We start from the raw sequence: 115343 nt of genomic DNA, 5'->3' as shown, positions 1-115343 counted from the left end.
GAAAGAGGCATCGCTGTAGTTGGTGCGGTTTAAATCGCGCCAATGTTTAGTGAATTTCATCACTGTTGAAAAACACCCCCTCATGATAATGCCTCGGTTTTCAATAGATTAAGCATAAATTCACTTTGGCACGCATCTTGTAATGCACTCTGTGTTACTTACACAGGAGAGCCTTCGTGGAAATTTTATTTGTTATCGGCTTTTTTCTGATGCTGCTGCTGACCGGCGTTTCGCTGCTGGGAGTTATCGCCGCATTGGTTGTCGCCACCGTTGTGATGTTCCTCGGCGGGTTGTTCGCGCTTGTTATCAAATTGTTGCCATGGCTGGTGCTGGCGGTAGTCGGTGTCTGGCTGTATCGCGCCTTTACCACGCCGAGTGGTGAAGCAAAACTAAACAGACTAAAAAGAAAAATCAGTAAGTTAGAGAGACGGAGTTGGCGCTAATTGCGGAGGCGATCACAGAGTCGGTAATTGCTTAGTACGAATCCGCAATTAAACATATTTTTTACTTATGTTTTCTGTCAGGATGCGTAAAGTAATTCAAAACGAATTCATCGCCGCTAACCCTACACCAGCGCGAACTATAAAAAGAAAGAAAAAAGGGCTTCCTTCGGGAAGCCCTTAACTTTTATGGAATCAGTAAGCTGGAACCTTGCGTAGCACGGCTCTCCAGAACCTGATGGGCGCGCACCGCATCGCTCAAGGCAAACTTCTGTTCTTCAGGCACTTTCAATTGAATTGCTCGGCTGGCGATCAATGAGAACAACTCGTTGCTGGCACTATCCAGTTCCTGGCGATTGGTGATGTAGCCAAACAGCGAAGGGCGCGTGACGAACAGCGATCCTTTCTTGTTCAGAATACCCAGGTCAACACCGGTAACGGGGCCTGAGGCATTACCAAAACTCACCATTAAGCCATGACGACGCAGGCTATCCAGAGAAGGTTCCCAGGTATCTTTCCCTACCGAGTCATACACCACCGCGACTTTCTCACCGTTGGTCAGTTCACTGACGCGCTGTGCAATATTCTCTTCGCGATAGTTAATGGTTGCCCAGGCGCCGGCATTTTTTGCAATCTGCGCTTTTTCGGCGGAACCTACAGTGCCAATCAGATGTGCGCCCAGCGCTTTAGCCCATTGGCAGGCAATCAGCCCAACGCCACCCGCTGCGGCGTGGAACAGGAAGATCTCATCGGCTTTCACTTTATAGGTCTGGCGCAATAAATATTGTACGGTTAGGCCTTTCAAAAACGAGGCTGCGCCTTGTTCAAAGCTGATGCTCTCCGGCAGGATCACCAGACGATCTTCCGCCACGTTATGCACTTCGCTGTAGGCACCCTGCGCAGCCTGGCAATACACCACCCGGTCACCTGGCTTGAAGCGTGTCACGCCTGAGCCAATACGTTTCACCACCCCTGCGGCTTCTGTACCCAGCCCGGACGGGAAAGCCGTCACCGGATAGAGCCCGCTGCGCACATAGGTGTCGATATAGTTGATGCCAATCGCCTTGTTTTCGACCTGAACTTCATGTTCGGCGGGATCGGCCAGCTCAAAATCGACCCATTGCAGTACCTCCGGGCCACCGTGTTGGTTGAACTGAATACGCTTTGCCATTCTGACTCCTGTGATTGTTCATCCTGGGACGGTATACTTGCGCGTCCCTTTCACGATCGGTAATGCATTCACTATGGCAGGAAATAAACCCACCAACAAATCCAACGAACCCCGCGATCGTCAGCTGGAAGGCGTGAAAATGCCGCCGCACTCTATTGAAGCGGAGCAGTCGGTGCTCGGTGGGTTGATGCTGGATAACGAACGCTGGGATAACGTCTCCGAGCGCGTGGTGGCGGATGATTTCTTCAACCGTTCGCACCGCATGATCTTTTCAGAAATGCAGCGTCTGCTGGAAATGGGCCAGCCGATTGACCTGATCACGCTGTCTGAATCGCTCGAAACGCTGGGCGAGCTGGAGATGGCCGGTGGCTTTGCGTATTTGGCCGAGCTGGCGAAAAACACGCCAAGTGCGGCGAACATTGGTGCTTATGCAGATATCGTGCGTGAACGTGCCGTTGTGCGTCAAATGATCTCGGTGGCGAACCAAATCGCTGACGCTGGCTACGATCCGCAAGGGCGAAGCAGCGAAGATTTACTCGATTTCGCGGAATCCAACGTCTTCAAGATTGCTGAACAGCGCGCCAATAAAGCCGAAGGCCCGCAGAACATCGAGCAAATTCTGGAAGCCACGGTCTCGCGTATTGAAGCGCTGGTGTCGACCCCGCACGATGGCGTCACCGGTGTAGATACTGGCTATCAGGATCTGAACAAAAAGACCGCCGGTTTGCAGGGTTCAGATTTGATCATCGTAGCGGCGCGTCCGTCGATGGGTAAAACCACTTTCGCCATGAACCTGTGCGAAAACGCCGCGATGCTGCAGGACAAACCGGTGTTGATTTTCAGCCTGGAGATGCCCAGCGAACAGCTGATGATGCGTATGCTGGCGTCATTGTCGCGCGTGGATCAAACGCGCATTCGTACCGGCCAGCTGGAAGATGAAGATTGGGCGCGCATCTCTGCCACCATGGGGATCTTGCTTGAGAAGAAGAACATGTTCATCGATGATTCTTCTGGTCTGACGCCGACGGAAGTGCGTTCGCGCGCGCGCCGCGTGTTTCGTGAAAACGGCGGTTTAAGCCTGATCATGATCGACTATCTTCAATTGATGCGCGTACCGGCGCTGTCGGACAACCGTACGCTGGAGATCGCAGAGATCTCGCGCTCGCTCAAGGCACTGGCCAAAGAGCTCAATGTGCCGGTGGTGGCACTGTCGCAGCTTAACCGCTCGCTGGAGCAGCGAGCCGATAAACGTCCGGTGAACTCGGATCTGCGTGAATCGGGCTCGATCGAGCAGGATGCTGACTTGATCATGTTCATCTATCGCGATGAGGTTTATCACGAAAACAGCGATCTTAAAGGCATCGCCGAGATCATCCTCGGTAAGCAGCGTAACGGCCCGATCGGAACAGTACGATTGACCTTTAATGGCCAGTGGTCGCGTTTCGATAACTACGCAGGCCCGTCTTACGACGACGAATAATCCTTTCCCGCGGATGCATGCACGATTTGTGCATGCATTTCACGTCATCAGAAAATAGTGTTGGACAACCTTGGCTTTAATCAGGTTATCTGTACCAAAGCGCACCCTATAACGCTGTGGAAACAGAATGACTCAGGTAGACGATTACGACCTTAAGATATTGACACTATTACAATCTAACGGCCGCCTTACCAATCAGGAACTCAGTGATTTAGTCGGTCTTTCGGCGTCTCAATGTTCACGCCGCCGCATCAATCTTGAACAGGCAAACCTCATCCTCGGCTATCACGCACGGCTCTCGCCGGACGCGGTCGGTCTCGGCATGGTGGGCTTGATTGAAGTGCGTTTAAAGAATCACACGCCAGATTATGAAGAGAGTTTCCATCGTATGGTAGCGGAGGAAGACGCGATTGTTGATGCCTTCAAAACCACCGGTGATGCCGATTATCTGCTGAAAGTGGCCGTGGCTGATTTAGCCTCGTTGAGTGCGCTGATCAGTCAGTTGGTGGCAGGCCATCAAAGTGTGGCTCATGTGAAAACCTCAGTGGTGTTGAGCCGTTTAAAAGAAAACGGTGTGATGATCATCCCCGAGCACAAAACGCGCCAAAAAAGTGCATGATGTGCTAATCTGGTGCAATTAACGCACGATAAATGCAAAAAACGCGCACCGGAATAGAGATTTGTGCATGAATCAACGAATGCTAATTGGGTTGATGCACAAAAACCTGCAATAAAAGCGCCTTAGATATCAATTGGATAATCGCTGGCACCCCATAGGTGGCGACCTCACGTCATCTATGTGGTGCGTTTTTTGCATCTGAACCGCATCATTTGCATTGAGATTAATCCATGGATAACGTTGTTCAACCTACTAAAGTCCCTCATTCGCTTATCGAAGACGCGCTGGCGATTGTGCTCGGCACCTTAATGGTGTCATTTGGCGTGATGATGCTGAAGCAAGCGGGCGCGCTCACCGGCAGCACCGCAGGTATCGCCTTCTTAATCAGCTATCTGACGCACCTTTCCTTTGGTAGCGCTTTCTTTCTGATCAACCTGCCGTTTTACTGGCTGGCGGTGCGTCGCATGGGTTGGGAATTCACCATTAAAACGTTCTGCGCAGTGGGACTGGTTTCACTGTTCACGCACTTACATCCGATGTTCATCCATTTTTCTGCGCTAAATCCGTTTTATGCGACATTGTTCGGTAACGTGGTGATGGGTATTGGGTTTATAGTGTTGTTTCGTCACAAAGCCAGTCTCGGCGGTATCAACATTTTGGCGCTCTGGCTGCAGGACCGCATCGGTCTGCGCGCGGGCAAACTGCAAATGGCGGTGGATACCTGCGTGGTGCTCGCATCGCTGTTCGTGGTGTCGCTGCCGATACTTTTGGCCTCAATTGCGGGCGCGGTGATCCTCAATCTCATCATCGCTATGAATCACCGTCCCGGCCGCTACATGGTTTAATGACGCCTCTTTACCGACTATTTATGACCAATCATGGAGATCTGCACCGTGTTTCAAAACGTTGATGCTTATGCTGGCGATCCAATTCTGTCGCTGATGGAAACCTTCAAACAGGACCCACGTGACACCAAAGTGAATCTGAGCATTGGCCTCTATTACAACGAGGCGGGCATCATTCCTCAGTTGCAAGCCGTTGCTGCCGCAGAAGAACGCCTGCAGGCGCAACCGCATCAGGCGTCGCTTTACCTGCCGATGGAAGGTCTGGGCCCATACCGTAACGCGATTGCACCGCTGCTGTTTGGCAAAGAACACCCAATGCTGAAAGCCGGTCGTATTGCTTCCATTCAGACGCTGGGTGGCTCAGGTGCGCTGAAAGTGGGTGCGGATTTCCTCAAGCATTACTTCCCGCAATCTAACGTCTGGGTGAGCGATCCGACCTGGGAAAACCACATCGCGATTTTCAACGGTGCCGGTTTCGACGCACAGACTTATCCGTGGTACGACGAAGAAACCAACGGCGTGAAGTTTGATGCGTTTATTGCCAAGCTGAAAACGCTGCCGAAGCAATCTATTGTGCTGCTGCATCCATGCTGCCACAACCCAACTGGCGCGGATCTGACGAACGCACAGTGGGATGAAACCACCGAAGTACTGAAAGCGCAGGAGCTGATTCCGTTCCTTGATATCGCGTATCAGGGCTTTGGTGCCGGTATGGAACAGGATGCTTACGCGATTCGCGCCATTGCCGCTGCAGGCTTGCCGGCGCTGGTCAGCAACTCGTTCTCGAAAATCTTCTCGCTCTATGGCGAGCGCGTTGGCGGCCTGTCAATTGTGTGTGAGAGCGCAGAAGAGTCAGCACGCGTGTTGGGTCAGTTAAAAGCGACCGTCCGTCGCAACTACTCCAGCCCGCCAAACTTTGGTGCGCAGGTGGTTTCTTGCGTACTGAACGATGAAGCGCTGTTGAACAACTGGCTGGCTGAAGTGGAAGCGATGCGTCTGCGTATCATCGAAATGCGTCAATCACTGGTCAACGTATTGAGCACCAAGCTGCCGGGCAAAAACTTCGATTACCTGCTGAAGCAGCGCGGCATGTTCAGCTACACCGGCTTAAGCGCGCAGCAGGTTGATCGCCTGCGCGATGAGTTCGGCGTGTACCTGATAGCCAGCGGCCGTATGTGTGTGGCGGGCCTCAATAGCCGCAACGTTAACCAGGTGGCTGAAGCCTTTGCTGCCGTGATTTAACGCACTTCGCAGCAGGAGAAAACCGCCATGCCTTCGGGCTGGCGGTTTTTTTATGCGCGTTATCTGCTGCCATCGCCTTTACCTTTGGCTGAGTTGCTGCACACTTAAACGGTGTAATGACACCTGTACTGAAACCGAGGGCAGGCGTCATCGGGCCTCTAATCGGCCTCTACTCAGGAGAATACAGCATGAACATTTCGGATCTCCTCACCTACTGCATGAGCAAACCGGGTGCGGAGCAAAGCTATAAAAATGAATGGGATGCAACGCAGATTAAAAGCGAAGGCGTACTGTTTGCCATGGTGCACGATATGAAAGGGCGTCCGGCGCTGTCGTTGAAAACCTCGCCTGCGCTGGCTGATTTATTGCGCGAAGAGCACAGTGATGTATTTCCGAGCGAGCATTTGAATAAGTCGCACTGGAGTACGCTATGGCTGGATGGTTCGCTAAAGGATTCGCAGATTTATTATCTGGTGGAGGCTTCCTGGCAACAGGCTGACGCCACGCGCGCGGCGGGCGTCAGCCATGATGAAGACGCGCGCTAATTAAGCCGCTGACTCTTCACGCAGGGTGTTGATATCAATCACGAAGCGGTATTTCACGTCGCTTTTCAGCATACGTTCGTAGGCTTCGTTAATCTGGTTCATGGCGATCAGTTCGATATCGGAAGTAATGCCGTGCTTGCCGCAGAAATCCAGCATCTCCTGTGTCTCAGCGATACCACCGATCAGTGAACCGGCGATGCTACGACGTTTGAAGATCAGATTAAATACCTGTGGAGCTGGGTGATCGTGCTCTGGCGCACCCACCAGCGTCATGTTGCCATCGCGTTTCAGCAGGGCAATAAACGGGTTGAGATCATGCTGAGCGGCCACGGTGTTGAGGATGAAATCGAAGCTGTTGGTGTGCTGCGCCATTTGATCGGCATCTTTCGAAATCACCACTTCATCGGCACCCAGGCGCTTACCGTCTTCAATCTTTGAAGGTGAGGTGGTGAACAGCACCACATGTGCACCCATCGCATGAGCGATTTTCACGCCCATGTGACCCAGGCCGCCCAAACCGACGATACCCACTTTCTTGCCTGGGCCGACGTTCCAGTGACGCAGCGGTGAGTAAGTGGTGATACCGGCACACAGCAGCGGCGCAACGCCAGCCAGCTCAAGGTTTTCCGGCACGCGCAGTACGAAGCTCTCATCAACTACCATGCTGGTGGAGTAACCGCCGTAGGTGATGGCGCCGGTTTCGCGATCTTCACCGTTATAGGTGCCGACAAAACCGTTTTCACAATACTGCTCCAGCCCTTCCTGGCAGCTTGGACAGCTGCGGCAGGAGTCAACCATACAGCCGACACCGACCAGATCGCCCACTTTGTACTTGTGAGTGTGGCCGCCAACGGCGGTAACGCGTCCAACAATTTCATGGCCTGGCACCACCGGGAAGATGGTGTTTTTCCATTCGTTGCGCGCCTGATGCAGGTCAGAGTGGCAAACGCCACAGTACATCACTTCAATCTGCACATCATGAGCGCGCAGTTCGCGCGGCTTATAGTCGAACGGGGCGAGTTTGGTTTTCGCGTCCTGTGCGGCATAGGCATGCGTAATATTCATGGTGTCTCCAGTCGGGTGTGTCGTGAGTGTTTTGCGGGATCCCGCTCAGCGTACTGAAGGGACAAAGACGTATTGAGCTACGCCAAAAAGGAACAGTGTAAGAATAGTCAGCGGGAGGAGATGCGTATATGCCTGAAGTTGTCTGATTCTTGCCTGTTTCTGCATTTTGCTGCGGAATCTGACAGCGAGGTATCAGGCCCGATTGACTGCAATATTCGGCTGATAAAATTAGGGGCGCGACGCCTGTGCATTGAAGAAATGAGAAGGCCCGCATTGCGGGCCTTCAATTTTACTTCTTCTTCAGCATCGGCTTGAGGAAGCGAGCGGTGTGGGATTTTTCACACTCCGCCACGGTTTCTGGCGTGCCTGAAATCAGGATTTCGCCGCCGCCGCTACCGCCTTCTGGGCCGAGATCGACAATCCAGTCTGCGGTTTTGATCACGTCAAGGTTGTGTTCAATCACCACAATGGTATTGCCCTGATCGCGCAACTGATGCAGCACTTCCAGCAACTGCTGAATATCAGCAAAGTGCAGACCTGTCGTCGGCTCATCAAGGATATAAAGCGTCTGCCCGGTGCCGCGTTTCGACAGCTCACGCGCCAGCTTAACGCGCTGCGCTTCACCGCCTGACAGCGTGGTGGCAGACTGACCGAGGCGAATATAGGACAGGCCAACATCGATCAGCGTTTGCAGTTTACGCGCCAGCGCAGGTACGGCATCAAAGAACTCGCGTGCTTCTTCGATGGTCATATCCAGCACTTCATGAATGCCTTTGCCTTTGTATTTAATCTCGAGCGTTTCACGGTTATAGCGTTTGCCTTTGCACTGATCGCACGGCACGTACACATCCGGCAGGAAGTGCATTTCGACCTTGATCACGCCATCGCCCTGACAGGCTTCGCAGCGTCCGCCACGCACGTTAAAGCTAAAGCGACCTGGATTGTAGCCACGGGAACGCGACTCTGGCACACCCGCGAACAACTCGCGTACCGGCGTGAAAATACCGGTGTAAGTGGCCGGGTTGGAGCGCGGCGTACGGCCGATAGGGCTCTGGTCAATGTCGATGACTTTGTCGAAATGCTCCAGACCCGCGATTTCACGATACGGTGCCACTTCCGTGGTGGTCGCGCCGTTCAACTGACGCTGCGCAATCGGGAACAGTGTGTCGTTGATCAGTGTGGATTTACCGGAACCGGATACACCGGTGATACAGGTAAACAGGCCGACCGGAATCGTCAGCGTGACGTCTTTCAGGTTGTTGCCGCGCGCGCCGGTGAGTTTCAGCACTTTCGCCGGATCGCCTTTTACGCGCTGTTGCGGAATGGCGATTTCGCGTTTGCCGCTCAGGTACTGCCCGGTCAGCGAGGCTTCGTTAGCCATAATGGCATGCACATCACCCTCAGCCACCACCTGGCCGCCGTGCACACCCGCGCCAGGGCCGATATCAATCACGTGGTCAGCTGCACGAATCGCATCTTCATCGTGCTCGACCACGATCACGGTGTTGCCGAGATCGCGCAGGTGAATCAGCGTACCAAGCAGACGTTCGTTATCGCGCTGATGCAGACCAATTGATGGCTCATCCAGTACATACATTACGCCCACCAAACCTGCACCGATCTGACTCGCCAGACGAATACGCTGCGCTTCGCCGCCCGATAAAGTCTCCGCGGAACGCGACATCGACAGATAATTCAAACCGACGTTAACCAGGAAGCTCAGGCGATCGCCGATCTCTTTCAGGATTTTTTCGGCGATCTGTGCGCGCTGTCCGCTGAGTTTCAGATTGCGGAAGAAGTCGGTGGCATGCCCGATGCTCATTTCAGAGATGGTCGGCAGGTTAGTGTTCTCAACAAACACATGGCGCGCTTCACGGCGCAGTCGAGTGCCTTCACAGCTGGTGCAGGAGCGGTTACTGATAAATTTCGCCAGCTCTTCGCGCACCGCATTGGATTCCGTCTCTTTATAACGGCGCTCCATGTTGTGCAGCACACCTTCGAACGGATGGCGACGCACTGAAGTATCACCACGATCGTTGATGTATTTGAATTCGATATTCTCTTTGCCGGAACCGTACAGAATCACTTCGCGCGCTTTGTCGTTCAGGCTGTTAAACGGCGCTTCGACATCGAATTCCAGATGCTCTGCCAGCGAGCGCAGCATCTGGAAGTAATAGAAGTTGCGGCGATCCCAACCACGAATTGCACCGCCAGCCAGTGATAACTCAGGGTTTTGCACCACGCGATCAGGATCGAAATACTGCTGCACGCCCAGACCATCACAAGTTGGGCAGGCGCCAGCCGGGTTGTTGAACGAGAACAGGCGCGGTTCCAGTTCACTCATGCTGTAGCCACAAATCGGGCAGGCAAAGTTAGCCGAGAACAGCAACTCTTCAGCAGCGCTGTCATCCATATCCGCAACGATGGCAGTACCGCCACTCAAGGCCAGCGTGGTTTCAAAGGATTCTGCTAAACGCGTTGCCAGGTCATCGCGCACGCGGAAGCGGTCCACCACGACTTCGATGGTGTGCTTTTTCTGCAGTTCCAGCTTCGGCGGATCGGACAGATCGCAGACTTCGCCATCAATACGGGCACGGATGTAACCTTGAGCGGCAAGGTTTTCCAGCGTTTTGGTGTGTTCGCCTTTGCGATCTTTCACCACGGGCGCCAGCAGCATCAGACGACGGCCTTCTTCCTGTGCCATGACCTGATCCACCATCTGGCTCACGGTCTGTGCTGCCAGCGGAACATCGTGATCCGGGCAGCGCGGCTCGCCCACACGGGCAAACAGCAGACGCAGATAGTCATGGATTTCGGTAATGGTCCCGACTGTGGAGCGCGGGTTATGAGAAGTCGATTTCTGCTCAATTGAGATAGCGGGCGAGAGACCTTCAATATGGTCGACGTCCGGTTTCTCCATTAATGAAAGAAACTGGCGCGCATAGGCCGAGAGCGATTCAACATAACGACGCTGACCTTCTGCATACAACGTATCAAACGCCAGCGAAGACTTACCGGAACCCGACAGACCGGTGACCACAATCAGCTTATCGCGAGGGATGATCAGGTTGATATTCTTCAAATTATGGGTGCGAGCACCGCGGACTTCGATCTTATCCATTCACCTTTCCCGGATTGAACAACACTCGCCATGCCTTGCCAGCACGACCAGCAGAAACGCGTTAGTATGGCACAAAAAATAAACTGAATAAATATCCAGTGCTTTTGCTATTCTGTGTGCCGAATAAAAATTGCGAGCCTGCTCTGAAGTGGGAACCGTCATTGTGACGTGATACAATTTTTGGCTTAGACTTTTAGCATCAACTCATCGGGAGACAGCAACATGGCCAGTCGTGGCGTAAACAAAGTGATTCTAGTCGGGAATCTGGGTCAGGATCCGGAAGTGCGCTACATGCCAAATGGTGGCGCGGTAGCCAACATTACGCTGGCCACGTCGGAAAGCTGGCGCGACAAGCAAACCGGTGAAAACAAAGAGATTACTGAATGGCACCGTGTAGTGTTGTTCGGCAAACTGGCTGAAGTGGCAGGCGAATACCTGCGTAAAGGCTCTCAGGTTTACATCGAAGGCCAGCTGCGTACCCGTAAATGGCAGGATCAGGGCGGCCAGGAAAAATACACCACTGAAGTGGTTGTTAACGTTGGCGGCACTATGCAGATGCTGGGTGGACGTCAGCAGGGCGCGAACGCAGGTGGCGCACCGATGGGCGGCCAGGGCGGCGGTAATAACAATGGTTGGGGCCAGCCTCAGCAACCTCAGCAGCAGCCTCAGAGCGGCGGCAACCAGTTCAGCGGCGGCGCACAGCAGCGTCCGCAGCAGCAGAGCGCACCGGCGAACAACGAACCGCCAATGGACTTTGACGACGACATCCCGTTCTAAGTCAACGCGCACGCATAACTACACGCTAAGGCCTCGTTTTACGGGGCTTTTTTGTATCTGACTCTCAGGTTTCTCAATCAAAAGAAGGGACGCATTTCCCGTCAAGGAGTGATAATGAAACAGCAACAGGCAGAAGCGTTATTAAAAGTCGCACTGGCGAATGATCATGCTCAGTTTCGTCGTGGGCAGTGGGAAGCGATAGATGCACTGGTGAATCAACAGCAGAAATTATTGGTGGTACAGCGGACTGGCTGGGGTAAAAGCTCCGTCTATTTCATCAGCGCCAAGATTTTTCGCGATCGCGGTATGGGCCCGACCATCATTGTATCGCCGCTACTGGCGCTGATGCGTAACCAGATTGAGTCGGCTCGACGGCTGGGTATTGTTGCTGAAACCCTCAATTCTTCGAACAGTAGTGACTGGCACTCGGTAACACAACGGGTGTTGGATAATCAGGTCGATTGTTTACTCATCTCTCCTGAACGTCTCGCCAATGATCAATTCATCGAAACCGTACTGCAGCCGATTGCCAACCGTATCGCGCTCATGGTGATTGACGAAGCGCATTGTATCTCCGATTGGGGGCATGATTTTCGTCCCGATTATCGCCGTATCGTCAGTATTTTGCGGCAGTTACCGGCTAATACGCCGGTACTCGGCACCACCGCGACCGCCAATAATCGTGTTGTTGCAGATATACAGCAACAGATGGGCGACATCGTGATTCAACGCGGTGAGCTGATCCGAAAGAGTCTGGCGCTCCAAACGCTCATTCTACCGAATCAGGCTTCACGTCTTGCCTGGCTGGCGCAAGTCATCCCGACGCTTGAGGGGACCGGGATCGTCTACACGCTTACCGTTCGTGATGCCGAACAGGTGGCGGCCTGGTTACGCACGCAGCACATTGATGCGCGCGCGTATCATGGCAGCGTTGAGGCCGCGGGTTTCGACAGCAGCAACGACTATCGTCAACACCTTGAGACCTTGCTGCTGACTAACCAATTGAAAGTGTTAGTGGCGACAACCGCACTGGGTATGGGATATGACAAACCTGATTTGAGTTTCGTTTTGCACTATCAGGCGCCCGCTTCCATCGTTGCTTATTACCAACAGGTCGGGCGTGCGGGACGTGGCATCGATCATGCGGTTGGGGTGCTGATGTCAGGCGGTGAAGATCGCGATATTCACCAGTTCTTCCGGCAGTCTGCGTTTCCGGCAGAAACTCAGGTGCATGATATTTTGCAGGTGCTGGAGGAGAGCGATGGTTTGTCGATTCGTGATATCGAACAGCAAACCAATCTGCGCCAGGGGCAAATTGAAAAAGTGCTGAAATTGCTCAGCGTTGAAAATCCTGCACCGGTAATTAAAGTAAAAAGCCAATGGCGGAGAACGCCTGTCGCTTATCAGCTGGATCGAGAACGTAGTGTGCATTTGACGCAACAGCGCGAACAAGAGTGGCAGGAGGTGCAGCGCTATATCGCACAACGCGGTTGCCTGATGACGTTTCTGCGATTATCACTGGATGATGCAGACCCCGTATCCTGTGGCAAATGTGCCAGTTGTCTCGGACGACCATTGATTGACCCGCGGGTGGATGCAGCATTGGCTCATCAGGCGGCGACTTTTCTACAGCGCGCCGAAACGGTTATTTCGCCCAAAATTCAGGTGGCTGCTCAGGCGTTTGAAGAATACGGATTTCGCGGCAATTTACCTGCCACTCTGCGCGCGCAGGAAGGTCGGGTGCTTTCGCGCTGGGGAGATGCCGGGTGGGGATCTCGCGTGGTGGCCGAGAAAGCAGCAGGCCATTTCAGTGATGAACTTGTGGCGGCCATAGCGGAAATGATCGAACAGCGCTGGCAGCCAGCACCTGCGCCCCAGTGGGTTTGCTGCGTACCTTCATTGCGCCAGCCTCAACTGGTGGCGGATTTTGCCCGCCGATTGGCACTGCGACTTGGCTTACCCTTTGTGGATGCACTGCAAAAAGTGAAAGATAACCCTCGGCAGCGCTTGCAGAATAATCGATTCCATCAATGTCGTAATCTGGATGGCGCATTTTCCGCCAGCGCTAATCTGCCAGCCACTGCGGTATTACTGGTAGACGATATTATTGATTCGGGTTGGACGATGGCAGTGGCTGCAGCCCTGCTTCAACAAGCGGGAAGTGGTATTGTCTATCCGCTGGCGCTAGCAACCTCAACGGTGAAAGAGTGATGAATTTATCTCCGGTCGCGCAAGCAACGCTATTGTTAACCAGTTACTTCTCCCGCCAGAGCGAGGATGAGGTTAAGCCGCTCAGTAATGCGGAATGGGGAAGATTTGCCCTGTGGTTAAAACAACAATCCGCGACACCCGCCGATCTACTCAGCTCTGGTGCTGATGTCATGTTAGCCGCCTGGATTGATCCCCATATCACACGCGAGCGAATTGAAACGCTGCTAAGTCGTGGTCATAGCCTGGCATTAGCCGTTGAGCGTTGGCAGCGTGCGGGGTTGTGGGTGTTGACGCGCTCTGATGCTGAATACCCAAGGCGGCTCAAGCAACAACTGCGTACTGATGCGCCACCGGTGCTGTTCGGCTGTGGTGATATCACTTTGCTAAATCAGCCAGGCTGTGCGGTAGTGGGTTCGCGGAATGCCAGCGAAGAGGATTTAACCTTTAGCCGCCAGATTGCGGCAAAAGTTGCCTCTGCGGGGTTCAACCTGATTTCAGGGGGGGCAAGAGGCATCGATGAAGCCGCCATGCTGGGCGCATTGCAGCACAACGGAGCGGCCATTGGCGTGGTCAGTGATAGCTTGCTGACCGCTGCGACCAGTGCTAAATGGCGCAAAGGGCTAATGGCAGGCAATTTACTGCTGCTTTCGCCTTTCTATCCGGAAGCGGGCTTTACTGTCGGTAACGCGATGGCGCGCAACCGATATGTTTATTGCCTGGCGAGAAGTGCGTTGGTGGTGCACGCGGGTAACAAGGGCGGGACGCTGGCAGGTGCGGAGGAGAATCTACGCAAGCAATGGGTCCCGTTGTGGGTTAAGCCCACCGACGATGTGCAGGCCAGCAACGCCCAACTGGTCACACAGGGAGGACAATGGTGCGCGGCTCACCCCGATGACATTGATGTTACGCAATGGATGGCCGTTCCCCATGATCAGCCCTATCAACAGGATGATTTATTGAGCGGCGCATGGCCTAAGACAACCAACAAGGTCGACGTTGCTGGTGTGGCTCAGGAACCGGAAGGAATCTGGCATCCTGCGGATTTTTATCAGATTTTTCAGGCGCAATTGCCTGCACTGGCCGCCTATCCGGTCACGATTGAAGATCTGGGCTTGCGAACTGGTCTGCATCAGATTCAGCTGACTGAATGGTTGCAGCGTGCGGTGCATGAGGGACTGATTGAACAGCTGGCAGGAACAAACCGTTATCAATGGAAGCGTAAAATATAGCTGCTGAATGCCACCCATAATGGAAGCCGGACAATTCTGCCCGGCTGGGCTACATCAATGTGGTCGCCACTCCCGCAGTAAATCTTCAGTATCACGCACGAACACCGGATTACCCGGCAGAATCAAATCCGCCCAAATTTCATTGTGCTGATTGATCTGCTGTTGTGCGGAAACGTAAGTCCGATCGGCCGTGGTATGCGCATCGGCGGCAACGGTGATGTGATAACCCAGGCTGGCGCCAACCTTGATGGTGGTATCCACGCAGTAATCGGTCGCGCAGCCGCAAATCACAAAGCTTTCAATGTCATGCTGATCAAGCTGAGCCGCCAGGTCGGTTTGCCAGAAGCTGTCACAGGCGGTCTTATTAACGTAGATCGCATTGGTTGGTTGTTCCAATTCCGGCACGATCTGCCAGCCTTCGCTGTCTACTTCCAGGCCTGGCCCAACATGCTGAATAAAAATCACCTGATCGGCTGCTGCCGTGAGTTGATTGATGCGCTGACAACGTCCGTCACGATCGAAGCGTGGCGAAGCCAGCACGCCGTTTTGCATATCCACTACCATTACAACCCGATTAGCCATCACCGCCTCCTTTATAGACTGGATGACAGTATCGCGATTGTTACGCCTGCAGGTAAAGCAAATCCGCTTTGCATTTCAGCCCGCCACCGCGCATGCTAATTAACCTGTTTTTGGGAGGTGTGACGTGAAGGTGGTTCCGGAAATCTTTCCTGATAAGTGCGATCAAGCGCAGTTCCAGCATTTCGCTGAACTGCCCGGTATCGAACTTTATCAGGCGCACATCTCGCGTTACGCCTTTGAACCGCACACCCATGAAGCCTTTGGCATCGGCACCATTGAATCGGGTGCACAGCGCTTTCGCTATCGCGGCACGCACTACACGGCACCACAGCATTCGCTGGTGATGATGAATCCTGATGAGCTGCATACCGGGGAGTCGGCCTGTGATGAGGGCTGGCGTTATCGCATGATCTACATTGATCCGCAGGAGATGGAGAGCCTGACCGGCGATCGTCACTGGTGGTTTAGTGAGGCGCTGCGCACGGATATCCGCCTGGCACAGCCCTTTTCCCAGCGACTGGCACAGATGTGGCAAGCCAACAGCGCGCTTGAACGCGAGGGTCTGCTGCTGGAACTGTTGGAACAGTTACGCCCGCTGGCGCATCAGGGAAAATCCCGACCAGAAGAGGGCGCCCACCGCTATGATGCGGTAAAAGCTTATCTGCGCGAAAACCTGGCGGAGCCGGTTCGCCTCGATGAGCTGGCCGCCCTGGCGTCATTGTCGCCGTGGCATTTTCTCCGCAGCTTCAAACAACACTTCCATGTTACGCCACATCAGATGTTGATGGCCTTTCGCCTGTTCGAAGCCAAGCAACGTTTAGGGAGGGGAGAAAGCGCGGCTTCGGTGGCGGCGACCGTTGGATTGACCGATCAGGCACACCTCACGCGCGCGTTTGCCCATCGCTATGGCATCACGCCAGGGCGCTATCAAAAGCAAGTTTTCCCCTCACGTTAACCGCAATCTGCTACAAGCCTTTATTATCCGGTTACGCCACACTGCGGCGGAAAGGTCATAAAGGAAAAGAGAATGTTTGCAGGAATCGTGTTTGCACTTGCCGCAGGACTGATGTGGGGGTTGATTTTTGTCGGCCCGCTGTTGATCCCAGACTATCCGGGCACCCTACAATCAGCCGGACGCTATGTGGCATTCGGTCTGGTGGTCTTGCCGCTGGCGTGGCTGGATCGCCGCCGTCTTAAACAACTGGCGCGCAAAGATTGGCTGGAAGCGCTGAAACTGTCGCTGGTCGGTAATCTGCTCTATTACGCCTGCCTCGCCAGTGCTATCCAGCGCACCGGTGCGCCGATCTCGACCATGATTATTGGCACGTTACCGGTGGTGATCACCGTGACGGCCAACCTCTGTTACGGTCACCTTGAAGGGCGACTTTCCTGGCGTAAGCTTTTCCCGGCGCTACTGATTATTGCTGCCGGTCTGGCCTGCGTGAACGCCGCCGAGATGCAGATGCAGGGGCCTGATTTTGAATGGTCGCGCTACCTGACAGGATTATTGCTGGCGATATTAGCGGTCGCATGCTGGACCTGGTATCCGCTGCGCAATGGTATCTGGTTGCGGGCACATCCTCAGCACAAAGCCGGTAGCTGGGCGACGGCGCAGGGTTTGGTGACCTTACCGCTGGCGCTGGTGTTCTATTTATTAGTCTGCGGCCAGCTGTACTGGCAGCAGCCTGACTTCGCATTGCCCTTTGGCCCGCAGCCCACACGCTTTCTCCTTCTAATGCTGGGGATTGGCCTGATTTGTTCATGGCTGGGCACGCTATGCTGGAATGCGGCCAGCCAGCGAGTGCCAACGGTGATCATGGGGCCACTGATTGTGTTCGAAACGCTGGCGGGTTTGTTGTGGACTTTCCTCTGGCGGCAGAGCTGGCCGCCGCTGCTCACCGGCATCGGCATTGGATGTCTGATCGTGGGCGTGATCTACGCGATGCGTATCAAACCGCAGCCACAGGTCAGTGCGCTCTGAGGTAAATTTCTGGCTGCTGGGCAGGGTGCTCAGCAGCGCTTTCTCTAGTGTTTTTAGGAATTTGCCCCCTCTGATTTGCGCGACCACTCGCTTTTTTTATCCTCAATTACCACCGCGATATAACTTTCCCTCTCTTCACGCTCCCTATTTTCACGCCACTTTGTCATAACACCAGCACCGTCCTGAGGGTTCCTCCACTCTCTCAACCGGGTGAAACGGTGATGAGAAGCCTCAGGAACGGGTGAAAAGTATGCGTTGAGAGCGTTAAAAATGTTTTCTACATGCATTTTTATTGCGATTTGGCACTGAAAATCATTGCCATAAGCCACGATTTTCTCAAGGCGAAGCTATCAGGTTGAGATTCATCCGCTGAAATCACATAAAAAAATGATTAAACACAGAGATGAATTACCGGGCGATATTTCTCATTAGTTGCCATTTTTAACTGTAATTGTTTAGCTATGATAACGTTTCCAATCCGGATGAATCCTGGTGCTGTTATCAGAGCATCGCTCTGGCTAAATGACGATTCGTGATCGTCACCCAAAGTGACAGGACCAATAAAAAGAAGAGTCAGTGTGTGAGCGATTACATGTCGTTGTTCATGGCTGCTTAACAGATTTATCTGCATTCAGGTCTGAACATTAATGTCGATAAAGTAATAAACGAAGCACCAATCTCACCGAAATGAGATTGGGCTGCGTCTAAAAGGCTTGAATAGCGAGACTTTTGCTGATGTGAATCAATTTTACCGCAAAAAAGGAAGCAAATCCGCGATGATATTCATCAGGAAAAAATGGTGCGAATTGTTATGTTACGAACGCCGAATTAAATGATCTTCATCTCTTCTGGTAAGAACAAATCTCAGCATTAAGTCAAATAACAACGGTCTCAATGGTGTTAGCGATTATCGGAACCTGAAGGATAGTGGTAAACACTGCGGCTAATATCCAGCAAGCGGCAGCTACGACGTGTTCCAATGTCGAAGGTAGTTTGCAGGAAGTTAACGGCCTGACGCTTCTCATTAGTGGTGAAGAAGTTTTTCAGCACACTTTGCAGCATCTCTTTATCGGAACTCAGTGACTGCAGTTCACGGGTAAGGTTTTGTAGTTTATCCTCCAAATCTTTGATTTTTCTACCCTCTTCTGAAGAAAGCCCAGAGAACTTTTTCTTCCAGCTATAGAAGGTGGCCTCGGAAATGCCAAGCTCTTCACAAATCTCCCTGACTTTCACTCCCGTTTCAGAAGCTTTAATGGCATTTGTGATTTGCTCTTCGCTATATCGTGACTTTCTCATAAATGCTCTTACCTTTCTTATCAATTAGTGGATGAGAATTACTGTATTAATATCTGGTACTGCAAAAAGAGTATTAATGCAGTATTAAAGTGCGCGATTAGAATTGCGAGGTTTAAATTAAGTTATTTAGAATAAATATCATCATGGGATAAATCTTATTTTATTCTGAATGACATTGAACGCCTTCCTGGCTTTGGGTTTTTGATATAGATTCATTCCATCCCAAATGCAGAAAAATACTACAATCATTGGAAATACGGCATAACCTGTTTGTGAAAATCACAGGGTGTGCCAGTAAACCTTTGCTTCGAATTCAGGCTGAAATCGTTTACATCCGCAGAGTTTCGCACCATGTTTAATCGGAAATTTCCTGAATTCATTCAAAGAATCCTGACGGGAGTCTCATTTTTCGGACCAGTTTGGTTTGAAGTTATTAATTTAAGTCAGGCCCACTGAGCGCTTGTTAATTCATTTCAAGGACGTTGTACCGAAAGGCAGTTGCTGTAAGTAATACTAAGGATCAGTCGATGAAATTGAGCGTAATGTCTAATGCCGCCTGGATGATGTCTGAGAAGATCGTCTCGGTGTTTGGCGTCATATTTGTGACCTCCTACGTGGCGAAGTCATTTGGCCCGACCATATTCGGCCAAATGGCGTTTTCAACCTCGTTGTTTTCGATGGTACAGACCGTAGCGATTTTCGGTACCGAAACCATCCTGTTCAAACGCATCAGCAAGAGCGCGCCGAAAGGCCTGCGCCTGATGACGGTGGCCCGCACCATGCGGTTGGTCTTGTTGCTGCTGACCTCCATCCCGGTGTTGATTTGGGTGTGGTACAACATGCAGGAAAATTTCCTCGCGTTTGCCCTGGCCTCGTTTATCTCCTCCGTCTTTGTGACGCAGGATACCTTCAGCGTATACAACAACGCGCGTCTGGCTTCCCGGCTCAACACGGTAGCTAACTCGGTTGGCCTGCTGTTGGGCTTTATCCTGAGTTTTACCATCGCCTGGCTGCACCTCAACCCCCTGTGGCTGACGCTTTCGATTGTCATGGTTACGCTGGTGCCGTACGTCATTAAACGGTCTAACTTTTATCGCGAAAACCAGGACATGGCACCACCGCAGGAGAAGCGTAATACCTACCTGCGCTATCTGCTGTACGCCGGTTTACCGTTGGCGATTTCCAGCATTTTCATCTCCGTGCAGGTTAAGGCAGCCCAGATGTTTCTGGCGGGCATTGTCTCAGCTCGCGACCTCGGCTTGTTTGCGGCCGCTAATACCATTGCGGCGTCCTGGATTTTCATCCCGGTTGCCATCATCACTTCCTGCTTCTCGGAGATCTTCCGGGAGCGCGGAGCAGCCGCCATCAAGCTCACTGCGCGGCTGAACGGCTATGTCATGGGTGTTTCATTGTTGTTGTTAGCGGTGATCGCGCTGTATGGCGAACAAATCATCATCGCTTTATATGGTCACGAGTACACACAGTCAGGGAGTCTCATTACGTTACTGTCGTTAGCAACCTGCTTTTCGGCAATGGGGACCGTAGCGTATCGCTACATGGTGAAAGAGGGCGGATTTAACTATCTGCTGAAGAAGATCGTCTGCCTGATGGTGATCAGCCTGCCGCTGTCATGGTGGTTGATCCAGGGCTACGGCATCATGGGTGCCGCCTGGAGCGTCTTCATCTCTGAACTTCTGTCCTTCACCGTAATGAATTACTTCTTCAATAACGGCGTCATTCAGAAGATTCAAGTTTCCTCACTCAACTACAAAACCTACAAATGAGGTCAGATATGCTCAAGTTGAAAGATGAACTCAGAAGAAGTGTCCAGTACTTCATCAAGAAGATGCCCTGGGCTTACCAGGACCGCATCTACTACTTTCATAAATTCCGCAAACTGCCCAATTTGCGTCAGCCGAAAGTGTTCAATGAGAAGGTGCTGTACCGGAAATTCGTTTTTGGCGACTACCAAATCTATGGCCGCCTGTCGGATAAATATTCGGTGCGCGAATACATCGCCGAGAAAGTGGGTAGTGAATACCTGATCCCGCTGGTGTATGAAACCAGCGACCCGCACTCGCTGCATACGCTGCCAAGCTGGAAGAACACGGTGATCAAGCCCAATCACGGTTCCAATATGGTGGAAATCCTGCTGGAAGAGCCGGATGCACTTAAGAAACAGAACATTATCAGTGACTGCCATCGCTGGTTGAAAACCGACTTCGCCAATGAAGCGCGTGAGATTCACTACCGCTACATCAAGCCACGTATTTTGGTGGAGCAGTACATTGGTGATGGAAAAACTGCGCCGATTGATTACAAGTTTCACATGTTCAATAAGCGCGACGGCAGCTTTGAGTATGTGCTGCAGGTGATTTACAACCGATGTAACCCCTTACTGTCGATGAATTTCTATGTGAATAACCTCAATGAGGCCTATCACAAAATCCGCGATACCGGGCTGGATGTGTCTCCGATTATGGCGCAGTTACAGCACGCATTAGCGCTGAGCAAAACGCTGGCGAGTGATTTTGATTATGTACGTGTGGACTGGTACATCGATGGTGATCGGATTTACTTTGGCGAGCTGACGTTTACGCCAGGGGCCGGGCTGGTGACAGGTCTGGATCGTGGGTTAAACCAGATGATGGGTGATATGTGGATTCAAGACCGCCGAGGTACGCAGATACCGGGTGTCACAGTGCCGGAAGTGGCTATTCCAGCCGTATTGAAGAAAATTTGAGTATCACACAGCAAAATAAAAAACCCCGCTCAGCGGGGTTTTTTATTGGCTGCGATTAAGGCATCGGCCAATCAGCAGGCGTCTGGCTCATCACTTCAATGAAGGCGTTTTTGGAGATTTCCATGAAGTTATGCAGATTCTCCATGCTCAGGGTAATACCGAGCAGGCCGGTAACAAACCAGCAGGACATGCCCACACCAATGCCGCCACACATCAGCGCCATCACGTGGTGACTATTCTGACGCAGTTTAATTTTCATGGTGCTGGCGAAGAACATCATGATGGCGCTGAGCAGCTCCCAACGCATGACGATTAAACTGGTGGTTAACGTAGCCATCTGCAAAAACCTCTTAAATCAGTAATATCCCTGACGTTGATTGGACATCACTGGCGGCAAAGAAGGAGGGTCAGGGAGGCCCTTCTGGCCGTCTTACGCGGGGCGAAATCTGTGACTTGGGTCACATTATATCACTCGATTTGAAAGTTTGAACAAAATTTATACCTGGTATGGTAGAAAGATTTTTATCGAAGCGGGGAAGAAATCGAGGGTGAGGCGGGAAGGTGCGCCCGCGAAGGGCGCGCAGAATGTCACTGAACCGGGCAGCACTCGCCGGTGGTGCGCTGAGCGAAGCTGTTCATGCTATCACTGCAATCAAAACTCAGCAGACGCGGGCGCTGAGTCATCGCCTGACGGCGCATGGTGTGACGATAGGCCGTTGGCGTTTGAGAAAACTGACGGCGGAACACGCGCGAAAAAGTTTGCTGCGAGTCGTAACCGTATTGCATTGCGATATCGAACACTGGACGCTGCGTCTGACGTAGCGCTTCCGCAGCCAGCGTCAGGCGGCGCTCACGAATATAGCCACCCAGAGTTTGTTTCGTCACGGTACGGAACATACGTTGCAGGTGCCATTTGGAGTAGCCGGATTTCGCCGCCACTTCATCGATCGACAGGGCCTTATCCAGATTTTCATCGATCCAGTGTGTCAGTGAATGAATGATTTCCTGTTGCATCATAGCCTCATCCTTCTGAAAGGTTTATCGGGTTTGAAATTCGAAGTTTTGATGGGGTGCGAGTATAATTCCTCAAGTTAACTTGAGGTAAAGGCCTTAAATGAAAAAAGAACGCAATTACCCAAAGCCGGTGTTAACGCCGGGTGAAGTGGCCAAACGTAGCGGCGTGGCCGTATCCGCGCTGCATTTTTATGAAACCAAAGGTTTAATTTTCAGTTCGCGCAATGGCGGCAATCAACGGCGTTACAGCCGAGATGTGCTGCGCCGCGTGGCGATTATCAAGATCGCGCAACGCATCGGCATTCCGCTGGCCACTGTCAGCGACAGTTTGATGCACGTGCCGGCCAATAAGCGTATGTCGACCCAGGAGTGGGATGCGCTGACACAGCACTGGCGAGAAGAGCTGGATAAGCGTATCGAAACTCTGACGCGCTTACGTAACGATCTGGACGGGTGTATTGGCTGCGGTTGTTTGTCGATGCGCGATTGCCCGCTGCGTAATCCTGGTGACCGTCTGGCGCAGCAAGGTTCGGGAGCGGTGCTGCTCGACCCCGAGCAAGATGAGCATAAAGGTTAATCCGCTATACTTGCCGGGAGACTTTGACCGGCAAGGAAAACCGCATGATTACCGTTCACCATCTGGAAAACTCCCGTTCGCACCGTGTGTTATGGCTGCTGGAAGAGCTGTCGGTGCCGTATCAAATTAAACGTTATCAGCGCGAAGATACGCTGCTGGCGCCGGATTCATTAAAGAAGATTCATCCGCTGGGTAAGTCGCCGGTGATTACCGATGGCAATCGCGTGATCGCCGAGTCGGGTGCGATTTTGGAGTATCTGCAGCAAAAATATGATAGCGAGCATCTGTTCGCCATCACTGATGAGGATGAACAGATTCAGGCGCGTTACTGGCTGCATTATGCGGAAGGGTCGCTGATGCCATTGCTGGTGATGAAGTTGGTGTTTGGGCAACTCGGGAAGAAGCCGGTGCCGTGGATTTTACGTCCGGCAGGCGTGGCGTTGAGTAAAGGGATTCAGAAGGCCTGGCTGAACAAGCAGTTGAAGCTGCACGGTGGCGTGATTGAGCAGCATCTTAGCCAGCATCGTTATTTCGCCGGGTCGCGGTTTAGCATCGCCGATGTGCAGATGAGTTTCCCGCTGCTGGCATTGCAAGTGCGGGGATCGTTGCAAGAGATGCCGGCCACCGCGCGCTGGCTGGAATCGATGCAGCAACGCGCCGCCTGGCAACGTGCGATTGAGCAGGGCGGGGAGATTACGTTTAGTTAGTTTGTCGCTGCAGTGCTTTGAGTTGGGTGCAATGCCCATCAAAGGCCCGCCCGATCGCAAAGGAATCACGCATCCATGCAGATCGGCCGCGCCGTCCATGGCGCGGACGCTTTGCTCTTCGGGAGGGCCTTTGCTGGGCCTCAAGTTGGTCATCGCTTCAAGTCGCAGCAACCTCATACCTTTGGCGCAGTTGGTGAGGAAAACTATGCGATAAATGGAACTGGCCGTGATTCTCAGGCACCCATGCCACGGACGCTTTGCTCGTCGGGCGAGCCTTTGCTGGGCCTCAAGTTGGTCATCGCTTTAAGTTGCAGCAACCTCATACCTTGTGTGCAGTTAGTGAGGGGAATTTATACGATGAATGGGAAAAATCGTGATTTTCCAGCCAGTTCCGCGCCCCAAAAAATCGCCCCGGACAGTGTAACCACATTGTTAACCCGCGCCAGTCTGCGCTTTATCCTGCCTGATAATCGATTAGTAGTTGAAAACCCCATAGCAAACGCCAGATAATCGTTTGCCTTTTCCCGTGTCTCCCTTTTACGACCTGGAATACGCGGCCACGTAAACGTTTGCCTCTTTTCTCTTTGAGAACCTTCACCAGGATGATGCGCAAACGCGGGCCGTGTGGCTCATTACATCTTAAAAAACGCAGAGGATTTACTATGTCTGGCGATTCACGCCCGGCCAGTGGAAAACTGGACGCCTGGTTCAACATCTCGGCACGCGGCAGCAGCGTGCGTCAGGAAATTTTAGCGGGGCTGACCACCTTTTTAGCCATGGTCTACTCCGTGATTGTGGTGCCTGGCATGCTGGGTAAAGCCGGCTTTTCGCCGACTGCCGTTTTTGTGGCAACCTGCCTGGTCGCCAGCTTCGGCTCGATCATCATGGGATTGTGGGCCAACCTGCCCATGGCGATTGGTTGTGCGATTTCACTGACTGCTTTCACCGCGTTTAGCCTGGTGCTCGGCCAGCACATTAGCGTGCCGGTTGCTCTTGGTGCTGTATTCCTGATGGGCTTGCTGTTCACGTTGATTTCGGTCACCGGGATTCGCGCATGGATTTTGCGTAACCTGCCGATGGGCGTGGCGCACGGCACGGGTGTGGGTATCGGTCTGTTCCTGCTGCTGATTGCGGCGGACGGCATTGGCCTGGTGGTGAAGAACCCGGCACCGGGCTTGCCGGTGGCACTCGGTCACTTCACCTCGTTCCCGGTGATCATGGCGCTGATTGGTCTGGCGGCGATTTTTGGCCTGGAAAAGCGTCGTGTGCCAGGCGGTATTTTGCTGACCATTGTGGCGATCTCAGTATTGGGACTGATTTTTGACCCGGCGGTGACTTATCAGGGGCTGTTTGCCATGCCGAGCCTGAAGGATGCCAACGGCCAATCGGCTATGTTCAGCCTGGATATCATGGGCGCGTTGCAGCCAGTGGTTTTACCAAGCGTGCTGGCGCTGGTAATGACTGCCGTGTTTGATGCGACCGGCACCATTCGTGCGGTGGCGGGCCAGGCGAATCTGCTGGATAAAGACGGTCAGATTATCAACGGTGGCCGCGCGCTGACCACTGATTCCGTCAGCAGCCTGTTCGCCGGTTTGGTCGGTGCTTCGCCTGCGGCGGTGTATATCGAATCGGCAGCCGGAACGGCAGCGGGCGGTAAAACCGGCCTGACGGCGATTGTTGTCGGTCTGCTGTTCCTGCTGATTCTGTTTATGTCTCCGCTGGCCTATCTGGTGCCGGCTTACGCGACGGCACCGGCATTGATGTACGTTGGCCTGCTGATGCTGAGCAACGTGGCGAAGATCGATTTCAATGATTTCGTCGATGCGATGTCGGGTTTGGTCACCGCCGTGTTCATCGTGCTGACCTGCAACATCGTCACCGGCATCATGCTCGGCTTCGGCTCGTTAGTGATTGGCCGCATCTTTGCGGGTGAATGGCGCAAGCTGAACGTGGGCACGGTGGTGATTGCTGTTGCGCTGGTGGCCTTCTATGCCGGTGGTTGGGCCATCTGACTTTTGAACGCGCTTAATTCCAGATAAGTCTCTTTCTGGTCCACGCCGCACGCAGGGTTGCCCCTTTGTGCGGCGTTTTGTTTTACACTTTCCAGCGCAACAACATCGCTTTAATGAAATTGATTCGCCTAAGGAAAGCATGGAAATCTTCTTTACTATTCTCATCATGACGCTGGTGGTGTCACTCTCCGGCGTGGCGGCGCGCATATTGCCGTTCCAAATTCCCCTGCCGTTGGTGCAAATCGCCGCCGGTGCCTTGTTAGCCGTGCCGAGCTTCGGCCTGCATGTCGATTTTGACCCCGAACTGTTCCTCGTGCTGTTCATTCCGCCCCTGCTGTTTGCCGATGGCTGGAAAACGCCGATTAACGAATTCCTGCACCACGGGCGCGAGATCATGGGCCTGGCGCTGGTTCTGGTGCTGATTACCGTGGTCGGGATCGGTTATCTGATTTACTGGCTGGTGCCGGGTATTCCGCTGATCCCAGCATTCGCACTGGCGGCGGTGCTATCTCCTACCGATGCCGTGGCGCTCTCCGGCATTGTCGGGGAAGGGCGTATCCCGAAAAAGATCATGTCGATTGTGCAGGGTGAAGCCCTGATGAACGACGCATCCGGCCTGGTATCACTGAAGTTTGCGGTCGCGGTGGCGATGGGCACCATGGTGTTTACCTGGGGCGGCGCCAGTGTGGAGTTCCTCAAAGTGGCGATCGGCGGTCTGGTCGCGGGTGTGGCGGTGTGCTGGCTATATGGCCGCTCGCTACGTCTGTTAAGCCGCTGGAGCGGTGACGATCCGGCAACGCAAACCGTGCTGCTGCTGCTGTTGCCTTTCGCCTCTTATCTGATTGCCGAACATCTGGGCGTGTCAGGCATCCTCGCGGCAGTCGCGGCGGGTATGACCATTACCCGTTCTGGCATCATCCGCCAGGCACCGCTGGCGATGCGTTTACGCGCAAACAGCGTGTGGCAGATGCTGGAGTTTGTGTTTAACGGCATGGTGTTCCTGATGCTGGGCCTGCAGTTGCCCGACATTCTTGAAACATCGGTACAGCAGGCGAATGCCGATCCGAACGTCGAGCTGTGGATGCTGTTTACCGATGTCGCCCTGGTGTATGGCGCATTGATGATTGTGCGCTTTGGCTGGCTGTGGATGATGCAACGGGCCAGCCTGCGTTTCCTGAAGAAGAAGCCGCTGGAGTTCTCTAACTACTCATTCCGTGAGTTGCTCATCGCTTCTTTTGCCGGTGTGCGTGGTGCAATTACGCTGGCTGGTGTGCTGTCGATTCCGCTGTTCCTCAGCAATGGCGAACCGTTCCCGGCGCGCTATGAGCTGGTGTTTATTGCCACCGGCGTGATTCTGTTCTCGCTGTTTGTCGGGGTGATTCTGCTGCCGATATTGTTACGCGGTATGGAAAGCACCGACAAATCGGGACATCGCCGTGAAATCCAGCATGCGCGTGCGGCAATGGCCAATGTGGCGATTGAGAGCCTGCACAAAATGGAGCAGCGACTGGAAAACGATGCAGAAGAGAATATCGATCCGGAGCTGTTGAAAGAGGTCAGTTTGCGCGTGATTGGCAATCTTCGTCGCCGCGTGGTGGGCAAAGATGAGGTGGATCAGGCGCTGTTTGCCGAAAACCTGGAGCGTCGTTTCCGCCTCAATGCGCTGCGTGCTGAGCGCGCCGAGGTTTACCATCTGCGCGCGACGCAGGAGATCTCTAACGAGACGATGCAGAAGCTGCTGCGCGATCTCGATCTGCTGGAAGCGTTGCTGATTGAGAAAGAGGAGTAAACCAGACGGCTTACTGGAGTGCGGGCCAGAGCACCTCTGCTGCTGCCGGGCCGTCCTCGCGCCGCTGACGCGGTGCCTTCGGCTTCCACGTCGTGCCCTTTTTAACAACCCGCACTGATGCGCGCCTGACAACATATAGCGCCGCTACACCGACAACCGTGGCGGCGCATCCGGCCAGTGCTCACGGCAGCAATCTATCCACGCCTGCGCACTGCGCGACAAATAGCTGCCTTCTCGCCAAATCAACCCCAGGCTCCACTGCAGTTCCGATTCCAGCGGCAGCCACAATAGCGATTGCTTATCCAGCCGCTGGCAAATCGGCTCCGGTAAAATCGCCAGCCCCATCTCAGCCTGCACCATCGCCGCCAGAAAATCCCACTGCGCGCTGCGCACTGCAATGTCCGGCGTGAGTCCCTGACGCTGAAACGCCTTCATCAGCTGGCGATTGAGTGAGAATTCCTCATTCAGGATCAGCAGTGGATGAGCCGCCAGCTCCTTCAGACCCAGGCTACTGCGATTGAGCCACTGCGCGTGACGTGGCAGCAGCACGCAAAGAGGATGACGCATCAGTTCTAGCGTATTGAGTGGCAATTCGGCATCGACCGGCAGCGCAGTGAGGGCGATATCCAGTCCGCCACTCAGCACCGCCTGCTGCACGGTTAAGCCGCCGGACTCGACAATCTTTAATTGCACGCCCGGGTAGCGACGGCGAAACGCGGAGATCGAACCAGCGATCTGCATCCCGACCATCGGTGGGATGCCCAGCCGCAGTTCACCGGTTTTCAATTCATTGATATCACCGATCTGCGCTTCCAGCTGATGAAACTCCTGCAGAATCGCCAACCCTCGCTGATACACCGCCTGGCCGCTGTCGGTCAGATGCAGTTTTCGTCCCTCGCGCAGCAGCAGCGTACAGCCGAGTTCATCCTCCAACTGGCGCAGCATCTTGCTGATGGTCGGTTGCGTGACATACAACTTCTCGGCAGCGCGGGTAAAGCTTTGCTGGCGCACCACTTCGGTGAAATAGCGCAGGGCGCGGACATCCATAAAGCATTCCTTTTTGGCATAGTTTGAATGATTTTAATTCATTTCTTTCACGGTTTGCTCGGGATTTATACTGAAGCCCACATCCAATACCGGGGAGAGAAGAAAATGGCGTTGGCCTTAAGTCCGCGCAGAACGGATATCCTGCAACGTGTGTTCGTACCGTTGCAGCTGGTGCTGTATATCGGCCTGTTTATGGCCAGCGACAAACTGGTGAGTTGGCTGCATCTGCCGTTGCCCGCCAATGTGGTGGGGATGGTCGTGCTGTTGCTACTGATCATGACGCGCGTGGTGCCACTGCGTTGGGTGAAAGCCGGTGCCAACTGGCTGCTGGCAGAAATGCTGCTGTTCTTTATTCCAGCGGTGGTCGCCGTGGTCAACTACAGCGATCTGCTGCGCAGCGAGGGCTGGCGCATCTGCGTGGTGATTGCGGTGAGTACCTTATTAGTGCTGGCGGCCACCTCGCTGGTGGTGGATCGTCTGTACCGCTTCGAACTGGCGCGTGCGGCGCGTAAGCAGGCGCATCATGGCTGATTTCATCATTAGCCTGCTGTGTCTGGCGCTGACGCTGCTGGTCTATTACGTCAACAAACGTCTCTATCGCCGCAAACAGACATTGCTGCTGATGCCGCTGGTGATGACGCCGGTGGTGCTGGTGGCGCTACTACTGCTGACGCACGTCAGCTGGAAAGATTACATCGCCGAGAGCCACTGGCTGATCTGGCTGCTGGGCCCGGCAACGCTGGCGTTTGCGGTGCCGGTGTATGAGAACCTTGAGATCATCAAGCGTCACTGGCTATCGCTGAGTGTCGGCGTGTTAACCGCCACGCTGGTGGCGGTGTGCAGTTCCGTATGGCTGGCGCGACTGCTGATGTTGCCGGAAACCATTCAACGCAGCCTCGCGGTACGTTCAATTACCACACCGTTTGCCCTCGCAGCCGCATTACCAATTGGCGGCCAGCCGGATTTGGTGGCGCTGTTTGTGGTGATCACCGGGGTGTTTGGCATGGCAGTTGGCGACGTGCTGTTTCTGCGTATTGCGATCAAACAGGGCGTGGCAAAGGGGGCTGGTTTTGGCGCTGCATCGCACGGTGCAGGCACGGCTCGCGCTTATCAATTGGGACAGCAAGAGGGTGTGGTATCGAGCCTGGTGATGATGCTGTCGGGCGTGGTGACGGTGATTCTGGCTCCGCTGTTGAGCCACCTGCTGTGGGCGGCTTAATCGGCCGGTTTGCGTACTGTCATCGATTTTTACGTAAAGCTTTCCAAATAAAGTTGTCTCCTGCTCTCAGGCTGTTACCCTTTGCGCCGACTTATTTGTCCTTCATGGAGTGGAATCATATGTTTAAGCAACTTGTTACTGGAAGCGTATTGGGTCTGGCACTGCTGAGCAGCGGCGCACAGGCGATTGAGGGCAGTGTTGACGTGGGTGAGCATAGCACCAACCTGAACCTTGGCCTCGGCACAACTTCTCCTGGCCTGTTCCTGAAAGGCAACTGGCTGCGCAGCGATCACGATGGCAGCACCTACGGTTTAGGTGCGGGTTATAATATCGATCTGGGCGATTTCCGTCTGGCGCCAACCGCCAAAGCACTGTTCACCCATCCTGAAGATGGTCGTGATGGCTTCACCGTTGCCGTCGGTGCCGGTGCACAGTACAACTTCAACAGCATGTGGGGCCTGTACGGCGAATACTACTATGCGCCTGAAGCGTTCTCCGATCGTCTGGACAGCTACAAAGAAGCGTCAGGTGGTCTGAGCTTCACCCCGATCTCACTGCTGAACCTGCGTGTGGGTTACCAGTACATTGAGCTGAACAACAAAGGTGACCGCAAAGACAACGTACTGGTCGATGGCCCGTATGTGGGCGCATCACTGCGTTTCTAATGGTTGAAGCCGGCGCACTTCAAGGTGCACCGGTTTAATCTGCGCACATTCTAAATGCCGCCATTCATGGCGGCATTTTTTATTCCTAATGCGCTTTGCCCTGCGAAATCCCGACGCCAGTTTGTGAACGAATAAACTGACCACGGAATTTAGCCCGCTCTTCAGCACCCTGTCTGGAGTGATCGGTAATCGAGAACAGCCAGGTGCCGATAAACGCCGCCGCCATTGAGAACAGTGCCGGATACTCATACGGATAGACCGGTTTGGCGTGCCCTAAAACCTGCACCCAAATAGTCGGCCCGAGAATCATCAGTACCACCGCCGTAATCAGCCCCAGCCAACCGCCAATCATCGCGCCGCGCGTGGTCAGTTTTGACCAGTACATTGAGAGCAAAATAATCGGGAAGTTACAGCTGGCCGCAATCGAGAACGCCAGCCCAACCATAAAGGCGATGTTCTGTTTCTCAAACGCGATGCCAAGCACAATCGCCACCACGCCGAGGATCAGTACGGTAATTTTCGACACCCGCAGCTCATCACGCTCAGTTGCCTGGCCTTTGCGGATCACGCTGGCGTACAGATCATGAGAAACCGCAGAAGCCCCGGCCAGCGTCAATCCTGCAACCACCGCCAGAATGGTGGCGAAGGCCACCGCCGAGATAAAGCCGAGGAACAGACTGCCGCCGACCGCATTCGCCAGATGCACCGCCGCCATGTTGGTGCCGCCAATCAGCACGCCCGAAGCATCCTTGAAGGCCGGATTCGCGCCGACCAGCAGAATAGCGCCAAAGCCTATGATAAAGGTCAGGAAGTAGAAGTAGCCCATAAAGCCAGTGGCCCAGAACACGCTCTTACGCGCTTCACGCGCATCCGCTACGGTAAAGAAGCGCATCAGGATATGCGGTAAGCCCGCGGTACCGAACATCAGTCCTAAGCCGAGCGACAGCGCCGATATCGGATCTTTCACCAGCCCGCCCGGTTGCATAATCGCCGCGCCTTTCGGGTGGACCGCCATCGCTTCGGTAAACAGCGTATTGAAGCTAAAGCCAGTGGTTTTCATCACCATAATCGCCATGAAACTGGCACCGAACAGCAGCAGTACGGCTTTGATGATCTGTACCCATGTGGTGGCCAGCATGCCGCCGAACAGCACATACATCACCATCAAGATACCTACCAGCACTACGGCGATATGATAATCAAGACCAAACAGCAGTTGGATCAGTTTGCCTGCACCCACCATCTGCGCAATCAAATACAGCGCCACCACCACCAGTGAGCCACAGGCCGACAGGGTACGAATCGGTTTCTGCTGCAGGCGATAAGACGCCACATCGGCGAAGGTGTAACGCCCGAGATTACGTAAGCGTTCGGCAATCAAGAACAGAATCATCGGCCAGCCCACCAGGAAGCCGAGCGAGTAGATCAGCCCGTCATAGCCTGAGGTATAAACCAGCGCCGAAATACCGAGGAACGATGCCGCAGACATAAAGTCACCGGCCATCGCCAGACCGTTCTGGAAGCCGGTAATATTGCCGCCAGCCGTGTAGTAATCACTACGTGAACGGGTGCGTTTGGAGGCCCAGTAGGTGATGCCGAGCGTCGCCGCCACAAACACCACGAACATGATGATGGCTTCATAATTGGTGGCCTGTTTTTGCACCGCGCCGGTAATGGCGTCGGCGGCAAACACGCTGGCAGGCACCACCGCTAACAAAGCGGAGAACAGGCGCTTCATGATTTCACCTCGCTCAGAATCTGTTTGGTCAGGCGATCGAACTCGCCATTAGCACGCCAGACATAGATGCCGGTGAGCAGGAAAGACACCACAATTAAGCCAACGCCGATGGGTATCCCGCGCGTGACGTTAGTGCCTTCATGCAGCGGTGTACCGAGCCAGCCAGGGGCGAAGGCGATCAGCAAAATAAAGCCGACGTACAACACCAGCATGATGATACTGAGCAACAGCGCAAAGGCCTGGCGCTTGTGCACCAGTTCCTGAAAACGCGGGTTACTCTCGATTTGTTGCCAGACTGCTTCCTGTTGATTTAGGGCTTCGTTCATCACAGTTTCTCCAGAGGAAAGGCAGGCAGATATCTCACGATTAAATGATATAAATGACTGAATATTCTAATTATATATACCCTTCATACTTCAAGTTGCAGGTGCGTTGGCAGCGTATGCTCATCCCAGTCACCTACTTCAGTAAGCTCCTGGAATTCTCATTCTTGCCGCCTTCCTGCAACTCGAATTATTTTGGGTATAGGTTATGCGATGGTGAAAAGCGTACGGCGTAAGGTAGGGATGACGGAGAGTAGCCTGCCGAGGACAGGCTGACACTCTCCGTCGCGTCGATGCCGGTTACGGCATGGTGATGGACTGCTTTTCCTCCAGCAATTTCTCAACCACGCCCGGATCGGCCAGGGTTGAGGTATCGCCGAGATTACTGGTATCGCCCGCCGCGATTTTGCGCAGAATACGACGCATAATCTTGCCAGAGCGGGTTTTCGGCAGCGAGTCGGTCCAGTGCAGCACATCCGGCGTGGCAATCGGGCCGATCTCTTTACGCACCCAGTTACGCACTTCGGTATACAACTCTGGCGACGGCTCTTCGCCGTGATTCAACGTAATATAAGCATAGATCGCCTGGCCTTTAATGCTGTGAGGAATACCCACAACCGCCGCTTCCGCAATCTTCGGATGTGACACCAGCGCCGATTCGATCTCTGCGGTGCCGAGACGATGGCCGGAAACGTTCAGCACGTCATCGACGCGGCCAGTGATCCAGTAGTAACCATCTTCATCACGGCGTGCGCCGTCACCGCTGAAATAGCGGTTTTTGAAGGTGGAGAAGTAGGTTTGCTCGAAGCGGTCGTGATCGCCGAACAGCGTACGCGCCTGTCCCGGCCATGAATCGTTGATCACCAGGTTGCCTTCTGTCGCCCCTTCCAGCGCGTTACCTTCGTTATCCACCAGCGCGGGCTGCACGCCAAAGAACGGCTTAGTAGCCGAGCCAGCTTTCAGCTCAATCGCGCCTGGCAGCGGAGTAATCATGAAGCCACCGGTTTCAGTCTGCCACCAGGTATCAACAATCGGGCAGCGGCTGTCGCCAATCTTCTTGTAATACCACTCCCAGGCTTCCGGGTTGATCGGCTCGCCGACGGAACCCATGATGCGCAGGCTGCTGCGATGCGTACCTTCAATCGCTTTATCACCTTCGGCCATCAGGGCACGAATCGCGGTCGGCGCGGTATAAAGCAGGGTCACCTTGTGTTTATCGACCACTTCAGCCATGCGACTCGGCTTCGGCCAGTTCGGCACGCCTTCAAACATCAGAGTGGTTGCGCCACAGGCCAGCGGGCCGTAAATCAGATAGCTGTGACCGGTGATCCAGCCCACATCGGCGGTGCACCAGTAGACATCATCTGGATGATAATCAAACACATATTTGAAGGTGCTGGCGGCATACACCAGATAACCACCGGTGGTGTGCAGCACGCCTTTCGGTTTGCCGGTGGAACCGGAGGTATAAAGGATAAACAGCGGATGTTCGGCTTCTAACGCCACCGGTTCGTGCTGATCGCTGGCTTTCGCCACCAGCTCGTGCCACCACAGATCGCGGCCTTCTCGCCAGCCGGTATCTTTACCGGTGCGCTTGAACACCACCACGTTTTTCACGCTGGTGACGCTTGGGTTATTCAGTGCATCGTCGACGTTTTTCTTCAGCGGGATGCTGCGTCCGGCGCGCACCCCTTCATCGGCGGTGATCACCAGCTTGGCGTTGGAATCCACCACGCGACCGGCCACCGCTTCCGGCGAGAAGCCACCAAAGATTACCGAGTGCACCGCACCGATACGCGCACAGGCCAACATCGCCACGGCCGCTTCTGGCACCATCGGCATATAGATGGCGACCACATCGCCTTTCTTCACGCCGAGGCTCAACAGCACATTGGCAAAGCGACACACGTCGCCGTGCAGTTCACGGAACGTAATGGTTTTGCTTTCGCTGGCGTCATCGCCTTCCCAGATAATCGCCGGGTGATCGCCACGCGTCTGCAAATGGCGGTCAAGGCAGTTGGCGGCGAGATTCAGCGCACCGTCTTCATACCAGCGAATCGAAATATTGCCCGGGGCAAAGGAGGTGTTTTTCACCTTGCTGTAAGGCTTGATCCAGTCGAGGATTTTACCTTGTTCACCCCAAAAGGCGTCGGGATCGTCAACCGATTGTTGATACAGCGCCGCATACTGATCGGCATTAATCAGGGCATTCGCTGCGACGGCAGCGGGTACAGGATGCTTATGTATTTGGCTCATGGCTGACCTCCTTGAAGATGTTAATCATATGTCAATCAAAGGTTAATTGAAGAGCACGACCGGGCTTTGTTTCTATTTTGCAGTCTGGATCACGACCTTTTGTATGCCTGAAAAGCGCCCGAATTCATACTGTTCATCACCGAAAGAAATGAGACCCAATCTGTTGCTTTAGCCGAAATCAGACCTTGCTGCTGGTTAAATAATCAGCAAACGCGCCGGGGTGTTTTTTGCCCAAATTTGAATAGCTATGCGGAAAATTATCGAATTAACACTTTTCATAACAGCGAGTTATGACTAAAAGTAAATGTCAGCATTTTATGCTACTCAGCTGCGCAGGATTTGCGCTAACCCCCCAGGGCTTGCAATTACCGTAGTGAAAATGGTACTTATCTCGGCCCTGTTCAGCAGGTATCCACTCAGGCTGCATCATCGCGCAAGCGCAAAATGCTTACGCAGCAGTATCTGATGCAGCCCACTATAACCCTCTATTTTATCGGGCTTTTGCTCACTTCCCTGTGCGTCATGTCTTCTGCACCTTCGCAGAGGAGCAAAGGGGTTTTTACTGAGGAAAGTAACGCGTTATGAAAGGTTTTAAACTCACCCTTGCCTGGCAAATTTTGATTGCCTTGATTCTCGGCGTTATCGCCGGAACCGTGCTGCATAATCAGCCAGACGATCGTGAATGGTTAATCACTAACCTTCTCACGCCTGCAGGCGACATCTTTATTCATCTGATCAAGATGATTGTGGTGCCGATTGTGATTTCATCTCTGATTGTCGGCATTGCTGGCGTCGGCGATGCGAAAAAGCTCGGACGTATTGGTGTCAAAACCATCGTCTATTTTGAAGTGATCACCACCATTGCCATTGTGGTCGGCATTACGCTGGCCAACGTATTCCAGCCAGGTAGCGGCATTGATATGTCTACGCTGGTAACGGTGGACATCTCTAAATACGAAGCCACAACCCAGGCGGTGCAAGGTGCTCCTCACGGCCTGGTCACCACCATTCTGTCGCTCATCCCGCAGAACATCTTCGCCTCACTGGTGAAGGGCGATATGCTGCCGATTATCTTCTTCTCGGTACTGTTTGGTATGGGCTTGTCCGCACTGCCTTCAGAGCATCGCGATCCGCTGGTGACCGTATTCCGTTCGATTTCCGAAACCATGTTTAAAGTGACGCACATGATCATGCGTTATGCGCCGGTTGGCGTGTTTGCGCTGATCGCCGTCACCATTGCCAACTTTGGTTTTGCCTCGCTCTATCCGCTGGCGAAGCTGGTATTGCTGGTTTACGTGGCGATTCTGTTCTTTGCTTTCGTGGTGCTGGGAACGGTCGCACGCATCTGTAAATTGCGTATTACTACGCTGATGCGCATCCTGAAAGATGAGCTGATTCTGGCGTATTCCACTTCCAGTTCCGAAACCGTGCTGCCACGTATCATGCAGAAGATGGAAGCCTACGGTGCGCCGAAAGCCATCACCAGCTTCGTGGTGCCGACCGGCTATTCGTTCAACCTCGATGGTTCAACGCTGTACCAGAGCATCGCGGCGATCTTTATCGCGCAGCTATATGGCATCGATCTGTCGCTGACCGATGAAATTATTCTGGTACTGACGTTAATGGTGACCTCGAAAGGGATTGCTGGCGTACCGGGCGTCTCATTCGTGGTGCTGCTGGCAACACTGGGCAGCGTGGGTATTCCACTGGAAGGCCTGGCGTTTATCGCCGGTGTGGACCGCATCATGGACATGGCGCGTACCGCTCTGAACGTGATCGGTAATGCGCTGGCGGTGCTGGTAATTGCACGCTGGGAAAACCAGTTCGACACCAAACAGGCCGAAGCCTACGAGCTGCAACTGCGCACGCAAAACGCCAGTTAAGGCCATTGGCCGTAACGAAATCACGACTTCAGTTGCGTAATGCACCTTGATTCGTCGCTAACGAAACCCGCCATCCGGCGGGTTTTTTTTATATCAATTCAAGACGTGTCCTGGATGTTTGGCCGCCGGAATTGTGATTAATTTCATACCCACCATAACCACTAATGACTTTGTTTTGTGGTTATGGTGGGTATATTATTAGCGCTAAGATAACCGGAGGTTTGATTGAGCAGCAGGGAGCTGATCAGGATGTTGCTGGAGCGCGGTTGGGTTTTAGACCGAGTAAAAGGCAGCCACCATGTGTTTGTGAGAGCAGATAAGCCGTATCACATCTCACTTCCTCATCCTGAAAAAGACCTGGCAATTGGAACATTACGTAAGTTAATCAAGTTAATGGACTAAATGTATACGGGGGCAATGCCCCCGATTTGGAAAAAATTAGCAATGTCAGTTGCAGCAGACATTGCAATGAATTCCTACCTGAATATTTCTTTTTAGTGAGGACTGAACATGAGATTCCCCGTTTATCTGCATAAGACAGAGGACAATAGCTGGTCAGGTTTTGTGCCAGATGTGGAGGGATGTTTTTTTGCAGGCAAAAGCGTAGATGATGCGCTGCGCGATGCATTTAACGCGATTGATGTACACGTAGAATCTTTAGCGGATGCCGGCAAAGCCATCCCTAAAGCGGCAGATATTGAGACTCACATTCAAGATGAGGCGTGCCAGGGAGGCTACTGGGCTTTCGTGGAGATCGATCTGAGTCGCTTCGAAGGCAAAGCGGTAAAGCTCAATATTACCTTGCCGCAAAACCTACTCAGCAAAATTGATAGCTATGTCGAGTCTCATCGTGAGTATGGTTCACGCAGCGGTTTTCTGGCGGAGTTAGCGCGCAGAGAATTAGCGAACGCGTAACGGCCATCACTCAACTTCTACCCGCCATCCGGCGGGTTTTTTTATGCCTGCCTCTGCAAAAAGTACAAAAACTTGATGGCCGAACAGGAATTAACAATTCAAAATGGTATATAGTTTTTTGAATAAATTATTCTTATCAGGAGTGCGTAATGCAGATCGACCTCAGCCAGATGATCACCGAAGGCCGTAACCCGGCGAGCCAAAACATTGATGAGCTTTCAACAGAAGCGATGCTGCGCGTCATTAATGATGAAGACAAAAAAGTGGCATTGGCGGTAGAGGCGATTGTGCCGCAGATTGCGCAGGTGGTGGATGCCATCACTGCAGCCTTCAGTAAAGGCGGGCGCCTTATTTACTGTGGTGCGGGCACGTCGGGCCGCCTCGGTATTCTCGATGCCAGCGAGTGCCCACCGACCTTCGGTACACCTCGCTCGCAGGTCGTGGGATTGATTGCGGGCGGCCACACCGCGATTTTGCAGGCGGTGGAGAACGCGGAAGATAATGTCGAGCAGGGCGCACAAGATTTAAAGGACATCGATTTCAATGCCAATGACGTGCTGGTGGGGATTGCCGCCAGCGGTCGTACGCCGTATGTGCTGGGCGCGCTGGCGTATGCGAAACAGCAGGGCGCGTTCAGCGCGGCATTAACCTGCAATCCCAACAGCCCGATGTCACAGGCTGCGGATGTGGCGCTCACCCCGGTTGTGGGGCCAGAAGTGGTTACCGGTTCTTCACGCATGAAAGCCGGCACGGCACAAAAGCTGGTGCTCAACATGCTAACCACCGGCGCGATGATCCGCAGTGGCAAGGTGTACGGCAACCTGATGGTCGATGTCGAAGCCACTAACCAAAAACTGGTGCAGCGCCAAATCAACATCGTCAAACAGGCTACCGACTGCGACGATGCCACCGCGCAGCAGGCGCTGAACGCCTGTCACGGTCACTGCAAAACCGCGATTGTGATGGTGCTGGCAGGATTGGATGCCAGCGAGGCCAAAGCGCTGCTAAAGCAAAACAGCGGCTTTATCCGTAACGCGTTACGTGATGCAGGAGCGCAATAATGGCCGCCATCACCGAAGAATTACTGCGCGACATCCTGCAAGCGGTGGGAGGCGCACATAATATTGTGCAGTGCGGCAACTGCATGACGCGTCTGCGCCTCACGCTGGCGGATGCCACAGTAGTCGATCATGCGCGTCTCAAAACGCTGCCCGGTGTATTGGGCGTGATCGACAGCGATGCGCAGCTGCAAATTGTTCTTGGCCCAGGCAAAGCGCAAACCGCCGCAGAGAAAATGCAGGGGTTACTGGACGGCGATGAAACGAAAAAGCCGCAGGATCTCAGCACCCTTGCCGCCGCCCAAAAGCAGCAGATGAAAGCGAAACAAACCAGCGCGCTACATCGCTTTCTTTCCTGCTTCGCCACCATCTTCACACCGCTGATCCCCGGTTTCATCGGTGCCGGTTTACTGCTGGGATTTGCCACGCTGATTGAGCAGATATTCCACCTTAACCAGCCTGGTGAACACGCGCAGTGGCTGCTGGACACCGTGGCCTACATGAAGGTATTCGGCAAGGGACTGTTTACCTTCCTGAGCATTCTGATTGGCTACAACGCGCAAAAAGCCTTTGGCGGCACCGGCGTGAACGGTGCCATTATCGCCTCACTGTTTGTGCTGGGCTATATGCCGAAAGCCACGGTGGGCTATTACAGCGGCATGTCAGATTTCTTTGGCATGGCGATTGACCCGCGCGGCAATATTATCGGCGTATTACTGGCGGCAATATTTGGTGCCTGGATTGAAAAACAGCTGCGTAAAATCATTCCCGATAATCTCGATATGATCCTGACGTCGCTGCTCACCTTATTGATTACCGGCGCAGTGACATTCATGGTGATTATGCCGATTGGCGGTGAGTTATTTAAAGGTATGTCGTGGTTGTTTATTCATCTGAATAACAATCCGTTTGGTTGCGCAATCCTGGCCGGGCTGTTTTTAATTGCGGTGATGTTCGGGATACATCAGGGCTTTATTCCGGTCTATTTTGCGCTGATGGAAACCCAGGGATTTAATTCGTTATTCCCGATTCTGGCGATGGCGGGTGCGGGCCAGGTCGGCGCTTCTCTCGCGCTGTGGTGCAAAGCTGAGAAGCACTCGTTACTGCGCTCTCAAATCAAAGGCGCGATAGTGCCGGGCCTGTTGGGCGTGGGCGAACCGTTAATTTATGGCGTTACGCTGCCGCGCCTGAAGCCATTTATTACCGCCTGTTGTGGCGGTGCGCTGGGGGGATTCTTCATTGGTTTGGTGGCCTGGCTCGGGCTGCCCGTGGGGATGAATACCGTGTTTGGGCCGTCTGGACTCGTCACGCTGCCGCTGATGACCTCTTCGCAGGGGATTTTTGCCGGTATGGCGGTGTATCTCGCCGGATTAATCGTGGCGTGGGTCGGTGGATTTGCCTTTACCTGGTGGGCCGGAACCAAAGGCGTCGATCTCAGCTAACGCCATTGCTATCCACCGCAGCGGCGCTCTACGTGTAGTGAGCCCGTTCCCGTAGATATTCGCTGTCCTCGCGACGAGGCCTCTTCTAAGGCCTCTGAAATGAAGCCTGAGATGTCGCGCTGCTGCGGAGGATACACCGGCAAAACCTTGATGATTGAATGATTTTAAATGTGATATATGTCACGCTTTTGCAATTCGCCGTATCGCTTAGCCTGGCGCTGATATTGCCGAACATGCCGTGCCATTCGTAAGTAAACTGCTAAGAAAAAATAAAGAAACTATTAATAAGATAGTAGGCTAATTATTGGAAACTTCTGGCCTCAATTGTTGTCAATAATTTCTCCCATCTCACAAATATTTCGCCAATATGACAATGGGTTACCCTCATTTACCTTTTGCGTCCGATGGCAGAAAAGTCTATACCTAAAGCCAATTAATCTATAAAAACAGTTTTAACCTCTTATTCGCTGCACCAGACTTTCTTCACACAGTGGCTCTCAGAAATTAATTGCTCATCGGGGTTGGTGTTATTCCTGCCGTTGTATCCCTCGCGATGAATTTAACGCTGTTGCAATAACAGCGTGGACGCTGCTCGCCCACTGGAGGAAGTATGAAGTTCACATTAAACCCGATTGCGTTCGGAATATTAGCCGCGCAGGCGCTGTTTTATCCGGCGATAAGTGCGCAAGCCATTACATTGGGAAGCTATTCCCCGAAAATTAATGACAACCTCTTTGGCGCGCAGAATATTAACGTCAATGGCAGTAGCGAAACGTTGACCGGCAATCCTGATTTCGCACCGGGAACGGATGGATCAGTGAACTCCAGCCTCGGGCAGGTCAACATCACATCTGGCGCGCAGTTTCTTAATCAGACCCGTCTCGATCCCGGTCCGCAGAACTTCGCCATCACCGTGCCTGATCCTACGACTGGCGGTAACACGACTTTCCAGGTCTACAACTCCGCCAGCCTGGTGGCACAAACACCAGTGACCTCCGATACCGCGGTGCCGGACGTGGTTAACGTTAACGGCGATCAATACATCAACACGCGTGTTGCGGATGTCTCGAACGGTGGCACGCTTGATGTGAATATCGGGCAAGCGAATGCAGCCAGCAGCGCCAGCACCAACAGCTGGAGCATGGCGGCGAAGCAGACCACGCTCTTTCAGGTGGGCAGCGACAGCACCCTGAACTGGAACTCGAATAATCGCATCAGCTTCTTTGGCACCGCTGCCACGCCGGATGGCGCCGGCGCCACGCAAACCTTTCAGGTGCAAAATATCGCCACCTACAACGGCAGCGTGAGCGTACAGACGCTGGATGGCGCCACCAACACCTTCACCGTGACCAGCGCCAGCGAACTGCAGACCTACAACAACTGGCTGATTAGCCAGCTGCAAGCGGGCAATCTGGACAAAGCCAACTATCTGACCGAGTTCAACAAAGCGGTCACCGTCACCAACGGCAATATCGTGTATGACGTGAGTGCTACACCGCCAGATGAAGTTACGCAGCCGATTGGTAACCGCATTGTGGTCAATGCCGATGGCCCTAATGCTCGAGTCAATCTGGCAGCAGGCAAAACGCTGGAAGTGGTCGGATCAACCGGCGGCGCAATCAAAGCGTCCAACGGCGCGCAGGCGGTAATCGATGGCAAGCTTGCCAGCCGTGGCACCCTCGCCAACAACGGCACTGCGCTGGTGCTCTCCGACAACAGCAACGGCAGCACCAGCAGCACCGGCGTTATCAACGGTGGCTTCCTGAATCGCCAGGATGGCACCGGCATCGGCTCTACCGGCTATGGTGCCAACGGCGTATTGGTGCAGAGCGGCAGTGCGTTCAACAACAACGGCATCGTTAATCTCGCCACCACCGGCAGCAATTCGCAGTATGGCGTAGCCGGCATTCGGCTGGAGGATGACGCGACGTCCAGCAACAGCGGCAATATCAACGTCGGCGTGAACGGTTCCAGCGCGCGCGGTACCGCTTCTGGTGTGCTGCTGACATCACCGACCTCCACCTTTACCAACAATACTGATGGGCAGATTTATATTGGCCGTGGTCCGCAGAACAGCCTGACCGACAGCGTAGCGGATACCGCGATGAATCAGAGCGGCCTCACCAGCGGCATCGCGCTGGTGGCCAACGGCTCAGCCACCAACAACGGCAACATCGTGATTGGCTCAAAGGTGCAGAACGCGGCAGGCATGTCGGCGACCGGTGCCAGCGGGGTCACGATGGTCAATAATGGCACCATTGATGTGAACGGTGCTGCCGCGACCGTACCGCGTGAAAACGTCGGGATGTCAGTCACCAACAGCAGCGGCAACATCGACAACAGCGGCACCATTAATCTGAACGGCGTCAACGGCACGGGCGTGAAGGTGGTGGCCACCAACGGTAACTCCGCCTCCGCAAGTTCGACAGGCACCATCAATGTTGCCGGAGGCGCGGATCCCGCCAGCGGCACGCGTAACTTTGGCGTGTGGGTGGAAGGTCAGGGCACCGGCCAGGCCAGTGCGGACGTCAACGGTCCGGTAAATCTGAGCGGCACGGGTGCGATTGGTGTGCACGCGCGCGGCAATGCGACGGTGGAAGTTGCCGCCAACGCGATACCCACCTTCAGCAACGGCAGCAATCAAATCGCTTTCTTCGCCTATGGCCCCAATGCGCGAATTAACGTAGCGGGCAACAACCCCTTCAATGTCACCACCACCAACTCGACGCTGTTCCGCGTGGAGCAGGGCGCGGATTTTGATGGCACCGATCTGTCACTCACCGCATCGGGCGCCGGTTCGGTCGCGGTGAACGGCAGCGGCACCGGTGGCACCGAAGTCAACACCCGCAATGCCACGCTCAACGTCAGCGGCGCGGGTGCCACAGGGGTGAATATCGAAGGCGGGGCTACGGGCACCATCGACAATGACACCACCATCAACCTCACCGGCAACAACGCGATTGGCGCGATTGTCGATGGGCAAAAACATACGCTGGCGGGCGGTAACAGCGGCGCACCGGTGACCAGCACCACGCTGAGTTCGGCGGCAGCGCTTAACTCCGCGCAAAGCGGATTGATCGGTTATCTGGCACGCAATCGCGCGCAGCTCAACAATACGGGTGACATCGCCTTTAGCGGCGCTAACTCAACGGGGATAAGGGTTGAGAGCGGCGCGACCGGCACTAACAGCGGTAACATCAGCATCAACGATGGCGGCACCGGCATTGCGGTGAACAGCAGCGGCAGCACGGCCAATACCACGGCCAACAACAGCGGCAACATCGACGTTAATGGCGGCAGTGCCACCAGCCGTAGCCGGGGAGTCAGCGCCAGCGGCAGTCGGGCGATTGCGAATCTCAACGGTGGCACCCTGAACCTCAACGGCTCTGGCGCGATTGGCGCAGAGGCAATCAACGGCGCATTGGTAAACATCGCCGCCGGATCTGTGCCGATCTTTAATGGCAGCGATCAGATTGCTTATCATGCGGCAGGCAGCGGCTCACGTATCAACTCGGCCGCCAACGCGCTGGACGTGAATACCCTCAATTCCACCGGATACCGCATTGATGAGGGTGCCGCGCTGAGCTTCAGCAATCCCACCTCATTGACCGCCAGCGGCGCTAACAGCACGGGTGTGATCGTCTCGGGCAGCGGCAGCAGCCTGAACAGCGCCAATGCCAGCTTCAACGCCAGCGGTCAGGGCAGCACCGCTGTGCGTGCCGAGGGCGGCGCGAATGCCACTTTGGCCAGCGGCAGCAGCATTAATGTCAGTGGCAGCAACGCAGTAGGCGTGCTGGTCAATAATTTGCGCACCGATCTCAGCAACGCCCTGGATGGCACCTCAGCGACCACCACCGTCACCAGCAATGGCAATCTCAGTGGTGCAGGCAGCAACGCCATCGGCTTTGATGTCACCAACGGCGCCACGCTGGTGAACAACGGTGCGGTGGATCTTACCGGCAGCAACAATATCGGTATTCGCTCACGCGCAGGCAGCACGCTGACCAACAATGGTACGGTCAATGTGGCGAACGGCACCGGGTTGGATGTGTCTGGCAGCGGCAGCACGCTGGCCAATGGTGGCGTGATCAATGTGGATAACGGCGTGGCGGGCGTACGCATCAGTGACGGTGCACAGCTGGCACTGACCGGTAGTGATACGGTGATCACCACACAGGGCACTGCGCACGGCATCTTAGTTGATAACGGCGCCACCGCACTCAGCGCCAGCGATGCCACGGTCAACGTGCTGGGCAACGGTAACGGTATTGAGAACCGGGCTGAACTCAGCAATGTCAGCCTGAGCAACCTCACGCTCAACGTGGCGAATGGCAACGGCATTCGCACGGCGGTGCCGTTTGATCCGGCCTCAACGGTGACCACCAATGTGACGGGCAGCGGCACAGGTCTGAACATCGCCAATGCGGATGGATCGACCACCAGCGGTGATTTGATGCTGGGATCCGGCTATCAATTTAACGTTACCGGCGCGGGCGGCAGCGGCATCCGCGCCAACACCACCGGCAATGTCACTACCGCCGCAGATGTCACGATCGACAATCCAGCGGGTGGATCGGCACTGATCTCCAGCACGGCGGGCACCATCGTCAACACCGGGACGTTTACCTCGAACAGCCTGACCGCGCCGGTGGTCGATTTGCGCGGGGGCAAAACCCTCTTCGAAAACTTCGGCAACATCATCACCGCCAATCCCCAAACTGTGGCGGTGGCGGGCAGCAATGCCAATGATGAAATCCTGCTGACCGAGGGCGATGTGCGTGGCGATATCAACCCCGGCGGCGGTTCCGATGTGTTCCGCTGGACGGGCGGTACGCTTAACGGCAGCCTGACGATGGGCAATGACGCTAATAACAGTGCGGAGGTCAGCAAGGTGGATCTCGGCACCACCTATCACCTCACCAGCGGCAGCGGAACGGGTAACACCCTGACGTTCAACCAGATCGATTCCCGTGGCGGGAGCTTGAGCGCTGACGACCTTAATAAAGGGGTTAACCTCGGCAGCGGCTGGAGCACCATCAACTTTACCGATACGCAGTGGACGTTGACCGATAACCTGAAACTGGCGCACAGCACCATTAACGTGGATGCGAACTCCACGCTGTATGCGGGCAACAACGTGCATCCGACATTAGCGGGTGGCACCGCGGATTCACTCACGGTGAATAACGCCGGTATTCTCGATCTGACAAACGGCGCGGGCTCGCCGGGCAACACCCTGAATATCAATGGTTCGCTGGCTTCCAGCGGCGGGCAGCTTAATCTGATCACTGATCTTAACGAAGGCGGCGCGCTGAGCAATCAGTTCACTGACCACCTCAACGTCACGGGCAATGCCACGGGCACCACGCTGGTGAACGTGAAACTCACTGACAACAGCACTGGCGCGCTAACGGACCTGAATCGTAATGGCGGCATTGAAGGCAACGAGGGGATATCGCTGGCACAGGTTGCGGGTAACGCTGGTCCCGAGAGTTTTGCCCTTAAAGACGGCTATCTCGGCGCGGGACCATGGCAATACCGGCTCTACACCTTCGCGCCGGGCAGCACCGACCCCAGTCAGCGTTTAGTCACCGGCAGTGGTAACAACTACTGGGATTACCGCCTGGCAAATTATTACGTGTGTGAAGATGGCGCCAGCTGCCCATCGACCTTTATCACTGATGCGTTCGGCAGCGGACAAAGCTATGATGCGCGTCCCGCCGTGGTGCCGCAGGTGCCGTCCTATATCTCAGCCCCGGTTGGCCTGGCGTATTACACCTCGGCGATCATCGACGATTTGCATAAGCGTCTCGGTGAGCTGCGCCATGAGCAAACCCGGCCGGAAGGCGATGGCGGAGAGATGTTCCTGCGTTACATCGGTTCCAACCTGAAATACAAAAGTGACCAGAGCTTCCGCGATTACGGTTATGACTTCGATCTGGATTACAGCGCGGTGCAGGTAGGTGGTAACGTGCTGCGCCTCGACGGTGAAAAAGACAGTCTGCGCGGTGGCTTAGCCTACACGCGTGGTAACACGCGTATTCGTCCCGATGCCGCCGACGGATACAGCAGCACCACCTTTGACAGCGATAGCCTGGCCTTTTACGGCACCTGGCAGCGACAGAACGGATTCTATCTGGATGGCGTGATCTCCTTTGACTGGCATCGTGGTGAAACCGATATCGCGCGACAAAAGCAGGAGGCGAAGCTGAAAGGTCACGGCTGGACCGCCTCGCTGGAAAGTGGCTATCCGTTTGATCTCGGCGATGGCTATAAGCTGGAGCCGCAGGCGCAGCTGATGTACATGAAGCTGAATATGAACGATTTCACCGATGAAGATGGCAACAAGGTGCGTTATGGCGACTACAACCAGACCATCGGACGTTTGGGCGCACGACTCGATCGCACCTGGATGGATGACAGCCATCGCCAATACACCCCTTACCTGCGCGCCAACTACTACAAAGGCTGGGGCGGCACGGCAGACACCAATATCTCATCGGTAGAAAATCCTGCGCTCAGTGCCACCTTCACCAGTGGTCACTTTGGCCAGATGTGGGAAGTGGGCGCGGGCGGCACCGCCACGTTGCAGAAGGATGTTTCACTGTATGCGGAGGCGGATTACCGCAAAGAGATCAGCGGCAACGGTGCCAAAGGGTGGCGCTATAACGTTGGCGTGAGGTGGCAGTTTTAAGTGAGGGCATTTCCAGAGTTGCCTTTAATGCCGCCGTCAAAGGGCTGCGGCATTCGGCCAGGCCGTCATAAATAGCGTCATCAAAGGGCTATGGTATTCGGCCAGGTCGCCATCAATGGCGACCCTACGGTGAAATGGCGGGGGTCTATGTAGTGTGCGCATTTATGCGCACTTTGCTCATCGCTACGTTCAGCAAAACCTTGATTTCATATACTCTAAATAAAATTTTATCGATCTATTTCCGCTACAAATAACAGGGGTATTGTTCACCATGGCTTTAATTCAGGATAAAAATTAATTCTTCGAGCTAAAGCCAGCCAGCTCTGCTGCCGAAAAGGTAAAAAAGTGTAATTGATTTTTTCCTTTAGCCTGCATCTTGCAAGGACAACACACATGCGGAACAACCAGCCTATCACTCAGCGTGAATTCATCTTTGCCGATGACGCCACGCTGATGTCGACCACCGATCTCAACAGCCACATCACTTATGCCAACGACGCTTTTATTGAGGTCAGCGGCTTTGAGCCGGGGGAGGTCAACGGTCAACCGCATAACATGGTGCGTCACCCCGATATGCCGCCGGAAGCCTTTGCCGATATGTGGGCCACGCTGAAACAGGGCGAACCCTGGACCGCACTGGTAAAAAACCGTCGTAAGAATGGCGATCACTATTGGGTGCGGGCCAACGCTATTCCAGTGGTGCGCGAAGGCAAAGTGCAGGGTTACATGTCGGTGCGCACCAAACCGTCAGCGGAAGAGATCCGCCAGACCGAAGCGCTGTACCGTGATTTCCGTGAAGGGCGTGCCAAAGGCCGCCGTTTCCACAAAGGGCTACTGGTCGGCACCGGTTGGCGTCGTCTCGGTTCACTGTTAAAAATCATGCCGCTACGCTGGCGTATTCGATCCACCTTGATAACCCTGCTGCCGCTGTCGGTGATCGGCGTCTGGTTGCTGGGTATGGCACCGATGGCGTTGGGCTGCTTTGCCGCAGGCATGGCGGGTATATTGTTGCTGGCGAGCCTGTGGCTGGAGCAGCAGATTTCCCGTCCAATGGAGCGCATCTGCCGTCAGGCATTGAGCGTCGCAACGGGTGCCAGTCATAAAGTGGATCAGTTGGATCGCGTGGATGAAATTGGGATCACTTTGCGCGCCATCGGGCAACTCGGCCTGATGTTCCGCTGGCTGGTGGATGACGTCAGCGGTCAGGCGATCAATGTGTTAAGCGCCAGCGATGCGATTGCGCGTAGCAACGATGAGTTGAGCCGCCGCACTGAGCAGGCCGCCGCCAACGTGCAACAAACCGCCGCCACCATGAACGAAATGACCGCCACGGTGAAAAGTAACACCGATACCGCCAGTGAAGTGAACAGCCTGTCAGAGAACACCAGCCATGCGGCGCTGAAAGGCGGCGAGGTGATGCAGGAGATGGTCGGCATGATGGCGGAGATTGCCGATAGCTCGAAGCGCATCGCCAACATCACCAGCGTAATCGACGGCATCGCTTTCCAGACCAATATTCTGGCGCTAAATGCGGCCGTTGAAGCGGCGCGAGCCGGTGAGCAGGGCAAAGGGTTTGCAGTGGTGGCGGGCGAGGTGCGCAGTCTGGCACAGCGCAGTGCCAAAGCCGCCAGCGAAATCAAAAACCTGGTGGAGACCAGCGCGGGCCGCGTGCAGTCGGGCAGCGATCATGCCGATGCGGCGGGGCGTACAATGCAGGAGATCGTTGACCAGGTGCAAAACGTCACCGCGTTGATTGCCCAGATTAGTTCTGCCACCGCTGAACAATCCATCGCGTTGAGCGAAGTGAGCACGGCGGTGGAAGATCTCGACGATATCACCCATCAAAACGCTGCGCGCGTGGCGGAAAGTGCCGAAGCCTCAGGCCGTATGACGCGTCAGGCCAACCGCCTGGTGGAAGCGATCAGCGTGTTCCGGTAAAGGATCTCGCGCGCTGTTCGAAATGCGCCGAAGCCTCATGCCAATCGCCTGGTGGAAGCGATCGGCGTATTCCGTTAAAGAGGCTCGCGCGCCGCACGCAACGCGCCAGGCGGCGTACCGACAATACGTTTGAACGCCCGGCTAAACGCCGCCAGCGAACCGTAGCCAAGGTGGAAGGCAACGCTTTCCACCGCTTCACCCTCATTGACGATACGTTCTACCGCCAGCCGCATGCGCAACTCGGTGAGATAACGCAACGGCGTCATGCCAGTGGCCGATTGAAAACGGGCAGCAAATACCGATCGTGAACTGCCCGATTCGCGCGCCAGGCGTTCCACCGTCCAGTTTTCACCCGGTGCACGGTGCATCGCTGCCATCGCCTGGCTAAGACGTGGATCGCGCAGCGCCTGCACCAATCCACTACCTTTACCGCAGCCGTTTTCCACCCAGCCGCGCACAATCTGCGCCGCCACCACATCGGCCAGACGGGACAAAATCCCGGCGAAACCGGCTTTGCGGTCGCGGGTTTCACGCTCCATGGCATCGAGAATCGGTTGGATTTCTGGGTACTGGGCCAGCAAAGTGCTCACCAGCATCACGTCCGGCATGGTGTGCACCAGCGGCTGCATGCCGCCGAGTTCAAACGCCATGCAGGCGCTAAACAAAATGACATCGCTGTCGTCCGGGCAACCTTCGCTGCTGTCAGCGATGTCACAAACGCTGCCACAGATCGGTTTGCTGTTGAAGGTACCAATCGGTTCGCAGATGGCATCCTCGCTGGAGATCAGCGCGTGCGCTTTACCATGCGGGATCAGCATCGCATCGCCTGCTTGCAACGGATAGATCACGCCAGACGCTGAGCGGATCATTAACGATCCACGGCCAACAAAGTGCAGTTGTGCTTTACCCGGCGCGTCATCGTATTGCAAACCAAAAGGGGTATGTAAGGCGATACGCTGATATTTCACGCCGTACAGGCGCATGCCCATCAGCAGTTCACTGGTCAGATCTTCATATCGGCTCATGCGAATCCAGACGAATTATCAAAAAACAAAGTTTCTGTATCATAGATCGTCTTGCGTCATCTCACTATGCTTACAACCTGAATTTTTGTGATGGGGATCGCAGATGAGTCTGGATACTGAAGTAGTCGAAACAAGTATAGCGGTGGATAAACCCGCATGGGGCGCGGTGTTTGCCATGGCGTTTGGCGTATTCGGCCTGATAACCGCCGAGTTTCTGCCAGTGAGCTTGCTGACGCCGATTGCCGACTCGCTGCAGGTGAGTGAAGGGCAAGCGGGGCAAACCGTCACGGTCACTGCATTGGTGGCACTGCTCACCAGTCTGGTGGTCGGCAACCTTACCCGTCGTCTCGATCGTCGCATCGTGATGCTGGTCTTTACGCTGCTGCTGATTGCTTCGGCGCTGCTGGTGGCATTTGCAGAAAATCTGCCGATGATCCTGCTGGCGCGCGTGCTGCTTGGCATGGCGATTGGCGGCTTCTGGACGCTTTCCACTGCGATTACCATGCGGCTGGTGCCGAGTGATCAGGTGCCGAAGGCGCTGTCGATTGTGTTCAGCGGCATTTCGCTGGCGACCATTATTGCCGCGCCGTTGGGTAGCTACCTCGGGGGCATCATTGGCTGGCGTAACATCTTCCTGCTGACCGGCGTACTGGGCGTACTGGCGCTGTTCTGGCAGTTCTTCACACTGCCTTCCATGCCACCAGAGAACAAAGCACGCAGCGGCGGTGTGCTGGATTTGCTGCGTAACAGCCTGATGCGCTGGGGCATGCTGGCGGTGATCATGATGTTCACCGGTCACTTTGCCTTCTTTACCTATCTGCGTCCGTTCCTCGAGAGTAGCGCGCAGCTCAATATCAATCAGCTGTCGCTGGTGCTGCTGGCGTTTGGTGTGGCGAACTTCTTCGGTACCTCACTGGCGGGCTTCCTGGTGACGCGCAGCGTGTCATTGACCTTGACCGGCATGGCGCTGGTGATGAGCGTGACGGCGGTGGTGCTGGTGAGTTTTGGCAATCTGCCATGGGTAGTCGGTGCCGGTGTGGCGATGTGGGGCCTGGCGTTTGGCTCAATGCCAACCGGTTGGTCAACGTGGATCTCACGAGCAGTGCCAGATGACGCTGAGTCAGGCGGCGGCTTGCTGGTGGCAACCATTCAGCTGGCAATCACGGCAGGTGCGGCAGCAGGTGGCTGGATGTTTGATCTCAACGGCGCGGGCGGTGTGTTCCTCGCCAGCGGCGTGCTGATGCTGCTGGCGGCCATCACCATTTTCACCCGCGTTCGGCATCACGGTTAAATAGCTTGCTGTGTCAGGGTCGCCATCAGCGTCGATCCTTTAAAAAGCTCAGATACCTGTAGGGTCGCCATTGATGGCGACCTTTCTTTTTTCTGGCAAGCCACGCAGACATAAATCCTGCACCACAATCAAAACCCAGTTTTTTAACCCTTTGCACACAGGTTAATCCAAATGTGCTTTTTATGTTCAAATTAATCGAATAACAACGGCAAATCTCTCCGCTTTTTTGTGATCGGTTTCACGCTTATTATTCATCTCAACAAGGCGATGACGCCTTATCCGATAAAAAATCATTGAGGAATTGACCATGAAATCTATCAAAACTTTTGCTGCTGTTATCGCTCTCTCTGCTCTGCCATTCGCTAGCTTCGCGCAAAGCATCACCGCATGTGCTTCAACCCTGGATGGCGCAGAAGCGCAAATTGCTGCTCAGGCGCACAAAGCTGGTGCTTCGTATAAAGTGACTGAAGCCAACTTCAACAACGGCGTGCATATGACTGCCGAGTTGACCAAATAAGTCCGCGTTAACGATCTGTGCTGACAGGGTGCCTAAGGGCGCCCTGGCGGCGTTGGTAACCGTATAAAATTCTGTTACTTTCCTACCTAAATGATTACTATTCTCAAAAACTAACATCCTTCGTCGGCTCGCCTCGGGCTGTCATTCTTAAATTGGTTGCATTGTCGGGCTTTCACTTCACTGCCATGAGGCGGTGAATTTGCTATGGAGAAGTTATGAAAGCGATTAAAACAACATGGGCGTTGCGTCCACTGCTGCTGGCAACAGCGCTGTTATCTTCCTCTGCGGTACTGGCGGCTGAATCCCAGCCATTGAACCAGGTCATTTCCAAAGGTGCTTACGAACTGGCGTTTAGCAACAGTGATAACGCGCTGTTCCTCGCCACGGCGCAAAACGCCAGCAGCAAAGGTGGCACGGTTTATCGTCTCGATCCGCAGGACCTGTCGGTGAAGCAGACCATCAACACCGATCTGCCGACCTTTGGCGCTGCCATTAACCAGAAAACCAACACGCTGTTCTTCGGCAATACCCGTGATGCGGCACTGACCTCGGTCGATGCCAGCAGCGGTAAAGTGCTGAATTCACTGGTGCTGGATGCGCGTCAGCGCAGCGAAACCGTTCGTCCACTGCAGCCGCGTGAAGTGGTTGCTGATGCGGCTACCGATCGCGTGTATGTCACCGGCCTCGGTGAGCAGAGCGTGGTGTGGGTTGTGGATGGCAAAACCCTGAAGCTGGTCAGCACCGTACCGAACACCGGTAAAATGGGCACCGGCCTGGCCATCGATTCTGCGGCGCAGAAACTGTACGTGACCAATGCCGACGGCGAACTGGTGACCATCAATACGCGCCTGAACGCGATTGAAAAACGTCAGAAAATTGATGGCGACAAAGATCACTTCTTCCTGAATATCGCGCTGGATACCCAAGGCCATCGCATCTTCCTGAGCGACTCTAAGCAGCCTCAGGTGCTGGTGCTGGATTCCCGCACTCAGCAGGTGATTCATAAGATTGATGTGCCCGAATCTCTGGCGGTATTGTTCAATGCCGACCGCAACGAACTGTATGTGACTCATCGCAAAGCGGGTGAAATCAGCATCATCGATGCCAGCTCTTATAAAGTGAAGCGCACGGTGAAAGCACCAGGTCTGCCAAACAGCCTGGCGCTGTCAGCAGACGGCAAAGCGCTGTTTGTTAGCATCAAGCAGCCGGGCACCCGTAAAGAGCCACCAAAAAATCCGGATAGCGTTTTGAAAATCGATCTCTGATCGTAGTTTTCCGAATTAGAGGGCGGCGCGTGCCGCCCTTTGCATTTCCGCACTTTCCTTTCCCGATCCCCCCGCGATATACGCTACCTTTTACCTCGACAACACCAATGGAGAGGAAGCAATGAGCCAGTTTTTTATGCATGAGAAAAACGATCTGGTGAACGAAGCCATCGAAGGGGTTCTGCTGAGCACGCCATGGCATAACCTGCGCCGCCTCGATCTTGGGGATGAGATTCGCGTGGTGGTGCGTTCAGATTGGGATAAAAGCAAAGTGGCGCTGATCTCCGGCGGCGGATCGGGCCATGAACCGGCGCATGCCGGTTTTGTCGGCAAAGGCATGCTCACGGCGGCAGTGTGTGGCGATATCTTTGCCTCTCCAAGCGTCGATGCGGTGCTCAATGCCATCATCAATGTCACGGGCGATGCAGGTTGCCTGCTGATTGTGAAGAACTACACCGGTGACCGGTTGAACTTCGGGCTGGCGGCGGAGAAAGCGAAAAATCTCGGCTACAACGTCGAGTTGGTGATGGTGCAGGACGATATTGCCCTGCCCGAAAATCCGCAGCCACGCGGCATCGCCGGTACGGTGCTGGTGCACAAAATTGCCGGCTTCGCCGCGGAGCAGGGGCAATCGCTGGACGAGGTTAAAGCGCTGGCGCAACGTGCCATCGACGCCACGTCATCGATTGGACTGGCGTTTGCTACCTGCCATATTCCCGGCGAAAAGCGTGATGAACGTGTTGAAGCGGGCCATAGCGAGCTCGGTATGGGGATTCACGGTGAACCGGGCGTCATCACGCTGGACACGCAAAACAGCAAAAAAATCAGCAGTATCATGACCGACAAATTGGCGCAGTCATTGCCTGACGGCAAGCAGGCGCTGTTGCTAATCAATAACCTCGGTGGCTTCTCCCAGCTGGAGCTGGCGGTGTTAACGCGTGAGGTGCTGCAATCGCCACTGGCGGCGCGGGTCACCCATCTTATCGGCCCGGCAACTTTAGTTAGCGCGTTGGACATGAAAGGTTTCTCGCTGTCGTTACTGGCGCTGGAAGAACCCTTCCTTGAGGCACTGAATGCGCCGGTACAAGTGCTGGGATGGGTGCCCGTTTACGACTTCGCACCTATCAGTTTGCAGAGTGCGGAGAAGATCGGCAGCGTGCTGGATTTCGATCCGTCCGACAACGCTGAAGTGGCAAAGCACGTCGAGCGCGTGACGCAGACCTTGATCGATCTGGAGAGCGAACTCAATGCGCTGGATGCCAAAGTCGGCGACGGCGATACCGGTTCAACCTTTGCAGCGGGCGCGAAGAAGATTCAGCGCGGCTTGCGTGATAAGCAGCTGCCGCTGGATGAGTTGCCAACCTTAATGGCGCTGATCGGTGAGCAGTTGGCGACGGTGATGGGCGGCTCAAGCGGTGTGTTGATGTCGATTCTGTTCACCAGCGCCGGGCAAAAACTGGAAGAGGGCAGCGCATTGCCGCAGGCCTTAATGCACGGTCTGGATCGCATGAAACATTACGGCGGCGCACAGCCGGGACATCGTACGTTAGTGGATGCGCTGCAACCGGCGCTGGAAGCGTTAGTGGCCGGTGAGTCGCTGGCGTCTGCCGCGAAAGCCGCTCAGCAAGGTGCGGATGCCACGGCACAAATGCAGAGTGCCAAAGCGGGCCGTTCTGCCTATCTGAATCAGCAGAGTCTGGATGGGGTGAAAGATCCGGGTGCGTACGCGGTTGAGAAGGTGTTTGCGGTGTTAGCAGGTTGATGGTCGCTGATTGATGGCAGCTGATTGATGGGAATAGGGGTAGCGGCGCGATTTATCGCGCGCACCTGAAGCGATATAACCGCTGACAGGTGCGCCATACATCACGCCGCTGCAACAACCTTAGTCCGCCGACTCTCGCATCATCTCTTGATGCGGGATATCCGACAGAATCTGCTCGAAACTGCGCAGACGTTTGTAGATCGACATCAGCTCGACCAGCGTTGACCACGACGAGATCAGATACTGGAACGACGATCGCACCTGATCAAACACATTGGTAATCTGGTTCAGTAAACCCAGCGTAATAGTCCCAGCGACAATCGACGGGAACAGCAAAAACAGCCCGAACACGTTATCGACCTGCAGATAGAGAATGCGGGTGATGTTGAAGTAGAGATAGTGGAAATAGAGACGGAAATAGTTAAAGCGCACGCGGCTGAACAGCTCATTCACCGTCGGCGGTGATGCGCGATCGGCATTGTCTTCGCCATACACCAACTCTTTACGATAAGCCGCTTCCACACGTTGATTGCGGAACTCCAGCCCTGGCAGCTTTATCCCGACGATCGCCAGCAGCCCGGTACCAAACACCGACCACAGCACCGCCGCAATCACCAACGCATACGGGATATTGCCCAGCAGCGGGATGTCTTTCACGTGATGTGACAGGGTGATCAGCACCGGCAGGAACGCTACCAGCGTCATGATTGCCTGAATAAAGCTCACGCCCCAATCTTCCAGCGTGCTGGCAAAACGCATGGTGTCTTCCTGAACACGCTGCGCGGCGCCTTCCACGTGGCGCAGACGCTGCCAGTTGTGCATGTAGTAGTTATTCATCGCGGTACGCCAGCGGAACACCCAGTGGCTGATGAAGAATGAGTTCATCACGCCAATCACCACCGCAATCAGTGCGATGCCTAAAAAGGCGAGAACTTGCTGGTAAAATTCAGCAATCTGCACCGATCCGGCTTTGGTTAAGGCTTTTTGAATCAAATCATAGAAGGGGCCATACCAGGCGTTGACCGCTACGCCGACCTGCACACCAAACCAGGTGACGAAGATGATTAAGGCTGCGCCCCACACTGACCAGCGCTGCCACGGATGGTTATCAATCACCTTCCAGGCAAGAGCGAAAATCGCCGCAACGATCCAGTAATAGGCATAGAACCAGAGTTGGCTTGGATGGATGAAACGGCTGGCATTGGTGGGCAGCGGCTGTTGCATCGCCGCATGCAGCGAAGGCCACAGTGCAGGCAGTTCATTGGCAAAGCCGAACCAGGCAAAAATCGCAATCAAACTCCAAATCGCGGCCGAGCTGAAAAACAGCGCTGGCCGCGGAAAATAGGACTTAAACATAGGCACTCCGCTGTTGTGTGTACTCTTTTATACCGCGTCAGACAGTGTTTTGTCTGTTGTGGGTTGTATCTGACGATGACAGCATCGCCGCTGCGATGTAAAGCGACGCTGTGAGTTGTTAAGTATTTTGTGCGCATTTGTTTCTGGAAACTAAATTAATAACAGTTGTGGTGTTACACTATGCGCACTGTTACCGGTAACAGTGACGCTGTATCCCTTAAGTCACAACTAAAAAAACAATACAACGCAACGAGTTAACTTTCATACCGCATTAGTGTGGTAATGAGGCAATGTCATGTCAGAACAAAAAAATGGTCACAGTCGCAGGGATTTTCTGCTGAGAACCATCACCCTGGCGCCAGCCATAGCCGTTGGCGGTTCGGCGATGGGCGCACTGGTGGTGCCAATGGCCGCTGGAGCAGCAGAGCAACCCGTAGCACCTCATCAGGCACGTGATTACCAGCCCACCTGGTTCACGGCGGAAGAGTTCGCCTTTATTACCGCCGCCGTGGCGCGCTTGATCCCCAATGATGAACGTGGTCCTGGCGCCCTGGAAGCCGGTGTGCCGGAGTTTATCGATCGTCAGATGAACACGCCGTACGCCACGGGCAGCAACTGGTACATGCAGGGGCCGTTCAACCCGGATCTGCCCAAAGAGCTGGGTTATCAGTCTCCGCTGGTGCCGCAGCAGATCTATCGTCTGGGCCTCGCCGATGCCGATGGCTGGAGCAAAAAACAGCACGGCAAAGTGTTTGCCGAGTTGACCGGCGAACAGCAGGATGCGTTGCTGACCGCTTTTGAAAGCGGCCAGGCGCAGTTCCCACAGCTGGCGGCCAAAACCTTCTTCTCCTTCCTGCTGCAGAACACCCGCGAGGGTTACTTCAGCGATCCGATCCACGGTGGTAACCAGGGCATGGTGGGCTGGAAGCTGATTGGCTTCCCAGGCGCACGTGCCGACTTTATGGATTGGGTAGAGCGCGGTGAACGTTATCCGTTCCCGTCAGTGGATATTCGCGGGGAGAGGGCGTAACCGTGGCAAATGAATTGAAAAAAGTAGACGCGGTGATCGTCGGTTTCGGCTGGGCCGGGGCGATCATGGCGAAAGAGCTGACCGAAGCCGGTCTGAACGTGGTGGCGCTGGAGCGCGGCCCGCATCGTGATACCTATCCTGATGGCTCCTATCCCCAGTCGATTGATGAACTGACCTATAACATCCGTAAAAAGTTGTTCCAGGATCTGTCGAAAAGCACCGTGACCATCCGTCACGATGCCTCGCAAACCGCGGTGCCTTATCGCCAGCTGGCGGCGTTTCTGCCCGGCACCGGCACCGGCGGTGCAGGTCTGCACTGGTCAGGCGTGCATTTCCGTGTCGATCCGGTGGAGTTGAACCTGCGTAGCCACTATGAGCAGCGCTACGGTAAAAACTTCATCCCGGAAGGCATGACGATTCAGGATTTCGGCGTCAGCTATGACGAGCTGGAACCGTTCTTCGATCAGGCCGAGAAAGTGTTTGGCACTTCCGGCAGCGCTTGGTCGATCAAAGGTAAGCTGCAGGGCAAAGAGCAGGGCGGCAACCCGTACGCACCGGATCGTTCCAGCGCCTTCCCATTGCCTGCACAGAAGCGCACTTATTCAGCACAGCTGTTCGCGCAAGCCGCTGAATCAGTGGGTTATCATCCGTATGATATGCCGTCCGCCAACACCTCTGGACCGTACACCAACACCTACGGCGCGCAGATGGGGCCGTGTAACTTCTGCGGTTACTGCAGCGGTTATGCCTGCTACATGTACTCCAAAGCTTCGCCGAACGTGAATATCCTGCCGGCACTGCGTCAGGAGCCGAAGTTCGAACTGCGTAATAACTCCTACGTGCTGCGCGTCAATCTCACCGATGACAAGAAGCGCGCAACGGGCGTGACCTATCAGGATGGTCAGGGACGTGAAGTGGTGCAGCCGGCGGATCTGGTGATCCTTGCGGCGTTCCAGTTCCATAACGTGCATCTGATGCTGCTGTCGGGCATCGGCAAGCCGTATAACCCGATCAGCAATGAAGGTGTGGTGGGTCGTAACTTCGCCTATCAGAACATCTCCACCCTGAAAGCGCTGTTCGACAAGAACACCACCACCAACCCGTTTATTGGTGCGGGCGGTGCGGGCGTGGCAGTGGATGATTTCAATGCCGATAACTTCGACCATGGGCCGTATGGCTTCGTCGGCGGTTCCCCGTTCTGGGTAAACCAGGCGGGCACCAAGCCGATCTCGGGTCTGCCAACGCCAAAAGGCACGCCAAACTGGGGTAGCCAGTGGAAATCGGCCGTGGCGGACACCTATAACCATCATATTTCGATGGATGCACACGGCGCGCACCAGTCGTATCGCGCCAACTATCTTGATCTCGATCCGAACTACAAAGATGTCTATGGCCAGCCGCTGCTGCGTATGACCTTTGACTGGCAGGACAACGACATCAAGATGGCGCAGTTTATGGTCGGCAAGATGCGCAAGATCACCGAAGCGATGAACCCGAAAATGATCATCGGCGGCGCTAAAGCCGCAGGTACGCACTTCGATACCACCGTGTATCAAACCACGCACATGAGCGGCGGCGCGATCATGGGTGAAGATCCGAAAACCAGTGCGGTGAACCGTTATCTGCAGAGCTGGGATGTGTCCAATGTGTTTGTGCCAGGTGCATCGGCATTCCCGCAAGGCCTCGGCTATAACCCAACCGGTATGGTGGCGGCGTTGACCTATTGGTCAGCGAAAGCCATTCGTGAACAGTATCTGAAGAGCCCCGGCCCACTGGTTCAGGCTTAAGGAACACGGCGATGATCAAAAGCATTTTAGCCCTGTTTCTGGGCACGATGACGTTCGCCGCAGTGGCGGACGAAGCAGGTTCGGACGCACTGGTGAAGCGCGGTGAGTATCTGGCACTCGCGGGTGACTGCGTGGCCTGCCACAGCACCGCGGGCGGCAAGCCATTTGCCGGTGGCTTACCGATGGCGACGCCAATTGGCACCATTTACTCCACCAACATCACGCCGGACAAAGCCACCGGTATTGGTGACTACAGCTACGACGACTTCCAGAAAGCGGTGCGTCACGGCGTGGCGAAAAATGGCGACACGCTCTATCCAGCGATGCCTTATCCGTCTTACGCGGTGGTCAGCGATGACGACATGCAGGCGTTGTATGCCTACTTTATGCATGGCGTACAGCCGGTGTCGCAGGCTAACAAAGACAGCGACATTCCGTGGCCGCTGTCGATGCGCTGGCCGCTCTCCATCTGGCGTGGCATCTTTGCGCCAGACGTGAAAGCGTTCCAGCCAGCCGCGCAGGAAGATCCGGCGTTAGCGCGTGGTCGTTATTTGGTGGAAGGTCTGGGTCACTGCGGTGCCTGCCATACACCGCGTAGCATCACCATGCAGGAAAAAGCGCTGACCAACGGCGAAGGCAATGATTACCTCTCGGGCAGCAGCGCACCGATTGATGGCTGGACTGCCAGCAATCTGCGTGGTGATAACCGCGATGGGTTAGGCCGCTGGAGCGAAGACGATCTGAAGCAGTTCCTGCGCTTTGGCCGCAACGATCACACAGCCGTATTTGGTGGTATGACCGACGTGGTGCAGCACAGCCTGCAGTATCTCAACGACGAAGATATCAGCGCGATTGCTAAATATCTGAAGTCGCTGGGTGCGAAGGACGCCAGCCAGACGGTGTTCACGCAGGATGATGCGGTCGCGAAAGCGTTGTGGAAAGGCGATGACAGCCAGCCAGGCGCCTCGGTGTATGTCGATAGCTGTGCAGCCTGTCATAAAACCGACGGCAGCGGTTATCAACGTTTCTACCCGGCACTGCGCGGTAATCCTGTCGTCATGGCAGACGATCCGACCTCACTGATCCACATCGTGCTGGTGGGCGGCACCTTGCCTGGCGTGCAGGGCGCACCCACCGCCATCACCATGCCGGCGTTCGGCTGGCGCATGAACGACAACCAGGTGGCGGATGTGGTGAACTTCATTCGTGGTAGCTGGGGTAATGGCGTGAAGTCGACGGTGACGGCGAAGGATGTGGCGAAGCTGCGCAAAGACGAGGCAGTCGAGTCGAAGCAGGGCAGCGCGGATATTAAGGTGCTGGAAGGGCAGTAAGCCAACACTGCGTTGTAAAGCACGATAAATCGCGCCGCACCAGATCGCACTGATCTGGTCGCGGCGCAATTTATTGTGCAGTCATTAAATATTTTCCAAATCCAAACCTGCAAAACCGCACCCCATCCCTGTAGGGTGCGCATTCATGCGCATCGTTTCACCGACCTCACTGGCCCAATGAAGGATTTATACGAACCATTGCATTAATTGTGTTCTACACCTCCTCAACATTAAATCCCTACAAGCCTTGTCTCATTTTTCATCCCTCTCATTGCAAGGCCATTGTTAAGCGCACATAATTCCGGTTTATGAAATTATAAAAATTAATTATTTTATAAACCAACGGAGGTCAGTGTGTTTGGAGAACGTTTATTGCGCGCGCGCTCCGCTGCGGGCTTATCCATGAAGCAGTTGGCTGAGAAAGCGGGCGTCAGCGCCAACATGATTAAGAAATACGAGCATAACGAAAGTATGCCGGGATCTGCCGTACTGGTGAAAATGTCGCGTGCGCTAGGTGTGCGTAACGAATACTTCTTCCGCCCGACGACGGTTGCACTGAAAAATATTGAGTATCGTAAACGCCAGACGCTATCAGCCAAAATGTTGGCGCAGATCCATGCTGATGTGATTGATCAGGCTGAACGGTGGCTAGAACTTGCCAATCTGTGGCCTAACTTTCCTGTTCCAATTTATGCTCAACCTCAGCTGCCTGCTGGGCAGGTTGAGAACTATGAGCAGATTGAAACGATTACCGATCACGTTCGGCTGCAGTGGGGACTTGGCCAACAGCCCATTAACCACTTGATTGATGTGCTGGAAAGCCATGGGATTCTGGTGATCGTCACGGATGTCGATCACTCAGACAAGTTTGATGGTTGTCAGGCGATGATTGACGCCATACCCGTTATCGTTATTTCTGCTAAATGGCCCGGCGATCGCCAGCGGTTTACCCTGGCGCATGAACTGGGGCATTTGATTTTACAGGGCCGCCTTGCATCTCATATTAATGAGGAGAAAGCCTGTCATCGCTTTGCGGGAGCTTTGCTTTTCCCTGCGAGTGCCATGTTTCAGCACTTTGGTCACCGGCGTGCTCGTCTTGAGGTGCAAGAGCTTTACCTGCAAAAAATGGACTATGGGCTGAGCATGTTGGCCTGTGTTTACCGCGCTGCCGATCTGAGCGTGATAACTGAGGGCAAGCGCAAAGATCTGATCATGATGTTCTCTGCGCGCAAATGGCGAAAGCAGGAACCTGGTGAACAGGTCGCTCGCGAGAGCACTACGCTTTTTCCACAGTTAATCTTTCGAGCGCTAGGAGAAGGGATTATCAGTGAAGGTAAAGCGGCTGAGCTGATGGGCGTCTCGTTAGTCACCTTCCACCGCGAGCGACAGTTGGGGTGGTCGGATGATCATTCTCATCAGTGATGCCAACATTTTAATTGATATGGAAGAGGGCGATTTGTTAGATGCGCTCTTCGAATTGCCCTACCAATTTACCGTGCCAGATTTACTCTATTTTGATGAGCTTGAAACCCACCATGCCGATTTGCTTGATAAAGGATTGGTCATTGGAGAATTAAGTTCAAACACAATGATGTACGCCACAAAACTCATTGAGCGTGTGCGTGGGCCCAGCCGCAATGATTGTTTTGCGTTAGCCCTGGCTAAACAGGAAATCTGTCCGCTATTAACCGGTGACAGAGCGCTTAATCGAGTTGCCAGAGAAGAGGGTATAGATGTTCGTGGAACGCTTTGGGTTGTGGAAGCAATGATTGAGCATCAGATCATTACAGTGGATGGCGCGCGCCGGGCTTATTGCCAAATGCGAGACAGTGGCAGGCGCTTACCATGGGATATTGCCTTCGCGCAGTTAGACAAATTCGCGAAATAGTGGGCGGCTATATTTCCGCCCACGGTCGATCGATTACTCAGATATTCTCCAAATCCAACCCGCGCGTCTTCGGACCGTAAATCCCCACTGACAGCATCACCATCAACATGCTCAGTACGATAAAGGCGATCACCCCTTCGCTGCCGGCGTACTGCAAAATAATACCGATCAGAATACTGCTGAACACCGTCGACAGGCGGCTGAAGGAGTAGCAGAAGCCGACTGCGCGAGCGCGAATATGCGTTGGGAAAATCTCTGTCTGATAAGCGTGATAACTGAAGGTCAGCCATGCGTTGCTGTAGGTGATCAGGAAGCCACAGATGACCATCATCACCGGATTGGTCACTAACGCGAACAGCGTGCCGAACACCACGGTCATCAGGGAAGAGAGAACGATCTGCCATTTGTTCTCGATCTTATCGGCATAGCGGCTGCAAATCAGCGAGCCCAGCGGATAGGCCAGGGTGATAAAGAACGCATACAGCAGGCTGTGAGTTACGGTCGCACCTTTGCCGGATAACAGCGCAGGCAGCCAGTTGCCAAAGCCGAAGAAACCAATCGCCTGGAAGAAGTTCATCACTACCAGCATCAGCGTGCGCTTGCGGTAAGCCGGAGACCAAATCTCGCTGAAGCGGCCTTTTTTTGGCAGCGCTGCTGCGGCATCGCTGTTGGAGAAATCTTCGCCCGGCGCAATACCGCAGCGTTTTTCCATCTCGCTCAGAACCTTGTGTGCTTCCTGATGACGGCCCTGCTGCGCCAGCCAGCGCGCCGATTCCGGCAGGTTTTTACGAATCAGCCAGATCACCAGCGAGCAGACCGCACCGGCAATCACCACCCAGCGCCAGCCCTCAAGGCTGAGAATAGTTTGCGGCACCAGCCACCATGACATCAGCGCTACCGCCGGTACCGACAGAAACTGGATAAAGAATGAGTAGGCAAAGGCGCGGCTGCGCAGATGAGCAGGCACCCACTCAGACAGATAGGTATCGATGGTTACCAGTTCAACGCCGAGGCCAATTCCCACCAGGAAGCGGAACAGGATGATCATCTCAGCGCTCTGCTGGAAGGCCATCAACAGTGAGAACACGCCGTACCACATCAGCGCACACATAAAGGTCAAACGACGACCAAAGCGGTCAGCGTAAGGTGCGAGCAGGCTGGCACCGAAAAACAGTCCAAGGAAGGTGGCAGAGGCGAAGGCGGCCTGGTCAGAAAATCCCAGCACGCCTTCTGAGCCGGTATGAAACACCCCGGCAGCCATCAGACCAGAGCTGATATAACCGGTTTCAAACAGATCGTAGAGCTCAAAAAAACCGCCCAATGCCAGCAGCGTGATAAAACGCCACAGGCCTGCGGAAGAGGGCAGTGCGTCGATGCGTCCGGCTAAGGTGCGGCGATCCGCTGCGATGTGATCGTTCGCCATCCCTGTCGAAGTGATTGTTGTCATTATTGGATAAACCTCGGTGTTTGCAGAACTCGCACGGTTTTATTGGTTTTAAAAATAATTAACCGTTAGCAAGCGAAGGAATAGCAGGATAATCAATTCATCGCGGGTTGCCGAGAGGGGCAACGGTGACATTTTCGCAATCTACGTTGCAGTTCACAGAAGTGTGATCGCCGTCCATGGCGAAGGGGTTAGTGCAGGCTGGGGTAAACGCCTGGACCAATCGGTAAACCCAGTGCGTACCATGCCAGCAGCAGTATGATCCAGCTAATAAAGAACACCACCGGATACGGGAAGATCAGCACATAGTAGGTGCCAAGTTGCGCATCTTTTTGGTATCGCTGCAGGAATCCAAGGAACAGCGGCAGGAACGGCGACATCGGTGCGAGCGGCAATACAGCGGAATCCGCGATGCGGAAAATCATCTGTGCAAAGGCCGGGTGGAAGCCGAGCAGCATAAACATCGGCACGAACACCGGCGCCAGAATCGACCAGATGGCCGAGCCGCTGGCAATAAACATGCACAAGAATGCCGACAAGAACATCAAACCGAGGAATGCAGGCGCGCCGCTGATGCCGGCACTTTCCAGCATATCGGTCAAGCCGATCGCCATGAATTTGCCCATGTTGCTCCAGTTAAAGAAGGCGACAAACTGCGACAACGGGAACACCATCACAATAAAGCCCGCCATGCTCTTCATCGGATCGACCAGCAGCTGTGGGATGTCATCCGGGCGGCGAATCTGTTTGGTGACGGCGCCGTAAGCAATCGCCACCACAAAGAAGAACAGGATGATGATCGGCACAATGCCCTGAATAAACGGCGAAGGAATGATGCCGCCGGTTTTCGGGTTACGCAGTGGGGCATGTTCCGGCACCACCAGCAGCGCCATCAGCGCGATAAACACCAGCGCGGCAATGCCCGCAGCACGCAGGCCGCGATTTTCCAGCGCGGTCAGCGGTGGCAGGCGATCGTGATTGCCGCCGTTCCACACCGGAAGACGCGGCTCGACAAACTTATCGGTGAGGATGGCCCCGACAATGGTCAGCACTATCACCGAGCTGGCCATAAAGAACCAGTTATCGATCACGCTAACGTGCACGGTATCGCTCACGGCTTTCGCCGCTTCGGTACTGATGCCCGAAAGCAGCACGTCAGTGGTGACGATCAGCAGGTTGGCGGTAAAGCCTGAAGCGACACCTGCGATGGCGGCCAGTAATCCCGCCACCGGATGGCGACCGACGGCGAGGAAGATCAGTGCGCCGAGCGGCGGCATCACAACCAATGCGGCATCGGACGAGATGTGGCTGAAGAAGGCGATAAACAGCACCATATAGCTGGCGTAGCGACGGCTGACGCGTGAGGCCATCTTTACCATCAGCGATTGCAGCAGGCCGACTTTTTCCGCCAGGCCCGCACCAATCACCAGCGCCAGAATCGAACCCAGTGGCGTGAAGCCGCTGAAGTTTTTGATGATGTTAGGCAGAATCCATTGAATCCCCGCCACGCTCAGCAGGTTGTTGACCCGCACCATTTCACCATTGGTGGGATTTTTCACCGCCAGATCGAAGTAGCTGATAATGGCGGTGGCGACCATCAATACCACGATCAAATAGACAAACAGTAAGAACGGGTTGGGTACTTTGTTGCCGACCCGCTCAATCCAGCTAAACAGCTTCCCTGGGCTGCGGTTCTCCGTGGTCACTTCCATCGGTCATTCCTCGTCATGTCTGTTGTATTTGCATGCCCGCGTTGGGGCTGTAATTTTTATAGTGTTCTGGATATTTCTGAGCGCATAAATGCGCCCCCTACAACTACGGTAAATCTACAATTGCGCTGCCCCATAACTGCGGCAAACCTCCAACTGCGCTACATCCTGCAACTGCGGCAAACCTACAATTGCGGTACAACCCATAACTGCGCCCAAGCCCCGTAGAGTGCGCATTTATGCGCACTGAACCGGAGCACCGCGTTTATTTCAGGATGACAATTTTGATGGCGTCACATCCGCCGGAATCGGGCAGCTGTAAGGCTGCTCGCTGCGCACGCGCTGGAACTCCTCGCGGCAGCGCGCCAGCGCCTCGTCGTCCTGCAGTAAGGTCAACGCGGTGGCGGCCATCACTTTGGCGGCCAGGCACATGCCTTTATGGCCCAGCGAGGTGCGGCCCTGCGCCACCAGTTGCCAGGTGTGCAACGGTGTACCGAAGGCAAAGCAGGGCGCAAAGCACTGCGCGGTTGGCGTCACCCAACTCACATCGCCGACGTCGGTTGAGCCATACAGCAGCTCACGCGTCACGGCATAGGGCGCAACCTCATCCATCAAAATCTTGTCGCCCAGCGCTTCTGTCCAGGCTATTCCCGCCTCGCCGCCGGTGCGAGCCGCGTTCAGGCGCGCATTGCGCAGATCGTCTTTGGTCAGCGTGGCCCGGATCTCTGCCGCGAACTGCTGTTCCTCAGCGCTGTACTCCGGCAAGCCAAACTGATGCAAGTTACGCTCCATCACCGCTTCCAGCGCGCGGTTAGGCACGTAATTAGAGCAGGCTTTATCGAAGCGCACCGTCATGGTGGTGTCGGTCATCAGGGCTGCGCCTTTGGCGATATTGATCACCCGCTGATAAATATCCTGTGCCTGATCGAGTTCTGGCGCGCGAATCAGATACAGCACTTCGGCATCGGCTTGCACTACATTGGGGGAAACGCCGCCGGTGTTGGTCACGGCGTAGTGCACGCGCGCTTCCTGCACGATGTGTTCGCGGAGGAAGTTGGCACCGGTATTCATCAGCGTCACGGCATCTAGCGCACTGCGGCCCAGATGCGGCGAGTTGGCGGCGTGCGCGGCAACGCCTTTGAAGTGAAATGCGGCCTGGATGTTGGCCAGCGTGCTGAGGTTGAACATGCCGCTGAAGCCTTCAGGATGCCAGGTGACAGCCGCATCGACATCGTCAAATAACCCTTCGCGCACCATAAAGGTTTTACCTGAACCGCCTTCCTCGCCGGGACAGCCGTAAAAGCGCAGCGTGCCACGCTGGCCGTTCTCCGCCCACCAGGCTTTGATGGCGAAGGCGGCAGCCAGTCCGGCGGTGCCCAGCAGATTGTGGCCGCAGCCGTGCCCGTTGCCGTTTTCTACCAGTGGCTGCGGCGTGGTGCAGCCTGACTGCTGGCTCAGACCGGCCAGCGCATCAAATTCACCAAGGATGGCAATCACCGGCTTGCCGCTGCCAATGCTGGCGATAAAGGCGGTATCGATGTTGCCGACGCCGCGCTCAACGGTAAAGCCTTCCTGCTCCAGCGCATCGGCCAGAATGGCAGCAGACTGTGTCTCCTCAAAGCGGGTTTCTGGTACGTCCCAGATCGCATCGCTGAGGGCCGTGAAACGCGGCTGATTTTCGTTGATGTAATGATCGATAAAGTCGTGATGGCTCATCGTTGGCCTCCAAACTGTGCCTGGTTCAGCGCCAGGGTTGCCAGGGTTTGCACGGCCGTTGCCATAATGGCTTCGTCAAAGTCGAACTTCGCGTTGTGGTGCCCAGCCGCCAAATCGCAGCCAAAGATCACATAGGATGACTGGCCGCCGCGCTGCTGCACGCGCTCCAGCATGTAAGTCGCATCTTCCGAACCTGCCGCCTGCTTTTTGGTATCCACCACCGAGGTAAAAATCCCCATCGCATCGGCCTGCTGGTGGATAAAATCGACCCACGGCTGGCTTGGGGTACAGCTGCGCGCGCCGCCCATCAGTTTGATGTCGTACTCAACGCCATACATCGCCGCCGCGCCGGAAATCACGCGCAGAGCTTGCTGATAGATATCGTCGTTGACCTGATTGCTGACGCCACGGGTCTCAACTTTCATCAGGGCATAATCGGGCACCACATTGCGTCCGGATCCTGCCTGCAGTACGCCGACGTTGACGCGTGCGACGCCGCCGCTGTGTTGCGGAAGGTTGTGCAGCGCCAGTGTCGCCTGGGCAGCGGCCAGCAGGGCATTACGACCCTCTTCCGGTTTGCCGCCCGCATGCGCGCCGACGCCGGTAAAAATGACATCCAGCTTGGTGGTCGCCAGGAAGCTGTCGCTGCCGCAAACGATTTCGCCTGCAGGCACGCCTGTACCGAGATGGATTGCGGTAAACAGATCCACATCATCCACCACGCCTGCGGCCACCATCGCTTTGGCGCCACGCACGCCCTCTTCGGCAGGCTGGAAGATGATCTTAATGGTGCCGCTGAGCTGATCCTTCATCTCCATTAACACGCCCGCCAGCGCCAGGCCGATAGTGGTATGGCCGTCGTGTCCGCAGGCGTGCATCATGCCGGGATTGCAGGAGGCAAAGCCTTCACGAGTGGGGATGTGGTCGGCATCGCGGCTTTCGTTCTGGTCCAGCGCATCCATATCGACACGGAAACCCATCACCGGGCCAGGACGACCGGTCTCCAGCGTGGCGACCACGCCGCAGAAGCCGCCGGAGAAATGCGAGATCCACTGTGGCAGTGCGCCTTGCTCCAGTGCACGAGATTCCTGCTGCGCCAGCACATCATCAGAAGGCAAACCCATGCGCGCATCGGCATCGATCACATCACGACCCAGCTTGAGCTGATAACCAAGACGATGCAGCTCTTCTGCCACTATCGTAGCGGTACGAAACTCCAGCCAGCCCGATTCGGCAAAATGGTGCAGATCGCGACGCCAGCTTTGCATCTGTGGAATCCGCGCGTTGACGAGGTCGGAGAGGGTTTTCATCGGCATATCCTTTGTGTTGGTTTTTTATGCATTATCCCGAATCTACACAATGGTATTGGTGCGCATAAGATGCGAATATCTTGTCACTGATAAACAACGGTTATCACAAAAATCATGGCTGCCAACCTCAAACTTCATCAACTGCGCGCCTTTGTCGATGTGGCGCGTCAGGGCAGCATTCGCGCTGCCAGCCGCTTATCGGGACTTTCACAACCAGCACTGACCAAAGCGATTCAGGAACTGGAGCTGGCGCTCGGCGCCCGTTTGTTCGAACGTCGTCAGCAGGGCGTCACGCTAACGGATATCGGTGATAACTTTTTCCGTCATGCCAGTCTGGTGCTGGAAGAGTTACGCGTGGCGCAGGAAGATATTCAGCAGCGCTTAGGCCTGGCGGGTGGACGAGTGAATATCGGCGTGGGCGGCAGTATTGCGCGAACCATCATGCCGCAGGTGATCACTCAGTTTCATCGGGAATATCCGCTGGTGAAGGTGCGTATTGTTGAGGGGCAGTTGGTGTCGATGGTGCATGAACTGCGGCAGGGCGCGCTGGATTTCACCATTAATACTTACGATCAACATCATCTGGATCAGGAGCTGATTTTTGAGCGGCTAATGGAGCGTGACTATCAGGTCGTGATGCGTAAAGGCCATCCGATGGCGCATGCGCGCTCACTGAATGAGTTGCAGCATTGCGACTGGACGATGCCAACGCCGCAGGGTAGTTACTATCGGTTGCTGCACGATCTGTTTGGTGAACGCGGCATGGCACCGAAGATCGTCGTGACCTGCGAAACCTTTATGGCCTGCACCAGCCTGGTGGCAAAGAGTGATTTTGTCAGCATCATCTCGCGTGACGTGATCGAGGATCCGACGCACGGTGGGCAATTGATTGCCCTCGATCTTGACGATCCGCTACCCAAAGCCACCTTCTATTTGATCCAGCGAAAAGACACCGCGCTGACGCCAATGAGTGCTTACATGGCCCAGCTGTTCCGCCGCTATTGTCAACAAAGGTAAGAGTGCGGCCTGGCTCGCAGCTGATTAATTATTGCGCACTACACTTGCACTGGACGTTCCAATTCTGGAGAACTGACCATGCAAATTACTCCCTATGTGTTTTACAACGGTCGCTGTGAAGAGGCGATCGCCTTCTATCTCGCGGCCACCGACGGCGAACTGCTGTTTAAAATGACATTTGGCGATATGCCGGATGAAACTACCGTCGAAGATGAAGGCTGCCCCTCCGGCGTGACCTTCTCGCCTGAACAGATCATGCATGCCCATCTGCGCATCGGGCAGGGTGAATTGATGATGAGTGATGGCGCACAGCAGGCAAGTTATGCCGGATTTTCCGTGAGTTTATCGACGCCGGATGAGGTGCAGGGCAAGCGTTGGTTTGATGCATTATCCGCAGGCGGAGAGGTGACGAAAAAGTGGGAACCGACGTTCTGGGCGCACGGTTTCGGCATGTTTACCGATAAGTTCGGCGTGCCGTGGATGGTAAATGCGTACAAGCCGCAGATTTAAACCGGAGCAGTTTGTGACCAGGTACGCATAAATGCGTACCCTACAAGGTAGGGTCGCCATTGATGGCGACCTGGTATTTATACGAATTAGAAGTTATAACCCACGACCAGGTAGTAACCCCAGCCCGTTGATTTCACTTCAAACGGACCGTTGCCGAAGTTCAGCTCCTGCCCATCCGCCCACTGACCGCCATTGTGGAAATAACGTGCCACGGTAGAAACATGCCAGTGATCGTAGTTCAACGACAGAATGTGGCTGGACGCGATAGAGTTGCTGGTGCGTGAAGGGCCAGTCTCGTCGCGCAGATCGGAACCCCAGTCGAAGTTGGTGAAGCCGATGTAGCTCAGCTTGCCGCCCCACAGATCGGTAATCGGCACAAAGTATTTCACCTTGAAGCGATAGCCATCCCAGCTGTTTTCGTTTGCTGCACCGTAGTTCTGCCACTGGTATTTGGCATACACGTTCAGTGACAGGCCGATATCGCTGTGGGTATCAATGTCGGTACCCAGACCCATGTACCAGGTGTTCTGACGCTGAGAAGCGTTACGACCCATGTCATAGATGTAGTTGTTCGCGAAGTACCACTCTTTAAACGGACCAAATGCCAGGCTGGTGCCGGTCAGTTTATCGATTGAGAAACGCGGCTCAATTTCCATGAACAGCGGCGAACCGTGGTCGAAAATACCGTTGGCGTTGCTGTTACCCGCGCCAAAGAAGTTGGTCAAATCCGCATAGCCGTAGAAATCGAACCAGTCTTTTTTGGCAAAGGCTTCGTATTCGAGATACACGTCATTGTTGAACTGTGGTCCGAAACGGGTGTGCGTACTGCCCACCACGTTAACGCTCTGGTGCCACCAGTCTGAAAGATACTGCGGATCGCTGTCTGCCGCTTGTGCCGCGCCGGTCCAGCTGCTGGCCAGTAAGGCCCCTGCTATCAATGCTTTAAATTTCATTATTTTATTAACCACATGCTAGTGATCGCCGCAGATGCGTCGCGATCGAGTGAAAGCGATCCCAGGGGATGGGCCGTGAGTTGTTTTTTAACCGGTCTAAATCGCCGAATTTTCAAGTGTGCGTAATGTGCCTGTAACAGAGCGATAGGAAATAGATTTTGATCACGTTTGTCAAAAAGTGTTGCATTTTGATTCACTAAAAATGTGACTGCGATCACATAAATGCCGTGTGGCGAACGGAACCCCGCAACCGTTTACGTTGTCACGAACAACCGCAAAGATGTCAGATGGAGAAAAAGAATGTAGCGGCACAATTCATCGTGCGCCTTTGGGATTTGACGGTGGAAAATGTGTGGTTTATTGGGTATGGCGATTTTGAAGAGCAAAAGACGCAATACGTTGTGCCGCTACCGCACTTGATATTCAAGGCGGTAGCGGCACGTTGGTCATGGCAAGGTAACACGCACTTGAAGGCCGGAAATTTGCCCCTGGGCGTTATGGCAGTTCGACAGCGCGACCTGCATCTGGTGCTTCTGCGCTACGCTGCGCACAATTGACAGACCCAAACCGCTGCCTTGCGCCTGAACATCTGGCGAGCGGGTGAAGCGATCAAAGGCGCGTTCGATAAAGGATTCCGGCATGCCTGGCCCGTTATCGACGATATCCACCACGGTGTGATTACCCACGCGATGCAGCAGCACATCCACCAGGCTGCCTTCCGGCGTGTGCAGCATTGCGTTGCCGATCAGGTTATCGAACAGGCTCCGCAAATCGGAACGGCTGGCGTGCAGGCGGTAGTGCGTGGTGCCGTTAAAACCGATATCAATGCCGCGCTTATCCGCGACTACCATCAACTGCTCGATGCTCTCTTTCAACAAATCATCGAGTTGAATGGTTTCCACCGTTGCCACCACCGACTGATCTTCCTGGCGCGAAATATTCAACAACTGCGTCACCAAATGGCGCGTACGCGTGACGCCCGCTTCCAGTTGATCAAACTGGCGGCTGGCTTCACCTGGCTGAATATGCTGGCGCAGATTTTCAAGCTGTAAGGTGACGGCTGTGACCGGCGTGCGTAACTCGTGCGCCGCATCTTCAAGGAACTGTCGCTGCGATGACCAGGCCGCGCGGAGTTTATCCAGCAGTGAGTTATAAGCATCGACCAGCGGCAGCACTTCATCCGGCAGGCCATTTGGTGACACCGCGTGCGGATGCATGGTCTCCTGAGCCGCAATCTGGCGCGAGGCAACGCGTAAATCTCGCGTGATGGCGCGTACCACCAACCAGATCACCAGCAGTGAGAGCGGCATCATCAGCATTAAGGGAATGATGGCGGACAGCACCCGCTTCACCATCAAACTCTTCATGTAGCCGATGTTGTGCAGTACCTGAATATTGCCGATTTCACTGCCCAACTCACCGGGCCGGGTGTAGACGCGCCAGTCACAATCGTCCCCGCAGTCACCGACTTTAAGATCGGACCAACCTTTTTTCGCCTGCAGTGGCGCCTGTAAGGCGGGCCAGGAGCTGGCGCGCAGCTGATTATTGGTGTCCCACAGCTGAACGATGTAGGTGCTCTTCAGCTTCTCTTGCTGCATCACCATTGGCATCAGCGCGGGCATACGCTGGCTTGAGGACCAGGCATCGGCGATCTTGGCGAGCTGATCGTCCTTCATGGTGCCCATCATGTCGCCATAACAGTGGTAGAAATACCAGGTGACGCCGCCAATCATCGCCAGATGCAGCAGCACCAGCGTGGCGAGCAGTTTATTACGCAGGGAGCGCATAAAAGTGAAAGGTTTCATATTGCCGGTACTCGCCAGCCTAAACCGCGCACGTTGCGAATCACTTCGTTATCGAGCTTGCGGCGCATGCCGTGGATCAGCACATCAACGGCGTTGCTGGTGACTTCTTCACCCCAGCCGTAAATGCGGTTCTCTAATTGTTCGCGTGACAGGATGGCTCCCGGTCGCTCCAGCAGAGCGTAGAGCAGGGCATATTCGCGTGCGGTGAGTTGTTCACGCTGGCCTTTATACAGCACTTCGCGCGTCATCATATCCAGCTGCACATCGCCACTGCCTAACAGGGAATCCGCCGCTCCGTGACGACGTCGGGTGATTGCACGCATCCGCGCCAGTACCTCTTGCAGATCAAAGGGTTTAAGCAAATAGTCATCGGCGCCGCTGTCCAGCCCCTGAATGCGTTGTTGCACCGTGTCACGCGCGGTCAGCACCAGTACGGGCGTCATGTCGCCACGCGTACGCGCACGCTTTAACACGTGAATACCATCTTCACGCGGTAAACCGAGATCCAGCAGCACGCAGGTATAACCGCCTTCGGCCCAGGCGTTGGTGGCAAATACGCCATCGCGTACCCAGTCCACCGACCAGCCCGCCGCTTCCAGCGCCTGCTGCAAGTTGGCGCCAATCATTTCATCATCTTCTACCAGCAGCACACGCATAGTGTTCTCCCAAACTGATGGACGCAGTGTAACCCTCAATTCTTAGCGCACAATTACACCCGTTTTTCCCCCTTGCTAATTCTGCGCTAATTTTCTGCTAATTAAGGGATAAATTTAACGCGCTACAGTGACTGCACTGGACATATTGTCGAAGCAGGAGGTTCCCATGAATCAGCGCGAATTTATCCGTAGTTTGCTGGACTGGATTGAAGACAACTTAGGTCATGATTTGCATCTGGATGAAGTAGCACGCCGTTCGGGATACTCCCGCTGGCACCTGCAACGTCTGTTCCGTCAGCACACTGGCTTTTCTCTGGCAGAGTACATCCGCCAGCGCCGGTTGACCGAGTCAGCGCTCACGCTGATTAACAGTGATGAAGCGATTTTGCAGGTGGCGATGAGCTACGGGTTTGATACGCAGCAGGCTTATACGCGTACCTTCAAAAACTATTTCAGCGTCACGCCGGGCCAATTACGTCGTCAGCGCCGCGTTGAGCAAGAGCGTTTGCTATTCCCTCTGGCGGTGGCCAGTTGATTAATAACGCTGAGGTTGACCTGAGCAGAACACGTAGCGGCGCAATTTATTGCGCATTGAATCGCTAAGGACTTACGCGATAAATTACGCCGTTCCGCAATGTGCGCTGATTAAATTCGGTGCTTATTGCTGCTTTTACTTTTAAGCTGCTGTTCTCAGTTTGTTAACCATCAGAGAACATGGACAACAGCGACAATCTCACCGCTATGATGCTGTTTGCGCGCGTCGTTGAGCGGCAAAGTTTCAGTGAAGCCGCACGCACTCTCGGTGTTTCCAAATCGCATGTCAGTCGCGAAATCGCCCGGCTGGAAGTGCGGCTCGGCATCAAACTGCTGCAACGCACCACGCGTAAGGTGGCGCTGACGGAACTGGGTCAGGCTTACTACCCGTTTTGTACCCGCATGCTGGAGGAGATGCATCGCGCCGATGCTTTCGTGCAGCAGGTCCATCAACTACCCGCGGGCAACGTGCGCTTGCAGGCACCGATTACGTTTGGCTGCCAGTGCGTGGTGCCAACCCTCAATGACTTTATTCGCCGCCATATTCATATCAACGTTGATCTCGAACTCACCACCAGTGACGATCCGCAACCCAGCGCGGATGTGGCAATTGTCATTCGTGCGCGCGCGCCGGAAGTGGTGAATTATCGGGAACTGAGCACCATTGAATGGGGCTTGTACGCCACGCCGGATTATCTGGCGGCGCATCCTGCCATTGATCATCCAGAGCGCCTGACGCGGCATGATTTGTTGCTGTTCCACGGCCCCGCGCACACTGCTGCACTGCCGTTTCGTCGCGATAAACAGCGGCTGGCGCTGGATGTGCACAGCCGTTTCCGTGCTAACAACAGCATGGCGCTGCTAAACGCGGCGCTGGCGGGAACCGGTATCGCTTATCTGCCCGCCTATATGACGCAAGAAGCGCTGGGACGCGGTGAAATAAAACAGGTGTTACCCGAGTGGCAAATGGATCGTTTACACAGCTATCTGCTCCTCAAAGAGCAACCGCACCCTTCATCCCCCGTGACGCTACTGTGTGATGCACTGATTAATGCGCTAAGCGATAGCTGACTGTTGTTATCTGGCAACAATACTGCGCTGGTGGGCAAATATCCGTCTTACCCTGTTTTCTGCGGTGCACCGCTGTTAGCCTGCTAAAAAAGCAAAAACAGGGAAATCACTATGTCGCAATCATCAACCGTGTTGGCGCCTGAGCAGCAACACTGGAAGCGTAATTTATTTGTCTGCGTGCTGGGTTCGTTCAGCACCATTGTGGCGATGACGCTGCTGCTGCCGTTTCTGCCACTCTACGTGCAGCAACTCGGCGTGCAGGAACCCGCAGCGATTGCGCGCTGGTCGGGCGCGGCGTATGGCGCCACCTTTCTGAGCGCCGCGCTGACGGCACCGCTGTGGGGCAAGTTGGCCGATCGCTATGGACGCAAACTGATGTTGATCCGTGCCAGCCTTGGGATGGCGATCGCCATGTCGCTGATTGGCATGGCGACTGCGCCGTGGCAACTGGTGGCGCTGCGTTTATTGGCAGGATTGCTGGGCGGTTATGCTTCGGGATCGACCATTATGGTCGCGGCTCAAACCCCTAAAGAGCAAACTGGCTGGGCATTGGGCGTGTTGTCTTCCGGCATCATGGCGGGCAACGTGGTAGGGCCCTTGCTGGGTGGAGTATTGCCACCGCTGATTGGCATTCGCCACACTTTCTGGCTGACCGGCGCCGTAATTTTCCTCGCCTTCCTTGCCACGACTTTCTTGTTAAAAGAAGCGCCGCGTCAGCCGGGCAAAAAGGCGGCGCAAGCTCATGATGAGAATGAAAAGCCGATCAATCTGCCACTGGTACGGCTGATGTGGCTGTCAGGCATGTTGCTGATTTTTGCCAATATGTCGATTGAGCCAATCATCACGCTGTATATCGGGCAATTTGTGCAGGGCGATCATGCGATTACCGTGACGGCGGGTGTGGTGATGGCGGCGGCGGCGCTAGGCAGTATTCTCTCTGCACCGCGTTTAGGCCGTCTGGCGGATCGGGTAGGGCATGGCCGCGTGCTGGTGTATGGATTAATGACCTGTGCTGTGCTGTTAATCCCACAGGCGTTTATCACTGAGGCATGGCAATTAGTGGTGCTGCGTTTTCTGATGGGGATGGCGTTGGGCGGCTTGATGCCCTGCGTGACGGCGCTGATTCGCCACAACGTGCCGCAAGGGCAGGTGGGCAAGATGCTGGGCTATTCGACCTCGGCGCAGTATGTCGGACAGATATCGGGCCCGCTGTTTGGCGGTTTTGTTGGCGGGGCATTCGGTATGCAGCCGGTATTTCTCGCGACCTGTGTGATCATGGCGCTGTGTGCGCTGTTAAATGCGCGAGTGTTTAAGAAGCGGTAGCGGCGACAGGTATGGCGCTTCGAACAACCATTAGCTTCTTCCTAACGACGCGATACACCTGAGCGCAGGCAGTGAGACTATAAAAAAGGCGGGCTTCGCAGCCCGCCTTTGTCACATCAAACCAGAAGCTTATTTAGCGTCTGGCAGTGCGTAGGCAATCACATAATCGCCCAGCTTGGTGCCAAACGAACCGTGACCACCCGCAGCAATGACAACGTACTGCTTGCCATCCACTTCATAGGTCATCGGTGTTGCCTGACCGCCTGCTGGCAGACGTGCCTGCCACAGCAGTTCACCGGTGTTGGTGTCAAATCCGCGCAGATAGTTATCCGCCGTCGCACCAATGAAGAACACGTTACCGGCAGTGGTAATTGGGCCGCCCAGCATAGGCATACCCATTTTGAACGGTACTGGAACCGGTGCGCTGTCGCGAACGGTACCGATACGTTTTTTCCACACGGTTTCGTTAGTCTTCAGGTCAACCGCTGAGACATAGCCCCAGGCCGGTTGTTTACATGGCAGACCCAAAGGAGACAGGAACGGATTCAGCTCAACGCCGTACGGTACACCGTACTGTGGCTGGATACCGGTTTCAGTACCTGAACCACCTTTGTCATCCGCTGGTGGCTCGATCGGGTTACCCGGACCGCGTGGCACTAGCTTAGAGACAAACGGCAACGCCATTGGGTTAGCAATCGCGATTTGACGATGTGGATCCACCGCGATACCGCCCCACTCGAACATACCGAGGTTGCCAGGGAACACCAGCGTACCTTGCTCAGACGGTGGCGTGAACGGACCTTCGTAGCGCAGACGCTTGAAGATCACGCGGCACACCAGTTGGTCGAACATGGTCGCGCCCCACATATCCTTGTCCGTCAGATTGTTCTTCGGACGGAAGGTCAGTTCGGAGTACGGCTGAGTCGGAGAAACGTGGTCACCTTTCGCAGCACCCTGTGGCACTGGCGTTTCCGGAGCCGGGACAACCGGCTTACCGGTACGACGATCCAGTACAAAGATGTTACCGGTTTTCGCCGGGGCATAAATCACCGGAACGGTGTTGCCATCTTTGTCAGTGATATCGGCCAGCGTCGGTTGTGACGGCAGGTCCATATCCCACAGATCATGATGCACAGTCTGATACGACCACACCAGCTTGCCGGTGGTGGCGTTCAGGGCCAGTACGCTGCTCGCGAAACGTTCCTGGTCAGGCGTACGGTTACCACCCCAGATGTCTGGAGTCGTGACGCCCATTGGCAGGAATACGGTATCCAGTTTCGGATCGTAGACCGCCGGTGCCCAGGAGTTCGGCGAGTTCATGGTGAAGGTGTGTTCATCATCTGGAATCGCATTTGGATCTTTCGCGCCCGGATCGAACACCCACAGCAGTTTACCGGTGTTCACATCAAAGCCACGAATAGCACCAGACGGTTCACGGGTAGAGTAGTTATCGGTGACCGCACCGGCAATCACGATAGTGGTATCCGTGATGATCGGTGGTGAAGTCGGCTCATACTGACCTGGGGTCAGCACCGGCTGTTTGTGCTGCAGATCCAGCTCACCGTTGTTACCGAAGGCGGCACAACGTTCACCGGTTTCGGCATCCAGCGCGAACAGACGACCGTCGTTCACTGGCAGATAAATGCGACGTGAACACAGCGCAGGCTGGGTGTTAGACGCATCCGCCGCAGCTGGCATTTCATGATAAGAAACACCACGACAGGTCACATGCTGGAAGGTTGGATTCGGTTTTAAGCCCGGATCAAATTTCCACTTCTGCTTACCGGTTTTTGCATCCAGCGCAAACAGAATCTGGTGCGGTGAGCAGAGATACAAGGTGTCGCGGATTTTAATCGGCGTCACTTCGTCGGTGATTTCACCTGGGTCGTTCGGGGTTTTCAGATCGCCCGTCTGGAACTGCCAGGCAACCTGTAACTCTTTCACATTACCGCTGTTGATCTGCTTCAGTGGAGAGAAGCGGGTACCTTGCTGGTCACGCGCGTACGCCGGCCAGTCGGCATCCTTGATGTTGCTCAGTGGCTGCGCTTGCGGAGCATTATCAGCCGCCGCAGGAATTTCACCATTCAGCTCTTGCGGATCGTGGAACACTGCCCACGCCAGCACCAGCACGCTGGCAATCAGGGCAACGGCCATCAGACCCAATGCACCTTTACCTGCGTGGTTCAGACCGCGATACACAAACGGCAGAATCAGCCAGATGCCGAAGATCACCAGCACATCGGTACGTGGTGCCAGCGCCCAGAAGTCGAAGCCGACTTCCCATACGCCCCACACCAGCGTTGCCAACAGCAACAGTGCATACAGCATGATCGCTGCACCGCTACGGCGCCACAGCAGAACAGCGGTGATCAACATAATCACACCGCCAATAACGTAGTACCAGGAACCACCAATTGCGGCTAGCCATACGCCGCCTACCAGCATAAATGCGCCTGTGAGCAGTGCGAACAGCACCGTCAAAAAGCGAATCACGCCAAAAGATGAGGAAGCTTTCCCCATAATATTAACCTCTTTCTTTGCCATAAACTTAAAAGAAAACAACGCATTAGGATGTTTTCCGACATAGAGTACGAAGTGACTTAAAATGTTCGACCGCAGCGCTTCCGTTACGCCAGATGATCCCTTTGCGTTAAATTTTATCTTAAAAACGTTAACGGGTTTGATTTTTTTAGTGCTTTGCACTTATGGAATGGTAGTAGATCGACATTTTATGAGGAAATTATGGCGTTATGCCCGAAGAGATCGGGTCATAACGGCAAGAAACGGAGTTTTGTGTAAGCGTTTACACTCCAAACAATGGGCTGTCAGTACGTTGTTCCTGCCAACCTGAAAGTTGCAGATCTTCATAGACCGATTGCGGCAGAGGCAAGTGTGGGGTACGTAATATCACTTCTGCTTCTCTTTCACGACAGGAGCCGAGCAGAAATGGAAAGCTGAACTTGAGATAATTATCATGAAAGAATTGATCGTTAAGAACAATTCCCCTAAAGGGAAATGAAGCAATATTCTTCCAGCAAGTGCCTGGCGGAGCCAAATCATATAGCCAGAATCTATGATGTTGTGCTGCTGCTCGTAATGCCGCTTCATCCTTCACTAAGCTGGCGTAGTTGATAGCAAGAGACACATTTTCCATTTGCAGGCTGGGATAATTTCCCGGGGCCTGTAAAAAGCGTGCAAGACTATTTCCCATCAAAGGGATAATTATTTGTTCGGGCGTATCGGGCAACTGATTGTGCAGCGAAATTATGTTGCTTCCATTAAGTAATGCTGCGCTTTCCTGTTCACAATGCATAAAGGGTGCTGAATAACACACGCCCATCAGTGCCCCGTCGAGACGACGGATACGCTCAGTAACATAAGGATTGTATGAACTGTTTTCCATTTATCTCTATGAATAAATTAATTAACTGGAACGTCTTAATTATTATAAGAACGGCAAGGTTGCTGTGATCTTTACGCTCCCAATATAGATCGAATTGTTTGTTAAGATCACCTTTTTTAGCTGTCACTGATAGAGAGATAAGGTGACTAATAAATGCATTTAATAATGCGTTATTGGAACTTCTGGAATAATTCGGATATTTTCAGATGAAAACAATCAGTCTGCTAATATTCAGAACTCTATGCTTAGTTAAATTCCAGATAAGCAACTGTTTTTAAAGCGCACGGCTAGCCATTGCTTGCGCCCGTCAGATGTCGCACTCTGTGGCCGGAAAATGATAATGAGAGCCGTTCAACGGCTTTTCACCAGGCTGGTGCAATGACGCTGGCCGGATGCTGATTTAGGATGGGATAAAATATGGGTTCACAGTTATCCGCAGCAGAAGATTCTCTGTTGCGGCACAGGTCGTTTGTCGCCTTCTGGCTGGCACGCACCTGTTCATCGTTTGGTTTCCAGATGTTCTCCGTGGCAGTGAGCTGGCAAATCTACGCCATCACCCACAGCGCCATGGCGTTGGGGATGATTGGCCTGATGCAGTTCCTGCCTTCCGTATTGCTGGCCCTGCCGGCCGGCCATCTGGCCGATCAGTTTGATCGCCGCCGCATTGTGCTGATAGGGCAATTCATTGAATGGCTGGCCCTGCTTGGCCTGGTGGCACTGACGCTCATGCACTGGGCGGATAAAATTGAAATTTGGGGATTGGTGTTTCTGATCTCCGTGGCCAAAGCGCTGGAGTGGCCGTCGATCACGTCGATGCTGCCTGCGCTGGTGCCTCCGCCAATCCTCGCGCGTGCCATGGCGGCGAGTTCAGTGGGCGGTCAGGCTGCGGTGATTGTGGGCCCTACCTTAGGTGGCCTGCTGTATGTGGCCGGTCCCGAGGTGGTGTACGGCGTTTCCGCCCTGTTTTATCTCTTCTCTCTGGTGCTGGTCAGCCGCCTTCGTTATGAACGCCCGCCCCAAACGCGCATGCCGATGAATCTCACCACCATGTTTGCAGGTGTGCGTTTTATTCGTGAGCGCAAAGATGTGCTCGGTGTGATTTCACTCGATCTCTTCGCCGTCTTGCTGGGGGGCGCCACTGCGCTGCTGCCGATCTTTGCGCAGGATATTCTGCATACCGGCCCCTGGGGATTGGGGATGCTGCGCGGTGCTCCCTCGGTGGGGGCGCTCATTGTTGGCGTGTGGCTCAGCCGTCACAAGCTGGAAAAGCACGTCGGCATGATTATGTTTGGTTCTGTGGCGGGTTTTGGGGTTGCCACACTGGTGTTCGCGCTCTCAACGCAATTGTGGCTCTCTTTGCTGGCGCTGGCCGCACTGGGCGGATTCGATATGGTGAGCATGGTGATTCGTGGCGCGCTGGTGCAGCTGGATACGCCGGATGATATGCGCGGTCGCGTGAATGCGGTCAACGCCATCTTTATTAACACCTCAAATCAGCTTGGCGAGTTTGAGTCAGGCATGCTGGCCGCGTGGATGGGGGCCGTACCTGCGGCCGCGCTCGGTGGTATTGGCACGCTAGTGGTGGTGGCAGTCTGGATGACGATTTTCCCGCATCTGCGCAAGCGGCAGAAGCTGGAGAACGAAAACGCAGGATAAACGCCAACAAAAACCGGCTCGCGGGCCGGTTAATGGTGTCACCACTCTGCACTGCCATGAAAAGCCCCGCGCAAAGGGGGATCTGCGCGGGGAGGTTGGCCTTAAACGGTCGCGGTTTTCCCCAGGCTGGCGTCAAATTGTTTCCAGCTATCCGTCATATCCACCACGGTTTTTGATTTTCGTGCTTCATCGATTTTAATCGCGGTCAAACCCGCTTCCAGTGCATCCACCACGGATACTTTCAGTGGCGTTCCTTGTTTAATGTGCTTGACGATCTCTTCAGCCATCAACGCATCGGCACCATAGTGACCGTCATAAGCATTGCCGCTGTAGGTGGTATCAACTTCGCGCTCGCCGGTACGGGCGTTGTGTACGCGGAAGTAGTTACGCACAAAGTCGCCCTCGGCCATGCCGTCGGTGCCCATCACGCAGAAACGACGAAATTCATCCGGTACGTTGAGGTTGGCGTGGAAGGCGAGCGTTGCGCCATTGGCGTATTCGATCAGCGCCGTCTGGTAATCGACGATATCGGCGTCGCCGTCAAACACCGCATCAGTACTCGACCAGCCGCTGGGCTTAACGTGATACACCTCCGATTGCGGCGTGACAGCGCCGGTGGGTGCATGCTGCGGCGTGAAGTTCTTACGTCCACCAAAGCTGGCCACGCGCACCGGGCGTTCACCGATTAATCCCTGATAAAGATCGATGTCGTGGCAGCATTTTTCCAGAATGTAAGGACCGGCATATTTTTCCAGACGTCGCCAGTCGCGCTGGAAGAAAGCGCCGTGATAGGGCTTGATGTGTTCAGTGGCTTCGATTGAGGTGATTTCACCGAGACGATTTTCATCGCGTGCGCTCAACAGATCGTGATACAGCGGTGAGTAGCGCAAAACTAAGCCGACCAGAATGCGCTCATGCCCATATTGTTGAACCAGTTGCGCCATCGCCATGGTTTGTTCTTCATTGATCACCACCGGTTTCTCGGTAAACACGGTGTAACCAGCGGCCAGCCCCTGACGAATATGCTCAAGGTGCATAAAGTTGGGTGACCCCACCAGCAGCAGATCGAAACCACCGTGCTGGAGCAGCGCATCCACGCTATCGAACGCCTTTCCGGCATCAATGCCAAAGGTGTGAAGATTTGGCAAGCCAGCGGGAGCTGGATCGACGTAACCTACCACGGAGAACTCTGCGTCAGCTTTGTTGAACTCTTTCACCACATGGGAAAGACGAAAGCCCAGACCAATAATGCCCACTTTCATGTTGTACCCCTGAAGCCCGTTGCTTGTTAGCTGCCCGACCCATCAGGCTGCTGATAATCTGACCGTTAACTTATTACGACAGAAAAACTAATGTCAATCCGTAACGTCGATCTCAAATCGGCGTTTTAGGTTATATTTATGTTTTTGTTAGATATTAATTAGCTATACGGAATGCGTATTTATTTATGATTGCGATTTAAGTTTTTTTCCCCTATCTTTCGCACATCTATAAGTATCATGCCGTTCGTGGCAGGCAGGAGGAAGCGCGTGCAATCACTTTTGCTGGGAATTGATGGCGGTGGTACGCACTGTCGCGGACGGCTGACGGACAGCGCCGGCCGCGTGCTGGCGGAAACGACGGGCGGGCCCGCCAATGTCTGGTCGCAGTATGATGCCGCCATCACCGCTATTGAATCGGTCATCGACACACTCTTTCAACAAGCGGGGCTGGCTGCCGATGCGCGCGACCGCACCTTGCTGGTAGCGGGTTTAGCAGGCGCAAATGTGGCATCGGTATACACGCGGCTACAAAGCTGGCAGCCACGCTGTCAGGGACGCTATCTATTTACCGATGTTGAGATCGCCTGTGCGGGTGCGCACGATGGTGCACCAGGCGCGGTGTTGATCGTCGGGACGGGCAGCCAGGGAGCAGCCTGGGACGGCGCGCAGTTTACCCTGCTGGGTGGATGGGGTTTTGCCCTGTCAGATGCCGGTTCGGGAGCCATTCTTGGACGCCGTGCACGGCGCTTAGCGCTGCTGGCGCACGAAGCTATTGTGCCTGCCTCGGCGCTGACCGAACGTATTATGGCGTTGCATCAAAACAGCCCTGAGCTGATGTTGATCTGGTCACAGCAAGCCACGCCCGCCGAGTGGGGCAGCGTGGTACCTGAAGTCTTTGCCGCTGCGCAGCAGGGCGATCCCCATGGCATTGCGCTGGTACAGCAGGCCGCTGCCGATATCGTGCAGATGGTGCAGCCATTGCTGGCACGCAGCCACGGCAAGCTGGCACTGATGGGAGGACTCGCGGTGCCGATTCAACCCTGGTTACCCGCGGAGATTGCTGCACAGCTTGTGCCGCCGCAGGGCGATGCCTTAAGCGGCGCACTGCGGCTTGCCAGCCAGTTCAGCCAGCAACCGGCTTAGCCTCTTCCAACTTAAAAAAGAGACCCATGAGCGCTCCCAACGTAACTGCACGCATTTTGCGGCTGATTGTCGAAAATGCGCCGATCAGCCAGTCTGACCTCAAAGTCCGCAGCGGCCTGAGCATGTCCACGGTATCGCAGGCCACTAATCGTTTGCTCTCCGGCGGCATTGTGCAGGAACTGGGGCTGCGTCGCGTCTCGATGGGACGGCCAAAAACCCTGCTCGGCCTCAACCCGGATCACGCCAGCGTGGTGGGCATTCAGCTCAATGCTGAACGCAACCTGATCGTCTTAACCGATCTCAGTGGCAATATCATTGGCGAACAGCAAATCCCTTCAGGCGCGATGACCCCCAAGCAACTGGGTGATGCGCTGGCGAAGTTTTTGCGTGGCGTGGAAGGGAAGAAAGTTGGTGCCATTGGGCTGGCACTCTCGGGTCTGGTGGATGCCAGTAACGGGGTATGCGTGCTGTCACGCGCGCTGGGCTGGAATAACGTGCCGATTGCCCGCCTGCTGGAAGATCGTTTTTCGCTGCCGGTATTTATTGAAAACGATGCCAATGCGTTAGCCATGGCCGCGCTGGTATTTGGTCAGTTGGGTCATGCGCAGTCAGCGGTGATCGCCACCTTTGGCAAAGGTATTGGCGCCGGAATCTTGCTGGATCGCCAGCTCTATCGCGGCCGTCATGGTAAAGCCGGTGAGATTGGCGTGTCATTGCTTGGTGATGGATCAGAGCGATTGCTGGAAGATGTGGCCTCGTCTCAGGCGATTTTGCAGCGTGTGGCGATTTCACTGAAAGAGGCGTTGCCGCAGACATTGCGCGATCTGGATAACCAGCCCACACCTGAAGTGCTGAGCGCGCTGGCGGAAGCCGGGCAGCATCTGGGCATGTCGCTGGCGAATCTGTCGGTAGCTTACGATCCTGACGTGGTTTATCTGGCGATGGAGCCGCAGATGGCCTCGCGCATACTGCTCGACCACATCACCCAGAGTTTCCAGACCTATCGCCTGAAGATCACGCCGCAGATGACGCCGCTGCAGTTCCTCACCGAGTCGAATCGCATGTGGGCACAGGGCGCGGCAGGTTTTGCGGTGAACAAGCTGTTGGATTTGCTGGCGGCGCAGGCGGATGAAGAGACGGTGTCTTAAAGCAGCAATCTATGTAGTGGCATCGACGTTGTTCACTCGTTATAACAGAGCGCCGTAGCATAACTACGGCGCTTGCTTCATTCAGGCGCCTAACGCAGGCGCAATCCCTGTTCATCAAACAACATTCCGCGCTCAGCATTAATCTGATAACTGACGCGGTCGCCAATCTCATGTTCTGCCGCGTTGCGCTCCTCAATCACCAGTAATTTCTCCTCACCGATATCCAGGTAAAGATAGTTGGTGTGCCCCAGCATCTCGCTGAATGACAAGTCGGCGCTAAAGCTCAGCGTAGCGTCATCCTCGTTGGCCGGAGAGAAATGTTCGGGCCGAATTCCCAACGTGACTTTTTGTCCTTCGTGACAGGCTGCATCGATCTTCATGGTCAGAGTGTGGATGCCCAATGCAGGAACGCGCAACTGGACGGCACCCGGCGAGGCCGTGGCGATTTCCGCCTGCAGGAAGTTCATCTTAGGAGAACCGATAAACCCGGCGACAAACAGATTGTCGGGATCGTGATACAGCGACATCGGTGCACCCACCTGCTCAATTTTTCCCTGACGAAGTACCACGATACGATCGGCCAGCGTCATCGCTTCCAGCTGGTCGTGCGTGACATAAATCATGGTGTTGCCCAATGAGGCATGCAGGCGAGCAATCTCAATGCGCATCTGTAACCGCAGCTCAGCATCCAGATTGGAAAGGGGTTCATCAAACAGGAAAATGCGGGGATGGCGGATGATGGCGCGGCCAATGGCCACACGCTGGCGCTGGCCGCCGGAGAGCGCACGTGGCAGGCGATCCAGCAGTTCCGTCAGATGCAGTCGCGCAGCAGTTTGGTTGATGGCCGTTTCAATCTCCGCTTTGGATTTCTTCATTACTTCCAGCGGGTAAGCCAGATTGCCGCGCACCGTCATATTCGGATAGAGCGCATAGGACTGAAATACCATGGCAATGCCGCGCTCGGTAGCGGGCTGGTGCGTCATGTCTGCGCCTTCAATCAACAGCTTGCCGTCGCTGATCTCCTCCAGCCCGGCAATCATGCGCAGCAGCGTCGATTTACCGCAGCCGGAAGGGCCGACAAACACCACAAACTCGCCGCTGTTAATGGTGAGATCGATACCGTGGATCACATTCACATGGTCGTAGGACTTTTTAACGCTTTGCAGATGCAGGCTGGTCATGGTGATGCCTCAATCAGAGTAGTTGGCCCATGTAGATGGCGTTGCTGCGCATAATGGGCGTAAAACCGAGACGTTGATAAAAGCCGCACACCTTCTCGTTTTGCAGGCTTACGCCCAGAGAAACACCCGGCACGCCAGCGGCACGCAGATCCTGCAGCAACTGCTCAATCAGTTTTCGTCCCCAGCCGCCCTGTTGCGCTGGCGGCAGCAGATTGATGTGCAGATGTGCAGGCCATTGCGCCACCAGTTGTTCCGCAGCGGTATCCGGCTGGAGGATGCCATCCAGCACTTTACTGTCGAGGGGGGCTTGCGGCGTGTAATCGCGATATTGCTGTTGCAGTGGCGGCCACCACTGCGCATCCAACTCTGCTTCGAAGGCGCGTGTATCCGGTGCTGCCACCGCATAACCCATCACTTCACCCTCTATTTCAAGGACATAAGCAAAGTCAGGCGCAAAGCGCGCATAGGGAATGACAAAGCGCAGGCCGGGCAGTGCCGGGTCGGAATAGAGCGCGGTGGCGTCAGTGCCCGCATTGGCTGTTTCTAAGCAGATGCGCGACAGGGCGGGAAAATCGCTCTCGCTGGCGCGGCGAATAACACCTTTAGCCGTCATGGTGGTGCCTCTGTGGTCATGAGATGAACAGATTTTACGGTAAATAAAGCTGACTTAGTTTTCAAGGTGTAATAATTGCGCTACCGCACAACACGGAGGTAAATCCTGAGGGCGGGCGATGGCGTGAACGGCCCCGTAAAGCGGCGCAGAGCCTGTGGTGCCTGTGTTCTGGGATGATTATGCCGCACAGGCCTCTTACATCTCTTAATAAGTATAGAATTTTCATATGGTCTGTCAGTGGGTTAATGCAGGTGAACGGCGTGAGTGATTTGTGCTGGCTGTAGGGGTGGGTCTTCTTATGGTGTGCGCTTCAGCGGTTGTCAGGCAGGATTCTCTGCTGTATAGCCCGCCTTTCTTCTCACAATTTGCACTGTATCACAGAGCAAAAATTCCGCAGTGAGGGTGTTTGACTTTCTTTTGTGCATAAAGTAAGTATGAATTAACGTCGTTATTACTGCTGCTGAATCAACCTGCCAGGACATGCAGGTGTCGCGATGAAGGGAAGCCAGTCATCTGTTGGAGAAACCGAGCATGATGTGTGATTCAACCAAACGTCCGTCCCGTATGAAAAGCTCACTGCGCAGTGTGTCGCGTCTGGTTTCTGCCGGGATTTTGCTCGGTGCGACCATGGCAACGGCACAAGCGGTCACGCTGAACGAATGGGATATTTATAACTATCCGCAGCAAACCGAAGCCGTGGATGAAGCGGTTAAAGCGTTCCAGCAAAAGAATCCCGACATTACCATCCAGCGCTCGGTGCACTCCTTTGAAGACACGCGTATTCCACTGAAGCTGGCGCTGACCGCCGGTGATGGCCCGCAAATCGCGCAGGTCAATCAGGGCGGTGGTGATATGGGTTCGCTGGTGAAAGACAAACTGCTGTGGCCGCTGGACGATTATGCCAAAACCTACGGCTGGACCACGCGCTTCCCGGATTCGATCCTCAAGCGTAACCGCTGGTCTGATAAACAAGACTTTGGTAGCGGCAAGCTGTATGGCGTGGCGAGTCTCGGTGAAATGGTGGGGCTGTATTACAACAAGGCGCTGCTGGACAAAGCGGGTGTCGCGGTACCGAAAACCCTGCCTGAACTGGAAGCGGCAATGGAGAAACTAAAAGCCGCGGGTACGCCGCCGATGATGCTTGGCCTGCTGGACGGCAACATGGGCCAGCAGCTGCTGAGTGCGGTGTGGGAAGCACAAATTGAGAGTAAAGATCGCAAAGCCCTCGACGATCTGATTTACGACGTGGGCGGCACCTTCAAAGACGACAAGCTGGTGAAAGCGGCGAGCATGATGAAGAGCTGGAAAGACAAAGGCTACTTCTTCCCCGGCTTCGAAGGCATTGGTCATGATGATGCGGCCACGCTGTTCCAGAATGGTCAGGCCGCGTTCCTGGTGAGCGGCACCTGGTATCTCGGCCAGTTCAAAGACAATAAAGATGTGCACTTCGCGGCGATGCCGATGGGTGAGGGCGTGCAACATGCGCTAATGGTGGGCGGTACCGATCTGGCGTTCTCGATCACCAACACCGCGAAAACCAAAGAGCAGCAGGATGCGGCGGCCAAATTTATCGACTACATCGTTTCCGACGAGATGGCTAACCGCTGGTTGAAAGTGGGCTTCCTGCCGGCGGGCACCAGCAAGAATGCACAGATCCCGGCGGATAATCCCCTGCTGGCAGAAACATATCAGGTTTGGGTCACCCTTAACGAGCATGATGGCCTCGGCCATTATCTGGACTGGGCCACGCCGACCATGAATGCCGAGCTGAATCAGAACGTGCAGCTGTTGCTGGCAGGGCGACAGACGCCGGAGCAGATGGTCACCAATTTCGACAATAACTATCAACGCTACCTGAAAACCCTGAAGCACTGATGACGTCCGGCCCGGCGATGATGCCGGGCCGTGAATTAGCCTGCAAGCGAGTAAGGTTATGCTGAACAAATCTGCCTGGCGCAATGCGCTTTATCTCCTGCCCGCCGTATTGGTTTATGCGGTGTTTTTACTCCTGCCGCTGCTGGCCTCGCTCGGCATCAGTTTCACCGAGTGGGATGGCACCTCCTTGCCGATTTTCACCGGTATCAGCAACTACGTACGCATGTTCCAGGATCCGGTGTTCTGGGTGGCGCTGGGCAACAACGCGCTACTGATGCTGTTTTACACCTTGCTGCCGATTGGCGTCGGTTTGTTGCTGTGCAGCTTCCTGTATGACACGCGCAACGGTAAAGAGCGCAGCGTATTGCGTATCCTGTTTTTCCTGCCCTACATCATGCCGATGGCGGTTCTTGGCGTGGTGTGGCGCTGGCTGTATAACCCAGCGTTTGGTCCTATCGATCAGTTCCTGCGCGCCATCGGATTGCCACAGCTGGCGCTCTCCTGGTTAGGCGATTTCACCTGGGCGTTACCGGCCGTGGGTTTTGTCGCCACCTGGTATTTCTTTGGATTCTGTCTGGTGCTGTTTATGGCCGGATTGCAGCGTATGGATCCCTCGCTGTTAGAAGCCGCCGATTTGGATGGTTCATCACGGCGTCAGAAATTCATGCGTATCACGCTGCCCTCGCTGCGTCCGGAATTGCGCATTGCGCTGCTGCTGACGGTGATCGCCAGTCTGAAGGCCTTCGACCTGGTGTATGTCATGACGCAAGGCGGACCGGGCACCTCGACCATGGTGACCAACATCTTTATGTATAAGCAGGGCTTTGACCTGCATTACTTTGGCTACGCGTCTGCGGTGGCCGTGTTCAGTATGTTGATTGTGCTGATGATCAACGCGTGTATTCATTTTGCTATTCGGGAGCGTCACTGATGCGCGGTACGCCTGTTGTCTCACGCGCGCTGATTTGGATTGTCGCGCTGATGACCATCCTGCCGTTTTTAATGGCGCTGATGACCTCGTTCAAAACCCAGATGGAGCTGTTTCAGGGCGTGTTCACGCTGCCTTCATCGCTGAACTTCAAAAACTACGTGACGGCCTGGCAGCAGGGGCACTTCAACGTCTACTTTATGAACTCGGTGCTGGTGGTGATCCCGGTGGTGATCAGCAGCATTTTGTTAGGGATCCTGGCGGGATTTGGCTTTGCCTGGCTGAAAATCCCCGGTAAGAAGCTGATAGCCGCGATGCTGGGCCTGGGCATGGTGCTGCCGAGCGAGGCTTTTATTATTCCGCTCTACCATGAACTGCGTTGGATGGGACTGACGAATACTTATCTGGCGCTGATTCTGCCGCAAATTGCTTTATCGCTGCCATTTACCACGCTGATGATTGCCACCGCACTCCAGCAGGTGCCACGCGAACTGGTGGAAGCCTCGGTGATGGATGGCGCATCCCGGCGCAAAATCCTGTGGGGCATTCTGGTGCCCGCCATCTGGCCAACGCTATCAACACTGGCGCTGCTGCTGTTTATCTGGACGTGGAATGAGTTCCTGATTCCGCTGATTCTGGTGAACAAGGATGAACTGCGTACCCTGCCAATCGGCATGATGTTCTTCCAGAACAAAAACACCATTGATATTCCAGTGCTAATGGCGGGCGCGATGATTGTGATCATGCCGCTGGTAGTGGTGTTCCTGGTGTTCCAGCGCAAGTTTATCAGTGGCGTGACGGAAGGGGCGGTGAAGTAGGGGCACCCTTTGGGGCGTCTGGATTGCAACCTGTGATGGAATGCACAGTGTTGGAAAATCCTGGGATATTTAATTAACACCCATAAACAGTTTATGGTTATTGTGCCATGGTTAATTTCAGGAGGAAATTACATGGCTATTAATGGAAAGTTTATTCTTACGGGTACTCAGTTCTCTCCACTCATATTACCGGGAATTGGCCATTTCATGGCTTTCTCGGGCAATAATCATTATCGCAATCGCCCGGCATGTGCATCCGTTCCATTTAATGGGCCTTTACCCTTAGGTCTGTATTACATCGTCAAGCGACCAACGAATGGCATGAAGAGTATGTTATATAATATGAGCCGAGAATTTTGGTCATGGCCGGGCAGTTCACCTGTTGTTCATGCAGAATGGTTTGGACTTTTTCGCCATGACGCACTCATTGACGATTATACGTTTATTGAAGGTATTAAACGCGGTAACTTTCGTCTTCATCCAATTGGCCCTGCTGGAATATCACAAGGTTGTATTACCCTACAGTATCGTAGTGATTTTCTTAAAATTCGTCAGGCATTGATGACTTACACTTATGGGAATAAAAACATCCCAGGCACCAGTTTCTATTCTTATGGGACAATTGAGGTCATTGATGGGAGTTTTTCAGATGCCTGTAGCGCATAGTTCTGATATCAGATTCCCACTAAAAATTGCATTTTTCTTCTTTGTTTTTTTTATACTCATTCCTATTAATCATTCAATAGGTTTCGCCTTTCTTAATAGAAATCAGTCTGCATTTGTTGACTTTACCTATGCATATGGTTTGGGTGATGCGGAGGGGTTTTACGGTCAATTGATTATTGCTTCATCTGTTATTGAAAGCGCGAGTCTTTTAGCACTCACGCTTTATCTGATAAAGGTTTTCAAAAAGCGTCATTGATCAGGGATTGATTAGTTTCGTTCATTCCATGCATCAGTGTGCTGTACATTGCCATCACAATATCTCCATGTGACTTTTTCATACATCATCGCAACGGATTCGACATGGTTAGTTTGATGGCTGTTCGCTTTTATATTTGCCATGCCAGGAATTACGGAAACAATTTTGACACCTTCAAAAAGCATATTGAAGTATTCGACCTCTTCTCCTGCATCACTAATACAGTACCATTTAAATTCTGCTGAAGTTAATGTCTGCCCTGATGTGACAGCTTTATAGAGGTAGGGGCTTGATGAATCGAATTCCTTTTCAAAACTTACCGGCATATGTGTACGGGTTCCCGTAATCTTACCCGTAGCACCATCAACCGGTAAAGTGACTCCATGAGAGAATCCTTGCACTTCAATACTGTGTTCTCTTGCTGTTACATCTACGGAGCCTTTAATATTCGCTCCACCATCATCCTTTAACCACAAATAAGCCGGGATAGGCATATTATTTCCTTTTTACCGTTGTCCTGAAAATAAGGTACATCAATAAAGTTCATTTCCCATGCTTATTTTGTGGTTATTGTGATCTCTATTGACACTTAATTTTTACAACGCTGCAGCGATCGCCACACCCAATTCTTCCGTTGAGGCGCTACCGCCGAGGTCGCGCGTCAGGCTGTTACCGGCGGCCAGGGTGCGCTCAATCGCATCCAGCACGGCGGCACCCGCTTCGGTGTAACCGAGGTGCTCCAGCATCATCGCGCCACACCAGATCTGTCCAATCGGGTTTGCCACGCCTTTACCCGCGATATCCGGCGCTGAACCGTGCACCGGCTCAAACAGGCTCGGGAATTTCCCTTCCGGATTGATATTAGCGGAAGGCGCAATACCAATGGTGCCGGTACAGGCTGGACCGAGATCTGACAGGATGTCGCCAAACAGGTTGCTGGCCACCACCACATCAAACCAATCCGGATGCAGCACGAAGTTCGCGGTCAGAATATCGATATGATACTTATCAACTTTCACTTCCGGGTAGCTCGGAGCCATGGCATCAACGCGGCTGTCCCAATACGGCATGGTGATGGCAATACCGTTGGATTTGGTGGCAGACGTCAGGTGTTTCTTCGGACGCTTCTGCGCTAACTCGTAGGCAAATTTCAGGATGCGATCGACGCCGACGCGCGTCATCACTGTCTCCTGAATCACCACTTCGCGGTCGGTACCCGGGAACATGGTGCCGCCGACCGACGAATACTCGCCCTCGGTGTTTTCGCGCACCACGTAGAAATCGATATCGCCAGGCTGACGATTCGCCAGCGGCGCTTTGACGCCTGGCATCAGGCGCACCGGACGCAGGTTGACGTACTGATCAAACTCGCGGCGGAACTGCAGCAGCGATCCCCACAACGACACGTGATCCGGCACCACATCCGGCCAGCCTACCGCGCCAAAATAGATGGCATCAAACTGGCTAAGGGTGGCGAACCAGTCATCCGGCAACATCTTGCCGTGCTCTTGCCAGTATTCGGCGCTGGCGAAGTCAAACCATTGCCACTCCAGAGAAATATCGAATTTCTTTGCCGCTGCATCCATCACGCGGATGCCTTCAGGCATCACTTCTTTGCCAATGCCATCGCCAGGGATGACGGCGATTTTGTAGGTTTTGCCGCTCATAGGGTTCTCGCAGGTTGCTGTTGATGTTCTGAACGCAGTATAACCATGCATTACCGGGAAATAATTAGCCTGAGCGGCAAGCCAATGTTGAATAAAAGTAGAGAATCGCGTACCTCGACTGACGATCTGGCCTTCTTTGTGCGCGTCGCAGCGCTGGAGAGTTTAACCGCAGCGGCGCGTGAACTGGGCTTGTCACTGCCTGCGGTCAGCAAACGCCTCAGCCATTTGGAGCAACGACTTGGCGTGCAGCTGTTGCGCCGTACAACACGTCGTCTGGAGTTGACCGCCGAGGGTAAGCGCTATCTGGAAGGCGCGCGACCGTTGCTCGATCAACTAGCGGAGTTGGAAGAGTCCGTTAGCAGTCAGGCCGCGGTGCTGCGTGGCTCGCTCAACATCAACGCCTCATTCGGCTTTGGTCGCCGGCATGTGGCGGCCTGTGTGTCGCGCTTTGCCGCGTTGCATCCGGAAGTCTCGCTGTCATTGCAGCTCAGCAGCCAGCCCCTCAATTTCCTCGACTCCCACATCGACATTGATATCCGCATTGGCGAGCCGCCTGATGCCCGTCTCATCGCGCGCAAGTTACGCACCAATCCGCGCGTGTTATGCTGCGCGCCCGCATACGCTGAGCGCCATGGTTTGCCGGACAGCGTGGCTGCGCTGGCGCAACACAACTGCATTTTACTGCGGCAATATGAGAGTGACTTTGCCCTGTGGCGTTTAAGCAACGGCGAGCAACAACTGACGCAAAAGGTGCACGGCAGCCTGATCACCAACGATGGTGAAGTGGCGATGCAACTGGCGATGGACGGGCACGGCATCCTGCTGCGCTCATGGTGGGATGCGCAGCATATGATTGAAAGTGGCGAACTGTTGCATGTGCTGCCCGCATGGAGCACGGTGGATGGCGATATCTTTGCCGTGTGGCAGCCACAGCGTCAGTTACCCGCCCGCATTAGCGCCTTTGTCGATTTTTTGCAGTCCGCCTTGTAACTATTAAGTGATTTTTGATTATTTATAATCATCATTGACTGTTTGTGAGCATGATCAAACAAATCATTTGCCGTTTAGCCTATAAATTGCCCTGCTTATGCGTGAATTCATTCTGCTTTGAGTGAAATGAATCAATAAGCATAAACAGGGTTGCCGTTGTGCACAGACACTAAAATAACAAGATTGGCAACCTCATTAACGGCAAGCGTGAAGCCCAGCGCAGGCCATGACCCTACGTTATCAATGAGGCTAAAATGAAACAGTTCTCTACAGAAGGGATGATGATTATCGTCGGGATAGTCATCGCGTATATTCTGTTTACCACCTGGCTGACCTGGCGCCTGCGCAGTAAAAACAGTGGCGACTTCATGGCGGGATCCAACGTGATGCCAGCCTTTGTCGTGGGTGTAATGTTGATGTCTGAGTACATCGGCGCGAAATCCACCATCGGCACCGCACAGGCGGCGTTTGAAGGGGGTTTTGCCGCGTCATGGTCGGTGATTGGCGCCGCGATAGGCTTCCCGCTGTTCGGATTTCTGCTGGTTAAGCGCATTTATAACACCGGAAAAATCACCATTTCCGGTGCGATTGCTGAGCGTTACGGCAATTCGACCAAAAACATCATTTCTATCATCATGATCTACGCGCTGCTGCTGGTGAACGTGGGGAACTACGTGAGCGGCGCGGCGGCGATCTCGACTGTATTGAACCTGAATCTCACCACGGCGGCGGTGATCACCGCGCTTGTGAGTACCTTCTACTTTATGTTTGGTGGCATGAAAGGCATCGCGTGGGTCACGCTGCTGCACAGCGGCCTGAAATATATCGGTATCCTGATCATTCTGGGTGTGGCACTGCATATGACCGGTGGCGTCAGCCCGATGATCAAAGAGATGCCGCACTTCTATTGGACGTGGGACGGCAACATCGGGGCCAGTACGATTTTTGCCTGGATGATCGGCACCATCGGTTCGATTTTCTGCACCCAGTTTGTGATTCAGGCGATTGCTTCCACGAAAAGCGCTGAGTCAGCGAAGCGTGCAACCTGGGTTGCCTTCTTCTTCTGCATGCCAATTGCGATTGCCATTGCGTTGATTGGTGTGGCGGCGAAGTACCTGCATCCGGATATCAAAAGCCTGTATGCGCTGCCGGTCTTCCTGCAGGATATGAGCCCATGGCTGGCGGGGATTGTGACCACTTCGCTGGTGGCATCGATTTTCGTCAGTGTCAGTACTGTAGCGCTGGCGATTGCTTCGCTGGTGGTAAAAGATTTCTACGTGCCGTACCGCAACCCGACGCCAGAACGTGAATTCCGCATGACGCGCTGGCTGTCGCTGCTGATTGGCTTCCTGCCGTTAATCCTGGTGCTGTTCGTGCCTGAGGTGCTGAAGCTCTCCTTCTTTACCCGCGCAATTCGTCTGTCGATCTCGGTAGTGGCGATTATTGCGTTCTACCTGCCGTTCTATAAGAGTACCCGTGGGGCAAATGCCGGTCTGATTGGGGCCTGCGTGGTGACCACCGTCTGGTATCTGCTCGGCGATCCGTTCGGCATTAATAACATGTATGTGGCGTTGATTACGCCCGCGGTGATCATGTTGATTGATCGCCTGATCCCGTCGCCGCAAACGCACGACAAAAAAGCACCAAAATCTTCAATGCAAAACAGTGGAGCCTGATATGACCGATTCAACGATTACCGTGGAACGTAACGGTAACCTTCATCCGCACGCGCAGGATGCGCAGCAGCTCACGGCGATGCTGCCTTCGGTCTGTCCGCAGAACCATGCTGCCAATTTGCTGCCGCTGCCGAACGGCGACCTGCTGTGTGTCTGGTTTGGTGGCACGCAGGAAGGAATCGCCGATATCTCAGTGTGGTGTTCACGCCTGGAAAAGGGCAGCAGCCAGTGGAGCGATGCGCAGAAACTTTCTGATGATTCGACGCGTTCTGAGCAAAACCCGGTACTGTTCCTCGATCCTGACCAGGTATTGTGGCTGTTGTGGACGGCGCAGAAGTCCGGCAATCAGGACACGGCCATTGTGCGCTATCGCCAGTCGCGTGATTTTGGCCGCAGCTGGAGCGCCATCGAGACGCTGCTCGATCAACCCGGCACCTTTATTCGCCAGCCGATTACCGTGTTGCCGAATGGCAACTGGCTGCTGCCGGTGTTCTATTGCCGCACTCAGCCTGGCGCGAAGTGGGTGGGTAATGACGACATCAGCGCGGTAAAAATCTCCAGTGATAAAGGCAAAAGCTGGCGTGATGTAGCGGTGCCGGATAGCCTGGGCTGCGTGCACATGAACATTACTTTATTGCAGGATGGCAGCTTACTGGCGCTGTATCGCAGCCGTTGGGCGGACTTTATTTATCAAAGTCGTTCAACAGATGGCGGTGAAAGCTGGAGTGCGCCGGTGGCGACTGAACTGCCAAACAATAATTCCTCAATTCAGGTGACCACACTGAATAACGGCCATCTGGCGCTGGTATTCAATGCCATGAGCGCCAAAGATGCCAGCGAGCGTCGCCTGTCGCTGTATGACGAAATCGAAGATGAGGATGATGATGTGGCGGTGGCGGCTGAACCGGTGGTGCATAGCGGGCGCACCGCATTCTGGGGCGCACCGCGCGCACCGATGACGCTGGCCATTTCCCCGGACGGCGGCAAAAGCTGGCCGTGGCAGCGTAATCTCGATGAAGGCGACGGCTACTGCATGACCAACAATTCGCAGCAGAAACTCAATCGCGAGTTCTCTTATCCCAGCATCAAACAGAGTGACGATGGCGCGCTGCATATCGCCTATACCTATTTCCGTCAGGCGATTAAGTACGTCCGCGTTAACGAAGCGTGGGCGAGGGGAGAGCAATGAGTCGACACGCGCTGGTCACGGGTGTCAGTTCCGGTATTGGCGCGGCGATTGCCGATCATCTGCTGGCGCAAGGCTGGCAGGTGACGGGGTTCAGTCGCACGCTGGTAAAGAAAGATCATCCGGGCTTTACCTCGGTGAGTGTGGATCTGTTTGATGCCAGTTTGCTGAAGCAGGCGCTGGCCGCTTTGCCAAAGGTGGATGCGCTGGTGCATGCCGCAGGCATGATGGCGGCAGCGCCGCTCGGCGATCTCGATGAGGAGCAGAGCGCGCGCCTGTGGTATTTGCACGTGCAGGTGGCGCAGATCATGGCGAACGCCTTGCAGCCGCAGATGACGCAGGGCGATCGCATTTTGCTGATCGGCAGTCGCACCTCACGCGGCGCCGCTAATCGCAGCCAGTATGTCAGTACCAAAGCGGCGATGGTCGGGATGGCGCGCAGCTGGGCAGCGGAATTAGCGCCGCAGGGTATCACCGTGAATGTGATCGCGCCCGGAGCCACAGAGACGCCCATGCTGCTGCAACCCGGCCGCGCCAGTTCACCACCAAAGCTGCCGCCCATCGGGCGCTACATCAAGCCGGAGGAAGTGGCGGCGCTGGCCGGTTTTGTGCTGTCACCCGCTGCTGATGCGATAACCGGGCAGGAGCTGGTGATCTGCGGTGGGGCGTCGTTGTAGAGAGCGGTTTGTGCTGTCACCCGCTGCTGATGCGATAACCGGGCAAGAACTGGTGATTTGCGGTGGAGCGTCGTTGTAGAGAGCGGGCAATGTGCTCTCCCCACTCTGCGGTCATCCCTGAATCCAGCTCAGGATTCAGGGAGCGGGCAGGTTAAGAGAGGCGCACTCACCGTTATCCTATTTCCCTCGCAAAGCCGTGACATCCACTTGCCAGATATTCAGTTTGTTATACAGCGCGGTACGTGAAATCCCCAGCAGCTGTGCCGACTGGCGCAGGTTGCCTTTCTGCTCGCTCACCACCTGTAATACATGCTGGCGCTCATTCTCCTGCAAGGAGGTCAAGACGCCTGCTTCCGTTAACGGTTCGCGCTGCGTCATCTCTTCCGGTAAATCCGACTTGCCAATTTCCAGCCCTTCGCACAGGTTCACCATGCGTTCAACCAGGTTCTCCAGTTCACGCACGTTGCCCGGCCAGTGCCACGCCTGCAAGCAGTGCATGGCTTCAGACGACACCTGCGGCGCAATGCGTTTCAAGCGAGTACAGAGCGCCTGAATAAAGGTATTCACCAGCCCTGGAATATCCTCCTGTCGTTCGCGCAGCGGCGGGATAGCTAATGAAATCACGTTAAGCCGGTAAAACAGGTCACGGCGAAAGGCGCCTTTTTCCACCGCATCCAGAAGATTGCAGTGGGTGGCGGCGATGATGCGCACATTGACCCTCAGCGGATGTGCTGCGCCGATACGCACTACTTCACTCTCCTGTAATACTCGCAGCAAACTGGTCTGTGCCTCCAGCGGCATTTCGCCAATTTCATCCAGAAACAGCGTGCCGCCATCCGCCAGCTCGAATTTTCCAGCGGAGCCGCCACGCCGGGAACCGGTAAACGCGCCATCGACATAACCAAACAGTTCGCTCTGCACCAGATCACGCGGCAGAGCGCCGCAGTTGAGGGCGATAAAAGGTTCCTGATGTCGTGGGCTGGCGTTATGGATCGCCTGTGCAAACAGCTCTTTGCCGGTGCCGCTCTCACCACTTAACAGCACGGTGCTGTCCGTTCGGCTGCTGGCGCGTGCTTTCTGGATTGCTTGCTGCACGCGAGGAGCGTGGCCGCGAATCATCTCAAAGGTATAACTGGCGCTGACGCCCATTACCTGCCGTGTAATCGCCCGAATGCGCTGGTTCTCACGCAATGACAGCACGCGGCCACCATCGGGTGCGGGCATTAATGAAATCAGGCAGGAGAGGGGCTGCACGCCATCCGGCATAAACTGCAGCTCGCGGTCGTTACAGAATGGCATGGTCAGCAGCGATCCGCCCTGTGGTTGCAGTAACACATCGATCGGGCCGGCTTGGGGATCGAGGCCGCTAAAGATCTGCCGCGCATAACGGTTTAAGGTTTTGATCCGTCCATGGCGATCGCAGACGATCACGCCCTCATTTAAGGTTTCGAGGATCGACTGTTGTTCCGCCAGCAAACTGCGCAGCATCAGCTGTTGTCCTACCGCTTCCGCAGCGGCCTGCACCGTGCCGAGCGTGTGCGCATTGAAGTTATCCGGCGTGGCGGTGAGTGTGAGCACGCCGAGCAGTTGGCCGGCGGTATCGCGGATCGGTGCGGCGGCGCATTGGTAGTGGCGCTTACGCAGATCGATCTTCCAGTTTTCGCCGCTTAATACATACACCAGCCGTTGCTCAATCAGGCAACGTGCCGTGCAGTTGGTACCCAGCACCTCTTCGCTCAGGATGCTACCGATTGGCGTTAAATCAGCACCGCAAAAATGCAGCGTGACCCCGTGCGCGTCGGTGAGATTGATATGGCCGTCCGGGTTATAGGCCAGCAGGTTTTCCATCACGTTACGCGCCACCATAATCAGCTCGGCATTGTGCGCAAGGATGGCCTTAAGCTCATCAGCGGGTGGCGAAGTGTAGACGAAGGTATGGGGATCGATAGCGCGCTGCTGCGATCGCTGCCAGGACTGCAAAATACTGCGCCGCATCCAGCCCGGTTGTTCCCCCCTGACAAAGCTGTGCCAGCCCTGCCACAACAAGGTATCCCATTCGCCCGCTTCAGCTCCTTCCGGCAGGCTGAAAATCGGGTCGCTTTCATCTTTAAACGGCAAACGTTCACTGGCGCGCATCAGAGGCTCCTGGTCAATCTGGAATGTCCATTTTATTGACATGTGAAGTTGACATGTAAAGTTTATGACCAATCCACAGCGCAACGCTGTGTGGTGCCTCACATAAATCGCCCCTTTTTAGTTGGCATCTGGATTGCAATGAAATGTCTATCTCACCTGTCCCGAGCGGACATATCCAAAACAGTAAGGAATGATTTATGACATTTCATCTTCAACCGGTACGTGTTGGTCTGATTGGCGCAGGGCGAATGGGCAGCTTCCACGCCGAGAATCTGGCGTATCGCGTACCCGGCGCCACGCTGGCGGCGGTGGCCGATCCGCAGCCCGGTGCCGCTGAGAAACTTGCCAGCAAGCTGGGTGTAGCAAAAGCCTACAGCGATTTGCATGCGCTGCTGCAAGATCCAGAGATTGATGCGATTGCCATTGCAGCGCCCGCTCGCACCCATGCCGAGTGGGTAATTGCCGCAGCGAATGCCGGAAAACACGTATTTTGTGAGAAGCCGATGGCCGTCACGCTGGAGGAAGCTGATCGGGCGATTGCCGCCGCCAAAAGCGCGGGCGTGGTGTTGCAGGTGGGCTTTAATCGCCGTTTCGATGCGGGTTTTGCGGCGGCGATTGCGGCAGTGAAGGCGGGTGAGAACGGTATTACGCAGTTGAGTCGTTCTGTGACGCGCGATCCGGCGCTGCACGATCCTTCACGCATCCCACAGTGGACCATTTATCTCGAAACGCTGATCCACGATTTCGACACGCTGCTGCATTTCAACCACGGGGCAAAACCGGTGGAAGTGTATGCCATTGCTGATGCGCTGGTGCGTCCGGATTTCAAGGATAAAGGCTTGCTGGATACCTCGGTGGTGACGATTCGTTTTGATAACGGAGCGATTGCCATCGCGGAAGCCAACTTCCAGGCAGTGTACGGCTATGACGTGCGCGGCGAAGTGTTTGGCAGCAATGGGATGCTGCAGGCGGGCCATATCACCTCATCTAACTGTGTGCGCTACAGCGCGAGTGGTATCAGCATGGAGACTTCGCGTATGGATTCGGATCTGCTGCGCGAAGCTTATGTGGCGGAAATGATCGAGTTTGCCCGCTGTATCCGCACCGGTGAAACACCGCGCGCCACCGGCGAAGACGCGCGCAATGCGCTGGAGATTGCGCTGGCCTGTATTGAATCGGTCACCCACAACCTGCCTGTCAAAGTGGGAGCGCGCTAATGGCTGCTTATCAACTCTCAGTTTGTGCCGAAATGGTGTTCCTCGATCTGCCTTTCGTCGAGCGTGTGAAACGCATTCACGCGCTGGGGTTTGGCGTCGAAATCTGGGGATGGGCCAATAAAGACATTGATGCGCTGGTCGCCACAGGTGCGCGATTCACCTCCATGACCGGCTATCTCACCGGCAATCTCACCGACGATGACGAGATCCAGCAGCTGCTGCAAAGTGCTGAAGCCTCGCTGGCCGTAGCTGAGCGGCTTAACTGCCCGGGATTAAATCTGCACGGCACCGGGCTGGATGACAAAGGCTTGCCGGTCAAACCTGTGGAAGTGGTAACCGGTGCGATGTGGCTGAAAGCGGTCGATACCTTGCGCAAAGTGGCGCAACTGGGCGAGCGCGCCGGGCGCGTGTTCACCCTCGAAAACCTCAACCTGCCGGTCGATCATCCCGGCACCCCGTTTGCGCTGGCTGCCGATACCCTGGCGCTGGTGGAGGCGGTCAACAGCCCGGCGCTGAAGATGAATCTCGACCTTTATCACGCGCAGATTGGCGAGGGCAATTTGATTGAGCTGATTCGCCGCAGCGGTTCCGCGATTGGCGAAGTTCAGGTGGCGGATGTACCGGGTCGCCAGCAGCCGGGCACCGGCGAGATCAACTATCGCGCAATCGCGCGTGCACTGCAGGAAGTAGGTTACAGCGGCGCGGTGGCGATGGAGGGCTGGGCCAGCGGTGACAGCACGGCCGCGCTAGAGCAGTTCCGCGATCACTTCACGATTTAAGCGTTTTACCGCCGGGTATTTGCCTGTTGCCCGGCGTCATAACAATAAAACCTCAACCTACAGGAATCACCTCATGAACATCCGAAACATCGTGCTTTGTCTGTGCTCGCTGCTGCTGAGTTTGAGCGTCAGTGCGAAAACCTTCACCGTCGGCGTCGCGCTGGCTAACTTCGACCTCAACTTTGTCTCGATTCTGCGCACGCAGATGCAGGCAGAGTTGAAGGCTAATCAGCTAAACGGCCAGTTCGTGGATGCCAAAGGGGATGTGGCGCTGCAGGTACAGCAGGTTGATGATTTTATCAACCAGGGCGTAGACGCCATCATCCTGAATCCCGTGGATACGCAGGGCGTATTGCCGATGATTAATGCGGCGAAGAACGCCAATATCCCGCTGATTTTCGTCAATCGTAAGCCAGAAGTGAAACTGCCGGGCGACATGGCGTATGTCGGTTCGGACTCCGCGTTGGGCGGGGAAATGCAGATGGAAGCGTTAGCGAAGAAAATGAATTACAAAGGCAATGTGGCGATTCTGATGGGCGCTCTGTCCAATGAGGAAGCGCGTGAGCGTACCCGTGCGGTCGAAGCGGTGATCGCCAAATACAAAGACATGAAAGTGATTGAGAAGCAGACCGCCAAGTGGCAGCGCAATGAAGCCGTGGATGTGGTGTCGAGCTGGCTGCTGAATCAGCGCCCGATCGATGCGATTGCCGCTAATAATGATGAAATGGCAATTGGTGCCATCATGGCACTCAGTCAGGCGAAAAATGAAAAGATTCTGGTGGCGGGGATTGATGGCACGCCTGACGGGCAGCAGTTCGTCAAAAACGGCAAGATGACGCTGACTATTTTCCAGGATGCTAAAGGCCAGGCAACCGGCGCGGTGCAGGTGACGAAAGCGCTGCTGGATAAACAGAAAGTGCAGGAATACAACTGGGTACCGTATCAGACCATTACCCCGGAGAACTACGCGCAGTTTGCTGCGAAGTAAGTTGAGCGATACGGCACAGGCGCACGACGTTGCGCCTGTGCTGCCCGGGGAATCATCGCATTCAAGTGAACCTGCTCACATCCTTCCCTTTCAATTATTAACGGTCCTAAACTTTCCTGATACCACGCCGATAATTTCTCCACTCAGTCTGAGCGTTTAGCCCTTGCGTTTTGGGCATCTTAATCAACCTCTGGTGTGGAAAACTGCCATGATCGCAACGCCCTTGTCAGGCCCGGACGCCGCGCCGGTGGAAATGGTTTCGCTGCGACGTATTGCACAGCGCGCAGACAGCCTTGCGGTCATCCTTAACTGGGGATTGTGGCCGATTGCGCTCGGTGTAGGGTGGATGAATGACAGCTTAACCGTAGCGCTGATTGCCGGTCTGGCGTTGGCACTACTGTCGACCTTCTTTGGCACCGTCCTGCGCGGCACGCTGACTTCAAGGCTGGTGCTCTCAGCCCTACTGATCGGTTGGGCAGGTTTACTGATTCAACTCGGCGGCGGTGAAACCGAATATCACTTCTCGGTATTTGTGTTGATGTCAGTGCTGCTGGCGTGGCGCGACATCCGTCCGCTGATGGTGGGGGCGGCGGCGGCGGCCACGCATCATGTCCTGTTTAATTATCTGCAAGAAAACGATCTGTTTGGCGTGGTGGTATTCCACCATCCGGGCTGGGACATGGTGCTGTTTCATGCCCTGTTTGTGGTGGCGCAGACCGCCATCTTGCTGGAGATTGCGCGTCAGATGGCCGCCGATGCACGTTCCGCGAGCGAAGTGGCAGAGCTGGCATCACAGATCAACCAACAGGCCGGGTATCTGACGCTGAATGCGAATACGCATCAGAGTGAAACCCCGTTCGCACGCACTTTCAGTACCACGTTAGGCACCATGCATGGCACCCTCCATCAGGTGAGTCTCGGCGTGAGTGCCTTGCTAACGGAGTCTGAGAGTATTTTGCAACGCAACGCCGCCCTTTCGACCCGCACCGATGAACAGGCGCAGGCGCTGGAAGTAGCCGCCAGTGCGATGACGGAAATCAGCATCGCCGCCAGCTTAACGCGTGACAAAGCGCAGAGTGCAAGCGAGTTAGCGCGGGATACGCGCGCGGTGGCGACGCGCGGAGAGGAAAATATTCAGTCGGCGATTGGCTCAATGGCGAAAATCAGCGAAGAGTCACAGCGGGTGAAAGTGATTTTAGAATTGATCGACGGCATCGCTTTCCAGACTAATATTCTGTCACTGAACGCTTCGGTGGAAGCGGCGCGCGCCGGAAGTCAGGGGCGCGGTTTTGCAGTAGTGGCGAGTGAAGTGCGTAACCTGGCGATGCGCAGCGAGAATGCCGCCCGCGAAATTCGCCAACTGATGGATGCCAGCACGTTGAGCACCGAGCATGGCACGGTGCAGATTGAGCATGCGGCACAGACCATGCGCGCGATTCACAGCAGCATCAGCGGATTGTCACAGCTGGTCACCGAGCTGTCTGAGATGAGTGAGCAGCAGAATTTGAGCATTGAGCAGATTCAGCAGAGTATCAATAGCATCGATCATAGCGTGCATCACAACGTTCAGCACGTGGCAGAAACCATGCAGGTCGCGCATCTGCAGCAACAGCAGGCGAACCGGTTACAGCAGGCGATTGCGTTATTCAGATTGGATTGAAAATCGGCGAGACGAGCAAATCACGACTTCTCAGGCTGGCAGGGCGCACCGAATGAAGTGCGCCCTTGTTGGCAGATTAAGCCACACCCTTGACCAGTAACACGCGATAGTTCGCGCCTTTGACTCGATGGGCTTTCGCTTCCTGATACGCCGGGCTGTGATACCAGGCTTTTGCTGCGTCAATATCCGCAAACTCCAGCACCACTACGCCTTCTGCATCACGGCCTTCCAGCACTTCAAGATCGCCATAAAATGCCAGCGGCGTGATCTGATGATCGCCACGTGCCTCACCGGCTTTTTGCGCGTACGTCGCCAGTTCGTCTTTATCCAGCGTTTCGTCTTTAATCATCACCACATAAGCGGCCATTACTGCTCTCCTCGCGCCTGACGTTTGTCTTCGGTGTTGGTGTCGAAGTCGGATGCATCGTGACGTTCCAGCAGTTGATCCTGCGGTTCGGCACCGAAGGCCTTATTCACTTTGCGACCACGAATCACCGCTGGACGCTCAGCGATCTCTTTGGCCCAGCGCACCACGTTTTTGTACGACTGCACATCAAGGAACTCGCCGCCGCCATAGATGTTGTTCAGCACCAGGTTGCCGTACCACGGCCAGGTAGCGATATCGGCGATGGTGTATTCCTCGCCGGCGAGGAAACGGTTGTTCGCGAGCTGACGATCCAGTACATCCAGCTGACGCTTGGCTTCCAGCGTGAAGCGGTTGACGGCGTACTCGATTTTTTCTGGCGCGTAGAAATAGAAGTGACCGTAGCCACCGCCAAGATAAGGCGCAGAGCCCTGCAGCCAGAACAGCCAGTTCAGGGTTTCCGTACGGCCAGCGATATCAGCCGGGATAAAGTGGCCAAATTTCTCAGCCAGATACAGCAGGATGTTGCCAGACTCAAATACGCGCAGCGGTGGCGTCACTGAATGGTCGCTCAATGCCGGGATTTTGGAGTTGGGGTTGACGTCAACAAAGCCGCTGGAGAACTGATCGCCATCACCGATGCGGATCAGCCAGGCATCGTATTCGGCTTCTTTGGCACCGACGGCCAATAGCTCTTCCAGCAGAATCGTCACTTTCTGGCCGTTTGGCGTACCGAGTGAATAGAGCTGCAGCGGATGTTTGCCGACCGGCAGCGTTTTCTCATGCGTCGGCCCGGCGAACGGACGGTTGGTTTTCGCGCCGTTACCTTTGGCTTCCGGGTCCCAGGTCCAGACTTTCGCGGGCTGATACTGATTTTCCGACATAGTGATTTCGCCTTGTTGTGATTGCGTTTTTTGCTGCTACTGAGTGTAGCAGCGACAGATGAAGGCGATTTAACCGCGCTGGCGGTGAGATGCAAAGTGTGTTTAAGAGATGTTCTCTTGCGTAAAGAGCATAAAGTCCACTTTACCGGGCTGATAGGTATCGGGCTGTTCGCCCTCTTCGAGATGTTTTAGCAATAAGGTCAGCGCCAGCTGGGCGTGGCGCAGGGTGTTTTGATCGAGCGTTAACGTGAGTACCCGTTTTTCCAATAGCTGGCGCGTGGTGGCATACAGCTCATGAGTCACATACACCACTTTGCCGCCGAGACGATGGCGCGCCAGCGCCTCGTGGATCTGCGTGTTGCCCATGCCAGTATTGTAAAGGCCGACAATATTTTGCGATCCGGCCAGGGTTTTCTCCAGCAGTCGGCTGATGCGATCGCGTTCATCCTGCCCGGCCAAAATTTCACGCAACCTGAGCTGCGGAAAACGCTCCGCCAGCACGGCTTGAAAACCTTCAATTCGCTGACGATGTGCCGAGTAATCCGCGCGACCACTCACCAACACCACATCGCCCGGTGCATTGATCATGCTGCCGAGCATCAATCCCGCGGTGCGTCCGGCTTTGTACTGATCGATGCCGACATGGCACAAGCGCGCCGCATCGGGCAGATCCGTCACCATAGTGATCACCGGCACACCACGTGCCTGACACGCCGCTAAAGCATCATAAATCAGCGGATTTTCGTGCGCGAAAACGATCAGCGCATCCATCTTTTTACTGCTGGCGGCAATGTGCGCGGCCAGCTTCTCCGGCGCGTTTTCCGGGATCAGCGTGCGATGAAGTCGCAACCGGCGATAGCCCAGCTCATCAGCCAGCCGGGCGAAATCCTGTGCCAGCTGCTGAAAAAAGAAGGCACCGTTGCCGCTCAGCAGTACTTCAACCTGCCAGGTGTGACGATGCTCCTCGGGCAAGATACGCTTTAAACCCGCATCCCGCGCCGCTTGCAGGATTTTTTTGGTCATCGCAGGAGACACGCCACCGCGATCGTTCAAAACCCGATCAACCGTGGCCACGCCCACGCCAACTTGCTTCGCCAACTCCGCCAGCGTCAGTGCTTTCATGTGAGGTAATTCCATCAAAAACCGCGTTCAGCTAGCCTGCCAGAAAGCGCTATTTTGACAACATCGGCTATTCCGAAGTGTGAACAAAAGGAGCGTTAAAATGCGGACCCCGCAACGTTTTGCCTTGATTGGTAGTGGATTTATCGGCCAGGTGCATGCCGCAAACCTGGCCGCACATCCTGGCGTGGAGCTGGCGCTGGTGTGCGATATTGATGTCTCACGCGCCGAAGCGGTAGCGCAACGCTTTGGTGCAAAGGCCGCCAGCGTTCAGCAGGCGTTGAACACTGATGCGATTGACGCGGTGCTGATTGCCAGCGCCACGCCAACCCATGCCGAACTGCTGGAGCAGGCGGTGCTGGCGGGCAAGGCGGTGTATTGCGAGAAACCGATCGACCTGTCGCTGCAGCGTGCGCGCGATGTGGTGGAAAAAATCTCCCCGGTGCAGGTTCCTGTTACCGTGGGCTTCAATCGCCGTTTTGATGACAGCCATCAGCAGCTTAAATCACAGCTAAAGCAGGGGCTGATTGGCCGTACCGAGCTGATTCAGATGGTATGCCGCGCTTCAGAACTGCCGCCGATTAGCTATCTACAAGCCTCTGGTGGCCAGATGCGCGATCAGGCGATTCACTTTTTCGATCTGCTGCGCTGGCTGACAGAAGATGAAGTCAGCACCGTTGGCGCACTCGGTGCCGCACTGGCGATGCCGGAGATCCGCGATTTTGACGTTGATACTTCGGTGCTGATCATGCGCATGCAGCAGGGCGCGCTGGCGCAACTGGATAACACCCGCCGCACGGCTTACGGCTATGACGAACGCATCAGCGTGATGGGCAGTGAAGGGATGCTGGCTTCAGAGGCCCAGTCAGCGCGCGGCGCCACGTTGTATCAGGGTAAAGGGATCATCCAGCCAGGTCTGTATGCCGACTGGTTCAGCCGCGTGAAAGAGACGTATTACACCCATCTGGATGCGTTTGTGCGCCATATCGGCGGAGAGAAAATCGAAGGACTGCCGGGATTGATCGACGGCCTGCGCGCGCAGGCGATTGCCGAGGCGGCGCAGTTATCGCTGACGCGGGGTGAATTTGTAGAAGTGGAGAGGGTGGCAATCTGATGCCGTTATCGCAACGCTCTCCCGCTGGTGGGGGAGCGTGTCGGTGGAGAGAGGCTTTCCATCAGCTCCTGTGATGAGCACTCGCGCGATTCATTCCCCCTTTCGCCATGGGAGAGGGGGAAATATCATCTGCTTGCCGCGCTTACTTCAGCAGCTCACGCTCGATCAGTTCACGCGTTTCCACCGCCTGATACTTCATCTTTTCCGGATAGCCAAACAGCGCCGCAGAGATAATCGACTCACCGCCCACCTTATACGTGCGGTTGGCGAAATCCATCTCGCGCAGCGCTTCAAACAGAGCATCGAAATTCACTTCACCTTCACCCACGGCAACGTGCTGATGAATGGTCGCATCCACACCCGGCGGGTTAACGATATAGCGACAGTGTTTGGTGTGGTTCATGGTATCGGCAATCAGCATATGCGACAGATCGTCGCCTGCGTAATGCAGCATGTTTTTCACATCGCCCACGCCTTTGTCGTAGTAGAAGGTGTGTGGCGCGCTGTAGATATATTTGACGTTATCGCTGCGGAACGACTTCACGATGTCCACCGTTTCGTTGTTCTGTTCGCAAAAATCCCATGGATGAGCCTGAATTTCGACGCGAATGCCTTCACGTTCGATGATCGGCAGCAGCTCCTCCATAGAGCGATAAAACATCTCTTCACAGATCTCTGGCTCGTTTGGGTTGCCGGACAACTCGGTGTTAATCACCTGCACGCCCATCTCGACGGCGATCTCAATCATGCGTTTCCAGTTTTTCACCGCCGCCTGACGACGCAACTCATCCGGGCCTGACCAGCGATAAACCGTGATAAATGATGATATCTCCAGGCCGGTCGCATTCAGGGCGTTTTTGTATTCGCGCATGATTTCCCGGCTGGCTTTCGGGTGTTTGTAGAACGGATTAATCTGCGGATGGGGTGACTGCTCGATGTACTTGTAACCCCATTCGGCCACCTGATGCACCATGCGCGTGATGCCCATTTCTCTGATGACATCCACATCAAAAGCGATTTTCATGTTGTTCTCCTGATCGTTAAGCGGTGCGCTCTTCATTAAACACCACACCGATCTGCTTCCTGACTTCATCCATGGCGTGCAGTGTGGCCAGTGAGGTGGCCAGCGGACGGACCGGCGAATCAAGCAGCCCCTGATGAATGCACCAGGCGGTATGTTCGATTTCATGACAGAGCTGAATATAGCGATTGTTCGGTTCTTCCCAGCGCAGCGTGTGGCGGCCATCGCTGGAGGTGAGACGGAAATTGCCCGGCGCATAGAATTGGCCGTCGAGATAAAGCGTGGCATCACGTCCGGCGATAACGGCAGTGCCCGGCGTGTTGCTGAACAGCGTGGTGTTGAGCACTGAATGCATGCCATTGCCATGGGTTAGCAGCATTGAGGTTTGGCCATTGACGCCGCCCGGTGCGGGCTGGCCTTTCGCCACAATGCTGTCGGGTGCGCCAGCGACCAGCACGCTGAAGCCGATCAAATAGCTACCGAGATCCAGCATCGGTCCGCCCGCCAGATCGAGATTAAAAATGCGGTGATCCTGCGTAAAATATTCACCATGATCGGCGATCAATGTATGAACATCTCCTAATGCGCCATCGGCTAGCAATTGACGGATGACGTCGTATTTCGGCGCAAAATCACACCACATCGCCTCCACGCATAAGCGTTGCTGTTTGTGCGCTTCTTGTTGGAGCTGCAACGCCTGCTGCGCATTAAGCGCCAGCGGCTTTTCAATCAGCACATGTTTGCCGGCTTGCAGCGTGCGCAGCCCATCAGGAAAGTGATGATTGTGCGGTGTGGCGATATACACCACATCAATGTCATTCCGGCTCAGCAGTGCATCAATGCCTTCGACGGCATGCGGGATATCCCATTTGCTGGCAAAAGCCTGCGCTTTCTCCAGGCTGCGTGACGACACCGCCACCAGTTGCTGCTGAGTATGATGACGCAACGCATTGGCAAAGTGGTCGGCGATCCAGCCGGGTCCGACAATGCCCCAGCGCAGCGTGGGGATCTGGTTTTCAGGGTGACGGCGAGGTGCAGGTAGAGTCTGAGGGAACATATCATCTCCGTTATTATTGAGTGGTTTATGTGCCGGGAGCCGATAAGGCAGATCGCTTTCACTATAGAAAGGCGCGACCGCCGCCTCTATTCATTTACTGATGCAAATCCATCAGCCCTCACCTCTGTCCTCGAACAGGAAAATATCAAACATTTATTCCGACAGGTAATTTAATGAAATGGATCATTTCATTTTTGCGATAGCGATCAAATTACTGAGAGATTTTCTATCAGATGTTGCGATTTGATGACGATTTCTTCCGCAATACTTTCGCATTTACTGGTCGTTTCGGGCATTATTTTTGATAACTAACTATCAAAATGGAATCTGTTGATGAGCAAAATCACCATGAACGCCATCGCCAATGCGGCGGGCGTCGGCGTTGCTACGGTAGACCGGGTATTGAATCGGCGGGCACCGGTGCGCGCGGCTACTGAGCAGAAAGTGTTGGAAGCCGCCAACCGACTGGGTTATCGCATGGTGCCGGTTGTGCCTGTCAGCGCGGAGGCGCAGTCCGCGCGCGTGGCACTGCGCATGGGGTTTGTGCTGTTATCAAAATCGTATTCTTTCTATCACTCGCTGACAGATGCCCTCAGGCAACAGACGCAGCCGTTACATCCTGCGGGCAGTGAGCCACGGTTTTACTGGCATGACATTGATGATGTGGCGGCTGTGGTGGCCTCATTGCATAAGCTGGCGCAAGAAGTAGACGTGATCGGCTTAGTCGCGCTGGATCACCCACTGATCCGCCACGCCATCGAACAGATCTCACGTCAGGGTGTTAGGGTTTACGCACTGTTTTCCAACTTCTCACCCTGCGGACATGCGGGTTATTTCGGGCTGGATAATCAGAAGGCCGGACGCACTGCCGGTTGGGTGGCCTCGCATTTACTGCATAAGCCGGGATCGGTGGGCGTGCTGGTGGGCGACCATCGCTTTAACTGTCAGGAGAGCTGCGAAATCAGCTTCCGCTCCTATTTGCGTGAACAGGACAGCAGCCGACGCGTGCTGGAACCGCTGAAAACTCACGAGTCGATTGATGGCGGCTATCACGCTACACGTCAGTTGCTGGAGGAACATGCCGATCTGGCGTTAATCTACGCGCCCTGCGGCGGTATTGAGGGTGTTATCCATGCATTGCGCCAGCAGCCGCAGCGTGAGGTGGCGTTGATCTGTCACGGCCCGGTGAAAGAGGGGGAGCTGGCACTGATTGACGGCACGATTACCGTGATGATTCGCCATGAAATAGAGGATATGGCACGGCAGTTGGTCCGCACCGTCCAGCAACATGTCGAGCCGGGAACGCATTTTGCCCAGGTTACGTTGCCGTTTAAGATCATCACGCGTGAGAATCTTTAGTTTATAGGCAATACCCATCGCTAGCGGCGCGACAGACCACGCAAATTGAGATCGCCAATCCGCTAAAGGGGGGCAATGGGTAGCGCCGTGTTGTCCAGCCCCTTTGTTCCGGAAGCCGTGCCAGTTAAAGGTTTGATAGTTTATCTATCATTTTAGTGATGAAAAATAACATGATCGCTATCAAAAAATGAAAGTTTCATGATTGCTGAAGGTGAAATTTTTATTTGATACTTGCGCTATCCAACACCGCAAGGAACGATCATGACGATTCATATTGCAAACGCGCCCTGCAGCTGGGGTGTGGACGATCCTAAAAACCCTTTCCTGCCACCGTGGCAGAAAGTCCTGTCGGAAGCCGCTCAGGCCGGATACAAAAGCATTGAGCTGGGCCCATGGACTTACCTGCCAACTGACGCGGCTGAATTACGGCACCAGCTGGAAGCACATCAGCTTTCGCTGGTGGCGGGCACGATCTTTGACGATCTGGTCAGCGAAGCCAATTTCCCGGCGATGGTTGAACTGACACACAACATCTGTCGCAACCTGTCGCAAGTCCCTACTGCCGAGAAAACCCACGCGGATAATCTGCCTGCGCCTTACCTGGTGATTATCGATTTCGGTAATCCTGAACGCGCCAGATACGCCGGTCAGTCAGATAAAGCGCCGCGTTTGCCGGGCGAAGAGTGGCAGCGCATGATGCAGCACATCACCACCCTGAGCCAGATTGCCTGGGATGAATATGGCGTACGCGCGGTGATCCACCCGCATGCCGGCGGCTGTATTGAGTTTGCCGACGAGCTTGAGCAGTTGGTGCAGGACATTCCGCATGAAGTTGCGGGACTGTGCCTCGACACCGGGCACCTCTACTACTCCGGTATGGATCCGATCCCTTATCTGAGCCGTTACTGGGATCGCATCGATTACCTGCACTTTAAAGATGTGAATGACGCAGTCTGGCGCGATGTGATTGCGCGTGGCGTGGACTTCTTTGCCGCCTGCGCGGAAGGGGTGATGTGCCCGATTGGCAAAGGCGCGATTGATTATCCGGCGGTGCGAGCGTTCCTCGCTGAGCGCAACTATCAGGGCTGGATCACTATCGAGCAGGAGCGCGATCCGCGCAACGCCGACACCAGCCTGCGCGACGTCACTGCCAGCCTTCACTACCTGCAATCGGTCGGATTCTGAGGAGATCATCATGATTAACGGCATTAAAGCTCTGGATCGTTCACTGCGCTGGGGCATGGTGGGCGGCGGCGGTACCAGCCAGATTGGCTATATCCATCGTTCATCGGCACTGCGTGATGGCAACTTTGTGTTGCAGGCGGGCGCATTTGATCTTAACGCCGAACGCGGCCGTGCGTTTGGCGTATCACTGGGCGTCGACGCGGATCGCTGCTATCCGGATTACGAAACGATGTTTGCGGCGGAAGCGGCGCGTGCAGACGGCATCGAAGCCGTTTCGATTGCCACGCCGAACAATACCCACTTCACCATTTGCCGTGCGGCGCTCAATGCCGGTCTGCATGTGGTGTGTGAGAAGCCACTGTGCTTCACCACGGAAGAAGCGGACGAGCTGGAAAAAATTTGCGGCGAGAAGAAAAAGATTATCGGCGTGACCTACGGTTATGCCGGACATCAGCTGATCCATCAGGCGCGCGAGATGATCGCAGAAGGGCTGCTGGGTGAGATCCGCATTATCAATATGCAGTTCGCGCACGGTTTCCATAACGAAGCGGTCGAACTGCAAAACGAAAGCACCAAGTGGCGCGTCGATCCACGTTTTGTCGGCCCCAGCTATGTGCTGGGGGATCTGGCGACGCATCCGCTGTTTATCGCCGAAACCATGGTGCCGAAACTGCAGGTGAAACGTCTGCTGTGCAGCCGTCAGAGTTTCGTGAAAACCCGTGCGCCGCTGGAAGATAACGCCTTTGTGATGATGGAGTACGACAACGGCGCTGTCGGCACCATGTGGGCCTCGGCGGTGAACTGTGGCTCGATGCACGGTCAGAAAGTGCGGGTGATTGGTGAGAAGGCCAGTCTGGAGTGGTGGGATGAGCAGCCGAACCAATTGCGCTATGAAGTGCAGGGCGAGCCGCTGCAGATTCTGGACCGTGGTATGGGCTATCTGCACAAAAGTGCGCTGGCTGACGACCGTATCGGCGGCGGCCATCCGGAAGGGCTATTTGAAGCCTGGTCGAATCTCTATCGCCGTTTTGCGCTGGCAATGGATGCCACCGATCGCGGAGATGAGGCGTTTCTGGCGGACTTCTGGTATCCGGATGTGCATGCCGGATTGATGGGCGTACGCTGGGTTGAGCAGTGTGTGAAGTCAGCGGATGCCGGTGCGGTGTGGGTTGATTGCTGATTAAGATGAAGTGAATATCCCGGTCGGCAGCACTGCCGACCGGGATGCATCAATGCGACCGTAAATCGCTCAGGAAGCGTTGCGCACGTGGGTGCTGCGGTTGGGTGAAGAACTTCTCTGGCGTCGATTTCTCCAGAATCTGTCCCTGATCCATAAACCAGATAGTGTCCGCCACTTCGCGGGCAAAATTCATCTCGTGCGTCACGCACATCATGGTCATGCCTTCCTGCGCCAGACTGCGCATCACCGACAGCACCTCGCCGACCATTTCGGGATCGAGCGCGGACGTCGGTTCATCAAACAACATCACCGGCGGTTTCATCGCCAGCGCGCGAGCTATCGCCACACGCTGTTGCTGGCCGCCCGACAACTGCGCCGGATAGGCATCCGCTTTATGCGACAAGCCTACGCGCTCCAGCAGTTCGCCCGCCTGGTGACGCGCCTCGGATCGTTTCATGCCTAGCACTTTCATCGGCGACATCATGATGTTTTCGGCGACAGACACGTGCGGGAACAGGTTGAAGCTCTGGAACACAAATCCAATGCGGGTGCGCAGTTGATTGAGGCGCGTGCTGCTGCCGTGAATATCGGTACCATCAAACACGATCTGGCCGTTATCAATGGGTTCCAGACGGTTAACGGTGCGGATCAGCGTGGATTTTCCCGACCCGGAAGGACCGCACACCACCACCACTTCACCGGTATTGATTTCGGCGCTCAGGTCAGTCAGCGCCTGATAAGCGCCGTACCATTTGTTGACCTGGTTAAACATGATCATCGGGCTCATAGGGGTTCCTTATTGCGAAGAGGTTTTAGTCAGCATCACCGCGGGCGCAACGCTGGGATTGGCCTGCGGCGGTTGGCGACGTTTCTGCGCAATATGCGCTTCAAGTTTGTTAGCGAGCCAGGTGAGGCTGAAGCAGATGATGTAGTAGCTCATCGCCACAATGGCGAACACCTGAAACGGTTTGGTCAACAGCTGGTTGCTCACCTGATTGGCGGCAAAGGTCAGCTCCGGCACGTTAATCACGTAGCCGAGCGTGGAGTCTTTGATGATCGAGACCAGCTGACTCACCAGGCTCGGTAAAGTGTTGAACAGCGCCTGCGGCAGAATCACTAAACGTAGGGTTTTCAGATGGCTCATGCCCAGCGCACGTGACGCTTCATACTGGCCGTGAGGCAGTGCCTGAATGCCGCCACGCACGATCTCGGCGATGTAGGCGCTCTCGTAAATCACCAGCGTACACAGCATGGTGGCGAAGCCGCTGATGTTGTGGCCAATCAGTAACGGTACGCAGAAATAAGTCCAGAACACCACCATCATCAGCGGGATGCCGCGCAGCAGATAGACCCAGCAGGTGGCGGGCCAGCTCAGCCAGCGCCACGGTGACAGACGCGCCAGACCCAGCATCACCCCGATGGGGAAGGCCAGCACGACCGCTAATACGGAAATCACTAACGTACAGAGTACGCCGCCCAGCGGCCCGTTGGGGTATTGGCCCATTAACAGCAGCATGCCGTTGTCATGCAAAATGGTGAAGATCTCAAACATCGCCATTACCTCGCGTAAACGCGCTGGAAGCGGCGGGCCAGCAGCGCGCCCAAGCCCATCAGCAGCAGGGAGAAGAACAGGTAACCCACGGTGGCCACTAAGTAGGATTCGAAGGTGCGGAAGGTCTGGTTTTCAATATCACGCGTCACATAGGTGAGGTCTGCGACGCCGATGACCATCGCCAGGCTGGTGTTTTTAAACAGCAGCACAGTGTGATTAACCACAGAAGGCAGCGCATTGCGCACGCCCTGCGGCAGAATCACTGAACGCATGGCGCGCACATAGCTCATACCGAGCGCTCGCGCGGCTTCGTTTTGCCCATCGGGAATCGCGCGCAGACCGCTGCGGATATCTTCGGAGAAATAGGCGGCCTGACACAATCCGAGGGCGATAAGAGAGAATAAAAACTCGGCGTTGTAATCGACAATCGCCATCTGCAGCGATTCCGGCAGCAGGGTGGGGATGGCGAAATACCACATCATCAACTGAATCAGCGTTGGCACATTGCGGTGATAGGAGACATACGCCTTGACCAGCCCCACGGCAATACGATTCTCCGTCAGGCGGACCACCACCAGTAGCAGGGCGAGAACCATCGCCAGCAGCCAGGCACCCAACGCCAGTTCAAGGGTGACCACCGTTCCGTCAACGATCATCTG

99 protein-coding genes (1 of these 99 only partly in view) are annotated in these 115343 nt (G+C 54.8%); 62 read left to right on the top strand and 37 right to left on the bottom strand.

Features of this window, described 5'->3' with window-relative positions; all coding sequences use genetic code 11:
* Positions 1 to 176 precede the first annotated feature (176 nt).
* On the top strand, positions 177 to 443 hold the full coding sequence (gene pspG, locus LBW88_RS11905; protein ID WP_224932147.1) for an envelope stress response protein PspG: 267 nt from the start codon (positions 177 to 179) through the stop codon (positions 441 to 443).
* A 184-nt stretch (positions 444 to 627) separates the two neighbouring features.
* On the opposite strand, the gene LBW88_RS11900 is transcribed toward pspG, so the two are convergent.
* The gene (locus LBW88_RS11900) at positions 628 to 1611 is read right to left on the bottom strand and encodes a quinone oxidoreductase (RefSeq protein ID WP_224932148.1); all 984 of its coding nucleotides are present in this window, start codon (positions 1609 to 1611) and stop codon (positions 628 to 630) included.
* Positions 1612 to 1684: 73 nt separating this feature from the next.
* Here LBW88_RS11900 and dnaB point away from each other — a divergent pair, with 73 nt between their 5' ends.
* From dnaB to LBW88_RS11875, 5 genes are all read left to right on the top strand, one after another.
* Positions 1685 to 3091 (top strand): replicative DNA helicase, encoded by a 1407-nt coding sequence (gene dnaB / locus LBW88_RS11895; protein WP_034826934.1) that lies wholly within the window; start codon positions 1685 to 1687, stop codon positions 3089 to 3091.
* 127 nt (positions 3092 to 3218) lie between these two features.
* Positions 3219 to 3710 carry an Lrp/AsnC family transcriptional regulator gene (locus LBW88_RS11890; protein ID WP_200573617.1) on the top strand — a complete coding sequence of 164 codons (492 nt, stop codon included), beginning with the start codon at positions 3219 to 3221 and terminating at the stop codon, positions 3708 to 3710.
* A 230-nt stretch (positions 3711 to 3940) separates the two neighbouring features.
* Positions 3941 to 4555 (top strand): YitT family protein, encoded by a 615-nt coding sequence (locus LBW88_RS11885; protein WP_084936102.1) that lies wholly within the window; start codon positions 3941 to 3943, stop codon positions 4553 to 4555.
* A 48-nt stretch (positions 4556 to 4603) separates the two neighbouring features.
* Entirely contained in the window at positions 4604 to 5797 is a 1194-nt protein-coding gene (locus LBW88_RS11880) for an amino acid aminotransferase (protein ID WP_224932149.1), read from the top strand.
* Positions 5798 to 5985: 188 nt separating this feature from the next.
* The gene (locus LBW88_RS11875) at positions 5986 to 6342 is read left to right on the top strand and encodes an MmcQ/YjbR family DNA-binding protein (protein WP_200573621.1); all 357 of its coding nucleotides are present in this window, start codon (positions 5986 to 5988) and stop codon (positions 6340 to 6342) included.
* Here LBW88_RS11875 and LBW88_RS11870 read toward each other — a convergent pair whose 3' ends face one another.
* Together LBW88_RS11870 and uvrA are read right to left on the bottom strand one after the other, a co-directional pair.
* On the bottom strand, positions 6343 to 7407 hold the full coding sequence (locus tag LBW88_RS11870; protein ID WP_224932150.1) for an NAD(P)-dependent alcohol dehydrogenase: 1065 nt from the start codon (positions 7405 to 7407) through the stop codon (positions 6343 to 6345).
* Positions 7408 to 7696: 289 nt separating this feature from the next.
* Positions 7697 to 10528: an excinuclease ABC subunit UvrA gene (uvrA, locus tag LBW88_RS11865; protein WP_224932151.1), complete on the bottom strand. Its 2832-nt coding sequence runs from the start codon at positions 10526 to 10528 to the stop codon at positions 7697 to 7699.
* A gap of 222 nt (positions 10529 to 10750) precedes the next feature.
* On the opposite strand from uvrA, the gene ssb1 reads away from it, so the two are divergent.
* The 3 genes from ssb1 to LBW88_RS11850 all read left to right on the top strand — a co-directional run bounded on the left by ssb1 (position 10751) and on the right by LBW88_RS11850 (position 14745).
* Positions 10751 to 11305, top strand: a complete 555-nt coding sequence (gene ssb1, locus LBW88_RS11860) for a single-stranded DNA-binding protein SSB1 (RefSeq protein WP_224932152.1) — start codon at positions 10751 to 10753, stop codon at positions 11303 to 11305.
* Between the two features lie 114 nt (positions 11306 to 11419).
* Complete coding sequence (locus LBW88_RS11855; protein ID WP_224932153.1) at positions 11420 to 13516, top strand: RecQ family ATP-dependent DNA helicase; 2097 nt, start codon at positions 11420 to 11422, stop codon at positions 13514 to 13516.
* Entirely contained in the window at positions 13516 to 14745 is a 1230-nt protein-coding gene (locus LBW88_RS11850; protein ID WP_224932155.1) for a DNA-processing protein DprA, read from the top strand. The genes LBW88_RS11855 and LBW88_RS11850 overlap by 1 nt, the downstream gene beginning before the upstream one ends.
* A gap of 54 nt (positions 14746 to 14799) precedes the next feature.
* On the opposite strand, the gene LBW88_RS11845 is transcribed toward LBW88_RS11850, so the two are convergent.
* Positions 14800 to 15327: an isochorismatase family protein gene (locus LBW88_RS11845; RefSeq protein WP_224932157.1), complete on the bottom strand. Its 528-nt coding sequence runs from the start codon at positions 15325 to 15327 to the stop codon at positions 14800 to 14802.
* Between the two features lie 124 nt (positions 15328 to 15451).
* Here LBW88_RS11845 and LBW88_RS11840 point away from each other — a divergent pair, with 124 nt between their 5' ends.
* A complete protein-coding gene (locus LBW88_RS11840) occupies positions 15452 to 16282 on the top strand; it encodes an AraC family transcriptional regulator (protein ID WP_224932159.1) in 831 nt (276 codons plus the stop codon).
* Between the two features lie 72 nt (positions 16283 to 16354).
* On the top strand, positions 16355 to 17308 hold the full coding sequence (locus LBW88_RS11835; protein WP_224932161.1) for a DMT family transporter: 954 nt from the start codon (positions 16355 to 16357) through the stop codon (positions 17306 to 17308).
* Between the two features lie 53 nt (positions 17309 to 17361).
* Here the strand turns inward: LBW88_RS11835 and LBW88_RS11830 are convergent, their stop codons facing one another.
* Positions 17362 to 17637, bottom strand: coding sequence for a hypothetical protein (locus LBW88_RS11830; protein WP_224932162.1), 276 nt, complete (start codon positions 17635 to 17637; stop codon positions 17362 to 17364).
* A gap of 571 nt (positions 17638 to 18208) precedes the next feature.
* On the bottom strand, positions 18209 to 18604 hold the full coding sequence (locus LBW88_RS11825) for a transposase (protein WP_034826907.1): 396 nt from the start codon (positions 18602 to 18604) through the stop codon (positions 18209 to 18211).
* 527 nt (positions 18605 to 19131) lie between these two features.
* Between LBW88_RS11825 and LBW88_RS11820 the strand changes: the two genes are divergently transcribed.
* Both LBW88_RS11820 and LBW88_RS11815 read left to right on the top strand, forming a co-directional pair.
* On the top strand, positions 19132 to 20388 hold the full coding sequence (locus LBW88_RS11820; protein ID WP_224932164.1) for a polysaccharide biosynthesis C-terminal domain-containing protein: 1257 nt from the start codon (positions 19132 to 19134) through the stop codon (positions 20386 to 20388).
* Between the two features lie 8 nt (positions 20389 to 20396).
* Positions 20397 to 21347, top strand: a complete 951-nt coding sequence (locus LBW88_RS11815; protein WP_224932166.1) for an ATP-grasp fold amidoligase family protein — start codon at positions 20397 to 20399, stop codon at positions 21345 to 21347.
* Between the two features lie 55 nt (positions 21348 to 21402).
* Here LBW88_RS11815 and LBW88_RS11810 read toward each other — a convergent pair whose 3' ends face one another.
* Together LBW88_RS11810 and soxS are read right to left on the bottom strand one after the other, a co-directional pair.
* Entirely contained in the window at positions 21403 to 21684 is a 282-nt protein-coding gene (locus tag LBW88_RS11810) for a YjcB family protein (protein ID WP_200573642.1), read from the bottom strand.
* A gap of 251 nt (positions 21685 to 21935) precedes the next feature.
* Entirely contained in the window at positions 21936 to 22364 is a 429-nt protein-coding gene (gene soxS, locus LBW88_RS11805; protein WP_224932168.1) for a superoxide response transcriptional regulator SoxS, read from the bottom strand.
* Positions 22365 to 22461: 97 nt separating this feature from the next.
* Between soxS and soxR the strand changes: the two genes are divergently transcribed.
* From soxR to LBW88_RS11780, 5 genes are all read left to right on the top strand, one after another.
* Positions 22462 to 22938, top strand: coding sequence for a redox-sensitive transcriptional activator SoxR (soxR, locus tag LBW88_RS11800; protein ID WP_034826898.1), 477 nt, complete (start codon positions 22462 to 22464; stop codon positions 22936 to 22938).
* A 44-nt stretch (positions 22939 to 22982) separates the two neighbouring features.
* Positions 22983 to 23645, top strand: a complete 663-nt coding sequence (locus LBW88_RS11795) for a glutathione S-transferase family protein (RefSeq protein WP_224932169.1) — start codon at positions 22983 to 22985, stop codon at positions 23643 to 23645.
* 75 nt (positions 23646 to 23720) lie between these two features.
* On the top strand, positions 23721 to 24155 hold the full coding sequence (locus tag LBW88_RS11790) for a hypothetical protein (protein WP_224932171.1): 435 nt from the start codon (positions 23721 to 23723) through the stop codon (positions 24153 to 24155).
* A 152-nt stretch (positions 24156 to 24307) separates the two neighbouring features.
* Complete coding sequence (locus tag LBW88_RS11785; RefSeq protein ID WP_224932173.1) at positions 24308 to 25657, top strand: NCS2 family permease; 1350 nt, start codon at positions 24308 to 24310, stop codon at positions 25655 to 25657.
* Between the two features lie 139 nt (positions 25658 to 25796).
* Complete coding sequence (locus tag LBW88_RS11780) at positions 25797 to 27446, top strand: Na+/H+ antiporter (RefSeq protein ID WP_224932175.1); 1650 nt, start codon at positions 25797 to 25799, stop codon at positions 27444 to 27446.
* A gap of 144 nt (positions 27447 to 27590) precedes the next feature.
* Here LBW88_RS11780 and LBW88_RS11775 read toward each other — a convergent pair whose 3' ends face one another.
* Positions 27591 to 28493, bottom strand: a complete 903-nt coding sequence (locus LBW88_RS11775) for a LysR family transcriptional regulator (protein ID WP_224932176.1) — start codon at positions 28491 to 28493, stop codon at positions 27591 to 27593.
* Between the two features lie 105 nt (positions 28494 to 28598).
* On the opposite strand from LBW88_RS11775, the gene LBW88_RS11770 reads away from it, so the two are divergent.
* The 3 genes from LBW88_RS11770 to LBW88_RS11760 all read left to right on the top strand — a co-directional run bounded on the left by LBW88_RS11770 (position 28599) and on the right by LBW88_RS11760 (position 30377).
* Positions 28599 to 29024, top strand: coding sequence for a CidA/LrgA family protein (locus LBW88_RS11770; protein WP_224932178.1), 426 nt, complete (start codon positions 28599 to 28601; stop codon positions 29022 to 29024).
* Positions 29017 to 29712 (top strand): LrgB family protein, encoded by a 696-nt coding sequence (locus LBW88_RS11765; RefSeq protein WP_034826881.1) that lies wholly within the window; start codon positions 29017 to 29019, stop codon positions 29710 to 29712. Before LBW88_RS11770 ends, LBW88_RS11765 begins: the two co-directional genes overlap by 8 nt.
* A gap of 119 nt (positions 29713 to 29831) precedes the next feature.
* Entirely contained in the window at positions 29832 to 30377 is a 546-nt protein-coding gene (locus LBW88_RS11760) for a YfaZ family outer membrane protein (RefSeq protein WP_084936080.1), read from the top strand.
* Positions 30378 to 30462: 85 nt separating this feature from the next.
* Here LBW88_RS11760 and LBW88_RS11755 read toward each other — a convergent pair whose 3' ends face one another.
* The 3 genes from LBW88_RS11755 to acs form a co-directional block, all read right to left on the bottom strand.
* Positions 30463 to 32115 (bottom strand): cation acetate symporter, encoded by a 1653-nt coding sequence (locus tag LBW88_RS11755; RefSeq protein WP_224932179.1) that lies wholly within the window; start codon positions 32113 to 32115, stop codon positions 30463 to 30465.
* Positions 32112 to 32441 carry a DUF485 domain-containing protein gene (locus tag LBW88_RS11750; protein ID WP_224932180.1) on the bottom strand — a complete coding sequence of 110 codons (330 nt, stop codon included), beginning with the start codon at positions 32439 to 32441 and terminating at the stop codon, positions 32112 to 32114. The genes LBW88_RS11755 and LBW88_RS11750 overlap by 4 nt, the downstream gene beginning before the upstream one ends.
* A gap of 297 nt (positions 32442 to 32738) precedes the next feature.
* Entirely contained in the window at positions 32739 to 34694 is a 1956-nt protein-coding gene (gene acs, locus LBW88_RS11745; RefSeq protein ID WP_224932181.1) for an acetate--CoA ligase, read from the bottom strand.
* A gap of 581 nt (positions 34695 to 35275) precedes the next feature.
* Here acs and gltP point away from each other — a divergent pair.
* The 7 genes from gltP (at position 35276) to LBW88_RS11710 (ending at position 48624) form a co-directional block, all read left to right on the top strand.
* Positions 35276 to 36577, top strand: a complete 1302-nt coding sequence (gltP, locus tag LBW88_RS11740) for a glutamate/aspartate:proton symporter GltP (protein WP_224932182.1) — start codon at positions 35276 to 35278, stop codon at positions 36575 to 36577.
* 225 nt (positions 36578 to 36802) lie between these two features.
* Entirely contained in the window at positions 36803 to 36979 is a 177-nt protein-coding gene (locus LBW88_RS11735; protein ID WP_224932183.1) for a type II toxin-antitoxin system HicA family toxin, read from the top strand.
* Between the two features lie 108 nt (positions 36980 to 37087).
* A complete protein-coding gene (locus LBW88_RS11730) occupies positions 37088 to 37492 on the top strand; it encodes a type II toxin-antitoxin system HicB family antitoxin (RefSeq protein WP_224932184.1) in 405 nt (134 codons plus the stop codon).
* 149 nt (positions 37493 to 37641) lie between these two features.
* Entirely contained in the window at positions 37642 to 38553 is a 912-nt protein-coding gene (gene murQ, locus LBW88_RS11725) for an N-acetylmuramic acid 6-phosphate etherase (RefSeq protein WP_224932185.1), read from the top strand.
* Positions 38553 to 39992 (top strand): PTS N-acetylmuramic acid transporter subunit IIBC, encoded by a 1440-nt coding sequence (gene murP / locus LBW88_RS11720; protein ID WP_224932186.1) that lies wholly within the window; start codon positions 38553 to 38555, stop codon positions 39990 to 39992. Before murQ ends, murP begins: the two co-directional genes overlap by 1 nt.
* A gap of 610 nt (positions 39993 to 40602) precedes the next feature.
* Entirely contained in the window at positions 40603 to 46686 is a 6084-nt protein-coding gene (locus LBW88_RS11715; protein ID WP_224932188.1) for an autotransporter outer membrane beta-barrel domain-containing protein, read from the top strand.
* Positions 46687 to 47079: 393 nt separating this feature from the next.
* A complete protein-coding gene (locus LBW88_RS11710) occupies positions 47080 to 48624 on the top strand; it encodes a PAS domain-containing methyl-accepting chemotaxis protein (protein ID WP_224932190.1) in 1545 nt (514 codons plus the stop codon).
* A 74-nt stretch (positions 48625 to 48698) separates the two neighbouring features.
* On the opposite strand, the gene LBW88_RS11705 is transcribed toward LBW88_RS11710, so the two are convergent.
* On the bottom strand, positions 48699 to 49649 hold the full coding sequence (locus LBW88_RS11705) for an AraC family transcriptional regulator (protein ID WP_224932192.1): 951 nt from the start codon (positions 49647 to 49649) through the stop codon (positions 48699 to 48701).
* Between the two features lie 103 nt (positions 49650 to 49752).
* On the opposite strand from LBW88_RS11705, the gene LBW88_RS11700 reads away from it, so the two are divergent.
* The 4 genes from LBW88_RS11700 to LBW88_RS11685 all read left to right on the top strand — a co-directional run bounded on the left by LBW88_RS11700 (position 49753) and on the right by LBW88_RS11685 (position 54484).
* Positions 49753 to 50940: an MFS transporter gene (locus LBW88_RS11700; protein WP_224932194.1), complete on the top strand. Its 1188-nt coding sequence runs from the start codon at positions 49753 to 49755 to the stop codon at positions 50938 to 50940.
* Positions 50941 to 51247: 307 nt separating this feature from the next.
* On the top strand, positions 51248 to 51457 hold the full coding sequence (locus LBW88_RS11695; RefSeq protein WP_224932196.1) for a DUF1471 domain-containing protein: 210 nt from the start codon (positions 51248 to 51250) through the stop codon (positions 51455 to 51457).
* Positions 51458 to 51672: 215 nt separating this feature from the next.
* Positions 51673 to 52722 carry a YncE family protein gene (locus LBW88_RS11690; protein ID WP_224932197.1) on the top strand — a complete coding sequence of 350 codons (1050 nt, stop codon included), beginning with the start codon at positions 51673 to 51675 and terminating at the stop codon, positions 52720 to 52722.
* 121 nt (positions 52723 to 52843) lie between these two features.
* Positions 52844 to 54484 carry a dihydroxyacetone kinase subunit DhaK gene (locus LBW88_RS11685; protein ID WP_224932199.1) on the top strand — a complete coding sequence of 547 codons (1641 nt, stop codon included), beginning with the start codon at positions 52844 to 52846 and terminating at the stop codon, positions 54482 to 54484.
* 120 nt (positions 54485 to 54604) lie between these two features.
* Here LBW88_RS11685 and sbmA read toward each other — a convergent pair whose 3' ends face one another.
* Positions 54605 to 55840 carry a peptide antibiotic transporter SbmA gene (gene sbmA, locus LBW88_RS11680; protein ID WP_100704323.1) on the bottom strand — a complete coding sequence of 412 codons (1236 nt, stop codon included), beginning with the start codon at positions 55838 to 55840 and terminating at the stop codon, positions 54605 to 54607.
* A gap of 295 nt (positions 55841 to 56135) precedes the next feature.
* Here sbmA and LBW88_RS11675 point away from each other — a divergent pair, with 295 nt between their 5' ends.
* The 5 genes from LBW88_RS11675 (at position 56136) to LBW88_RS11655 (ending at position 61876) form a co-directional block, all read left to right on the top strand.
* Complete coding sequence (locus LBW88_RS11675) at positions 56136 to 56870, top strand: gluconate 2-dehydrogenase subunit 3 family protein (protein ID WP_224932201.1); 735 nt, start codon at positions 56136 to 56138, stop codon at positions 56868 to 56870.
* 2 nt (positions 56871 to 56872) lie between these two features.
* Positions 56873 to 58657, top strand: coding sequence for a GMC family oxidoreductase (locus tag LBW88_RS11670; protein WP_224932203.1), 1785 nt, complete (start codon positions 56873 to 56875; stop codon positions 58655 to 58657).
* 11 nt (positions 58658 to 58668) lie between these two features.
* Positions 58669 to 59988: a c-type cytochrome gene (locus LBW88_RS11665; RefSeq protein WP_224932205.1), complete on the top strand. Its 1320-nt coding sequence runs from the start codon at positions 58669 to 58671 to the stop codon at positions 59986 to 59988.
* Between the two features lie 354 nt (positions 59989 to 60342).
* Complete coding sequence (locus LBW88_RS11660; RefSeq protein WP_224932207.1) at positions 60343 to 61410, top strand: helix-turn-helix domain-containing protein; 1068 nt, start codon at positions 60343 to 60345, stop codon at positions 61408 to 61410.
* A complete protein-coding gene (locus LBW88_RS11655) occupies positions 61391 to 61876 on the top strand; it encodes a PIN domain-containing protein (RefSeq protein WP_224932209.1) in 486 nt (161 codons plus the stop codon). The genes LBW88_RS11660 and LBW88_RS11655 overlap by 20 nt, the downstream gene beginning before the upstream one ends.
* A 37-nt stretch (positions 61877 to 61913) precedes the next feature.
* Here LBW88_RS11655 and LBW88_RS11650 read toward each other — a convergent pair whose 3' ends face one another.
* The 4 genes from LBW88_RS11650 to LBW88_RS11635 all read right to left on the bottom strand — a co-directional run bounded on the left by LBW88_RS11650 (position 61914) and on the right by LBW88_RS11635 (position 68055).
* Positions 61914 to 63323, bottom strand: coding sequence for an MFS transporter (locus LBW88_RS11650; RefSeq protein ID WP_224932211.1), 1410 nt, complete (start codon positions 63321 to 63323; stop codon positions 61914 to 61916).
* A gap of 188 nt (positions 63324 to 63511) precedes the next feature.
* On the bottom strand, positions 63512 to 65032 hold the full coding sequence (abgT, locus tag LBW88_RS11645) for a p-aminobenzoyl-glutamate transporter (RefSeq protein WP_224932213.1): 1521 nt from the start codon (positions 65030 to 65032) through the stop codon (positions 63512 to 63514).
* 267 nt (positions 65033 to 65299) lie between these two features.
* On the bottom strand, positions 65300 to 66745 hold the full coding sequence (locus LBW88_RS11640; RefSeq protein ID WP_224932215.1) for a M20 family metallopeptidase: 1446 nt from the start codon (positions 66743 to 66745) through the stop codon (positions 65300 to 65302).
* Positions 66742 to 68055: an amidohydrolase gene (locus tag LBW88_RS11635; protein ID WP_224932217.1), complete on the bottom strand. Its 1314-nt coding sequence runs from the start codon at positions 68053 to 68055 to the stop codon at positions 66742 to 66744. Before LBW88_RS11635 ends, LBW88_RS11640 begins: the two co-directional genes overlap by 4 nt.
* A 114-nt stretch (positions 68056 to 68169) precedes the next feature.
* Here LBW88_RS11635 and LBW88_RS11630 point away from each other — a divergent pair, with 114 nt between their 5' ends.
* Complete coding sequence (locus LBW88_RS11630; protein WP_224932219.1) at positions 68170 to 69072, top strand: LysR family transcriptional regulator; 903 nt, start codon at positions 68170 to 68172, stop codon at positions 69070 to 69072.
* A gap of 78 nt (positions 69073 to 69150) precedes the next feature.
* Positions 69151 to 69582 (top strand): VOC family metalloprotein YjdN, encoded by a 432-nt coding sequence (yjdN, locus tag LBW88_RS11625; protein ID WP_224932221.1) that lies wholly within the window; start codon positions 69151 to 69153, stop codon positions 69580 to 69582.
* Between the two features lie 86 nt (positions 69583 to 69668).
* Here yjdN and LBW88_RS11620 read toward each other — a convergent pair whose 3' ends face one another.
* From LBW88_RS11620 to LBW88_RS11610, 3 genes are all read right to left on the bottom strand, one after another.
* Positions 69669 to 70535: a nucleoside-specific channel-forming protein Tsx gene (locus LBW88_RS11620; protein ID WP_100704334.1), complete on the bottom strand. Its 867-nt coding sequence runs from the start codon at positions 70533 to 70535 to the stop codon at positions 69669 to 69671.
* Positions 70536 to 70981: 446 nt separating this feature from the next.
* On the bottom strand, positions 70982 to 72340 hold the full coding sequence (locus LBW88_RS11615; RefSeq protein WP_224932223.1) for a sensor histidine kinase: 1359 nt from the start codon (positions 72338 to 72340) through the stop codon (positions 70982 to 70984).
* Positions 72337 to 72996: a response regulator gene (locus LBW88_RS11610; RefSeq protein WP_034826805.1), complete on the bottom strand. Its 660-nt coding sequence runs from the start codon at positions 72994 to 72996 to the stop codon at positions 72337 to 72339. The genes LBW88_RS11615 and LBW88_RS11610 overlap by 4 nt, the downstream gene beginning before the upstream one ends.
* A gap of 166 nt (positions 72997 to 73162) precedes the next feature.
* On the opposite strand from LBW88_RS11610, the gene LBW88_RS11605 reads away from it, so the two are divergent.
* From LBW88_RS11605 to LBW88_RS11595, 3 genes are all read left to right on the top strand, one after another.
* Positions 73163 to 73531 carry a helix-turn-helix domain-containing protein gene (locus LBW88_RS11605; protein ID WP_034826803.1) on the top strand — a complete coding sequence of 123 codons (369 nt, stop codon included), beginning with the start codon at positions 73163 to 73165 and terminating at the stop codon, positions 73529 to 73531.
* Between the two features lie 179 nt (positions 73532 to 73710).
* Positions 73711 to 74601, top strand: a complete 891-nt coding sequence (locus LBW88_RS11600) for a LysR family transcriptional regulator (protein WP_224932225.1) — start codon at positions 73711 to 73713, stop codon at positions 74599 to 74601.
* Between the two features lie 111 nt (positions 74602 to 74712).
* Positions 74713 to 75924: an MFS transporter gene (locus LBW88_RS11595; protein ID WP_224932226.1), complete on the top strand. Its 1212-nt coding sequence runs from the start codon at positions 74713 to 74715 to the stop codon at positions 75922 to 75924.
* Between the two features lie 129 nt (positions 75925 to 76053).
* On the opposite strand, the gene LBW88_RS11590 is transcribed toward LBW88_RS11595, so the two are convergent.
* Positions 76054 to 78444, bottom strand: a complete 2391-nt coding sequence (locus LBW88_RS11590; RefSeq protein ID WP_224932227.1) for a glucose/quinate/shikimate family membrane-bound PQQ-dependent dehydrogenase — start codon at positions 78442 to 78444, stop codon at positions 76054 to 76056.
* A gap of 283 nt (positions 78445 to 78727) precedes the next feature.
* Positions 78728 to 79327 carry a hypothetical protein gene (locus LBW88_RS11585; protein ID WP_224932228.1) on the bottom strand — a complete coding sequence of 200 codons (600 nt, stop codon included), beginning with the start codon at positions 79325 to 79327 and terminating at the stop codon, positions 78728 to 78730.
* Positions 79328 to 79744: 417 nt separating this feature from the next.
* Between LBW88_RS11585 and LBW88_RS11580 the strand changes: the two genes are divergently transcribed.
* Entirely contained in the window at positions 79745 to 80983 is a 1239-nt protein-coding gene (locus LBW88_RS11580; RefSeq protein ID WP_224932229.1) for an MFS transporter, read from the top strand.
* Between the two features lie 101 nt (positions 80984 to 81084).
* On the opposite strand, the gene LBW88_RS11575 is transcribed toward LBW88_RS11580, so the two are convergent.
* Complete coding sequence (locus tag LBW88_RS11575; RefSeq protein WP_224932230.1) at positions 81085 to 82245, bottom strand: Gfo/Idh/MocA family protein; 1161 nt, start codon at positions 82243 to 82245, stop codon at positions 81085 to 81087.
* A 267-nt stretch (positions 82246 to 82512) separates the two neighbouring features.
* On the opposite strand from LBW88_RS11575, the gene LBW88_RS11570 reads away from it, so the two are divergent.
* Positions 82513 to 83388, top strand: a complete 876-nt coding sequence (locus LBW88_RS11570; protein ID WP_224932231.1) for a BadF/BadG/BcrA/BcrD ATPase family protein — start codon at positions 82513 to 82515, stop codon at positions 83386 to 83388.
* A 26-nt stretch (positions 83389 to 83414) separates the two neighbouring features.
* Complete coding sequence (locus tag LBW88_RS11565; protein WP_224932232.1) at positions 83415 to 84536, top strand: ROK family transcriptional regulator; 1122 nt, start codon at positions 83415 to 83417, stop codon at positions 84534 to 84536.
* Between the two features lie 89 nt (positions 84537 to 84625).
* On the opposite strand, the gene LBW88_RS11560 is transcribed toward LBW88_RS11565, so the two are convergent.
* Both LBW88_RS11560 and LBW88_RS11555 read right to left on the bottom strand, forming a co-directional pair.
* Entirely contained in the window at positions 84626 to 85717 is a 1092-nt protein-coding gene (locus tag LBW88_RS11560) for an ABC transporter ATP-binding protein (protein ID WP_224932233.1), read from the bottom strand.
* A gap of 13 nt (positions 85718 to 85730) precedes the next feature.
* A complete protein-coding gene (locus LBW88_RS11555) occupies positions 85731 to 86330 on the bottom strand; it encodes a GNAT family N-acetyltransferase (RefSeq protein ID WP_224932235.1) in 600 nt (199 codons plus the stop codon).
* 531 nt (positions 86331 to 86861) lie between these two features.
* Between LBW88_RS11555 and LBW88_RS11550 the strand changes: the two genes are divergently transcribed.
* The 5 genes from LBW88_RS11550 to LBW88_RS11530 all read left to right on the top strand — a co-directional run bounded on the left by LBW88_RS11550 (position 86862) and on the right by LBW88_RS11530 (position 90873).
* Positions 86862 to 88205 carry an extracellular solute-binding protein gene (locus LBW88_RS11550; protein ID WP_224932237.1) on the top strand — a complete coding sequence of 448 codons (1344 nt, stop codon included), beginning with the start codon at positions 86862 to 86864 and terminating at the stop codon, positions 88203 to 88205.
* 58 nt (positions 88206 to 88263) lie between these two features.
* On the top strand, positions 88264 to 89136 hold the full coding sequence (locus tag LBW88_RS11545; protein WP_224932239.1) for a carbohydrate ABC transporter permease: 873 nt from the start codon (positions 88264 to 88266) through the stop codon (positions 89134 to 89136).
* Positions 89136 to 89951, top strand: coding sequence for a carbohydrate ABC transporter permease (locus LBW88_RS11540; protein WP_224932241.1), 816 nt, complete (start codon positions 89136 to 89138; stop codon positions 89949 to 89951). Before LBW88_RS11545 ends, LBW88_RS11540 begins: the two co-directional genes overlap by 1 nt.
* Positions 89952 to 90083: 132 nt before the next feature.
* Positions 90084 to 90617 carry a DUF2778 domain-containing protein gene (locus LBW88_RS11535; RefSeq protein ID WP_224932243.1) on the top strand — a complete coding sequence of 178 codons (534 nt, stop codon included), beginning with the start codon at positions 90084 to 90086 and terminating at the stop codon, positions 90615 to 90617.
* The gene (locus tag LBW88_RS11530) at positions 90601 to 90873 is read left to right on the top strand and encodes a hypothetical protein (protein ID WP_224932244.1); all 273 of its coding nucleotides are present in this window, start codon (positions 90601 to 90603) and stop codon (positions 90871 to 90873) included. The genes LBW88_RS11535 and LBW88_RS11530 overlap by 17 nt, the downstream gene beginning before the upstream one ends.
* Positions 90874 to 90884: 11 nt before the next feature.
* Here the strand turns inward: LBW88_RS11530 and LBW88_RS11525 are convergent, their stop codons facing one another.
* Complete coding sequence (locus tag LBW88_RS11525; RefSeq protein ID WP_224932246.1) at positions 90885 to 91367, bottom strand: Hcp family type VI secretion system effector; 483 nt, start codon at positions 91365 to 91367, stop codon at positions 90885 to 90887.
* Positions 91368 to 91469: 102 nt separating this feature from the next.
* A complete protein-coding gene (locus tag LBW88_RS11520; RefSeq protein ID WP_224932247.1) occupies positions 91470 to 92540 on the bottom strand; it encodes a tartrate dehydrogenase in 1071 nt (356 codons plus the stop codon).
* An 84-nt stretch (positions 92541 to 92624) separates the two neighbouring features.
* Between LBW88_RS11520 and LBW88_RS11515 the strand changes: the two genes are divergently transcribed.
* From LBW88_RS11515 to LBW88_RS11500, 4 genes are all read left to right on the top strand, one after another.
* On the top strand, positions 92625 to 93530 hold the full coding sequence (locus LBW88_RS11515) for a LysR family transcriptional regulator (RefSeq protein ID WP_224932248.1): 906 nt from the start codon (positions 92625 to 92627) through the stop codon (positions 93528 to 93530).
* A gap of 254 nt (positions 93531 to 93784) precedes the next feature.
* Positions 93785 to 95206, top strand: a complete 1422-nt coding sequence (locus tag LBW88_RS11510) for a sodium:solute symporter family protein (RefSeq protein ID WP_224932249.1) — start codon at positions 93785 to 93787, stop codon at positions 95204 to 95206.
* A gap of 1 nt (position 95207) precedes the next feature.
* A complete protein-coding gene (locus LBW88_RS11505) occupies positions 95208 to 96395 on the top strand; it encodes a sialidase family protein (protein ID WP_224932250.1) in 1188 nt (395 codons plus the stop codon).
* Complete coding sequence (locus LBW88_RS11500) at positions 96392 to 97069, top strand: SDR family NAD(P)-dependent oxidoreductase (protein ID WP_224932251.1); 678 nt, start codon at positions 96392 to 96394, stop codon at positions 97067 to 97069. Before LBW88_RS11505 ends, LBW88_RS11500 begins: the two co-directional genes overlap by 4 nt.
* A 177-nt stretch (positions 97070 to 97246) precedes the next feature.
* Here LBW88_RS11500 and LBW88_RS11495 read toward each other — a convergent pair whose 3' ends face one another.
* Positions 97247 to 99205: a sigma-54-dependent Fis family transcriptional regulator gene (locus LBW88_RS11495; protein WP_224932252.1), complete on the bottom strand. Its 1959-nt coding sequence runs from the start codon at positions 99203 to 99205 to the stop codon at positions 97247 to 97249.
* A 197-nt stretch (positions 99206 to 99402) separates the two neighbouring features.
* Here LBW88_RS11495 and LBW88_RS11490 point away from each other — a divergent pair, with 197 nt between their 5' ends.
* The 4 genes from LBW88_RS11490 to LBW88_RS11475 all read left to right on the top strand — a co-directional run bounded on the left by LBW88_RS11490 (position 99403) and on the right by LBW88_RS11475 (position 103849).
* On the top strand, positions 99403 to 100422 hold the full coding sequence (locus LBW88_RS11490; RefSeq protein ID WP_224932253.1) for a Gfo/Idh/MocA family oxidoreductase: 1020 nt from the start codon (positions 99403 to 99405) through the stop codon (positions 100420 to 100422).
* Entirely contained in the window at positions 100422 to 101201 is a 780-nt protein-coding gene (locus LBW88_RS11485) for a TIM barrel protein (RefSeq protein WP_224932254.1), read from the top strand. The genes LBW88_RS11490 and LBW88_RS11485 overlap by 1 nt, the downstream gene beginning before the upstream one ends.
* A gap of 73 nt (positions 101202 to 101274) precedes the next feature.
* A complete protein-coding gene (locus tag LBW88_RS11480) occupies positions 101275 to 102189 on the top strand; it encodes a substrate-binding domain-containing protein (protein ID WP_224932255.1) in 915 nt (304 codons plus the stop codon).
* A 208-nt stretch (positions 102190 to 102397) separates the two neighbouring features.
* Positions 102398 to 103849, top strand: a complete 1452-nt coding sequence (locus LBW88_RS11475) for a methyl-accepting chemotaxis protein (protein WP_224932257.1) — start codon at positions 102398 to 102400, stop codon at positions 103847 to 103849.
* 76 nt (positions 103850 to 103925) lie between these two features.
* Here the strand turns inward: LBW88_RS11475 and LBW88_RS11470 are convergent, their stop codons facing one another.
* From LBW88_RS11470 to LBW88_RS11460, 3 genes are all read right to left on the bottom strand, one after another.
* Complete coding sequence (locus LBW88_RS11470) at positions 103926 to 104216, bottom strand: DUF1330 domain-containing protein (protein ID WP_045831881.1); 291 nt, start codon at positions 104214 to 104216, stop codon at positions 103926 to 103928.
* The gene (yghU, locus tag LBW88_RS11465) at positions 104216 to 105097 is read right to left on the bottom strand and encodes a glutathione-dependent disulfide-bond oxidoreductase (protein ID WP_038643540.1); all 882 of its coding nucleotides are present in this window, start codon (positions 105095 to 105097) and stop codon (positions 104216 to 104218) included. The genes LBW88_RS11470 and yghU overlap by 1 nt, the downstream gene beginning before the upstream one ends.
* A 102-nt stretch (positions 105098 to 105199) precedes the next feature.
* The gene (locus LBW88_RS11460) at positions 105200 to 106219 is read right to left on the bottom strand and encodes a LacI family DNA-binding transcriptional regulator (RefSeq protein ID WP_224932259.1); all 1020 of its coding nucleotides are present in this window, start codon (positions 106217 to 106219) and stop codon (positions 105200 to 105202) included.
* Positions 106220 to 106319: 100 nt separating this feature from the next.
* Here LBW88_RS11460 and LBW88_RS11455 point away from each other — a divergent pair, with 100 nt between their 5' ends.
* A complete protein-coding gene (locus tag LBW88_RS11455; protein ID WP_224932261.1) occupies positions 106320 to 107330 on the top strand; it encodes a Gfo/Idh/MocA family oxidoreductase in 1011 nt (336 codons plus the stop codon).
* A gap of 142 nt (positions 107331 to 107472) precedes the next feature.
* Here LBW88_RS11455 and LBW88_RS11450 read toward each other — a convergent pair whose 3' ends face one another.
* Entirely contained in the window at positions 107473 to 108354 is an 882-nt protein-coding gene (locus LBW88_RS11450) for a sugar phosphate isomerase/epimerase family protein (RefSeq protein WP_224932263.1), read from the bottom strand.
* A gap of 16 nt (positions 108355 to 108370) precedes the next feature.
* Complete coding sequence (locus LBW88_RS11445) at positions 108371 to 109408, bottom strand: Gfo/Idh/MocA family protein (RefSeq protein ID WP_224932265.1); 1038 nt, start codon at positions 109406 to 109408, stop codon at positions 108371 to 108373.
* 333 nt (positions 109409 to 109741) lie between these two features.
* Here LBW88_RS11445 and LBW88_RS11440 point away from each other — a divergent pair, with 333 nt between their 5' ends.
* The 3 genes from LBW88_RS11440 to LBW88_RS11430 all read left to right on the top strand — a co-directional run bounded on the left by LBW88_RS11440 (position 109742) and on the right by LBW88_RS11430 (position 113132).
* The gene (locus LBW88_RS11440) at positions 109742 to 110767 is read left to right on the top strand and encodes a LacI family DNA-binding transcriptional regulator (protein ID WP_224932266.1); all 1026 of its coding nucleotides are present in this window, start codon (positions 109742 to 109744) and stop codon (positions 110765 to 110767) included.
* A gap of 261 nt (positions 110768 to 111028) precedes the next feature.
* A complete protein-coding gene (locus LBW88_RS11435; protein ID WP_224932267.1) occupies positions 111029 to 111952 on the top strand; it encodes a TIM barrel protein in 924 nt (307 codons plus the stop codon).
* Between the two features lie 10 nt (positions 111953 to 111962).
* Positions 111963 to 113132 carry a Gfo/Idh/MocA family protein gene (locus LBW88_RS11430; protein WP_224932268.1) on the top strand — a complete coding sequence of 390 codons (1170 nt, stop codon included), beginning with the start codon at positions 111963 to 111965 and terminating at the stop codon, positions 113130 to 113132.
* A gap of 49 nt (positions 113133 to 113181) precedes the next feature.
* Here the strand turns inward: LBW88_RS11430 and LBW88_RS11425 are convergent, their stop codons facing one another.
* The 3 genes in view from LBW88_RS11425 to LBW88_RS11415 are tightly spaced (at most 9 nt apart) and all read right to left on the bottom strand, a layout consistent with a single transcriptional unit that may run on beyond the window.
* A complete protein-coding gene (locus tag LBW88_RS11425; protein ID WP_320442533.1) occupies positions 113182 to 113919 on the bottom strand; it encodes an amino acid ABC transporter ATP-binding protein in 738 nt (245 codons plus the stop codon).
* Positions 113920 to 113928: 9 nt separating this feature from the next.
* Entirely contained in the window at positions 113929 to 114684 is a 756-nt protein-coding gene (locus LBW88_RS11420) for an amino acid ABC transporter permease (protein WP_224932269.1), read from the bottom strand.
* A 5-nt stretch (positions 114685 to 114689) separates the two neighbouring features.
* A protein-coding gene (locus LBW88_RS11415; protein ID WP_224932270.1) for an amino acid ABC transporter permease crosses the window boundary here: on the bottom strand, positions 114690 to 115343 show its 3' portion. It continues 42 nt past the right edge of the window; 654 of the gene's 696 nt are visible here — the last part of the coding sequence; its start codon lies beyond the right edge, outside the window; the stop codon is at positions 114690 to 114692.

Origin of the sequence: Pantoea sp. alder81 (assembly GCF_020179835.1) — a bacterium.
In the GTDB taxonomy this organism is placed as follows: Bacteria; Pseudomonadota; Gammaproteobacteria; order Enterobacterales; family Enterobacteriaceae; genus Pantoea.
This window is presented reverse-complemented; position numbering and strand designations above follow the sequence as displayed.

Excerpts from the sequence above, each read along its gene's own strand:
- LBW88_RS11650 (WP_224932211.1), bottom strand. The coding sequence starts at position 63,323 with ATGACAACAATCACTTCGACAGGGATGGCGAACGATCACATCGCAGCG.
- LBW88_RS11520 (WP_224932247.1), bottom strand. The coding sequence starts at position 92,540 with ATGAGCGGCAAAACCTACAAAATCGCCGTCATCCCTGGCGATGGCATT.
- soxR (WP_034826898.1), top strand. The coding sequence starts at position 22,462 with ATGAAAAAAGAACGCAATTACCCAAAGCCGGTGTTAACGCCGGGTGAA.
- LBW88_RS11610 (WP_034826805.1), bottom strand. The coding sequence starts at position 72,996 with ATGCGTGTGCTGCTGGTAGAAGATGATGAAATGATTGGCGCCAACTTG.
- LBW88_RS11425 (WP_320442533.1), bottom strand. The coding sequence starts at position 113,919 with ATGAGCCCGATGATCATGTTTAACCAGGTCAACAAATGGTACGGCGCT.
- LBW88_RS11445 (WP_224932265.1), bottom strand. The coding sequence starts at position 109,408 with ATGTTCCCTCAGACTCTACCTGCACCTCGCCGTCACCCTGAAAACCAG.
- LBW88_RS11475 (WP_224932257.1), top strand. The coding sequence starts at position 102,398 with ATGATCGCAACGCCCTTGTCAGGCCCGGACGCCGCGCCGGTGGAAATG.
- LBW88_RS11455 (WP_224932261.1), top strand. The coding sequence starts at position 106,320 with ATGCGGACCCCGCAACGTTTTGCCTTGATTGGTAGTGGATTTATCGGC.
- LBW88_RS11705 (WP_224932192.1), bottom strand. The coding sequence starts at position 49,649 with ATGAGCCGATATGAAGATCTGACCAGTGAACTGCTGATGGGCATGCGC.
- LBW88_RS11810 (WP_200573642.1), bottom strand. The coding sequence starts at position 21,684 with ATGGCTACGTTAACCACCAGTTTAATCGTCATGCGTTGGGAGCTGCTC.
- LBW88_RS11775 (WP_224932176.1), bottom strand. The coding sequence starts at position 28,493 with ATGGATGTCCGCGCCCTGCGCTATTTCACCGAAGTGGTGCGCCAGCAA.
- dnaB (WP_034826934.1), top strand. The coding sequence starts at position 1,685 with ATGGCAGGAAATAAACCCACCAACAAATCCAACGAACCCCGCGATCGT.
- LBW88_RS11600 (WP_224932225.1), top strand. The coding sequence starts at position 73,711 with ATGGACAACAGCGACAATCTCACCGCTATGATGCTGTTTGCGCGCGTC.
- LBW88_RS11485 (WP_224932254.1), top strand. The coding sequence starts at position 100,422 with ATGGCTGCTTATCAACTCTCAGTTTGTGCCGAAATGGTGTTCCTCGAT.
- LBW88_RS11460 (WP_224932259.1), bottom strand. The coding sequence starts at position 106,219 with ATGAAAGCACTGACGCTGGCGGAGTTGGCGAAGCAAGTTGGCGTGGGC.
- LBW88_RS11530 (WP_224932244.1), top strand. The coding sequence starts at position 90,601 with ATGCCTGTAGCGCATAGTTCTGATATCAGATTCCCACTAAAAATTGCA.
- LBW88_RS11535 (WP_224932243.1), top strand. The coding sequence starts at position 90,084 with ATGGCTATTAATGGAAAGTTTATTCTTACGGGTACTCAGTTCTCTCCA.
- abgT (WP_224932213.1), bottom strand. The coding sequence starts at position 65,032 with ATGGAAGTGACCACGGAGAACCGCAGCCCAGGGAAGCTGTTTAGCTGG.
- LBW88_RS11480 (WP_224932255.1), top strand. The coding sequence starts at position 101,275 with ATGAACATCCGAAACATCGTGCTTTGTCTGTGCTCGCTGCTGCTGAGT.
- LBW88_RS11890 (WP_200573617.1), top strand. The coding sequence starts at position 3,219 with ATGACTCAGGTAGACGATTACGACCTTAAGATATTGACACTATTACAA.
- LBW88_RS11450 (WP_224932263.1), bottom strand. The coding sequence starts at position 108,354 with ATGAAAATCGCTTTTGATGTGGATGTCATCAGAGAAATGGGCATCACG.
- murP (WP_224932186.1), top strand. The coding sequence starts at position 38,553 with ATGGCCGCCATCACCGAAGAATTACTGCGCGACATCCTGCAAGCGGTG.
- LBW88_RS11615 (WP_224932223.1), bottom strand. The coding sequence starts at position 72,340 with ATGAAACCTTTCACTTTTATGCGCTCCCTGCGTAATAAACTGCTCGCC.
- LBW88_RS11795 (WP_224932169.1), top strand. The coding sequence starts at position 22,983 with ATGATTACCGTTCACCATCTGGAAAACTCCCGTTCGCACCGTGTGTTA.
- LBW88_RS11700 (WP_224932194.1), top strand. The coding sequence starts at position 49,753 with ATGAGTCTGGATACTGAAGTAGTCGAAACAAGTATAGCGGTGGATAAA.
- LBW88_RS11555 (WP_224932235.1), bottom strand. The coding sequence starts at position 86,330 with ATGACGGCTAAAGGTGTTATTCGCCGCGCCAGCGAGAGCGATTTTCCC.
- LBW88_RS11505 (WP_224932250.1), top strand. The coding sequence starts at position 95,208 with ATGACCGATTCAACGATTACCGTGGAACGTAACGGTAACCTTCATCCG.
- LBW88_RS11665 (WP_224932205.1), top strand. The coding sequence starts at position 58,669 with ATGATCAAAAGCATTTTAGCCCTGTTTCTGGGCACGATGACGTTCGCC.
- LBW88_RS11420 (WP_224932269.1), bottom strand. The coding sequence starts at position 114,684 with ATGTTTGAGATCTTCACCATTTTGCATGACAACGGCATGCTGCTGTTA.
- LBW88_RS11585 (WP_224932228.1), bottom strand. The coding sequence starts at position 79,327 with ATGGAAAACAGTTCATACAATCCTTATGTTACTGAGCGTATCCGTCGT.
- LBW88_RS11825 (WP_034826907.1), bottom strand. The coding sequence starts at position 18,604 with ATGAGAAAGTCACGATATAGCGAAGAGCAAATCACAAATGCCATTAAA.
- LBW88_RS11900 (WP_224932148.1), bottom strand. The coding sequence starts at position 1,611 with ATGGCAAAGCGTATTCAGTTCAACCAACACGGTGGCCCGGAGGTACTG.
- LBW88_RS11525 (WP_224932246.1), bottom strand. The coding sequence starts at position 91,367 with ATGCCTATCCCGGCTTATTTGTGGTTAAAGGATGATGGTGGAGCGAAT.
- LBW88_RS11820 (WP_224932164.1), top strand. The coding sequence starts at position 19,132 with ATGAAATTGAGCGTAATGTCTAATGCCGCCTGGATGATGTCTGAGAAG.
- LBW88_RS11590 (WP_224932227.1), bottom strand. The coding sequence starts at position 78,444 with ATGGGGAAAGCTTCCTCATCTTTTGGCGTGATTCGCTTTTTGACGGTG.
- LBW88_RS11815 (WP_224932166.1), top strand. The coding sequence starts at position 20,397 with ATGCTCAAGTTGAAAGATGAACTCAGAAGAAGTGTCCAGTACTTCATC.
- gltP (WP_224932182.1), top strand. The coding sequence starts at position 35,276 with ATGAAAGGTTTTAAACTCACCCTTGCCTGGCAAATTTTGATTGCCTTG.
- LBW88_RS11655 (WP_224932209.1), top strand. The coding sequence starts at position 61,391 with ATGATCATTCTCATCAGTGATGCCAACATTTTAATTGATATGGAAGAG.
- LBW88_RS11855 (WP_224932153.1), top strand. The coding sequence starts at position 11,420 with ATGAAACAGCAACAGGCAGAAGCGTTATTAAAAGTCGCACTGGCGAAT.
- LBW88_RS11495 (WP_224932252.1), bottom strand. The coding sequence starts at position 99,205 with ATGCGCGCCAGTGAACGTTTGCCGTTTAAAGATGAAAGCGACCCGATT.
- LBW88_RS11875 (WP_200573621.1), top strand. The coding sequence starts at position 5,986 with ATGAACATTTCGGATCTCCTCACCTACTGCATGAGCAAACCGGGTGCG.
- yjdN (WP_224932221.1), top strand. The coding sequence starts at position 69,151 with ATGCAAATTACTCCCTATGTGTTTTACAACGGTCGCTGTGAAGAGGCG.
- LBW88_RS11770 (WP_224932178.1), top strand. The coding sequence starts at position 28,599 with ATGGCGTTGGCCTTAAGTCCGCGCAGAACGGATATCCTGCAACGTGTG.
- LBW88_RS11635 (WP_224932217.1), bottom strand. The coding sequence starts at position 68,055 with ATGAAAACCCTCTCCGACCTCGTCAACGCGCGGATTCCACAGATGCAA.
- LBW88_RS11440 (WP_224932266.1), top strand. The coding sequence starts at position 109,742 with ATGAGCAAAATCACCATGAACGCCATCGCCAATGCGGCGGGCGTCGGC.
- LBW88_RS11640 (WP_224932215.1), bottom strand. The coding sequence starts at position 66,745 with ATGAGCCATCACGACTTTATCGATCATTACATCAACGAAAATCAGCCG.
- LBW88_RS11490 (WP_224932253.1), top strand. The coding sequence starts at position 99,403 with ATGACATTTCATCTTCAACCGGTACGTGTTGGTCTGATTGGCGCAGGG.
- LBW88_RS11730 (WP_224932184.1), top strand. The coding sequence starts at position 37,088 with ATGAGATTCCCCGTTTATCTGCATAAGACAGAGGACAATAGCTGGTCA.
- LBW88_RS11580 (WP_224932229.1), top strand. The coding sequence starts at position 79,745 with ATGGGTTCACAGTTATCCGCAGCAGAAGATTCTCTGTTGCGGCACAGG.
- LBW88_RS11785 (WP_224932173.1), top strand. The coding sequence starts at position 24,308 with ATGTCTGGCGATTCACGCCCGGCCAGTGGAAAACTGGACGCCTGGTTC.
- LBW88_RS11605 (WP_034826803.1), top strand. The coding sequence starts at position 73,163 with ATGAATCAGCGCGAATTTATCCGTAGTTTGCTGGACTGGATTGAAGAC.
- LBW88_RS11765 (WP_034826881.1), top strand. The coding sequence starts at position 29,017 with ATGGCTGATTTCATCATTAGCCTGCTGTGTCTGGCGCTGACGCTGCTG.
- LBW88_RS11620 (WP_100704334.1), bottom strand. The coding sequence starts at position 70,535 with ATGAAATTTAAAGCATTGATAGCAGGGGCCTTACTGGCCAGCAGCTGG.
- LBW88_RS11710 (WP_224932190.1), top strand. The coding sequence starts at position 47,080 with ATGCGGAACAACCAGCCTATCACTCAGCGTGAATTCATCTTTGCCGAT.
- acs (WP_224932181.1), bottom strand. The coding sequence starts at position 34,694 with ATGAGCCAAATACATAAGCATCCTGTACCCGCTGCCGTCGCAGCGAAT.
- LBW88_RS11690 (WP_224932197.1), top strand. The coding sequence starts at position 51,673 with ATGAAAGCGATTAAAACAACATGGGCGTTGCGTCCACTGCTGCTGGCA.
- LBW88_RS11435 (WP_224932267.1), top strand. The coding sequence starts at position 111,029 with ATGACGATTCATATTGCAAACGCGCCCTGCAGCTGGGGTGTGGACGAT.
- LBW88_RS11675 (WP_224932201.1), top strand. The coding sequence starts at position 56,136 with ATGTCAGAACAAAAAAATGGTCACAGTCGCAGGGATTTTCTGCTGAGA.
- yghU (WP_038643540.1), bottom strand. The coding sequence starts at position 105,097 with ATGTCGGAAAATCAGTATCAGCCCGCGAAAGTCTGGACCTGGGACCCG.
- LBW88_RS11870 (WP_224932150.1), bottom strand. The coding sequence starts at position 7,407 with ATGAATATTACGCATGCCTATGCCGCACAGGACGCGAAAACCAAACTC.
- LBW88_RS11550 (WP_224932237.1), top strand. The coding sequence starts at position 86,862 with ATGATGTGTGATTCAACCAAACGTCCGTCCCGTATGAAAAGCTCACTG.
- LBW88_RS11510 (WP_224932249.1), top strand. The coding sequence starts at position 93,785 with ATGAAACAGTTCTCTACAGAAGGGATGATGATTATCGTCGGGATAGTC.
- ssb1 (WP_224932152.1), top strand. The coding sequence starts at position 10,751 with ATGGCCAGTCGTGGCGTAAACAAAGTGATTCTAGTCGGGAATCTGGGT.
- LBW88_RS11685 (WP_224932199.1), top strand. The coding sequence starts at position 52,844 with ATGAGCCAGTTTTTTATGCATGAGAAAAACGATCTGGTGAACGAAGCC.
- LBW88_RS11845 (WP_224932157.1), bottom strand. The coding sequence starts at position 15,327 with ATGGCTAATCGGGTTGTAATGGTAGTGGATATGCAAAACGGCGTGCTG.
- LBW88_RS11750 (WP_224932180.1), bottom strand. The coding sequence starts at position 32,441 with ATGAACGAAGCCCTAAATCAACAGGAAGCAGTCTGGCAACAAATCGAG.
- LBW88_RS11545 (WP_224932239.1), top strand. The coding sequence starts at position 88,264 with ATGCTGAACAAATCTGCCTGGCGCAATGCGCTTTATCTCCTGCCCGCC.
- LBW88_RS11470 (WP_045831881.1), bottom strand. The coding sequence starts at position 104,216 with ATGGCCGCTTATGTGGTGATGATTAAAGACGAAACGCTGGATAAAGAC.
- LBW88_RS11500 (WP_224932251.1), top strand. The coding sequence starts at position 96,392 with ATGAGTCGACACGCGCTGGTCACGGGTGTCAGTTCCGGTATTGGCGCG.
- LBW88_RS11790 (WP_224932171.1), top strand. The coding sequence starts at position 23,721 with ATGCAGATCGGCCGCGCCGTCCATGGCGCGGACGCTTTGCTCTTCGGG.
- LBW88_RS11780 (WP_224932175.1), top strand. The coding sequence starts at position 25,797 with ATGGAAATCTTCTTTACTATTCTCATCATGACGCTGGTGGTGTCACTC.
- LBW88_RS11540 (WP_224932241.1), top strand. The coding sequence starts at position 89,136 with ATGCGCGGTACGCCTGTTGTCTCACGCGCGCTGATTTGGATTGTCGCG.
- LBW88_RS11430 (WP_224932268.1), top strand. The coding sequence starts at position 111,963 with ATGATTAACGGCATTAAAGCTCTGGATCGTTCACTGCGCTGGGGCATG.
- LBW88_RS11565 (WP_224932232.1), top strand. The coding sequence starts at position 83,415 with ATGAGCGCTCCCAACGTAACTGCACGCATTTTGCGGCTGATTGTCGAA.
- uvrA (WP_224932151.1), bottom strand. The coding sequence starts at position 10,528 with ATGGATAAGATCGAAGTCCGCGGTGCTCGCACCCATAATTTGAAGAAT.
- soxS (WP_224932168.1), bottom strand. The coding sequence starts at position 22,364 with ATGATGCAACAGGAAATCATTCATTCACTGACACACTGGATCGATGAA.
- murQ (WP_224932185.1), top strand. The coding sequence starts at position 37,642 with ATGCAGATCGACCTCAGCCAGATGATCACCGAAGGCCGTAACCCGGCG.
- LBW88_RS11515 (WP_224932248.1), top strand. The coding sequence starts at position 92,625 with ATGTTGAATAAAAGTAGAGAATCGCGTACCTCGACTGACGATCTGGCC.
- LBW88_RS11560 (WP_224932233.1), bottom strand. The coding sequence starts at position 85,717 with ATGACCAGCCTGCATCTGCAAAGCGTTAAAAAGTCCTACGACCATGTG.
- LBW88_RS11760 (WP_084936080.1), top strand. The coding sequence starts at position 29,832 with ATGTTTAAGCAACTTGTTACTGGAAGCGTATTGGGTCTGGCACTGCTG.
- LBW88_RS11835 (WP_224932161.1), top strand. The coding sequence starts at position 16,355 with ATGTTTGCAGGAATCGTGTTTGCACTTGCCGCAGGACTGATGTGGGGG.
- sbmA (WP_100704323.1), bottom strand. The coding sequence starts at position 55,840 with ATGTTTAAGTCCTATTTTCCGCGGCCAGCGCTGTTTTTCAGCTCGGCC.
- LBW88_RS11850 (WP_224932155.1), top strand. The coding sequence starts at position 13,516 with ATGAATTTATCTCCGGTCGCGCAAGCAACGCTATTGTTAACCAGTTAC.
- LBW88_RS11695 (WP_224932196.1), top strand. The coding sequence starts at position 51,248 with ATGAAATCTATCAAAACTTTTGCTGCTGTTATCGCTCTCTCTGCTCTG.
- LBW88_RS11630 (WP_224932219.1), top strand. The coding sequence starts at position 68,170 with ATGGCTGCCAACCTCAAACTTCATCAACTGCGCGCCTTTGTCGATGTG.
- LBW88_RS11755 (WP_224932179.1), bottom strand. The coding sequence starts at position 32,115 with ATGAAGCGCCTGTTCTCCGCTTTGTTAGCGGTGGTGCCTGCCAGCGTG.
- LBW88_RS11715 (WP_224932188.1), top strand. The coding sequence starts at position 40,603 with ATGAAGTTCACATTAAACCCGATTGCGTTCGGAATATTAGCCGCGCAG.
- LBW88_RS11575 (WP_224932230.1), bottom strand. The coding sequence starts at position 82,245 with ATGAAAGTGGGCATTATTGGTCTGGGCTTTCGTCTTTCCCATGTGGTG.
- LBW88_RS11885 (WP_084936102.1), top strand. The coding sequence starts at position 3,941 with ATGGATAACGTTGTTCAACCTACTAAAGTCCCTCATTCGCTTATCGAA.
- LBW88_RS11595 (WP_224932226.1), top strand. The coding sequence starts at position 74,713 with ATGTCGCAATCATCAACCGTGTTGGCGCCTGAGCAGCAACACTGGAAG.